This is a genomic window from Sphingomicrobium astaxanthinifaciens, assembly GCF_022865105.1.
Taxonomy (GTDB): domain Bacteria; phylum Pseudomonadota; class Alphaproteobacteria; order Sphingomonadales; family Sphingomonadaceae; genus Sphingomicrobium; species Sphingomicrobium astaxanthinifaciens.
On the sequence record NZ_JAKNYM010000002.1, the window covers coordinates 375374 to 485169 of the forward strand.

Here is a 109796-nt window from a genome sequence, read left to right on the forward strand (position 1 = left end):
ACGCCGCCGAGATGCGCGAGAAACGACGGATGCGGGCGGAGGAACGCGCGCACCGGCTGCCGGTGCTGCTGGCGTTGCCGCTGGTCGGCTGCATGCTGCCGGTGATGATCGGGGTGCTGATGGTGCCGGCGGTGATCCGCGCCATGCGCACGGTGGTGCCCGCGCTCGGCTGAGCGCGAACGAGGAACGAGCAACGAGGAAGAAGGGGGACGACGATGCGCAACCTGATGATCCTGCCGCTGATGATGACCGCCGCCTGCGCGGCGCCCGGGGTCGACGTGCGAATGATCGACCGCGGGATCTCGAGCGCGCAGCTCGGGGTCGAGGCGCGGCTCGCCGAGGCCGACGGGTTGCTCGCGGTGGGCAGCACCGGGCTCGCGATCGAGGGCTATCGCAAGGCGCTCCGGCTCGACCCGCGCTCGGCGCGCGCAAACGCCGGGCTGGCGCGCGCCTACGACCGGATGGGCCGGTTCGACCTGTCGCGTCGCTATTACGAGACCGCGCTCGCGCATGCGCCGGGCGACCCAGCGCTCTACGAGGCCTTCGCCGCCTCGAAGATGCGGCAGGGCGACCGCGCGGGCGCCAGCGCGCTGCTCGCCGAGGCCGCCGACCGGCAGGCCCGCCACGCCGCGCTGGCCGCGCGCGCGGCCGCGGAGGTCGCGCCGCCGCCGCCACCCGTTGCGCTGGCCCGCGCCCCCGCACCGGCACCCGCGCCCGCGCCCACGCGCGCGGCACCCGACACGGATGCGAGCGTGGTCGCGACCGGCCCCCGGCTCGAGCGGCTGAGCGGGCACGAGGTGCTGCTCGCCAGCACGGGCAGCCCGGCCTTGCCCGCCGCTGCCGCGCCCGTTGCCGCGCCCGCCGCGCGCCTCGCCACCGCGCGCGCCTTCGCGCGCGAGGAGCTCGGCGATCGCCGGGGCGCGCTGGCCGCGCCCGTCGACGATCGCCCCGCGATTATCACCCTCGTGTCGCGCGACACGCGCCCGGGCGAGGGGCTCGAGGTGACGACCCCCGCGCCGCTCGCGATGGCGAGCGCGATCAACGGGCCGCTCCCCGCACCGGGCGCTTCGGGCGTGGTGCCGATGGTGTCGGCGATGATGGCCGCGCCGCTGGCCGCCAGCCCGGTGGTCGCGCCCCCGGCTCCGGCGCTGCCCGCCGCCGCGATCCCGGTCACCAGCCTTGCCATGGCCGCCGCGCCGGCCCCGACCCCGCTGGTCGCGCCGCCCGCGCCCTCGCGCGCGCCGGTGGCGGCGAGCGCACTGCTCGCCGCGCGCCCCGCGCCCGTCGCCGCGACGATCACCGTGATCGACACCGCGATGATCGCGGCGGTCGCGCTGGCCAGCGACGTCAGCCTCAGCGGGGCCACCGCCCCCATCGCCCCGCCCCCGCCAGTGGCGCCCGTCGCGGCGCCCGGCGCCGAGGTGCGCGCGCCCGCGATGATGCCGGCGATCGCGCCGCCGCCCCCCGTCGCACCCGTGCACGCGGCGGTCACGCTCGCCGCGCAGGCGGGCAACCTGGCCGCGGCAGCGGGGATCGGGCCGCACGCCATCCATGACGGATCGGCCCGCCGCGCGCGCTCGATCATCCTCTACCCCGAGGGGGGCGAGGCCGCGGCGCGGCGACTGGCCGCGCGGCTCGGCCTGCGGGTCACGGTCCAGCGCGGCCCGGTCGACCGGGTCACGCTCCACCTCGGCAGGGACGCCGCGCGCGCCCTGCTGCCGCAGGGGTGATGCGCGCCGGCTGGGCCCTCATCGCGCTGCTCTCGCTGCCCGCCGCGGCAGCGCCGCCCGCGCCCGCGCCCGCGCCCGCCGCGCGCGCCGCGACCGACGAGGCGGCGCGGCTGCTCGCCGAGACCGATCATGCGATCCGCATGGGGCGATACGAGCAGGCGCGGATCCTGCTTGCGCAGGCGCAGGTCGCGGGCGCGAGCGCGAGCGCGAGCGAGACCCGCGCGGGCGACCTTGCCTTCGCGCGCCGCGACTGGGACAGCGCCTACGGGCTGTATCGCGGGCTGATCGCGCGCGGCGCGGGCGACGCGGCGATGGCGGCGCGCGCGGCCCGCGCCGCGCTCGAACTGGGGCGGCTCGACGAGGCCGCAAGCTGGCTCGACCGCGCGCTGGCAGACGAAGCGGTGGCGCGCGACTGGCGGCACTGGAACCTGCGCGGGGTGATCGCCGACCGCAGGGGCGAGGGCGCGCGCGCCGAGGCCGCCTATGCGCGCGGCGCCGCGCTCGCCCCCGAGCAGGCGATGCTGCTCAACAACTGGGCCTTTTCGAACATGCTGCGCGGGCGTTGGGCCGAGGCGGCGGCGCTGGGGCGCCGCGCCGCCGCGCTCGCGCCCGACCGGCCGCTCTATGCCGCCAACCGCGATTTCGCGAGCTGGGCGGCGGGTGCCGCCTTGCCCGAGCGGCGCGCGGACGAGCCCGCCGCCGCCTTCGCGGCGCGGCTCAACGATGCCGGGGTGGCGGCCGCGCTCGGCGGCGATGCCGCGCGCGCGCGCGCCGCCTTTACCCGCGCGCTCGGCATCTCTAGCACTCATTACGAGCGCGCTGCCACCAATCTCGAAAGGCTCGACCCCGCCCGATGACCCTCGCTGCCCTCGCGCCCGACTGGCTGTTCCTCCTGTTCGGGCTCGCCTTTCTCTATGCCGCCGCGATTGACATCCACCAGCGCCGGATCCCCAATGCCGCGCCCATCGCGCTCGCGCTTGGTGGCCTCGTGGCGGCCGCGCTCGCGGGGCCCGAGGCGAGCCTGTGGCAGAACGGGCTGCTGTTCGTCGCCATCCTCGTGGTCGGCACCTTCAGCTTCGGGCGCGGCTGGCTGGGCGGGGGCGACGTCAAGCTGCTCGCCGCGGCGAGCCTCTGGTTCGGCCTTGCCGACGGCGCGCGGATGATCGTCGCCACCGTCCTCATCGGCGGGGTGCTGACGCTGCTGATGCTGATGGGGCGGATCGCCTTTCGCGGCAAGGATCGCGAGAAGGCCCGGCTGATCCCCTATGGGGTGGCGATCGCGCTCGGCGCGGTCGGGACCGGGCTGTGGCTGCGGGGCTGATCGCGGCGAGCCTCGCGCTTGCCGCCCTCGCCCCCGAGCCGCTCGGCGGCGATGCCCGCTGGGCGGCCTTCCGCTGGGAGGACGGGCGCTGCGAGGCGCGCGGGCGCGGCTGGCGCGTGCTGCCCGACAGCCAGCGTCACCGCCAGCCGATGATCAGCTTCCTGTTCGAGGAAGGCGCCGCGCCCTACCTGCACGTCCGGCTGCGCCGCGCCGTCGCGCCCAACACCCGGGTCCAGCTGGTGGTCGACGAGACGCCCTTCCTCCTGACCGGCGAGGGGCACAGCGCCTTCGCGGGCAGCGCCGAGGCGCTGGCGGTGATCGCGGCGTTGCGCACCGCCGCCAAGCTGCGGGTGACCGCGCGCCACCGCGGCGGCGGGCGCTTTACCGATTATTATCCGGTGGGCGGGGTCCCCGCGGCGATCGACGCCGCCGCGACCGGATGTGCGCGTGCGCCTCGTTAGGGCTGGAAAAAGTTCGCCAAAGCAACTAGATCGCCCCCGATCATGAGCGCCGATACCCCCCTGATGCCGATTGCCGGCCATGTCGATCCCGTTCCCGCGGGCCGTTCCCCCGCGCCCGATGTTGACGGCAAGGTCAATCTCGTCGGCCTGTCGAAGGACGCGCTCAAGGCGGCGCTGCTCGAGGCGGGCATGGCCGAGAAGCAGGCCAAGCTGCGGGGTAAGCAGATCTGGCACTGGATCTACAATCGCGGCGCGACGTCGTTCGACGAGATGACCGACATTGCCAAGGCGCAGCGCCCGTGGCTCGAGGAACGCTTCACCATCCGCCGCCCGCAGGTGGTCGAGGCGCAGGTCAGCGCCGACGGCACGCGCAAGTGGCTGCTGCGCACCCACGACAATCACGATTTCGAAATGGTCTTCATCCCCGATGCGGACCGCGGCACGCTGTGCGTGTCGAGCCAGGTCGGTTGCACCTTGAACTGCCGTTTCTGCCACACCGGGACGATGCGGCTGGTGCGAAACCTCGAGCCCTATGAGATCGTCGGACAGGTCATGCTGGCGCGCGATGCGCTGGGCGAATGGCCGAGCCGCCCCGACGGACGCCTGCTCACCAACATCGTGATGATGGGGATGGGCGAGCCGCTCTACAATTTCGACAATGTGAAGCAGGCATTGAAGATCGTGATGGACGGCGACGGGCTCGGCCTGTCGAAGCGGCGCATCACGCTGTCGACCTCGGGCGTGGTGCCGATGATGGAGCGCTGCGGCGAGGAGATCGGGGTCAACCTCGCGGTCTCGCTCCACGCGGTGACCAAGGAGGTGCGCGACGAGATCGTGCCGCTGAACAAGAAATACGGCATCGAGGAACTGCTCGAGGCCTGCGCCGCCTATCCGAGCGCCAACAATGCGCGGCGCATCACCTTCGAATATGTGATGCTCAAGGACAAGAATGACAGCGACGAGGATGCGCGCGAACTGGTGCGGCTGCTCAAGCAGTATGACCTGCCCGCCAAGGTGAACCTCATCCCCTTCAACCCGTGGGAGGGCGCGCCCTACGAATGCTCGACCCCCGATCGGGTCAAGCGCTTCAGCGACATCGTCTTCGAGGGCGGCATCTCGGCACCTGTGCGCACCCCGCGGGGACGCGACATCGACGCGGCCTGCGGGCAGCTCAAGACCGCGGCGGAGAAGAAGAGCCGGGCGCAGCGCGACCGCGAGGCGGCGGGCGAGGCCTAGGCGGGCTGGCGGCGAAAGCCGCTGCGTTCCCCGTAGGTGAGCGTGCGCCAGCCATATTCGAGCGGGCCGAAGCGGTAGCGCCCGAGCCACCAGTGGCTGAAGAGCACCTGTAGCGCGAAGAAGCCGAAGGCGATGGCGAGCGTCTGCGTCGGCGCGAGCCTGCCCGTCATCGCGAGCCCCCCGATGCCGTAAAGCAGGAAGAACATCATCACGCTCTGCGCGATGTAATTGGTCAGCGCCATGCGCCCGACGGGGGCGAACAGCCGCGGCAACCAGCCCCAGCGCGCGCGGTGGAAGAGCAGGATGAGGCCGGTGGCATAGCCGATGGCGAGGAGGGGCACGCCGACGGCGTGGAGCGCGCCCGCGACGAAGAAGACCTTGTGGACGATGCCGAATTCCATCGCGGTATAGAGCGCCTCCAGCAGCAGCCCGAGCGGCAGGCAGGCGAGGCACAGCCGTCGCATCGCGGGGAGCAGCTCGCCCGCACGCTGGAGCCAGCCCTTGCGCGCCACCCAGGCGCCGAGGAGGAACCGGCCGAGCACGTAGAGCAGCCAGCCGGCGACGATGCCCGAGCCGAGATAATCGTGCCAGTGAAGCCGGGCGACCTCGGTGATCCAGGCGCCATAGTCGCTGCCGAGGAAGGCGGCCTGGCGCTCGGCGATCGCGTCGGGGCTGAGGACGGCGGCCTCGGCCTTGTCCTCGAGCCCCAGCAGCTCGCGAAGCCAGAAGAAGAAGGGGCGCGCGCCCAGCGCGAGGACCGCGCCGCCGACGAGCATCGCGCGCATCGACAGCCCGCGCAGCGCGAACAGCGCGAACCCCATTAGCGCGTACATGTGGAGGATGTCCCACGGCCACAGCAGGAACAGGTGCGCCACGCCGAGCGCGAGGAGGATGCCGATACGGCGGCGGTAGAGCGCGGCAAAGTCGACCCCGCGTGCCTCGAGCCGCTGCATCTGGACCCAGAACCCCATGCCGAACAGGAAGGCGAACAGCGTGTTGGCCTTGTCGGACACCAGCCAGTTGACTAGCAGCAGCGTGTTGCGCTGTACGGGGTCGGCGAAATGCGCGTCCATCTGGTCGGGCAGCAGCGTGTAGCGCAGCGCGTTCCACCAGACGATATTGGCGATCAGCACGCCGAGCAGCGCGAACCCGCGCAAGATGTCGAGTTCGCCGATCCGCTCGGCCGACGTGACCGGTGCCGCCCCCGATGCGCTGTCGCGTTCCATGTCGCCCCCCTTTTGCGCGCACGATAGCAGGTGCAGGGGCATTGCGCCACGACGGGTCGCTTGCCACAAGCAGTCGGAAAACCGGGGGGGAAGCCGCCACCATGTCGCTCTTGAAGAAACTCGCCGACCAGCACCTCACGGCCGGCACGATCACGCTCATCCGGCACGACGGCACGCGCGAGACGATCGGCTCGGGGAGGCGCGCGCTGACCGTGAAGCTGCACGATTCCAAGGTGATCGGCGACATCGTGCGCAACCCGCGGCTGCGGCTCGGCGAGGCCTATATGGACGGGCGGCTGACGATCGAGGACGGCTCGATCCTCGACCTTCTCGAGATCGTCCAGAAGTCGTCGCGCTGGGAGGAGGGCGGGCTCGATTCCTCGCCCTTCGCGACCTCGGCGCTGCTGGGGCGCGCGGCGCGCTGGCTACGGCGCAACAACCCGGTGACCAGCCGCAGGAATGTCGCGCACCACTATGACATCGGCAACGATCTCTACGCGCTCTTCCTCGACGAGCGGCGCCAGTATAGCTGCGGCTATGTCACCGACGAGGCCCACGGGCTCGAGCGGATCCAGGCCGACAAGCTCGCGCATATCGCCGCCAAGCTCTACCTGCGCGAGGGCGACCATGTGCTCGACATCGGTTCGGGCTGGGGCGGGCTGGCGATCTATCTCAACAAGGTCGCGGGGGTGAAGGTGACCGGGGTCACCCTGTCGGTCGAACAGCTCGACTATGCGCGCAAGGCGGCGAAAGAGGCAGGGGTCGAGGATCAGGTGCGCTTCGAGCTGACCGATTATCGCGCGCTCACTGGTAGCTACGACCGAATCGTGTCGGTCGGCATGTTCGAGCATGTTGGCGAGGCGCATTATCAGGAATTCTACCGCACATGCCGGGAATTGCTTGCCGATGACGGGGTGATGCTGGTGCATACCATCGGCAATTTCGGCCCGGCCTCGGGGCCCGACCCTTTCACCGACAAATATATCTTTCCCGGCTATCATATCCCCTCGCTCAGCCAGATGTGCGCAGCATCCGAAAAGGCGCGGCTGATCACCACCGACATCGAGACGCTCCGGCTCCATTATACGCATACGCTGCGCCACTGGCTCGAGCGCTGCGAGGCTGCGAAGGACCAGATCGTCGCGCTGCTCGACGAGAAATTCTATCGTATGTGGTGCTTCTACCTGGCCGGCGGGGTAGTAATGTTCGAGGATGGCGGCGCAGGCAATTATCAGGCGCAGTATGTGAAGGACCGCCGCGCCTTGCCCATCACCCGCGACTATATGGTCGAGGCCGAGGCGCGTTACCGGGCGATCGATGCTGGCTGAGCCCGCGGCACCCCCGCCCCCGGGCTGGTGGGAGCGCGGCTGGTTCCTTGCCTTCCTGCTGGTTGCCGCCCTCGTCCCCTTCGCCACCACCGGGCTCCCCCCGCTGGCCGACCTGCCGGGCCATTATGCCCGTGCCGCGGTCGCGGCGGGGATCGAGCACGTCCCCGCCTGGCAGGAACGCTTCACCTATCGCTGGATTCTCGTACCCAATCTGGGGGTCGACGTCCCGGTGGCGCTGCTGGCGCCCCTGACCGGGGTCAAGCTGGCGATGAAGCTCGTCGTCATGGCGATCCCCCCGCTTACCATCCTCGGCTTCTGGACGCTGGCCAAGGCGGCGACGGGGCGTGTGCCACCGACCTTCGCGGCGACCGTCGCGCTCGCCTTCTCGCACCCCTTCCTCTTCGGCTTCGTCAATTTCAGCTTTGCGGTGGCGCTCGCTCTGTTCGTCCTGGCGCTCTGGATCCGGCTCGGCAAGGAAGATCGTTTCCTCCTGCGCGCGGCGCTCGTGGTCCCGTTCGGGAGCCTCGTCTATTTCGCCCACGCCTTCAGCTGGGGCCTCCTCGGGCTCGCCGCCTATGCCGCCGAACTGGTGCGCTGGCGCCAGCGTGGCGAAGGGCTGCCACGCACGGTCCTGATGGCGACGGTGTCGATATGGCCGCTGATGCTCCCGTCCCTCCATCTCGGCGGCTGGATGGTCCAGCGTGGGATCGAGGGCGCGGCGGCGGCGCCCACCTCCAACTGGGTGCTCAAGGCGAACTGGCTGCTGGCCACGCTGCGCGATGGCGAACGTTGGGCCGACACCCTCCCGATCGCGGTGATCGCGACCATGATCGGCGCGCTCCTGACCGGCTGGGTGCGGGTCGCGAGCAAGGCGCTCGGGGCGGGGGCGGTCCTCCTCCTCCTCGCCTTCCTCGGCATGCCGGGCACGGTCGCGGGATCGGCCTTTGCCGACATGCGCATGGCCCCCTTACTGTTCGCGCTGGCACTGCTTGCGCTCGATGGCACCAGCCAGGGAGCGCGGCGGTGGCTCGCCGCCGCCGCGTTGGGGATCGCACTCTACAAGCTCGGCCTCGTCACCCATAGCAGTCGGTTTTGGGATGCGGCGATCGAGGAGCGACTCGCGGTCCTCGAGGCCGTCCCGCAGGGCGCGGCGGTCTACATGTTGCATGGGCCGACCCAATGTTTCGACCAATGGTCGCTGCGCCGGACCACCCATCTCGGCGGCTATGTCATCGCCGATAAGCAGGGGTTTTCGAACAATAGCTGGGCGCTGGGCTCGGCCAGCCCGTTGCGGCTGCGCGACCCGCTCGCTTCGGGCCATGACCGCGACCCCTCGCAGCTAAGCCGGCTCGACAATTGCGGCCCGCTCCATTTTCCGCAGTTTTTCGACGTGCTCGAACGTTTCCCGCGCGAGCATTACGAATACCTCTGGTTGGTCGATGCGCCGATGCCGCCGGGCTATAACGAATTCGAGCTGGTGGCCGCCAATCGCGGCGCGATGCTCTATCGGATCAAGAGGTAAGTTTTTTTAGGACGTAGCCTTGTGTCCATAACAGGCCGCGCAGGACGGGCACCTTGGCGAGCGTGCGGTCGAGCGCCTTGAGGAGCTTGGCGCCCGGTTTGCCACCGGCCTCAGCGAGGAGGGGGAGGTAGAAGCCGAAGCGCTTCTGTTCGACGACCTCGAAGCCGGCCTTTTCGATCTGCGCCCCGAGCTGGCTAGCGGTCAGCAGGTTGATATGCCCCAATTCCTCGGCATGGCCGTAGATCTTGCGCGCGAGCCAGAGGACGGCGGGGAATTTGAACAGGCGCGCCATAAGTTCGACAGTTGCCCAGCGCTGCGGGGTGGTGAGGATAAAATGGCCACCCGGCTCGAGGCTGTCATGGACGGCATCGAGCAGGCCCTGGCTGCCGGCGGGCGGGACATGTTCGAGCACCTCGGAGCAGATGGCGAGCTGGTGCGGGCCGAGGCCGAGCTTTTGCGTCGCATCCCTCTGGTGGACGCTGATTCCCGGCTTTCCCGCGACATTGGCGAGATAAGCGGGGTGGATGTCGACCGCGTCGACATGGCGCCCGCTGCCCGCCATTTCCTCGGTGAAGATGCCGCAGCCGACGCCGATCTCGAGCAGCCGGTCACCGGGCTGAGAGTAGCGCTGCACCCGGTCCATCACGAAATGGCGGCGGTCCCAGTGGAGCTGGCGGCGGGTGGCGTTGGGGTCGGTGTAGAGATTGCGCTGGAAGGCGACGTCGTCGGCCGAGCCCTGTGCCGCGCGGATCGCGTCGGGGGCCATGTCGGCGGTGGCGGTCATTCGCGGTCTCCGATTTTTTCGGCCACGACATATAGCGGGCGCTGCTTGGTCTCGGTGAGGATGCGCCCGACATATTCGCCGAGGATGCCGAGGCTGATGAGCTGCACCGAGCCCAAGAACAGCACCGCAACCATGATCGAGGCATAGCCCGGCACGTCAACCCCGGTGACCAACGTGCGGATGACGATGAGGGTGGCATAAGCAAGCGTGCCCAGAGCGACGAGCCCGCCGACATAGGACCAGACGCGCAGCGGCACGGTCGAGGCCGAGGTGATGCCGTCTAAGGCGAGCGTCCACAGCTTCCAGAATCCGAACTTGGTGGTGCCGTTCTCGCGCTCCTCGCGGGCGTAGGTGACGGTCGCGGTCTTGAAGCCGGCCCAGCCGAAAAGCCCCTTCATGAAGCGGTTGCGTTCGGGCAGCGCCTTGATGACGTCGACGACCTTGCGATCGAGCAGGCGGAAGTCGCCCGCATGTTCGAGGATCTTGTCTTTCGAGAGCGCATTATGGGTGCGATAGTAGGCGCTGGCGGTCCAGCGCTTGAGCATGCCGTCGGACTTGCGGTCCTCGCGCACGCCGACGACGACCTCGTGCCCCTCGCGCCATTTGGCGAGCATCGGGGCAAGCGCCGAGGGCGGGTCCTGCATGTCGACGTCATAAGGGATGACCGCCTTGCCGCGGGCATGGTCGATCCCGGCGGTGAGCGCGGCTTCCTTGCCGAAGTTGCGGCTGAGCGAGAGACCGCGGACCCGGGGGTCGCGCGCGGCGGCGTCGCGGATCAGCGTCAGGGTCGCATCGCTCGATCCGTCGTCGATGAAGAGTATCTCGAAGCTCTTGCCCGCGGGATCGTCGAGCGCCTCGAGGATCGGCATCACGGTGGCGAGAAAGGCCGGAATGGCGGCTTCCTCGTCCTTGACCGGGACAAGCAGGGTCAGTTCGGGCGATGCTATCTGGATCATCATGTTCATGCGTACACCCATTTGCGATGCAGCGCGAAAGTCAGCCACGGGGTGACGAAGACGAAGGCCAGCGTCGGCCACCAGGTCGGCCCGCCGAGCTGCTTGACGAGCAGCCAGACCCAGAACTGGTTCACGACGAGGCCGCCGACGTTGACCAGCGCGAACCGCAGGTTGCGCCGCGCCGGATTGTCGCGCCCCCCATGGTCCTTGAAGCTGATCCGCCCGTGCAGCGCGTAGGAGATGAAATTGAACACGATGAAGACGAGCAGCAGCGACAGGTTGGGGTCGATGAAATGCGCCACCACCCAATAGGCCAGCGCCACCGCGATCGTGATGCCGAACCCCGTCGCCGCATAGCGCGCGAGCTGGACGAGCACCGTCCGTCGCTCAGGGTCGAGCCCTTCCCATGTCTGCCGCATCGCGGTTCCCATCCGTCTCGTTCCCGCCCCGTCCCGTGGTGCCGTTTCGAATCTAGTCGCTTTCGCATGGCTTGGCATCCCCATGGTAAACAGCCTGTAAAGATATGCGCATCCGAGCTTTTGCTTGCGTCGTGGGGGCCGAGCGGGAATGGTCGGGGGGCGAGGGATAAAGAGGCAGGGGGCAGGGGGCAGGGGGCACGATGCTCGGGCGGATCCGGAACTGGATGGAGCGGCGCTGGGTCGTCGGGACGATGATCGTGTGGATGCTGTTCACCAGCATCGTGACCGCGACCAACGCGGTCGACATCGCCACCCTCAACCTGCGCGACACCGACGACAACCTGCGCCTGCTCCAGGTCCGCGACTGGCTCGCCGGGCAGGGCTGGTACGACCTGCGCCAGTATCGCATGCTCGCCCCGCAGGGTGCCGACATCCACTGGTCGCGGCTGGTCGACCTGCCGCTCGCCGGGCTGATCGCACTCACCGAACCGCTGATCGGGGTCGATGCCGCCGAGCGCTTTGCCGCCACCGTGGTGCCGCTGCTCGCGCTGCTCGTGGCGATGCTCGGGATCGCGCTCGTCGCGCGGCGCGTGGCGGGGCCGCTCGGCTGGGCGCCGGCGGCGGTCGCAATCATCTTCTCGACGGTGGCGATCAGCGCCTTCATGCCGCTGCGGATCGACCATCACGGCTGGCAGCTCGCCTGCCTCGCCTGGGTGCTGGCCGGGGCCACCGACCCGGCACGGCGGCGCGGCGGCGTGGTCGCCGGGCTCGCCACCGCCACCTCGATGGTGATCGGGCTCGAGATGCTGGTGCCGCTCGCGCTGGTCGGCGCGGCGCTGGTGCTCGGCTGGGTCGCCCGCGCGCAGGAGGCGCGCCGCCTCGGCGCCTATGGCGCCGCACTCGCGGCGGGCTGTGCGGCGGGATTCCTCGCTTTCGCCTCGAGCGCCAACCGCGCGCTATTGTGCGACGCGCTCACCCCGGTCTGGCTGTCGGACATGCTGCTCGCGGGGGCCGCCGCGCTGCTGCTCGCCTGGGCCAGTCCCGCCGGCTGGCGCCGGCGACTTCTGTTCGCGGCCGCCGCGGGGGGCGCGATCGCGGCGTTCCACGCGCTCGCCTTCCCGCACTGCCTGAGCCGGCTCGAGGGCGTCTCTCCAGAGGTCAGCGCGCTGTGGCTCGAACGCGTCAACGAGGCGCGCGGGGTCCAGACGCACAGCCCCAAGATCGCGCTGGTCACCCTCCTCCCGGTGGTGATCGGGCTGCTCGGCTACGCGCTCGGCTGGCGGCTCGGCGCGCGCGACTTCGAGGCGCGGCGGCGGCTGCTCCTCGTCGGGCTCGCCGCGATCGGCGCCGCGGCGATGCTGGCGTGGCAGATCCGCGCCGGCGCGGCGGCGCAGCTGCTCGCGGTGCCGGGCGCGGCGCTCGCGGTGACGCTCCTGCTGCCGCGCACGCTCGGGTCGGGCTCGCCGCTGGTGCGGATCATCGGCACCTATCTGGTCGTCACGCTGGGGATCGGCGCGCTGGCACCGATCGCCGCCCAATATGTCCCCGCCAACGACAGCGAACGCGAGGACGAGCGCATCAATCGCGCGCTCGAGGCGCGCGCCGCGGATAGCGGCGAGGGGGTGCTCTACTGCCGCGAGGCGCGCGTCCTCGGGCTGCTCAACCGGCTCGACCCGGCGACGGTCTTCGTCCACATCGACCTGGCGCCGCGGCTGCTCGTCCTCACCCATCATGACACGATCGTCGGCCCCTATCACCGCAGCGATGTGGCGATCGGGCACGTCCTGTCGGTGTTCGATGCCCCCCCGGCCGAGGATGCCGCCGCCGCGCGCACGGTGCGCGCCTATGGCGCCCGCTACCTGATGGTCTGCGACGAGGACCGCGCGGGCGATCCGCCCGAGCCGGGCACCGGGCTCAACGAGCGGTTGCTGCGCGGCGAGGTGCCCGACTGGCTCGACCCGGTCGATGCGCCCTTCCTCGAGGGGCTCCCGCTCAGATTGTACGCAGTTCGCTGATCAGCGCGGCGGCGATGCCGTCGATCACGAATTGCGACGCCAGCGCGGCGAGGATGACCCCGAGCAAGCGGGTGATCATCGCCTCGAGCTTGGCCCCCATCAGCTTCATCAGCGGTCCCGCCGCGAGCAGCGCCCCTAGCGTGAGGAGGATCACCACGCTCATCGCGGCGGTGATCGTAAGCCGCTCGGCCATGCTCGAGGCCTCGGCCATGTAGAGCATGATCGCCGCGATCGTGCCGGGCCCGGCGATCATCGGGATCGCCATCGGGAAGACCGACACGTCCTCGGCCTCGGGCGTGCCCTCGATCTCGCTGGCGCGGTTCTCGCGCCGTTCGGTGCGCTTCTCGAACACCATGTCCAACGCGATCATGAACAGCATGATGCCGCCGGCGATGCGGAAGGCGGCGAGGCTGATCCCCAGCGCGCCGAGCAGCGGCTCGCCGAGATAGGCGAAGAAGAGCAGGATGAACCAAGCCACGATCGCGGCGCGGATCGCCATGCGGCGGCGGTGCGGCGCGCTGGCGTCGCGGGTCAGCCCGGCAAAGATCGGCGCATTGCCCGGCGGGTCGACGATCACGAGGAAGGTGACGAAGGCGGATACGAACAGTTCGATCATTCGGCAGGTCCCTCGGCCAGGTGGACGATGTCATAGTCGTCGCCGTTCCACGCCCAGACGCGGAGCATCCGGCGCGGCTCGGGCACACCGCCCCAGACGCCGTGTCGCCATTCCCATTTGAGGCTGGCATCGGCGCTCATGTCGATGCCCCCCTTCATGGTGTCGGTCTCAACGGCAACCGGCGGATCGGCGGCGGGAAGCGAATCGCAGACGATGGTCGGTTGTTCCACGCCCTCGAGCCCTACCGGGTCGCCGAGCAGCCCCATGTCGATCCGATAGCGCCATCCCTCCTCGGTCAGGCGCCAGATCGTGTGGAAGTTGCCGGCCTGCGCGGAAGCGGGATCGAAGAAGGGACCGCGGTTGAACGCATGGCCGCCGTCGCAACTGGTCAGCGAGACGGCGGGCCACCAGGCGATCGGGACGGCGGGTTCGCCATCGGCGGCGAGCACCGCGGCGACCGCCTTGGCGGGGAAGACCGAGCGGGCGACGAGGATCGCGTCGTCATCGGCCCACTTGGCGAAGGCGAACCACTGGCCCGCGCGCGCGTCGTCGGCAAAGGCACGTTCGGCCTCGATCGCGCTGGCGGGCTGGGCCAGCCAGAAAAGGGCGGCGAGGACGATCACAGCGTCGGCGCCTCGAGCCCCTCGCGCGCATGCGCGGCGACCAGCGTGTTGGCGAGCAGCATGGCGATGGTCATCGGCCCGACCCCGCCGGGCACCGGGGTGATGGCGGCGGCATGCCTGGCGGCCTCGTCATAGGCGACATCGCCGACGAGCCGGCCCTTGGCGCCGTCCTCGGCAGGGGCCAGCCGGTTGATCCCGACATCGATGACGGTCGCGCCGTCCTTGACCCAGTCGCCCTTGACCATTTCCGGACGCCCCACCGCGGCGACGAGGATGTCGGCGGTCTTCGCCAGTTCGGGCAGGTTGCGCGTGCGGCTGTGGGCGATGGTGACGGTGGCATTCTCCGCGAGCAGCAGCTGCGCCATCGGCTTGCCGACGATGTTAGAGCGTCCGATCACCACCGCGTGCAGCCCGCTGAGGTCGCCGCGCTCTTCCTTGATGAGGCGGATGCAGCCCGCGGGCGTGCAGGGCACGAGCGCTTCCTTGCCCACCGCGAGCTTGCCGGCGTTGACGACATGGAAACCGTCGACGTCCTTCTCGGGGTCGATGGTGTCGAGCACCTTCGCCTCGTCGAGATGGTCGGGCAGCGGCAGCTGGACGAGGATGCCGTCGACGGTGGGGTCGGCGTTCAGCTTGCGCACGAGGCGCAGCAGCTCGTCCTCGCCGGTCGAGGCGGGCAGGCGATGCACCGCGCCGTCCATCCCCGCCTTGTGGAGCGCTTTCTCCTTGGCCCCGACATAGACCGCGCTCGCCGGATCCTCGCCGACGAGGACGACGTGCAGCCCGGGCTTGCGCAGCGCCTTGCGCGCGAACTCGCGCGCCCCGGCGGCGACCTTCTCGCGCAGCGCCGCGGCGGCGGCCTTGCCGTCGATCGCGCGCGCGGCGTTCATCGCGTCACCGTCGGCCCGAGCTCCATCAGGATGCCCGGGAACAGGATGTCGCGCAGCACGATGATGCCGAGGATGACGATCATCGGCGACAGGTCGATCGGGCCGAAATCGGGCATCAGCTTGCGGATCGGGCGATAGATGGGGGCGGTGATGCGCTCGAGCACCTCGGTGATGGTGGCGACCACCCGGCTGTAGGGGTCGAGCACCTTGAACACGAACAGCCAGCTGATGACGACTTGGGCGACGATGACCCAGAAGAGCGCGGTGAGCAGCAGCGAGAGAATGGCGAAGAGAGCGTAGATCATGACGCTGGCTTAGCCGCCCCCATGTGCGCCCGCAACACGGCTGTGGTCAGGGGGCGAAACGGTTGGGCTGCGCCTCGGCGAGGATGAAGGCGAAATCGCCCGCCGGATCGGTCCATTCGTGGGTCGGGGTCCAGCCCCCCGCCAGCAGCAGGCAGCGCGCCCCGCGCGGCCCGTACTTGTGGCTGTTCTCGGTATGGATGCTGTCGCCCCTGGCGAAGGCGAAGCGCTCGCCGTCGAGCGCGATCGCGGTATCGCGCACGGCGACGAGGTGCATTTCGATCCGCCCCAGCATCTCGTTCCAGCGCGCCTCGTGGACGAAGGCGTCGGGGTCGAGCTCGGCGCCGAGTTCGCGCTGCATCCGGGTGAGGAGGTTCTTGTTGAAGGCGGCGGTCACCCCGTCGCGGTCGTCATAGGCGGCGCGCAGCCGGTCGAGGTCCTTGATCCGGTCCATCCCGATCAGCAGCTTGGAGCCGTCGCGCAGGATGTCGCGAAAGGTGCGCAGCAGGTCGGCCGCGCTGCGCGGCACGAAATTGCCGATCGTCGAGCCGGGAAAGAAACCGATCCGCTCGAGCCCGGCGATCTCGTCGGGCAGGTCGAAGGGCTTGGTGAAGTCGGCCTCGATCGGGTCGATCGCGAGGTCGGGGTGGTCCTGTTGCAGCTCGGCGGCCGAGGCGCGCAGATAGTCGCCCGAGATGTCGATCGGGACATAATGGTCGGGCTCGAGCGCATCGAGCATCAGCGGGGTCTTGGTCACGCTGCCCGCGCCGAACTCGATCAGCGCGCCGCCCTTGCCCGCCGCCGCGGCGATCGCCGCGGCATTGTCGCGCATGATCGCGGTCTCGGTGCGGGTCGGGTAATATTCGTCGAGCCGGGTGATCGCGTCGAACAGTTCGGAGCCGCGGGTGTCGTAGAGCCAGCGCGCGGGCACCGCCGGCTCGGGCTGGGCGAGCCCGCGCTTCACGTCGGCGCGGAAGGCGGGATCGACGGTCGGGGCGGGCGCGGCGGCCTCAGGCATTTCGGGCAAGGCGAACTCCGGTGAACTGCCAGCGCTGCTGGGGATAAAAGAAGTTGCGATAGGAGGCGCGCGAATGGCCGCGCGGGGTCGCGCACGACGCGCCCTTGAGGACGAACTGCCCGCACATGAACTTGCCGTTATATTCGCCCACCGTCCCCGCCTCGGGGGCGAAGCCGGGGTAGGGGAGATAGGCCGACTGGGTCCATTGCCAGCAGTCGCCGAACGGCCCCGGCGTGCCCAGCGGCATGACCGGCGCGGCGGCATCGAGCTGGTTGCCCGCCGCCGCGTCGGCGGCGCCGAAGGCGGTCTCCCATTCGGCCTCGGTCGGCAGCCGCGCGCCGGCCCAGCGGGCATAGGCGTCGGCCTCGTAATAGCTGACGTGGGTGACCGGGAGCGCGGGCTCGATCGGGCGGCGGCCCGAGAGGGTGAAGCGCGACCAGCAGCCGTCCTGCCGGCGCCAGTAGAGCGGGCTCTCGACCTGGTTGTCGCGCACCCAGGCCCAGCCATCGGAGAGCCACAGCGAGGGGGTCGAATAGCCCCCGTCCTGCATGAAGTCGGCCCAGTCGCCCTGGCTGACCAGACGATCGGCGATTTCGAAGGGGGCGAGCAGCGTGCGGTGGCGCGGGCGCTCGCAATCGAAGCTAAAGCCGTCGCCCGCATTGCGCCCGATCATCGCCTCGCCGCCCTCGTGGCGGGTCCAGCCGAGCGGGGCGGCGCTGCCGTCGGCGATCCCGGGGCCCTCCATGTAGGCGGGGTCGAGCGGGTTTTCGTAGAGCGTGGCGAGGATGTCGGTGAGGAGCAGCTCCTGGTGCTGCTGCTCGTGGTGGATGCCGAGTTCGACGAGCGCGCGCTGCTCGGGCGAGAAGCCGGGCAGCGCGGCGAGCAGCGCGGCATCGACCGCGACGCGATAGGCACGCACCTCATCGAGGCTGGGACGGCTGATCATCCCGCGGCAGGCGCGCGCGTGGCGTTCGCCCTCGCCCTCGTAATAGCTGTTGAACAGATAGGCCCAGCGCTCGTCGTGGAGCGTGTAGCCGGGGACATGGTCGCGTAGGAGGAAGGTCTCGAAGAACCAGCTGGTATGCGCGAGATGCCATTTGGCGGGGCTCGCGTCGGGATGCGGCTGGAGCGTGGCGTCGGCGTCCGACAGCGGCGCGGCGAGGTCGAACGTCAGGCTACGGGTTGCCGTATAGTTTTTGCCGAGATCCGGCCTTGGCTGTTCGTCGGAACGGGCCACGATGCGGCCACCATAGGAAGTCGCGGGCGGGCTGGCCACCGTGCTTTTGCCGAGGGTCAACTTACCGGGTCGCGCCCGGCTGCCAGAGGAGATCGCCGCTGCCGCGCGCCGCGAGCGCGCGGGCGGCGACGAACAGGTGGTCCGACAGGCGGTTGAGATAGGCGAGCGCGGCCGGGGTGACCGCCTCCTCGGCGGCGAGCGCGGCGGCTTTGCGCTCGGCGCGGCGCACCACCGCGCGGGCGAGATAGAGCTGCGCGGTGCCGGGCGAGCCGCCGGGCAGCACGAAGCTGGTGAGCGGCTCGAGCCCCGCGTTCATCGCGTCGATCTCGTCCTCGAGCCGCGCGACCTGCGCGGGCACGATGCGCAATGCGCCCTCAACCCCCTCAGGGGTGGCGAGGTCGGCGCCGAGGTCGAACAATTCGTTCTGGATGCGGCGCAGCGCGTCGATTTCGCCCTCGCCGCCCTGCTCGATCGCGGCGATCGCGACCCCGAGCGCCGAATTGGCCTCGTCGACGTCGCCGATCGCCTGCATGCGCAGGCCGTGTTTGGGAACCCGGCTGCCGTCGACCAGCCCCGAGGTGCCGTCGTCGCCCGCGCGCGTGTAGATCTTGGTGAGTTTGACCATCGCGGACAGGCTAGGCGCTTTAGCCGCTCGCGACCAGCAGGATCGCGACGATGATCATGATCGCCACGCCTTGGAAGATGACGCGCTTCTGCATGTAGTTCTGCTGCTGCGCGCCCGACACGTCCTTGCCCGAGGCCATGGCGATCACGCCGCGCACGAGGACGTAGGCGGTGGCGCCCATGGCGAGGATCAGGATGATGATGAGAAATGTGGTCATGATTGCCCCTATGTAGGATCGACGAGGCGGTATCCCAAGGGCAGCCTTTCGTCCATCAGCGCCGCGAGCAGCGCCGGGCCCTCGACCCCGTCGGCGCGCAGCTGCTGGAGCGTGGGGGCCCGGTCGCGCTTGGCGAGCCGCCGCCCGTCGGCGCCGACGACGATGGGGTGGTGGAGATAGGCGGGCTCGGGCAGCTCCAGCAGCTGTTGCAGCAACCGCTGGATCGGGGTCGCGCCCGCCAGGTCGGCCGAGCGGGTGACCAGCGTCACCCCCTGCGCGGCATCGTCGAGTACGCAGGCGAGATGGTAGGCGGCAGGCGCGTCCTTGCGCGCGAGGATCGCATCGTCGAGGTCGGCGCGGGTCGACAGGTGGACGCTGCCGTCATGGTCCTGCCAGCTCGGCAGCGCTCCTACCCGCGCGAGCGCCTTCTCATGGTCGAGCCGCCAGCTGTGCGGCTGCGTCGCGCGCCGCTCGGGCTCGTCGGGCAGGTCGCGGCAGGTGCCGGGATAGCGCCCGCCCGCCGCGCCATGCGGCGCCGCGAGCGCCGCCTCGATGTCCTTGCGCGTGCAAAAGCAGGGGTAGAGCAGCCCGGCCCCGCGCAACCGCTCGAGCGCCTCCTCGTAGACCGCCGCGCGCTGGCTCTCGACCAGCACCGGGCCGGCGAACGACACGCCGAGCCAGTCGAGGTCCTCCTCGAGCGCGGCGACGAATTCGGGGCGGCAGCGGGTGGTGTCGAGATCGTCGATCCGCAGCCGCAGTTCGCCGCCTCCCGCCACCGCCGCCACCCCGCGCGCGAGGCTGTAGGCATGGCCGAGATGGAGCAGCCCGGTCGGCGAGGGGGCGAAGCGCGTGATCATCGGGACTCGCCGCTGTGGCAAAAGTGACTCTTGCCAGATTCGGCGGTATCTGTTGTCATCGCATCAACATCATGGGTTGGCATCCATGCTGGTGACAGACGGAAAGACGGGCTCGCACGCCGCCGGTCTCCCGCTCGGTGAGTGCGATTTGCCCGGGGGACGGTGTCGGGGCCCGCAAGGGAACGACACGAAAGGACGCCCGCGTGCATCACCACCTCGACATGGCGCTTCACCCCGACCGCACGCGGCACCCCGACAGCTGTCCCGCGCTGGTGCTCAACGCCGATTACACGCCGCTGTCCTATTATCCGCTGAGCCTGTGGCCGTGGCAGACCGCGGTGAAGGCGATGTTCCTCGAGCGCGTGGACGTGATCGATCATTACGAGCGCAGGGTGCACTCGCCCAGCTGCGACATCAAGCTGCCGAGCGTGATCGCGCTGCGGCAGTACGTCAAACCCAACCAATATCCCGCCTTCACGCGGTTCAACCTGTTCCTGCGCGACAAGTTTTCCTGCGTCTATTGCGGGAGCGGCAAGGAGCTGACCTTCGACCATGTGGTGCCGCGCCGGCAGGGGGGCCGGACCAGCTGGGAGAATGTCGCCACCGCCTGCGCGCCGTGCAACCTGCGCAAGGGCGGGCGCACCCCGGCGGAGGCGAACATGCCGCTGTTGACCGGCGAGCCCATTCGCCCGACCAGCTGGCAGCTGCAGGAACATGGCAAAGGCTTCCCGCCAGGCCACCTGCACGAGAGCTGGCACGACTATCTCTACTGGGACGTCGAACTGGAGGCCTGAGCCGCGCTGGCGGCGCGAGCCGGGCAAGGGCGCGTCAGCCGTTGCGGGCCAACCATTCTTTCAGCCTGGGGGCGACCTCGGGGTCGTCCATCCCGAGTGCGAGGTTGGCCAGCGCGAAGCCGGCCTTGGTGCCGCAGTCGTGGCGCACCGCGTCGACCGCGACCGCGTGGAAGGGCTGCTTGCCGATGAGCTTGGCCATCGCGTCGGTGAGCTGGATCTCGCCGCCCGCGCCCTTTTCGTGCGCCGACAGTTCGTCCATCACCTCGGGCTGGAGGATGTAGCGGCCGACGATGCCGAGGGTGGAAGGCGCGTCCTCGGGGACGGGCTTTTCGACCATGCCCTTCACCTCGGTCGCACCGTTCGCGCTCTCGCCGGGCTCGACGATGCCGTAGCTCGAGGTCTTTTCGCGCGGCACGTCCTGCGCGCAGACGATATTGCCGCCATGCTCCTCGTAGGCGGCCATCATCTGCTTGAGCGCGCCGGGCTTGCCGACCATCAGGTCGTCGGGGAGGAGGACGGCGAAGGGCTCGTCGCCGGTGATGTGGCGCGCGCACCAGATGGCGTGGCCGAGCCCGAGCGGTTCCTGCTGGCGCACGGTCAGCAGTTCGCCGAAGCCCGCGCGGCTGGGGGCGAGCGGCTCCTTCGACTTGCCGCGCTCCTCCATCGTCTTCTCGAGCTCGTAGGCCATGTCGAAATAGTCGACGAGGCTAGCCTTGCCGCGCCCGGTGATGAAGACGAGGCGTTCGATCCCCGCCTCGCGCGCCTCGTCGACCGCATATTGGATCAGCGGGCGGTCGACGATGGTCAGCATCTCCTTGGGCATGGTCTTGGTCGCGGGCAGCAGCCGCGTGCCGAGACCGGCGACGGGAAAGACGGCGTAGCGGACGGGCTTGGGCATCTAGTCCTCTTCCTCTTCGGGGTCGCGCGCGGGCAGGTCGACGCCGGGCTCCTGCCGGACATCGGGGCCGGGCAGGTCGGACACGTCGGCGCTCGGATCGTCGATATTGGTCGCCGGGTCGGGCTGCGGCGCGGCGCCGCCCTCGGGCGGGGGCAGGTCGAACGGATCGGGCGCGCGCGGGGTCGAGCGGCGCACCAGTTCATCGACCCGCTCGGGCCGCGCATAGGGCGGCGGGGTGAGCAGGTCGTCCGAGGTCGGCGGGGCCTGCGCCAGCGCGGGCTGCGGCGGCAGCTCGGCGCCGGGCGCGGGCTTCAACGGGCCCGCCTGGCCGCAGCCGGCGAGCGCGGCGAGCGGCAGGGCGAGCAGGGCGACACGCTGGTTCATCACCGCCGCAATGCCGCATTGAAGGCGCGCTGCCAACTCCCTAGGTACGTCGCCATGTCCACGCCTCCCTCCCTGCGCGCGCTCGGCGCCGTCCTCCTCCCCCTCCTCCTCGGTGCCTGCGACGCATCCGCGCCGACCACCGATCAGTCGGTCGTCGCGCGCGAGGGCGGGGTCGATCGCAGCCACGCCGGCGCGGCGATGCCCGCGATCGACATTCTCGACCCCGAGGGCGAGACGGTGGCGCTGGCCGATGTCGCGGCGGGCGAACCGTTGCTCGTCAACCTGTGGGCGAGCTGGTGCGCGCCCTGCGTCGAGGAACTGCCGACGCTGGTCGCGCTGGCCGAGCGCGGCGAGGTCGCGGTGCTCACCCTGTCGCAGGACATGGGCCCCCAGCCCTCGGTCCGCGCCTTCCTCGAGGATGAGGGGCTCGACGCGGTCGAGGCGTGGCAGGATCCCGAGATGGCATTCACCGACGCGCTACCCGTCGCGGTGATGCCGACGACGGTACTCTATGATGCGCAGGGCCGCGAGGTGTGGCGCTACCTCGGCGACCTCGACTGGTCGGGCGAAGAGGCGGCGGCGTTGCTCGAGGAGCTGGACTGACCGTCGCGTCGTCCCTGCGCCGGGGCGAGCGCCTAGTCCCTGAGCAGGTCGTTGATGCTGGTCTTGCTGCGGGTCTTCTCGTCGACCGTCTTGACGATCACCGCGCAGGCCAGCCCGGGGCCGCCGTCGCGCCCCGGCAGCGTGCCGGGCACGACCACCGAATAGGCGGGCACGCGGCCGTAATGGACCTTGCCCGAATGGCGCTCGACGATCTTGGTCGAGGCCGAGATGAAGACTCCCATCGACAGCACCGCGCCCTTCTCGACGATCACCCCTTCGGCCACTTCCGAGCGCGCGCCGATGAAACAGTCGTCCTCGATGATCACCGGATTGGCCTGCAGCGGCTCGAGCACCCCGCCGATCCCCGCGCCCCCCGACAGGTGGACGTTGCGCCCGATCTGCGCGCAGCTGCCGACGGTCGCCCAGGTGTCGATCATCGCCCCCTCGCCGACATAGGCGCCGATGTTGACGAAGCTGGGCATCAGCACCGCGTTCCTGGCGACGTGCGCGCCGCGGCGCACGATCGCGCCGGGCACCGCGCGAAAGCCCGCCTGCTTGAAGGCGTCCTCGCCCCAGCCGAGGAACTTGGAATCGACCTTGTCCCACCACGGCGCGCCGCCGGGGCCGCCGGGGATGGTCTGCATCGGGTTGAGCCGGAAGGACAGGAGCACCGCCTTCTTGAGCCACTGGTTGACCTTCCAGCCGCCCCCCGGGCCCTGGCCCTTGTCGGGTTCGGCGACGCGGGCCTCGCCGCGGTCGAGCATCAGGATCGCTTCGCGGACCGCTTCGGCCAGCGCCTCGTCGGCGCTCGAGATGCTGTCGCGGCGATCCCACCCCTGTTCGATGACCTGCTCGATGCTCATGATGCTTCCCCTTGGTTGAGCGATTGCAGCCAGTCGCCGACGTCGCGGATGGCAATGTCGACATGCCCGGTTTCGGGCGCTTCTTGCGCCTGTTCGGAGCCATTGTCGACCCACACGGTGGTGAGCCCGAGGTCCTTGGCGGGCTTCAGGTTCTTGGCCATGTCCTCGACCATCACCGCGCGCGCGGGATCGATCGCGAACCGGTCGAGCAGCAGCTCGTAGCCATGGCGCTCGGGCTTGGGCCGGTAGCTGGTGGCGTGGATGTCGTGGACATGGACGAAGTGGCTGCCCAGCCCGAGCCGCTCGAGCACGCGCGTGGCATAGGGCGCATCGCCGTTGGTGTAGATGAAGGCGCGCCCGGGCAGGCGCGCGATCCCCTCGACGATGCGCGGGTCGGGGGTGAGCCCCTCGAGCGGAATATCGTGGACATCCTCGAGGAAATGGTGCGGATCGACCCCATGCTCGGCCATCAGCCCCGCCAGCGTGGTGCCATGCGCGTGGAAATAGCCCTTCTGGACCTTGTAGGCGGCGTCATGGTCGATCTCGAGCAGCCGCGCGATATAGGCGGTCATGCGCCGGTCGACATGGCGGAACAGCCCGCTCGCCGCCGGGTAGAGCGTGTTGTCGAGATCGAAGATCCAGTCGGTGATGTGCGACAATCGCGGGTCCATGGCGCGCCCGTCCTAGCTTTTGGTCCGCTTTTCAGCAAAGCGTAAGTTTTGCTTAGCTATCGAAGTGCAGAATTTTCTTTTTTCCTAACGGGTTGAACAGATGATCGGATGCAATCGGGGCCACCGCGCCTGGACGATGACGAGCCTGGCGGCGCTGGCGATGGGGCTGGCTGCCTGCGGAGGGTCGAGCCCGCCGCGCTCGACCCCGGCCCCCCCGACCGCCGCGCCCGCCCCCGCGCCCGCCCCCGCGCCGGCGCCGGCGCCCGAACCCGAGCCCGAAGTCGACTTCGACACCGCCGAATATCGCGCCAGCGCCTATCTGGGCGCCAGCAACGCGATCGCCGCCTACGAGGCGGGGGCGAGCGGCGAGGGGGTCGGGCTGGCGGTGATCGACACCGGGATCAATGCCTCGCTGTCCGCCTTTGCGGGCCGCGTTTCGGCGGCGAGCCGCGACGTGGCGGGCAATGACAGCGTCACCGACGTCGATGGCCATGGCACCGCGGTCACCGCGGTCGCGGCGGCCGCGCGCGACGACCGCGAGACGATGGGGGTCGCCTATGAAGCGACCATCCATGCCTTCCGCGCCGACGACCCCGACAGCTGCGGCACCGAGGGCGGCTGCGTCCTCACCGATGTCGCGATCGCCGAGGGGGTCGATGCCGCGGTCGCCGCGGGGGCGCGGGTGGTCAACATCTCGCTCGGCGGCGGTGCCCCCGGGCCCACGCTGCGCGACGCGGTGCGCGCCGCGGCAGCCGCCGGGGTGGTGGTCGTCGTCTCGGCGGGCAACGACGGCGAGGACCCCGAGCTCGGCGACAATCCCGACGTGCTCGCGCGCGGGCTGGCCGACGCGGCGCCGGGGATGGTGATCATCGCCGGCGCGGTCGGCGCGATCAGCGGCGGCGGGGTCGATGCCGACCGGCTCGCCGCTTATTCGAACCGCGCCGGCACCAGTGCGAGCCATTACCTGACCGCGCTGGGAACCCGGCTGCGCGCGCCCGATCATACCGGGCAGGAATTCCTCTGGTCGGGCACCAGCTTCTCGGCCCCGGTCATCGCGGGCGCGGTGGCGCTGCTCGCGCAGGCCTTCCCCAACCTCACCGGCGCGGAGATCGTCGAGATCCTCTTCGCCAGCGCCGATGACCTCGGCGCGGCGGGACGCGATTCCACCTTCGGCCACGGCCGGCTCAACATCGCCGCCGCCTTCCAGCCCTCGGGCACCACCAGCATCGCGGGGACGAGCACGCCGGTCTCGCTGACCGACAACGGCTCGATGCCGGCGGCGGCGGGCGACGGCGGCGCGGCAGGGGGGCATGGCACGCTGGTGACCGATCGCTATGGGCGGGCCTATGCCTTCGACCCCACCGCCACGCTGGCGCGCGCGCCCAGCGCCCGTCCGCTCGGGCGCGCGCTCGGAGGCGGGGCGGTGCGCAGCGGGGCGATGGCGGTCGGCCCGGTCGCGGTCGCGCTCACGCTCGCGCCGCGCGCCGGTCAGCCCGGCGGCGCGCTCGACGCGCGCCCGCTCGGGCTCGCCGAGGCCGAGCGCGATGCCGCCCGGCTGCTCGCCGCGCAGCTGGTCGCGCGGATCGACGACCGCACCGCGGTGGCGCTCGGCTTCGCGCAAGGCGCGGGCGCCATGCGCCGCCAGCTCGAGGGCGCCAGCGAGGGCAATTGGCTGGCCGCGCGGCGCGATGATCGCGGGTTTGCCGCCGCGGCGGGCGAAAGCCTCGTCCTCGCCCGCGACCTCGGCGCGCTGCAGCTGACGCTCGGCGCCGAACGCGGCCGGGTCTGGAGCCCGGTGCGCGCGGGCGAACAGCGCAGCGACTATGCCGGCTGGTCGCTCGGCCTGTCGGGCAAGGCCGGGCCGCTCGGCACGCTCGGGGTCACGCTGACGCAGATCGACGAGGCCGAGACGCTGCTCGGCGCGCGGCTCTCGCCGGTGTTCGGCGGGGGCGCGGGCGCCGCCTCGCGCCTCGTCGATGTCGACTGGCGCCGCGCGTTCGGCCCGGTCGCGGTCGAACTGTCGGCGCGGCGCGGCTGGACCGATTTCGCCGGCGGCGCGCTCGAGACCAGCGCCTACGCCGCGAGCCTCGCCCTCGGCGACCTGCGCCGGGCGGGCGACCGGCTCGCGCTGCGGGTTTCGCAGCCGCTCCGGGTCGAGGCGGGCGGGCTCGACCTGTGGCTGCCGACGGCGTGGGACTATGCGACCGAGACCGCGACCTTCGGGCAGCAGCGCTATGCGTTCGTCCCGTCGGGGCGCGAATGGATCGCCGAGCTCGGCTACGCCACCCCCATGGCGGGCGGCTGGCTCAGCGCCAACGCCTATCGGCGCGAGGCCCCCGGGCATGTCGCGGGCGCGCGCGCCGATCTGGGCGGCGCGCTGCGCTACAGTCTCGATTTCTAGCTAGACGGTGAAGCTTTCGCCGCAGCCGCAGGCGCCCTTGGCGTTGGGATTGTCGAAGACGAAGCCGGCGGCGAAATCGTCTTCCTTCCAGTCCATCACGCTGCCGACGAGATAGAGCACGCTCGCGCCGTCGACGTAGAAGGTGCCCCCCGGGGTCTCGATCTTCTCGTCGAAGGCGCTCTCCTCGGTGACATAGTCGACCGAATAGGCGAGCCCCGAACAGCCGCGCCGCGGGGTCGAGAGCTTGACCCCGATGGCGTCGGCGGGGGCCTTGGACATGAGGTCGGCGACGCGCGCTTCGGCGGCGGGGGTGAGGGTGATGGCGGCGGGGCGCTGGCGCGTTTCGGTCATCTAGAGCATCCCCAGTTCGAGCCGCGCCTCGTCGGACATCTTGGACGGGTTCCACGGCGGATCCCAGACCAGCTTGACCTCGGCATCGCGCACCCCGGGCACGCTCAGCGTGCGCACCTCGACCTCGCCCGGCATCGTCTCGGCGACGGGGCAGTGCGGGGTGGTCAGCGTCATCGTCACGGTGGCATCGCCGTCCTCGGTGACCTCGACCCCGTAGATCAGCCCGAGGTTGTAGATGTCGACCGGGATCTCGGGGTCGTAGATCGACTGCAGCGCCTCGACGATCGCGGCCTTGACCTCCTCGGCGCTATCGGGCGCCGCCTGCGCGGCGCTGAGGAAGCCCTCGAGATAGTCGCGCTTGCGGCCGAGCTTCTCGCTCGCGCTTTCGGGCGGCTGCTCGTCCTGCATCGGCGTCTCGCCGACGCGCGCGCGCGGCGGCTTCTCGACGCTGTCCACTTCCTCGATCTCGATCTTGCGCTGGTCACTCATCCGAAAATCCGTTTCACTTTCTCGAGCCCGTCGAGGAGCGCCTCGACGTCGCCCATGTCGCTGTGCGCGGCAAAGCTCGCGCGGACGGTGGCGGGGACGCCGAGCCGGTCCATCAGCGGCTGGCAGCAATGGTGCCCGGCGCGGACCGCGACCCCGACATCGTCGAGGATCGTGGCGACGTCGTGCGCATGCACCCCGTCCATGTTGAAGCTCACGATACCATGTGCGTCGGCGGGGCCGTAGAGCGCGATGTCGTTGCGCGCGCGCAGCCCCTCGCGGGTCGCGGCGACGAGCGCATTCTCGTGCGCGGCGATCGCCTCGCGCCCGACGCCTTCGATCCAGTCGCAGGCGGCGCCGAAGCCGATCGCCCCGACGATATGCGGGGTGCCCGCCTCGAAGCGCGTCGGCGCGGGGGCGTAGGTGGTGCCTTCCTCGAACGAGACGCGGTCGATCATCGACCCGCCGCCCTGGTAGGGGGGCATGGCGTCGAGCAGTCCGGCTTTCGCCCAGAGCGCACCGATCCCGGTCGGGCCGTACATCTTGTGCGCGCTGGCGACGTAGAAGTCGCAGCCCAGCGCGGCGACGTCGAGCGGCAGCCGCGGCGCGGCCTGGCAACCGTCGAGCAGGAAGGCGGCGCCGACCTCGCGGGCCATGGCGGCGACCGCGGGCGCGTCGAGCAGCGCCCCGGTGACGTTCGAGAGGTGCGACAGCGCGACGATCTTGACGCGGCCGTCGAGCCGGTCGCGCAGGCTGTCGAGGTCGATCTGCCCGTCTTCGCGCACCTCGGCGACGCGGATCTCGGCGCCGACCGCCTGCGCCAGCATCTGCCACGGCACGATGTTCGAATGGTGCTCGAGCCGCGACAGCAGGATCGCGTCGCCCGCGCCGACATGGTCGCGGCCCCAGCTCGCGGCGACCAGGTTGATCGCCTCGGTCGCGCCGCGCGTGAAGACGACCTCGCCGGCGGCCCCGCCGAGGAAGCGCGCCACCGTCGCGCGCGCCGCCTCATAGGCCCGCGTCATGTTGGCCGAGCGGTCATAGACCCCGCGGTGAACGGTGGCATAGTCCTCGCCATAGCCCCGCGCGATCGCCTCGATCACCGCGCGCGGTTTCTGCGCGGTCGCCGCGCTGTCGAGATAATGCCACTCGCCCACCCCCGGGAATTGCGCGCGCAGGTCGGCGGGAATGGGGGCGTGGACGTTCATCGGGTCAGCTCGCGCAGGCGGGTGCGGGCGAGCGCGGCGATCTCGCTGTCCTCGCCCAGCGCGTCCCACAGGCCGCCGATGAAGCCTTCGAGGAGGAGCGCCTTGGCCTGCGCCGGGGGGAGCCCGCGCGCGGCGGCATAATAGAGCTGCATGGCATCGAGTTCGCCGACCGTCGCGCCATGCGCGCAGGCGACGTCGTCGGCGTAGATCTCGAGCTCGGGCTTGGCGTTGGCGGTGGCCTCGCGGCTCAGCAGCATCGCCTTGATGTCCTGTTCGCTGTTGGTCTTCTGCGCCTCGCGCGCGACCGCGACCTGCCCGAGATAGGAGCCGACGGCCTTGTGCCCGAGGACGCTGCGCACCGTCTGGGTGCTGGTCGCATCGGGGGCGACGTGGCGCACGACGGTGACCACTTCGAGCGTGGCGTCACCGCTGCCCACATTGGCCGCGCGGAAGGCGAAGTCGGCGCCCGCGTGGAGCGTCACGTCGAGTTCGATGCGGCCGTAGCGGTCGGCGGCGTTGAGCGCGTAGAGTTCGAGCGCCGCGCCTTGCTCGATGACGATCCGGGCGCGCTTGACGTCGATCGGATCGCCACTCGGCAGCCAGGTTTGCTGCAGGCTTTTGTGCGCAGCAATTTCGACCGTCTCGGGCGGGCCGAGATCGTCCCAGACCTCGCCCAGCGCCTTGATGTCGGCGTAGCGAAAGGCCTCGTCGGCGCGGGTGGGGAGGGGGGCGGTCATGGTCAGGCCACCACCTCGGCATAGCCTTCGCGCTCGAGCTGGAGCGCGAGGTCGGGGCCGCCCGACTTGACGATGCGGCCCGCCGACAGGACGTGCACCTTGTCGGGCTGCACATAGTCGAGGAGGCGCTGGTAGTGCGTGATGAGGAGCACGCCCTTGTCGGGCGCGCGCATGATGCGGTTGATGCCCTCGCCGACGGCCTTGAGCGCGTCGATGTCGAGCCCGCTGTCGGTCTCGTCGAGGATCGCGAATTTGGGCGCCATGATGCCCATCTGGACCATCTCGGCGCGCTTCTTCTCGCCGCCCGAGAAGCCGACGTTGACGGGGCGCTTGAGCATGTCGGGGGCAAGCCCGAGCGCGCCCGCCTGCTCCTTGGCGAGGCGGATGAAGTCGGCGCCCGAGAGCTCCTCCTCGCCGCGGGTGCGGCGCTGGGCGTTGAGGCTCTCGCGCAGGAACTGGAGCATCGACACGCCGGGGATCTCGACCGGATATTGGAAGCCGAGGAAGAGCCCCGCGGCGGCGCGCTCGTGCGGGTCCATCTCGAGCAGGTCCTTGCCCGCGAAGGTGGCCGAGCCGTCGGTCACCTCATAGCCGGGGCGGCCGCCGAGCGCATAGGCGAGCGTCGACTTGCCCGCGCCATTGGGGCCCATGATGGCATGCACTTCGCCTGTGGGGACGTCGAGGTCGAGCCCCTTGAGGATGGGCTTGTCGCCGGTGGCGACGTGGAGGTTTTCGATATTGAGCATGGCTTAGAGCACAAATCCCTTGTCGGCGAATTTCTTGCGGATCTTCTCCGCGTCCTTTTCGGAGGTGGTGGCGATGGCGACGCGACCGGTGGTCTCGTCGGTATGGACGCCGGTTTCCTTGCAGCTCTTCTCGACGAAGGCGGTGACGTCCTTGGCGATATCCTTGGGTACGTAGCGGATCATCCGACACTCCCTTCCAGTGACAAGGCGAGGAGCTTCTGCGCCTCGACGGCGAACTCCATCGGGAGTTCCTTCAAGACTTCCTTGGCGAAGCCGTTGACGATGAGCGCGACGGCGGCTTCCTCGTCGAGCCCGCGGGCCTGCGCGTAGAACATCTGGTCCTCGCTGATCTTGGAGGTGGTGGCCTCGTGCTCGATCGTCGCGGTGGGGTTCTTCACCTCGATATAGGGCACGGTGTGCGCGCCGCAGGTCGAGCCCAGCAGCAGGCTGTCGCACTGGGTGAAGTTGCGGACATTTTCGGCCTTGGGCAGCACGCGGACGAGCCCGCGATAGGTATTGTCCGACTTGCCCGCCGAAATGCCCTTGGAGATGATCGTCGAGCGGCTGTTCTTGCCGATGTGGATCATCTTGGTGCCGGTGTCGGCCTGCTGGAAATTGTTGGTGAGCGCGACCGAGTAGAATTCGCCGACGCTGTCGTCGCCCTTGAGGATGCAGCTCGGATATTTCCAGGTGATGGCGCTGCCGGTCTCGACCTGCGTCCAGCTCACCTTCGAGCGGTCGCCCGCGCACAGCGCGCGCTTGGTCACGAAATTGTAGATCCCGCCCTTGCCCTCCTTGTCGCCCGGATACCAGTTCTGGACGGTGGAGTATTTCACCTCGGCGTCCTCGTGCGCGTAGATCTCGACCACGGCGGCGTGGAGCTGGTTTTCATCGCGCATCGGCGCGGTGCAGCCCTCGAGATAGGAAACGTAGCTGCCCTTGTCGGCGACAATCAGCGTGCGCTCGAACTGGCCGGTATTCTCGGCGTTGATGCGGAAATAGGTCGACAGCTCCATCGGGCAGCGCACGCCCTCGGGGACGTAGACGAAGGTGCCGTCGGAGAAGACCGCGCTGTTCAAACAGGCGAAATAATTGTCGCGCTGGGGCACGACGCTGCCGAGATACTTCTTCACCTTGTCGGGGTGCTTCTTGATGGCCTCGGAGATCGACATGAAGACGACGCCCGCCTTCTCAAGCTCGTCGCGGAAGGTCGTGGCGACACTGACGCTATCGAAGACCGCGTCGACCGCGACCTTGCGCGCGCCCTCGACCCCCGCGAGCACCTTCTGCTCCTCGATCGGGATGCCGAGCTTCTCGTAGGTGCGGCGGATCTCGGGGTCGAGCTCGTCGAGGCTTTTCAGCGTCGGCTTCTTCTTGGGCTCGGCGTAATAATAAGCGTCCTGGTAGTCGATCGGCGGGATCGTCAGCTTGGCCCAGTCGACCTCCTCCATCTCGAGCCAGGCGCGAAAGCCCTTGAGGCGCCATTCGAGCATCCACTCGGGCTCGCCCTTCTTGGCCGAGATGAAGCGCACCGTGTCCTCGTCGAGGCCCTTGGGCGCGAACTCCTGCTCGATGTCGGTCGAGAAACCCCACTCATAGTCCTTGTCGAGCGCCTCGCGGGCCTCGGGGTTCATCTCCTCGCGGGAGGTCAGGGTCTTGGGGTCGTTCATCTCAAAGGCTCAATTCTTCCAAAGTGACGTCCTGCAGCGCGCCGCGGACCTTCTGCCCGACGATCCCCATGTGCGGCTTGACGCGGCAGGTGGTGTCGAGCGCGCAGCCCGACGGCCCGCCGTCGGCGCATTGCGTCATCGCGATCGGCCCCTCGACCGCCTCGATGATGTCGGCGAGGCTGATGTCGGGGGCCGGGCGCGAGAGGCGATAGCCGCCGCCCGCGCCGCGCTGCCCGTCGAGCAGGTCGGCGCGCGCGAGCGCCTGCATCAGCTTCTGCGCGGTCGGCAGCGGCACCCCCGTGCGCTCGGCGATCGCGGCCGCGCTCAGCCGTTCGCCCGGGGCACGGGCGGCGGCGGTCATCATCACGACCGCGTAATCGGCAAGATGGGTCAGGCGCATCGTCGTGGGGTCAGCTCTTAATCGGACCAATTCGTTCCGATTGGCGAGCTAGGGATGCGCCGCCCCTATTTCAAGCGATTTCGGGGAGTTGCGAGTCGTTCGCAACCGCGCCGCGCGGGCGACGGGCGCTATGGCGCCCCGCCCGGCGCGGTGCCCGTGCGCTATTGCGCCCCGCCCGATGCGGTGCCCGCGCGCGCCGCCTGCCGCTCGGCGACCCAGCGCTCGACATTCTTGTCCATCACGTCGAGCGGCACCGGACCGGTCGAGAGGATCGCGTCGTGGAACCCGCGCCAGTCGAAATCCTCGCCCAGCGCGGCCGCCGCCTCGGCGCGTGCCTCCATGATTCGGAGCTTGCCGATCATGTAGGCGGTCGCCTGCCCGGGCATGACGATATAGCGCTCGATCGCCTTGACCACGTCGCCCTCGGGGTTGGGTGTGTTGGTCATCAGATAGTCGATCGCTTCCTCGCGGCTCCAGCGCTGGTGGTGGATGCCGGTATCGACCACCAGCCGCGCCGCGCGCCACAATTCCATCCCGAGCCGCCCGAAGTCCGAATAGGGATCGGTGTAGAAGCCCATGTCCTTGCCGAGCTCCTCGCTGTAGAGCCCCCAGCCTTCCGAATAGGCGGTCTGGCCGCCGAACCGGCGGAAGGCGGGCAGCCCCTCGAGCCCGGTCTGGATCGAGCGCTGGAGGTGGTGCCCCGGATTGCCCTCGTGATAGGCCAGCGCCTCAAGCTCGTTGAGGCTCATCGCGTTGAGATCGTAGAGATTGACGTAATAGACCCCGGGGCGCGAGCCGTCGGGCGCGGGCGACTGGTAGAAGGCCTTGCCCGCCGACTTCTCGCGGAACGCCTCGACCGGCTTGACCACCAGCGGGTCGGTCGGGAGCAGCCCGAAATAGAGCGGGAGCCTGGCGTCCATCCGCGCCTGCACCGCCGCCGCTTTCTCGAGATATTCGGCGCGGCTCTTGGCAAAGAAGCGCGGATCGGTGCGGGTATGTTCGAAGAAGTCGGACAGGCTTCCCTCGAACCCGACCTGGCGCATGATCGCGCGCATCTCGGCATGGATCCGCGCGACATTGGCGAGCCCGATCTGATGCACTTCCTCGGGGCTGTAGTCGCTGTCGGTATATTGCCGCAGGAGGAGGCGGTAATAGGTATCGCCGTCGGGCAGCCGCCAGACCCCGTCGTCGGTCCCCGCCATCGCTTCCTGCCGCACCATCTCGGCGCGCAGCAGCGCCATCGCGGGCATCGCCTCGTCGCGCCAGGCCGCCTCCGCCGCGGCGATCAGCGCTGCTTTTTCGTCGGCCGCGATCTCGAGCGCTGCCACCTTGTCGGCAAAGTCGGCGAGCACGGCATTATCCATTCCCGCCTCGAGCAGATTGTCGATGTCGGAGATGACCCGCGGGTAGACCCACTTGGGGGGCATGATGCCGTCGGCCGCGCGCGCCGCCGACTGCTGCGCCAGTTCGGGCCAGATCCGGCCGATGTCGGCGATCCGCGCGATATAGGCGCGCGCATGCTCGACAGTGCCGATGCGGTGGATGTTGATGAGGAAGGCGGGAGCGGCGGACTGCTGGCCGAACATCTGGTTGAACAGGAAGCCGTGGCGCTCGAACGGCTCCAGCCGTTCGGCATTGGCCACCTCGCGCAGGAAGATCTCGTAGCTCAGCCGGTCCTGCACCGACAGCGTCGCGGGGTCGAACTCGGCGCGCAGCCGGGCCGCGGTCGCGCGCATCAGGTCGAGCCGGGCCGCGGCATTGGCCTCCGAGACGTCGCCCCAGGTGCCATAATCCTCGTCGATGATCCCGCGATACGCCTTGGAAAGCGGCGACAGCTCGAGCAGCGCGGCATCATAGTCCTCGAACAGCGCGGCCAGCGCGGGGTCGCCGGCGGTCGCCGCCGCGCGCTGTGTCTCGGGCGCGGCGGGCGCCGTCGCGCTCGCCTGCGGGGCGGTCTGCGCGGTGGCGCAGGCGATGGTGCCGAGGCTGGCGGCGGCAAGGATGAAGAGGCGCATGATCGAGACTCCTGACAGCGGGTGATGGGGCCCGTCCGGCCCCGGCTTGCGATCTTCTTGCCCGGACCAGCGCGACAAGGCTAGGGAAGCGTGCATGCTCTACGGTCTCACCCGCCCCCTGATCTTCCGGATGGACGCCGAACAGGCCCACCGGTTGACGATTCTGGCGTTGAAATATCTGCCCAAGCGGCCCGTGCCGACCTTCGCGGCCTGCCTCGGGCAGGATGTCGCGGGGCTGCATTTCCCCAGCCCGATCGGGCTCGCGGCGGGGTTCGACAAGAACGGCGAGGTGCCCGACGCGATGCTCGGGCTCGGGTTCGGCTTCGTGGAGATCGGCACCGTCACCCCGATGCCGCAGGAGGGCAATGAAAAGCCCCGGCTGTTCCGGCTGACCGAGGATCGCGCGGTGATCAACCGCATGGGGTTCAACAATGACGGGCAGGACATGGTGCGCGGGCGGGTCTCGTTCCGCGATCACCGGCGCGGGATCATGGGGGTCAATATCGGCGCCAACAAGGACAGTGAGGATCGCATCGGAGATTATCGCCGCGGCGTGGTCTCGATGTCGCCCTACGCCGACTATCTGACGGTCAACATCTCCTCCCCCAACACCCCGGGGCTGCGGCAGCTGCAGAGCCCCAAGGCGCTGAAGGAACTGCTCAAGCTGGTGCGCGAGACGCGCGGCGAGAGGGGCCCGCCGATCTTCCTCAAGGTCGCCCCCGACCTGGCCGAGGACGACCCGGCGCGGATCGCGCGGGTCGCGCTGGCGAGCAAGATCGACGGGATCATCGTGTCCAACACCACGATCGAGCGCCCCGAGGGGCTGCGCTCGGCCCACGCGCAGGAGACGGGGGGGCTGTCGGGGCGCCCGCTCAAGGCCAAGGCGCTCGAGGCGCTGCGCGCCTTCGCCGCCGCGACCAAGGGCAAGATCCCGCTGATCGCGGCGGGGGGGATCGAGACCGTCGACGACGTCTGGGACCGGATGCGCAGCGGCGCGAGCCTCGTCCAGCTCTATTCGGCGCTCGTCTACGAAGGGCCGGGGTTGGCGATGCGTCTCAACGGCCAGCTCGCCAAGCGGCTCGAGGACGAGGGTATCGCCAACATCGCCGACATCGTCGGCGCCGACCTCTAGCGCTCATTCGCCGATCAGGACGACTCCCTCGCGGCGCGGATCGGCGCCGCCGTCGATGCGGCCGTCGGTGCGGATGATGACCCCGTGCACCCCCGAGCCCTCGCCCTGCCCGGGCGCGAGCGCGACCCCGCGCGCGGCCAGCCCCGCGACCACGCCAGCGGGCAGCTTGTCGACCTCGGCGCCGATCGTCTCGCCCCGGGCGATGAGGTTGGGCAGCGCCAGCGCTTCCTCCATGCTCAGCCCCCAGTAGGTCGCGCCGACCAGCGTCTTGCCGACATAGGCGGGGATCGAATTGCCCCCGGCCGAGCCGATCGCGCCGGCGAATTCGCCGTCGTCGAGCAGGATCAGCGGGATCATCGAGGAGCGCGGGCGCTTGCCCGGCGCGACGGCATTGGGGTGCGCCTCGCCATCGGCCGACAGCGGATCGAAGCTGAAGTCGGTGAGCTGGTTGTTGAGGAAGAAGCCGTCGACCATGCGCCCGGTACCGAAGATCGATTCGACGGTGGTGGTGATCGAGATGGCATCGCCATAGCGGTCGCGCACGATGAAGTGGCTGGTGCCGGTCGGCTCCATCGTCCGGTCGGGCACCGGGCGCCGCGCGCCCTCGGGGCGCCCGGCTTCGGGCGCGGGGCCGGCGGTGGGGGCGATGAGGCGGGCGCGCGCGTCGAGATAGTCGGGGGCGAGCAGCCCCGCGATCGGTACGTCGGGGACGTCGCCGAAATAGGCGTCGCGATCGGCGTACATGAGGCGGCTCGCCATCGCGAAGAGGTACCAGCCCTCGGGGTCGTCGGCGCTGGTCTCGGCGATGGCGGTGCGCTCGAGCAGCCCCAGCAGCTGGAGGAAGGCGGCGCCCGAGGAGGGCGGGGGCGGGGCGCAGACCGAGAAGCGTAGCCAGTCGGTGCAGACGGGGTCGCGCTCGATCACCTCATAGGCGGCCAGGTCGGCCAGCGTCAGCGTGCCGGGCAGCTCGCCCTCGCGCGTCTTGGCGACGATGCGCTCGGCGGTCGGGCCGGCGACCAGCGCCGCGGGCCCCTCGAGCCGCAGGCGGCGCAGGAAGTCGCCGTAGGCGAGGTTGCGCAGGCGATCGCCGGTGGTCTTGTCGCCGAAATAGCGCACCGCGTCGGGCTGCGAGAGCTGGGGGAAATCCATCGCGAGGAAGTTGCCCAGCCGCGGGCTGATGATGAAGCCTTCCTCGGCGGTGACGATGGCCTTGGTGAACAGCCGGTCCCAGCCGAGGCGGCCATGATCCGCGTGCGCGGCGTGCAGCGCGGCGATGGCGCCCGGCACCCCGACGGCGCGGCCCGAGAGGACGGCGGCGCGATAGGACAGGCGGTTGCCGTCGGCGTCGAGGAACATGGTGCGGCTGGCGCCCGCGGGGGCGACCTCGCGGCCGTCGTAGACGCGGCTCGTGCTCGTGTCGGCGTCGTAGAAATGGAGGAAGGCGCCCCCGCCCACGCCCGAGGATTGCGGCTCGACGAGGCTGAGCATCGCCTGCACCGCGACCGCCGCGTCGGCGGCGCTGCCGCCGCGCTCGAGGATGTCCATCCCCGCCTCGGCGGCGAGCGGGTTGGCGGCGATCACGAAGGGACGGTGGGTCGCGCGATCGTCGGGGCCGAGCGCGGCCTGCGGGGTGGCGCAGGCAGCAAGGAGGAGCGCGAGCAGGAGCGGGAAAAGCCGGGTCATGGCCACGGTTGCTAGCCAGCCGCTGGCCCCCTGTCCATCGGAGGCGCGCTCTTTATCGGTGGCCAAAATGCGCTATGACAGCCCGAATTTTACGGGATCGCGCCAGTCAGGAGGCGTGTTCCCGCGTGGAGAGGAGACCCCATGGCGAGTCGTCGCACCGAACTCGAGCATTTCCCCAACCTGGTGACGATGTTCTTCACCCGCGCGCGCGAGAAGGGCGATGCGCCCTTTCTGTGGGCCAAGAAGGATGGCGGCTGGCAGTCGATCAGCTGGCGCCGCGCGAGCGAGATGGTGGCGGGCATGGCGCAGGGGCTGCGCAACCTCGGGATGGAGGAAGGCGACCGCGTCATGCTGGTCAGCGAGAACCGCCCCGAATGGCTGATCGCCGACCTCGCGATCATGGCGGCGGGCTGCGTCACGGTGCCGACCTACACCACCAACACGACGCGCGACCACCAGCATATCCTCGGCAACAGCGATGCGCGCGCGGTGATCGTGTCGACCCAGAAGTTGGCCGAACCGCTGATCCCCGCGGTGCTGTTCGCGAGTGAATGCCATCACATCATCTCGATCGACGACATCATCACGGGCCAGTCGCCCGATGTTGCCAAGTTCCACCACTGGGGTGACCTCGTCGAGACCGAGGCCGACCTCATCGCCTTCGAGGAAGAGGCGCGGCAGAAGGGGCGGAGCGATTTGGCCTGCCTGATCTACACCTCGGGCACCGGGGGCGCGCCGCGCGGGGTCAAGCAGCATCACGGGATGATCCTCCACAATGTCGAGGGGTGCGTCGACGTGATCGCCAACGACTTCGGCTGGGACGACGAGGTGTTCCTCTCCTTCCTGCCCGCCAGCCACGCCTACGAGCATACGGGCGGACAGCATTTCCCGATCGGGCTGGGCGCGCAGATCTATTATGCGGAAGGGCTCGAGAAGCTCGCCGCCAACATCGAGGAGACGAGGCCGACGATCATGGTCGTGGTGCCGCGGCTGTTCGAGATGCTGCGCGCCAAGATGCTCAAGACCATCGAGAAGGAGGGCGGTCTGGCCGCCTACCTGCTCAAGCGCGCGCTGCAGATCGAGGCGAAGCGCTACGAGGGCCGCTCGAGCCTGCTCGACGCGCCGATGGACGCGATCCTGTCGCAGACGCTGCGCAAGAAGGTGCGCGACAAGTTCGGCGGGCGGATGAAGGCGATGGTCTCGGGCGGCGCGCCGCTCAACCCCGAGGTCGGGCTGTTCTTCCAGGCGATGGGGCTGACCATGCTGCAGGGCTATGGCCAGACCGAGAGCGGGCCGGTGATCAGCTGCAACCGCCCGAGCGCGGGGTTGCGGATGGACACGGTCGGGCCGCCCTTGAAGAATACCGAGGTGAAGATCGCGGAGGATGGCGAGATCTGCGTGCGCGGCGAACTGGTGATGACCGGCTATTGGCGCAACAAAGACGATACCGCCAAGGTGCTCGACGAGGACGGCTGGCTGCTGACCGGCGATGTCGGGCATCTCGACGAGAAGGGCCGGATCAAGATCACCGACCGCAAGAAGGACCTCATCGTCCTCGACAAGGGCGACAATGTCGCGCCGCAGCGGATCGAGGGGATCCTCACGCTGCAGCCCGAGATCGGGCAGGCGATGGTCTATGGCGATCGCCGCCCCTATATCGTCGCGCTGCTGGTGCCCGACGCCGAAGCCACCCGCGGGATGAACGCCGAGGAGGTCAAGCGCGCGCTCGGCGAGGCGGTCGACCGCGTCAACGCCGACCTGTCGGTGATCGAGAAGGTGCGGCGCTTCATCATCGCCGACGAGCCCTTCACCGTCGACAACGAGATGCTCACCCCCAAGCAGTCGATCCGGCGGCACAAGATCAACGCGGTCTACGAGGAGCGGCTGGGCAAGCTCTACAAGCGCTGACGGGTGCGGCGCCGCGCCGCCCGAGGCTCGCGTCTATCGGGTCGCGTCTGTCGGGCGCCGCGCCTATTCGGGGTCGCGATAGGGGATGAAGTCGCGGAACACGCACACCCCGCCGGTCATCCCCGACACGGTATCGACCACCCGCGCGATGTCGCCGCTGCAGGTGCGCCCCATCTGGCTTTCGATCACCAGCGCGTTGCCGATGCGGTCGACGTCGTTGCAATCGGCCTCGAAGGTCTGGAGATAGCGCGTGTTGCCCGAGCGATAGACGATCGTGCGCTCGTCGATCGCGGTCGAGCCCTGCGTGTTCATCGGCAGGCAGCGCACCGGCTCGTCGGGCACGCGGTCGCCGAGCAGTTCGGCAAGTTCGCTCTGGTCGTCGGCGCTCATCTCGTAGGCGGAGGGGGCCGCGCAGCCCGCCAGCAGCACGAGCGGGGCGAGGACTGGGATTCGGGTCATCGGAACGACTCCATTTTCGGTTGCGTCCTAGAAACGATCCTTGGCCTTGCGATGTTTCGCCAGGATGAACGGGTCGGGGGCGCGGACGAAGGGGTTGGTCGCCCGCTCCTGCGCCACCGTGGTGGGGACCGTCCGCTCGCCCGCCGCGCGCCGCGCCGCGACCGCCTCGAGCCGTTCGGCGATGGCGGCGTTGTCGGGCTCCGCGGTGACCGCGAAGCGCGCGTTGGCGAGGGTATATTCGTGCGCGCAGTAGAGCGGCGTATCGGCGGGCAGCGCGGTCAGCCGCTGCAGGCTCGCATGCATCTGCTCGGGGGTGCCCTCGAACAGCCGCCCGCAGCCCATCGCGAACAGCGTGTCGCCGCAGAAGACGGGGCCGTCGTCGAAGACATAGGCGATGTGGCCGAGCGTATGCCCCGGCACGTGCCAGATCGTGGCCGCCTGCCCGCCCAGCTCGATCCGATCGCCGTCCTCGAGCGCGCGGTCGAGCCCCGGCACCTTGTCGGCCTCGCCCGCGGGGCCGAGGACCGTCGCCCCGCTGGCCTGCTTGATCGCCAGATTGCCCCCGGAGTGGTCGGGGTGCCAATGGGTCACGAGGACGTGGGTGATCGTCCAGCCGAGCGCGGCGGCGGCCTCGAGGCAGGCGGCGCCGTCGCCGGGGTCGACCACCGCGACCGCCTCGCCGACCTTGACCAGCCAGTGGTAATTGTCGCTGAACGCGGGCACGCAGGCGATGGTGAACGCACCCAGTTCGTCGATCTCGTAGCCCGCGCGCGTCACCATGTGCCGACATTCTCCATCGACGCCCACGGCTCCGCAGGCGGGCGCGCGCCGTCCTTGTCCAGCAGTTCGATCGAGATGCCGTCGGGGGTCTTGACGAAAGCCATTCGGCCATCGCGCGGGGGGCGGTTGATCGTCACCCCCGCCGCCGCCAGCCGGGCGCAGGTGGCGTAGATGTCGTCGACGTGGAAGGCGAGATGGCCGAAATTGCGCCCGCCGCCAAAGTCCTCGGGCTCGCCGTCCCAATTGTGGGTGAGCTCGATCTCGGCGGTCTCCCCCGGGACGCCGAGGAAGATGAGCGTGAAGCGTCCCGCCTCGCTGTCCTTGCGGCGCCGTTCCTCGAGCCCGAGCCGCTCGAAGAAGGCGACCGTCGCCGCGGGGTCGGTGACCCGCAGCATGGCGTGGAGGAAGGCGGTCATCGCGCGGGGGCCTCGGGCGGGGCCGCGGCGGCGAGCGCGGCGAGCCGTTCGGCGGCGATCCGCGCGGCGGGATGGTCGGGCATCGCCGCGACCGCGGCGGTCCACGCCGCCCGCGCCCCCGCCTCGTCGCCCGACGCCAGCAGCACCTCGCCCTTGGTGAACAAGACCTCGGGCGCGTCGGGGGCGCGCGCCTCGGCCTGCTCGATCCGTTCGAGCGCGGTCGGATAGTCGCCCGACTGCCCCGCCATCTCGGCGGCGGCGAGCCAGTAGAAGGGGTCGTCCTGCGCCAGCGGGCCGGCCTGCGCGAGCGCGGCATTGGCCTCCTCGGCGCGCCCGAGCGCGTGCAACGCCCACGCCTTGTCGAGCAGCACCCAGCCGCGCTGGAGCGGGGCGAGGCTGTTGCTCGCCGCCGCCGCCGAGGCGGCGAGCAGCGCGTCCTCGTGCTGCCCGGCGGCGTTGAACAGCGCGGCGGCGGCGGCGCGCGCGCGCGCCGCCTCGACCAGCCCGGCCGCATCGTCGGCGATGGCGATGAACTCGGCGGCGGCGTCGGCGTGGCGCCCGTCCTTCATCGCCAGCTGGGCGCGGCATTCGCGGCTCTCGCGGCTGGCGTCGGTGCCGCAGACGAGCATTTCGCCCGGCAGCCCGACGGTGGGGACGGGCTGGGCGCCGAGCGCGGCGCCGAGGAAGGCGGCAAGGAGGAGGGTCATCGGTCGGCGGCTCCCTTCTGGGTGATCAGCTGGTCGAGCGCGTGGAGGTCGGCGAGGATCGCGGCGATCTCGTGCGGCGCCGACAGGCGATGTCCGCTATTCTTGATGAGGCGAAGCTGAACGTCGGGGCTGGTGAGCCGCTGCAGCGCGCGCGCGGCGACGCGCGCGGGCACGTCGCGGTCCTTCTCGCCATGGACGAAGCGGACCGGCCCGTCGAAGTCGATCGGCGCCTCGAGCAGCCGCAGCGCCTCGCCCGACTCCCAGAAACCGCGGTGCGTCACCATCACGGAGTCGTCATAGTCGCTCGCCCGTTCGAGCCGCCCCGTCGCCGCGATCGTCGCTTTCTCTTCCTCGGAGAAACCCCAGTCGGTGAAGTCGGGCGCGGCGGCGAGCCCGAGCACGCCCGCGACGCGGTCGGGGCGGCGCATCGCGGCCGCCAGCGCGAGCCAGCCGCCCATCGACGAGCCGATCAGCAGCACCGACCCCTTGGCCAGCCGGTCGATCGCCGCCAGCACCTCGTCGAGCCAGCGCTCGAGCGTGCCGTCGGCGAAATCGCCGCGCGAGCTGCCGGTGCCCGAATAGTCGAGCCGCAGGCAGCCGCGCCCGCCGCGCGCCGCATAGGCGTCGATCGCGGTCGCCTTGCCGCCCTCCATGTCGGAGGCGTAGCCGGGGAGGAAGAGGTAGGTGAGGCCCTTGCCGCGGCGGTGGCGGTAGGCGATGGCGCGGCCCTCGACGTCGAGGTGCTGGAGGGAAGGCTGGTCGGTCATGCCTTCCCTCTAGCGGGCCCGGTCGGGGTTATGAACCGCTATTGCGCGAGGAAGCGCGCCAGTTCCTCGGCGAAGCGGTCGGGGCGATCGTACATGATGAAGTGCCGCGCGTCCTCGATCGCGACGAGATCGAGCTGGTCGAGCCCGTCATATTGCGCCGCGTAGAGCGCGGTCTTGGCGGCGGCATCGTCGTCGAGCGAGCCGTCGACCGGGACGAGCAGCGTCACCGGCGCGGTCACCGCGCCGAGCTGCCCGCGCACGTCGCGCGTCATGACCTCGTGGAACAGCTGCCCGGTGACGCGCAGGTCGGCGGTCGCGGTCTGCGCCATGACGGTGCAGCGCGCGCCCTCGTCGCGCACCATCGCCTCGATCATCGGCGGCACCGCCGCGCAATCGACGGGGGGGCGCGGCTGGTCCGCCTGCGCCAGCATCTGGCGGCGCATCATCGTGGCCATCGGGCGCACGCTCTCGGGGGTCGCCTCGGGATCGAACAGCACCGAATAGAAGGGCAGCGAATCGATGATCATCAGCCGCTCGACCCGCTCGGGATGCGCGAGCGCGAGGTTGAGCCCGGTGAAGCCGCCGAGCGAATGGCCGACGATCGCGGCGCGCCCCTCGCGCAGGCTGGCGACATAGGCGGCGAGCTCCTCGACCAGCGCGGGCAGGATCTCGCCCGACGCGTTGGGGCCCGCCTCGGTCCCGCCGAAGCCGGCGATGGTCAGGCGGTGGACGCGGTGCGTGGCGGCGAGCTGGTCGAGCACGGCGTCGTAGACCGCGGGCACGCTCGACAGGCCGGGGATCAGGAGGAGGTCGGGCCCGGTGCCGACGACCTCGACGGCGAAGCGCGTCGGTGCGAAGGCGGGCGCCGCGCGCGCGGCGACAGCGATGTCGGCGGCGGCGGCGGGCAGGGCGGGGGTGGTCGCCGCGAGCGCGGCGGCGAGGAGGAGGGTCGTCATGGGTCTATCCTTTCGGGTCGAAGATCTGCTCGATGGCGAGCTCGAAGACCTCGGCGATGGTGAAGGCGAGCGGCAGCGAGGGGTCGTACTTGCCCGTCTCGATGGCGTTGACGCTCTGGCGCGATACCCCGAGCTTCTCGGCCAGGTCGCCCTGGCTCCAGTCGCGCTCGGCGCGCAGGACCTTGAGCCGGTTCTTCATCTCAGCACCCCTCGCCATAGGTGCCGAAGGTCAGCTTGTTGACCAGCGCGCCGAGGCCGAGCCCGAAGAAGAAGGTGATCGGCCACCAATAGGCGTCGAGATGCGGGACCTGCCCGAAATTCTCGAGGAAGCCGTAGATCGAGGCCGCCGAGAAGGCGACCGCGGTGGCGACCAGCGTCTGCCGCACCATCAGCATCCGCATGAACTCGTCTTGCTGCTCGACCAGGAAGCGCCCCATCGCGTAGAAGTAGCCGGCGATCGCGAGCCCCGGCACGATCGCGATGGCGATGCTGAGCGGGGTGACCGGATCGCCCTCGTCGATCAGCGCCGAGGCGGCGAACACCGCGCCGACATAGGCGACGCTGACGATCAGCATCCGCACCAGATAGGCGCGCGAGGCGCGCCCGCGCGGGCCGAGCCGCCCGACGTTATGCGCCGCGTTGAGCCCCGCCTTGACGAGGAAGAGGATCGGGAGGGCCAGCAGCGCGCGCGAGAGCAGCGGGTCGTCGATATCGCCATATTCGAGCCCGACCGCGATCCCGAGGAGCGAGGCGGCCATCGCCGCGAACCACGGGACGACGGGCTTCTTGGCGGGGGTCGCGCCGTCAGCCTGCGCCATGCTCAGCAGCCCCCGCAGCGCTTGGCCGGGCGCAGCGTCACCAACGCCGCGGCCATCAACCCGAGGGTGATGACGAGGCTCTCGCTGTCGCCGAGCCCGGCCTGCTTGGCGGCGATCGCCGCGGCAATGATCGCGGCAGCCCAGACGAATGACTGGATGGTCTTGTTCATGGTCAAACTCCCTTTTCAATCTGTAAAGCGTATTTGACACAAGTCGCGCACCTTGTCAAGCGACATTGACAAAAGGACAAGCGCGCTTGCTTTTGGCTTTTGGTTGAACGGGTTGCGCGCCTGCACTAGGGGAAGGGCCATGACCGAGATGGTGAAGATCGAGCTGCCCGACGGCAGCGTGAAGGAAATGAAGTCGGGCGCGACCCCTTATGATGTCGCGGCCGAAATCGGCCCCGGGCTCGCCAAGGCGGCGATCGCGGCGCGGGTCGACGGCGAACTGCGCGACCTCAAGCGCCCCTTCGAGGGCGACGCGAGCCTCGCGCTGGTGACCAAGCGCGACGAGGCCGAGGCGCTCGAGCTGGTGCGCCACGACTTCGCGCACGTCCTCGCCGAGGCGGTGCAGAACCTCTATCCGGGCACGCAGATCACCTTCGGCCCGGCGACCGACGACGGTTTCTACTACGACTTCGCGCCGGCCCCCGGTCGCGGCATGTTCACCGAGGAGGACCTGCCCGCGATCGAGGAGGAGATGCGCCGCATCATCAAGGCCGACAAGCCGCTGGTGCGCGAGGTCTGGGACCGCGAGAAGGTGCGCCAGTTCTTCATCGACCAGGGCGAGGCGTTCAAGGCCGAGTGGGTGATGGAGCTGCCCGAGAACGAGCCGATCACCATGTACAAGACCGGGACCGGGGAGGCCGACTGGATCGACCTGTGCCGCGGCCCGCACCTGCCGAGCACCGGCTATCTCGACCCCAAGGCGTTCAAGCTGACCCGCGTGTCGGGCGCCTATTGGCGCGGCGACCAGTCGAACCCGATGCTCAGCCGCATCTACGGCACCGCCTGGCTCGACAAGAAGCAGCTCGCCGCGCACCTGAACCGGCTCGAGGAAGCCGCCAAGCGCGACCATCGCAAGCTGGCGCAGGAGATGGACCTGTTCCACCTCCAGGAAGAAGCGCACGGCAGCGTCTTCTGGCACCCGCAGGGCTACAAGGTGTGGCGCGAACTCGAGGCCTATATGCGCCGCGCCATCGACGCGGGCGGCTATAGCGAGATCAAGACCCCGCAGCTGATGGACGTCAAGCAGTGGACCCAGTCGGGCCACTGGGGGAAATATGCCGAGAACATGTTCGCGGTCCCCGACATCGTGCCGGACGTCGAAAGCGAGGAGGAGGCCGCCGCCCCCAAGGTCGCCGAGGATGCCGACTGGATGGCGATCAAGCCGATGAACTGCCCCGCGCACGTCCTCGTCTTTAAGCAGGGCATCACCAGCTATCGCGAGCTGCCGATCCGGCTCTACGAGAATGGCTGCTGCCACCGCAACGAGCCGCACGGCGCGCTGCACGGGCTGATGCGCGTGCGCCAGTTCACGCAGGACGATGCGCACATCTTCTGCACCGAGGACCAGGTGGTCGAGGAGATCCAGAAATTCTGCCGCCTCGCCGACCGCATCTACAAGGACTTCGGCTATAGCTATGCGGTCAAGCTCGCGACCCGTCCCGACCGCCGCTTCGGCAGCGACGAGATGTGGGAAAAGGCCGAGCAGGAGATGCGCGACGCGGTCGCCGCGGCGGGCATGGCCAATGACGACTATGGCTGGGAGGAGCTGCCCGGCGAGGGCGCCTTCTACGCGCCCAAGCTCGAATGGCACCTGACCGACGCGATTGGCCGCACCTGGCAGGTCGGCACCATCCAGTCGGACCGGGTGCTGCCCGAGCGGCTCGATGCCACCTATGTCGGCGAGGATGGCGAGAAGCATCGCCCGGTGATGCTCCACCGCGCCATCTTCGGCAGCTACGAGCGCTTCATCGGCATGCTGATCGAACATTATGCCGGCAAGATGCCGCTGTGGCTGGCGCCGACGCAGGTGGTGGTCGCGACCATCGTCTCCGACGCCGACGATTTCGCCAAGCAGGCCACCGACCGGCTCAAGGCGGCGGGGCTGCGGGTCGAGACCGACCTTCGCAACGAGAAGATCAACTACAAGGTGCGCGAACACAGCCTCGCCAAGGTCCCGATCATCGCGGTCGTGGGCAAGCGCGAGGCCGAGGAGGGCAAGGTCGCGCTGCGCCGGCTCGGTAGCCGCGACCAGGAGATCGTCAGCCTCGACGAATTCGTCGCGGCGGCGAAGGCCGAGGCGACCCCGCCCGACCTGCGCTAGGCGGGACGGGGGCGCATGCAATCAAGGGGGGCAGGCCGGTGAGCGTCATCGCCTATGTGTCGGTCTTCGTGTCGATCATCCTCGGGGTCGCGCTCGCCGATCTCGCCGCGAGCACGCACCGCCTGATCGTCGCGCGCGCCCGGGTGCGCTGGGACTGGCGCGCCCCCGCGCTGGCGCTGATCGCGGTGCTCCAGCTGGTCGGCATCTGGTGGGCGTCCTTCGACTGGTATGTCGATGCCGAGCGGCTCGGGCTGGCCGCCTTCATGGTCGATTTCGCGCTGCTGTTCCTGCTCTACCTGCTCGCCGCCGCGGCGCTGCCCGACGCGGTCGACGACAGGCTCGACCTGCGCGCCTTCTACACCGCCACCGCGCCCTATTTTTGGAGCGTGCTGGGGCTGGTCTTCCTGCTCGTGGCGGTGGCGCTCGCGCCGCGGCTGGTGCCCGGGCTGACGCTCGGCCAGTGGGCGCGCCAGCAGGCGTTCAACCTCGTCCAGGCGGGGCTCTGCTTCGCGCTCGCGCGCTGGTCGGCGCCGCGGCTGCACGCGGTGGCGATCCCGCTCCTCCTCCTCCTCTTCGCGGCGAGCTACTGGCGCCTCGCGATCGGCTAGCCCGTGACGGCCCCGGTCGGGGCTTGTCGCCGCGTTAACCATTCCTTTGCCTCCGCTTCCTAGACCGAGGGGCGGGGCCGCATCGCTCGGGATTGCGGCGGGGACGGGGTTGTTACGTGTCGTTGTTCAGCAAGGCTATCGCGCAGGTCGCGCTCACGGTGCAGCGGGTGTCGAGGGGGACCTTCTCGCTGACCCGCGCGATCATCATCACCATCACGATCATGGCGCTGATCATCGTCGGCATGGCGGCCAGCGGGTTCATCGCCTCGATCGAGGACCGCAACGAGGCGGTCGCGCTGCGCGACGTCAACGCCTTCACCACCGACGTGATCACCGCGGGCGAGCATTGGGCGCGCGCGCGCGGGCTGACCTATGTCGCGCTCAACGACCCGCGCCCGGTCGCACGCGCCACCCTCGACGACATCCGGCGCGCGCGCTCCGCGGGCAATCGCGCGATGGCCGCCGCGCTCGACGGCTTTGCCGCGCAGGCCGCGAGCGAGCGCGAGATCCACGAGCGCTACCTCGCCGCCGACGCCGCCTTCGCGGCGCTCGAGGCCGAGGCGCTGGCCGCGATCCGCGCGCCCGGCGCGACCCGCGATCCGGCGCTGGCGGCGCGCTTCCTCGCGGCGGCAACGCGCCGCATCGCGGCGGCGCAGGCGCTGCGCTTCACCACCGCCGCGCAGGCCCGCACCGAAGGCGCGATCGCCAACCTCATGATGCTCAAGCACCTGTCGTGGCAGATGGGCGAATATGCGGGGCGCGAACGCGCCATCGTCGCCGGCCAGATCGCCGCCGGCCAGCCCGTCACCCCGGAACAGCGCGCCACCATCATCGAGAACCGTGGCCGCGTGCTCAATGCCTGGGACGCGCTGCAGATGCTCCACGCGGCCAGCGCCGACCGGCTCGACCTGCAGCCCGCCATCGCCGCTGCGCGCCGGACCTTCTTCGAAGATTATGACGCGGTACGCGGCGCGGTCTATGCGGCGAGCGATGGCGGCGCCCCCTATCCGATGGACGCCTATCAGTGGTTCGCGGCCTCCACCGAGGCCATCGCCCCGCTGCTCGCCATCACCGATGCGGCCGAGGCCGCCACCCTGTTCTGGGTCGATCGCCAGCATGGACGCGCCGGCTGGTCGATCGTCGTCGAGGGCGCGCTTCTCCTCGCCGCCTTCGCGACCGTTATCGCGCTCATCGCGATCACCATCTTCCACGTCCAGCGGCCGATGGCCGAACTGATGGGAGCGACGCGCATGATCGCCCGCGGCCGGTTCGATGCGCGGCTGCCGACCGGCGCGCGCGCGCTCGAGATCGGCGAGATCGCCGCCACCCTCTCGCGCTTCCGCCAGGCGGTCGAGGAACGCGAGACGCTCGAACAGGCCAAGGTCGAGGCCGAGCGCCGCGATGCCGAGGCGCGCTCGGTCGCGCTCGCCGCCGAGCAGCGCGCGGTCGAGGAGCGCGCCCAGCGCTCGCGCCAGCTCGCCGATGCGGGCAACGAATTCACGCGCCGGATGCACGAGACGGTCTCCACCCTCGCCGCCGCCGCCGACCAGATGTCGGCCACCGCCGACCTGATGGTCGAGCAGCTCGGCCAGACCACCGGCGAACTGAGCGCGGTCGCGCGCGATACCGGCAACGCCTCGACCCACGTGCGCGAGGCGGCGGCGGCGGCGGACCAGATCCGCCTCGCCGTCGGCGACATCGCGCGGCAGGTCGAGGAACAGCGCGCCTCCTCGGGCGAGGCGGCGGACAAATCCTCCGACACCGCGGGCGAGGTGCGCCGTCTCTCGGCAGCCACCGGCAGCGTGGGCAAGATGGTCGGGATGATCGACGATGTCGCCAAGAAGACCGGGCTGCTCGCGCTCAACGCCACCATCGAGGCGGCGCGTGCGGGCGAGGCCGGGCGCGGCTTCGCGGTCGTGGCGGGCGAGGTCAAGGCGCTGTCCGAACAGACCGGCGAGGCGACCGCCAGCGCGGGCCGCACCGTCGGTGACATGGCGGGCTCGATCAATCGCTCGGTGGCCGGATTCACCCAGGTCGACGAGGCGATCCAGCGGATCAGCCGCGCGGCGACCGCGATCGCCGCCACCGTGCGCCAGCAATCGGCGGCGACCGAGGCGCTGAGCCAGGGGGTCGAGAGCGCGGCGCGGATCGCCGACACGGTCGCCAGCCGCGCGCGCTCGGTCGACGAGGGCGCGGGCTCGGTGATGGCGGCGGCGACGCAGGTCAAGGCCGCCTCGGGCGAGCTGGCGCGGCTCGCCGATGCGGTGCGGATCGACGTCGAGCAGTTCCTCAACGACCTGCAGGCCGCCTGACCCGCGCGCCGGGTCGGCGCGGCGACGGGGCGTCCTGACCGCCCGCCCCTTTATTTCGGGGGCAAAAGTTCCTAGGTCGGAGCGCATCAGATCAACGACTCCGAGGAGAAATCGCTATACGACCGCCCCTTTCGCGACGTGGGATGTCGCCGCCGCCCCTTTCCGGCCCCCGCTACGACAAGCATATCCAGTCACCCAAGGTGCGGGTGATTGACGAAAACGGCGACAATCTGGGCGTGATGTTTACGCGCGAGGCGATGGAGCAGGCCAACGAGATCGGCCTCAACCTCGTCGAGATTTCCCCCAACGCCGACCCGCCCGTCGCCAAGTTCCTCGATATCGGGCGCCACAAATATGAGGCGCAGAAGAAGGCCAATGCCAAGCGCAAGGCCCAGAAGACGCAGGAGATCAAGGAGATCAAGATGCGTCCCAATATCGACGACCACGACTATCAGGTGAAGATGAAGAAGGTCGTCCAGTTCATCGAGAACGGCGACAAGGTGAAGCTCACCATTCGCTTCCGCGGCCGCGAAATGGCGCACAACCAGCTCGGCATGGCGGTGCTCAACCGCGTCGAGGAGGATACTGCCGAGATCGCCAAGATTGAACAGCGCCCCCGCATGGAAGGGCGCCAGATGCTGATGGTGGTTGCGCCCAAGTAACGGCGACGCGCCATCGGCATCAGTATAGTATAAGCAACCCATCGTGCAGCGCAGCGCAAATGCTGCGCTGCACGATGTTGCATTTGGGTCGCATTTCCCGGCGAAACGCGCGCGACAGCGTGCAGAAATCCTTCCCTAAGGGCGCCCCGCTGGCGTAGGCCAATTGGGATTTCTTCAAGTTTTGCACTCAGGGGAGGCAGTTCCATGCGCAAGTCCATCCTTCTGGCATCGGTGGGGGCGTTTGCGATCGCCACCCCGGCCCTTGCCCAAGACACCGATACCGATGACGGTGACGCCGAGGTCGCGCAGAGCGCGGTCGAGGGCGCCGCGGTCGACGACAGCACGGTCGAGGAAGACGACTTCTACCGCGACACCAGCGACATCGTCATCACCGCGACGCGCCGCAACGAAGCGCTCTCCGACGTGCCGCTCGCGGTGTCGGCGGTGACTGCCGACATCCTCCAGAATTCGGGCGCCAGCGACATCCGCCAGCTGACCCAGGTCAGCCCCTCGCTGCTCGTCTCCTCGACCTCGTCCGAGGCCGCCGGCGCCACCGCGCGGATCCGCGGCATCGGCACCGTCGGCGACAACGCCGGGCTCGAGAGCTCGGTCGCGGTGTTCATCGACGGCGTCTACCGCAGCCGCACCGGCACCGGCCTGTCCGAACTCGGCGCGATCGACCGCATCGAGGTGCTGCGCGGCCCGCAGGGCACGCTGTTCGGGCGCAACGCCTCGGCCGGCCTGATCTCGGTCATCACCGCCAAGCCCGCCTTCGAGCCCGAGCTCGCGGTCGAGGCGACGGTCGGCAATTACAACATGCGCCGCGGCGAGATCGGCGTCACCGGCCCGCTCGGCGACACGCTCGCCGCGCGGCTCGACGGCGTCTACCTCGAGCGCGACGGCTTCCTGACCGACGAGATCTCGGGTCGCGACGTCAACGACCGCAATCGCTGGCTGCTGCGCGGCCAGCTGCTGTGGGAGCCCTCGAGCGACGTGTCGATGCGGCTGATCGCCGACTATTCGACCCGCGACGAGGAATGCTGCGGCGCGACCTACCTGCCGACCCGCGACTATACCGCGGCGGGCGAGAGCCCCTCGACGATCGCCGCGCTGCTGCGCGGGCTCGGCGCCGAGGTCAACGAGGACACCTTCGCGCGCGAGATCGCGATCACCCCGGGCCGTTCCTATCGCGGCGACGTCGAGGATTACGGCCTGTCGGGCGAAGTGGTGTGGGATCTCGGCGGGGCCGAGCTGACCAGCATCACCGCCTACCGCATCAACGATTTCGTGCGCGGGCAGGATGCCGACTACAACAACCTCGACATCCTCTATCGCGACGATGACGGCGGCGCCTCGACCAAGTTCGAGACCTTCACGCAGGAACTGCGCCTGCAGGGGCAGGCGGGGATCGTCGACTGGCTGGTCGGCGGCTTCTACGCCGACGAGACGCTGACGGTGAACGACAACCTCACCTTCGGCGACGACTATGCGCTGTGGGCCAACTGCCTGTCGGGCTTCCTGCTCGTCTCCGAGGGCGCCCCGCCGAGCATCATCGACCCGGCCAACGACACCTGTCTCAACACCCCGGTGTCGTCGGGCACCCGCGACCAGCTGATCGCCGGGATCAACCAGCTCTATGCCGCGCTGCCCAACGTGCCGCCGGCGCAGCAGCCCGCGATCCTCGCGCAGATCCAGGAACTGGCCACCCTCGCCACCGCGGTGAGCGCCTTTGCCGAACTGCCGGCGGGCACCACCAACGTGCCGGGCATCGCCTTCCCCGATTTCGGCGTCGGGCCGATCGGCGGCAACCTGGGCTACGTCAACCTCGCCAACGCGCTCGCCTTCCAGGCGAACCCGGCGGGATTCACCCCGTTCAGCTTCACCCCCACGGTCGACGACTATTTCCAGCAGAAGGGCAACAACTGGGCGCTCTTCACGCACAACATCTTCGACGTCACCGACTGGATGGATATCACCATCGGGCTGCGTTACACGCATGACGAGAAGGAACTGGCGGTCGACCTGCGCGACGACAACCGGTTGTGCAGCTTCTACGCCGCCAACCTGCCCGACTTCCAGCAGCTCCCCTGCCTCGTGCCGGCGGCGCCGGGCGGGCAGTTCGTGATGACCGATAAGCGCACCGAGGACCAGCTCTCGGGCACCGGGGTCATCAGCGTCCGGCCGCACGACGACCTGCTCACCTATCTGAGCTATTCGCGCGGCTACAAGGCGGGCGGCTTCAACCTCGACCGCTCGGCGCTGCGCCGCACCAACAACAATGGCGCGATCGTCGCCGGGCAGGATCTGGGCGCGCTCCAGTTCGAGCCCGAGATCAACGACGCCTTCGAGCTCGGCGCCAAGTACAATGGCCGCGGCATCGACATCAACGTGGCGCTGTTCCACCAGGTCTTCGAGAACTTCCAGCTCAACCAGTTCAACGGATTCGCCTTCGAGGTCGCGAACATCAACGGCTGCGACCAGCTCGACGTCGCCAACGGCGATGCCGACGCCAGCCCGCTGACCGGCTCGTGCGTGGGCGACCTCAAGGGCGGGGTGCGCTCGACCGGGGTCGAGTGGGAAATCTTCTCGCGCCCGATCGACAACGTCCAGCTCAATTTCGGCGGCACCTGGGTCGACACCAGCTATCGCAACGAGGTCGTCGGCGCCGACGGCGCGGCGCTCTCGCCGCAGCTGTTCCAGCTCAACAACCGCTACATCTCGAACGCCAACGAGTTGACGATGACCGGCTCGGTCAGCTGGACCCCGCCGATCGGCGACAACGGCCTGTCGGGGCTCGTCTATCTCGACGGGCGCCACATGAGCTCGTTCAACACCGGCTCGGACCTCGACGTCGAGAAGATCCAGCCGAGCTTCCAGACCTACAACGGCCGCATCGGCTTGCGTGGTCCGGATCGCAGCTGGGCGGTCGAGTTCTGGGTCCAGAACATCACCGACGAGGATTATATCCAGGTCGCCTTCGACGCCCCGCTGCAGGGCTTCGGCACGGGGCTCGCCACTAACACCGCGCGCGGGGTCGACGAGGGGCTCTACCCGGTCGCCAACCAGCTGTTCGGCGCCTTCCTCGCCGATCCGCGCACCTACGGCGTGACGCTGCGCGGGGTCTTTGGACCGCGTTCGGCGCCGATGCCCGAGGTGGCCCCGCCCCCGCCGCCCCCGGTGGTCGAGGAAGCGCCGCCGCCGCCCGCGACGATCACCTGCGCCGACGGGACGGTCGTGCTCGCCAGCGAGCAGTGCCCGCCGCCGCCGCCGCCGCCGCCGCCCGCGCCCGAACCCGAGCGCGGCTAACGGCGCGCCCCCGGCGGGGGTTTGCCCAGTCAAAAGGGGAAGGGCCCCGCAACCTCGCGCGAGGTTGCGGGGCCCTTTTTTCCACCTGCGGGGCATCCTCGCCGAGCGGGCGCCCCCGCGTACGCGGCGCGTCGGGGTCAGGCGGCGACGGGATCGGCGGCGGCGTCGGCGAGCCGCCGCCGCAGCCACTCGGCGGTATCATGGTCGAGTTTGCGACCGTGATCGTCGGTCAGGTAGAAGGTGTCGACCGCGCGTTCGCCATAGGTCGCGACGTGCGCCGAATGGACCACCGCGCCAACCGACAGGATCGCATGCGCGAGCCGCGCCAGCAGCCCGGCGCGATCGCGCGCATGCACCTCGATCACCGTCATCCGCGTCGAGGCGGTCTGGCTGACGATGATGTTGGCGGGCACCTCGAAAGCGGCGTCGCGCTCGCTCAGCGGCTCGGGCGCGGGCGGGGCGGGGAGCTGTTCGGACTCGATGCTCTGGCGCAGCGCCGCGCGCAGCCGCTCGCGGCGCCGCTTGTCGCGATAGGGGCGTCCCTGCGCATCGACGATGAGCAGGTTGTCGAGCGCGCGCTCATCGCGGGTGGTGTGGATGCGCGCGCCGATGATGCTCGCCCCCGCCGCGCTCAGCCCGGCGCAGATGCGATAGAAGAGCCCCGGGGCGTCGGGGGTGAAGATCGACAGCCGGGTCGCGGCGGCATCGGCGTCGCGGCGCATCCGGATCGAGGCGCGCGGCGGCCCGAGCGCGCGCTCCGCCTCGGCTTCGGCCACCTGCCGCGCATTGTCGACCTGCCAGCCCGTCGGCTCGGCCAGCCAGTAGCTGTCGGGCAACCGCTTGTGATGCGCCTCGAGCGCGGCACGCGGCCAGTCGAGCTGCGCGTCGAGTTCGCTCTTGCGTGCCGCGACGAGGTCGCTGCGCCCGTGCTGCTTGTGGCCGAGCCGCAGGCGTTCCTCGGCGGCCTCGAACAGCGTGCGCAGGAGCCGGCGCTTCCAGTCGGTCCAGGTTCCCGGGCCTACCGCGCGAATATCGACCACGGTGAGAATCAGCAGCATCCGCAGCCGCTCGGGGCTCTGCACCTGCCGCACGAAGTCGTCGATCGTGGTGGGATCGGCCAGGTCGCGCTTGAAGGCGGTGGCGCTCATCAGCAGGTGGTGGCGCACCAGCCAGGCGACCATGTCGGTTTCCCCCGGGGTGAGCCCGAAGCGCGGGCCCAGCACCCGCGCGATCTCGGCGCCCAGTTCGCTGTGGTCGCCGCCGCGCCCCTTGGCGATATCGTGCAGCAGCACCGCGACATAGAGCGCGCGGCGGCTCGCCACCTGCTTGATCAGCGCGCTCGCCAGCGGATGGTCCTCGGCCAGCTCGCCGCGATCGATCGCGGCGGTCAGCCCGATCGCGCGGATGGTATGCTCGTCGACGGTATAGTGGTGATACATGTCGAACTGCATCTGCGCGACGACCCGTCCGAAATCGGGCACGAAGCGCCCGAACACCCCGGCCTCGTTCATCCAGCGCAGCACCGTGTCGGTCGCCTCGCGCCCGGTCAGGATGTCGAGGAAGACCGCGTTCGCCTCGGGGTCCTCGCGCACCGCGTCGACCGCGCGCGCGGCGCGCGCCGCCGCGCGCATCGCGTCGGGGTGGATCTCGACCCCCTCGGCCTGCGCGGTGCGGAACAGCTGGAGCAGGCGGATCGGTTCCTCCTCGAGCCACGCCTGCCCCTTGACCGAGAGCCGCCCGCGATCGAGCGGGAAGCCGCCGAGCTTCTTCTCGCGCCGCAGCAGCGTGGGCAGCGCGAAGCGGCGCCCTTCCTCGGCGAGCTGGGCATCGAGCTGGGCGAGGAACACCCCGGTGAGGTCGCCCACCGCCTTGGCGTTGAGGAAGTAGAAATGCATGAAGCGTTCGACCGCCGCCTTGCCCGGGCGGTCGGCATAGTTCATCGCCTCGGCGATCTCGCGCTGGTGGTCGAACCCGAGCCGGTCCTCGGCGCGCCCGGTGACGCGGTGGAGGTGGCAGCGCACCGACCACAAGAAGCGCTCGGCGCGCTCGAAGCGGCGGAATTCCTCCTGCGAGAACATGCCCTTCTCGACCAGCTCGGCGGGGCGGCGCACGTCGTGCACATATTTGCCGATCCAGTAGAGCGTGTGCAGGTCGCGCAGGCCGCCCTTCCCGTCCTTGACGTTGGGCTCGACGAGATAGCGGCTGTCCCCCATCCGCGCGTGGCGTTCCTCGCGCTCGGCCAGCTTGGCGGCGACGAACTCGGGCGCGGTGCCGCGCACGATCTCGCGCGAGAACCGGCTCTCCATCTCGTGGCACAGGAGGTCGTCGCCCCAGATGTAGCGCGCCTCCAGCGTGGCGGTGCGCACGCTCATGTCGTCGCGCGACAGCGCGATTACCTCGCCCGGGGTGCGGACTGCATGGCCGACCTTCAGCTGCAGGTCCCAGAGCAGGTAGAGCAACCCCTCGATCGCCTGCTCGCACCAGGCGGTGCGATGGTCGGGCACGAGGAGCAGCAGGTCGAGGTCGCTGTGCGGCGCCATCTCGCCGCGCCCGGTGCCGCCGATGCCGACGAGCGCCAGCCGTTCGGCCGCGGTCGGGTTGGGCACGGGGAACAGCCGCTGCACGACGAGATCGTGCGCGAGCCGCAGCAGCTGGTCGAACAGGAAGCTCGTCGCGGCGGCATGGACCCGCCCGCGATAGGGCTCGGCGACCATGCGCCGGTCGATCTCGGCGCGTCCCGTCGCGAGCGCCTCGCCGAGGATCTCGAGCGCGGGGGCGCGCGCGGCCTCGCCAAAGGGCAGCGCCACGAGCGCCTCGTCGAGCGCGCGACGGTCGATGATCGCGCGGCGATCCTCGATCAGCGAGGCGCGCGGGGGCAGCATCAGCCGGCCCCGCGCTCGTCGTGGAGCGCCTTGAGGCGGTAGAGCGTCTCGAGCGCCTCGCGCGGGGTGAGCGCGTCGGGGTCGAGCGCGCCGAGCGCCTCGGCGAGCGGATCGGGGGTGGGCTCGGCGGGCGCGGTGGCGGCGAACAGCGGCAGGGCGTCGAGCCCCGCGGCGATGCCGCCCGTCTCGTCGCGGCCCGCTTCCAACCGCGAAAGGATGTCGCGCGCGCGGGCGAGGATGGCGGGGGGCAGCCCGGCGAGCTTGGCGACGGCGATGCCGTAGCTCTTGTCGGCGGGGCCCTCGGCGAGCTCGTGCAGCAGCACCAGGTCGCCCTTCCATTCGCGCGCGCGGACATGGTGGAGCGACAGCGCCTCGAGGCGGTCGGCAAGCCGGGTGAGCTCGTGATAATGGGTCGCGAACAGCGTGCGCGCGCGAAGGCTGTCGTGGCACGCCTCGGTCACCGCCCAGGCGATGGCGAGCCCGTCGTAGGTCGAGGTGCCGCGCCCGATCTCGTCGAGGATGACGAGGCTGTTGCTGGTCGCCTGCGCGAGGATGGCGGCGGTCTCGACCATCTCGACCATGAAGGTCGAGCGCCCGCGCGCGAGGTTGTCCGACGCGCCGACGCGGCTGAACAAGCGGTCGACAAGGCCGACCTTCGCCGAGGTCGCGGGAACGTAACCGCCCGCCTGCGCCATCAGGCAGATCAGCGCGGTCTGCCGCAGGAAGGTCGACTTGCCCCCCATGTTGGGGCCGGTGATCAGCCAGAGCCGGTCGTGCGGCCCGAGTTGGCAGTCGTTGGCGATGAAGCGCTCGCCCGCTTGCTCAACCGCGGCCTCGACGACGGGGTGGCGCCCGCCCGCGATCTCGAGGCAGGGCTGGCTGACGAGGCTGGGCAGGCACCAGTTGCCCTCGACCGCGCGGTGCGCCTGCCCCGCCGCGACGTCGAGCCGCGCGAGCGCGTCGGCGGCGGCGGTGAGCGGGGCGGCCTGGTCGACGGTGGCGGCGACGAGCCGCGCGAGATGCTCGGCCTCGAGCGCTAGCGCCTTGTCGCCCGCCTCGCCCAGCGCGGTCGCGCGCTCGTGCAGCTCGGGCGAGTTGAAGCGCACCGCATTGGCCATGGTCTGGCGGTGGGTGAACCCCGAATCCTCGGCCATCAGCGGCGCGGCGGACCTGGCGGGGACCTCGATATGATAGCCGAGGACGTTGTTGTGCTTGATCTTGAGGGTCGCCACCCCGGTGGCCTCGCGATATTTGGCCTCGAGCGCGGCGATCGCCTGGCGGCCGCCCTTCGACAGGTCGCGCAAGGCGTCGAGCTCGGCATCGAAGCCCTCGCGGATATAGCCGCCCTTGGCAGTCTCGATCGGGGGGGTGTCGACGAGCGCGGCGGCGAGCAGGTCGCGCAGCGTGTCGTGGCCGGTGAGACGCGGGAGCAGCGCGGCGAGGAGGTCGGGACGCGCCTCGAGCTGCGACAGGCGGGCATGGAGGTCGCCCGCCCCCGCCAGCGCGTCGCGCAGCTGCCCGAGGTCGCGCGGGCTGCCGCGCCCCGCCACCAGCCGCGACAGCGCTCGGGCGAGGTCGGGCAGCGCCTTGAGGCGGCTGCGCACCTCGTCGCGCAGGAGCTGGTCCTCGACGAAGAACTGCACCAGCGCGAGGCGCCGGTTGATCGGCTCGAGGGTGGCGAGCGGGGCGGCGATGTCGCTGGCGAGCAGGCGGCGCCCGCCCGCGGTCACGCAGCGGTCGATGGCGTGGAGGAGGCTGGTCGACGCCGTGCCGTCGGCGCCGCGCAGCAGTTCGAGGCTGTCGCGGGTCGAGGGATCGATCGCCATCAGGCTCGAGCGCTCGATCCGGCGCGGCGCCGCGAGGTGCGCGGTGGCGTCCTTCTGGGTGGCGTCGAGATAGGCGAGCAGCCCGCCCGCGGCGGCGCATTCGGCGCGCCCGGGGTTGCCGAAGCCGGCGAGGTCGCGGGTCCCGAAGCGGCGCTTGAGCGCGTCCTCGCCGGCGCGGCTGTCGAACCCGCCCGCGCCGGGGGTGGTGGCGATGCCGGGCACGGCCTCCTCGGCGATGACCTCGGCGGCATCGAAGCGCGCCAGCTCGGCGGGCAGCGCCCCGGTGTCGCAGGCGACTAGTTCGAACCGCCCGGTCGAGATGTCGCAGGCGGCGATGGCATAATCATCGCCGGCGCGGCCGATCGCGGCGAGCCAGTTGGCGGCGCTACTGTCGAGCAGCGTGTCCTCGGTCAGCGTACCGGGGGTGACGACGCGCACGATGCCGCGCGCGACCAGCGCCTTCGACCCGCGCGCGCGCTTGGCCTCGGCGGGGGTCTCGATCTGCTCGGCGATGGCGACGCGGTGTCCCGCCTTGATCAGCCGCGCGAGATAGTTTTCGGCGGCGTGCACGGGCACCCCGCACATCGGCACCGGGACCCCGCAATCCTCCCCGCGCGTGGTGAGCGCGATGTCGAGGCATTGGGCGGCGACCTTGGCATCCTCGAAAAATAGCTCGAAGAAGTCGCCCATGCGGAAGAACAGCAACGCGTCCCCGGCCTCGGCCTTGAGGTCGTGGAACTGCTGCATCACGGGGGTGGATTTGGGGGTGGAATCGTCGCGGGCCATCTTGGGCGTGACGCTAGCCGCTTTCCCCCGGCGTTTCCATTAAGTCCGTGACTCTTCAGGGGCCTCTTTTTATGGCGGGCGCCATACAGGAGAGAAAATTGAGCGAAGCCAACGTCAAGTTTTCCGAAGCCGAAGCGATCGAGTTCCACAGCCGTGGCCGTCCCGGCAAGATCGAGATCAAGGCCTCCAAGCCGATGGCGACCCAGCGCGACCTCGCGCTCGCTTATTCGCCCGGCGTCGCGGTGCCGGTCGAGGCGATCGCCGCCGACCCGGCGCGCGCCTACGAACTGACCGCCAAGGGCAACCTCGTCGCGGTGATCTCCAACGGCACCGCGATCCTCGGGCTCGGCAACCTCGGCGCGCTCGCCTCCAAGCCGGTGATGGAAGGCAAGGCGGTGCTGTTCAAGCGCTTCGCCGACGTCGACTCGATCGACCTCGAACTCGATACCGAGGATGCCGAGAAGTTCATCGAGGCGGTGGCGCTGATGGGCCCCAGCTTTGGCGGCATTAACCTCGAGGACATCGGCGCGCCCGACTGTTTCGTGATCGAGCAGGCCCTGAAGGAGCGGATGAACATCCCGGTGTTCCACGACGACCAGCATGGCACCGCGATCATCACCGCGGCGGGGCTGATCAACGCCGCGCACCTGACCGGGCGGACGATGGACAGCCTCAAGGTGGTGGTCAACGGCGCGGGCGCGGCGGCGATCGCCTGCGCCGACCTCATCAAGTGCATGGGGGTGCGGCGCGAGAACGTGCTGATGTGCGACCGCTCGGGGGTGATCCACCAGAACCGCGGCGACCTCGACCAGTGGAAATCGGCGCAGGCGGTCAAGACCGACAAGCGCACGCTGGCCGAGGCGCTCGAGGGCGCCGACGTGTTCCTCGGGCTGTCGGCGGGCAACGTGCTCGACGGCGAGATGATCAAGGTGATGGCGAAGGACCCGATCATCTTCGCGATGGCCAACCCGACCCCCGAGATCGCGCCCCCGGTGGCCAAGGCGGCGCGCCCCGACGCGATCATCGCGACCGGGCGCTCGGACTATCCCAACCAGGTCAACAACGTGCTCGGCTTCCCCTTCATCTTCCGCGGCGCGCTCGACGTGCGCGCCACCGCGGTCAACGACGAGATGAAGATCGCCGCGGCGACCGCGCTCGCCGAGCTGGCGCGCGAGGCGGTGCCCGAGGAGGTCGCGGCGGCCTATGGCGGCGCGGCCAAGAGCTTCGGCCCCGACTATATCATCCCCGCCCCCTTCGACCCGCGGCTGATCGAGGTGGTGCCCGCCGCGGTCGCGCGCGCCGCCGAGGAGAGCGGCGTCGCGCAAAAACCGATCGCCGATTACGACGCCTATCGCGCCGAGCTGCGCGCCCGGCTCAACCCGACCTCGAGCGTGCTCAGCCTCGCCTTCGAGGCGGCCCGGCGCAATCCCAAGCGGGTCCTGTTCGCCGAGGGCGAGGAGGAGAATGTCCTGCGCGCCGCGATCGCCTTCAAGGAAGGCGGCTACGGTATCCCCGTGCTGGTCGGGCGCGAGTCCACCTACGACCGCCTGCGCGACCTCGGGGTCGACGACCCGCACGCCTATGAAGTGCTCAACAGCCGCAACTCGCCGCTGGTCGAGAAGGCGGTCGACTTCATCTACGAAAAGCACCAGCGCGGCGGCATGCTGCGCCGGCAGGTCGAGCGGATGGTCAACCAGGACCGCAACTATTTCACCGCCGCGATGCTCGCGCTCGGCGAGGGCGATGCGATGATCACCGGGACCACCCGCCCGTTCAGCCAGAGCCTCGCGCAGGTGCGCACGGTGATCGACGACGATCACGGCGCCGAGCCCTTCGGCATCAACATCGTCGCGGGCACGCGCGGGCAGACCGTGCTGATCGCCGATACCTCGGTGACCGAACGCCCCTCGGCCGAGCAGCTCGCCGCGATCGCGGTGCGCTCGGCCGCCTTCGCGCGCCGGATGGGGCAGGACCCGCGCGTCGCCTTCATCAGCTATACCACCTTCGGCAACCCGCCGGGGCGGCATATCGAGGAACTGCGCGACGCGGTGAAGGTGCTCGACCGGATGACCACCGACTTCGAATATGAAGGCGAGATGGGCCCCGACGTGGCGCTCAATTTCGAGGCGCAGCGGGCCTATTATCCCTTCTCCCGCCTGACCGGGCCGGCCAACATCCTGATCATGCCGGGGCTGCAGTCGGCCAACCTGTCGGCCAAGCTGTTGAAGGCGCTGGGCGGCGAGACGCTGCTGGGGCCCTATCTGATGGGGATGAGCCTGCCGGTGCAGATCGCGCCGATGACCGCGACCTCGAGCGACCTCGTCACGCTCGCGGTGCTCGCCTCGGGGGGCGCGGACGGCTTGCGCCGGAGCACCGCCGCGCGCGGCGCCGCCGAAGCGGTCGTCGGCTAGCCCGGCGCCGCGCGGCACGCGGCACGCGGCACGCGCCGCGCGCCGCAGCCCGGCGCTCAGATGCGGTCGGCGGCGCTCACCGTGTCGCTCGCGCGTAGCGCGGCGACGATGGCGTGGAGGTGGGCGAGGTCGTGCAGCTCGGTGTCGACGTCGAAGGTGTGGAACGCGCCGTCGCGGTGGACCAGCCCGAGGTTGACGATGTTGGCGCCCTTGGCGCCGAAGATCCCCGCCATGTTGCCGAGCGCGCCCGCGATATTGTGGAGGATGACGCGGATCCGCGCGGTCCCGCCGTCGGACTGGTCGCCCCATGCGAGGTCGAGCCAGTCGGTATCGTCGGAGGACAACAGGTCCTCGCAGCCGATGACGTGCACCTCGATCATGTCGTCCTCGCGGCGCACCCCGACGATGCGGTCGCCGGGGATCGGATGGCAGCATTGCGCCAGCTCGAAGGCGACCCCGGGGGTCAGCCCCTTGATCGAGATGGCGCTGCGCTGCTCGGGCATCCGCCCGTCGGTCTTCTCGAGCTGCGCGGTCGAGCCGGGGACCAGCGCCTCCATCACCGCTTCATCGGAAATGCGGCGCTTGGCGATCGCCTCCATCAGCGCCGCCTCGTCTTCCATCTTGAGCCGCTTGGCGGCGCGCTTGGTCGCGCCCGCGCGCGGTGCCGAGGGCAGCCGCTCGAGGATCTCGGCGAAGATCTTGGTGCCCAGCTCGATGGTCTCGTCGCGTTCCTTGTGTCGCACGAAGCGGCGGATCGCGGCGCGCGCCTTGCCGGTGGCGACGAAGCGCAGCCATGAGGGCTGCGGCTGCTGCGCGTCGGAGGCGAGGATCTCGACCTGGTCGCCATTGTCGAGGATGGTGCGCAGCGGCACGACGCGGCCGTTGACCTTGGCGCCGACCGTCTGGTCGCCGAGGTCGGTGTGGACCGCATAGGCGAAATCGACCGCGGTCGCGCCCTTGGGCAGCTGGATCAGCTCGCCCTTGGGGGTGAAGGCGAAGATGCGGTCCTGGTACATCGCCATGCGCGTATGTTCGAGCAGCTCCTCGGGGTCGGCGGCATGTTCGAGGATCTCGACGAGGTCGTTGATCCAAGGCACCTTCTGGTCGCTTCTCGGCGTGCCGTCCTTGTAGGCCCAGTGCGCGGCGAGCCCGCGCTCGGCCTGCTCGTGCATGTCGTGGGTGCGGATCTGGATCTCGATCCGCATGTTGGAATCGTGGATCACCGAGGTGTGCAAGCTGCGGTAGCCGTTGCGCTTGGGGGTCGAGATATAATCCTTGTAGCGCCCCGGCACCATCGGCCAGCGCTGGTGGATCAGCCCCAGCGCGCGATAGACGTCCTCGACCGTATCGACGATGACGCGAAAGGCCATGACGTCGGACAATTGCTCGAAGCTGATGTGCCGCTCGGCCATCTTCTTCCAGATCGAATAGGGGTGCTTCTCGCGCCCCGTGACATCGGCGTCGAGCCCGTGGTCGGCGAGGTGCAGCTGGAGCCCCAGCCCGATGCGGTTGATGACGTCGCCGCCCTTGGCGTTGAGCTGCTCGAGCCGCTTGAGGATCGAGGCATAGGCATCGGGCTCGAGATGCTGGAAGGCGAGCGTCTGCATCTCCTTCATCATCTCGTACATGCCGATCCGCTCGGCGAGCGGGGCGTAGATGTCCATCGTCTCGCGCGCGATGCGGCGGCGCTTCTCCTCCTTGGGGATATGGTGGAGCGTGCGCATGTTGTGAAGCCGGTCGGCGAGCTTGACCAGCAGGACGCGAATGTCGCCCGACAAAGCGAGCAGGAACTTGCGCAGGTTTTCGGCGGCGCGCTGCGACTCGCTCATCGCCTCGACCTTCGAGAGCTTGGTCACCCCGTCGACCAGCCGCGCGACCTCCTCGCCGAACAGGTTCTCGATCTGCTCGGGGGTGGCGACCGTGTCCTCGATCGTGTCGTGGAGGATCGCGGTGACGATCGTGGCGTCGTCGAGCTTGAGGTCGGTGAGGATGCCCGCCACCTCGATCGGGTGACTGAAATAGGGGTCGCCGCTTGCGCGCAGCTGGGCGCCATGCGCCTTCATCGAAAAGACATAGGCGCGGTTGATCAACGCCTCGTCGGCGTCGGGATCGTAGGCCCGGACCTTTTCGACCAGTTCATATTGCCTCAGCACACTATGATTAATGGGGCCGCCGAGGGGGATTGTGCAAGTGCAAAAAGCACCGCCGGCGCGTCACTTGCGACGCGCCGCGCAGGTGCGGGCGGGGGTCAGCGCGCCTTGGCGTTACAGCGCTCGAGGCTCGCCGCATCGAGCGCGCGGCCATCGACGGCGAAGCGGGTCAGCGGCCCGACTTCCTTGGCGAGGCGCTCGCACAGCACGAGTGGGCGGCTCGCCGCCGAGCGCGTCTTGCAGGTCGTTCCGGCGCACTGGAAGGCGGCGCCCTCGACCAGCACGCGCGGTTCGACCTCGGCGACCGCCTCGGCGGTCAGCAGCGGCGCGGCGGCAACCGCGGGGGCGGCGAGGGCAGCGGCGGCAAGGGCGGGAAGGAGTGCGCGCATGGGACCGTCCTTTTCAGTTGCAATCCGCCACTGGGTACGCAGGCCAGTATCTTTTTGCAACTGTTATTTTGCGGACGAGGGGCCTATGACCTTGGCAAGACTCGGGGCCGTCGCCCCGGCCAGTAGAGGGAAATCACCGTTGAGCGGTATCGAACCTGACATTGAGGCTTTCAGGGATGCCGCGCTGCGGTGTCCGCTGCCACCCGCGATCGAGCTGATCGGGGAAAAATGGTCGTTCCTGATCCTGCGCGGGGCATTCAACGGGCTCCAGCATTTCGAACAGTTCCAGGCCGGGCTGGGGATCGCGCGCAACATCCTGTCCGACCGTCTGTCCAAGCTGGTCGCGGGCGAGATCCTCGACCGCGCGCCCGACCCCGACGACGGGCGCAAGGTGCTCTACCGGCTGACCGACAAGGGCGAGGCGCTGCTCCCCGTGGTCGTGGCGCTGCGTCAGTGGGGCGAGGACTGGGGGCATGGCTGCGGCGACATCGAGCTGGCCGACGCGCGCGACGGCCAGCGGATCGAGCGGGTGCGCGTGACCGCGCACGACGGGCGGCCGCTGTCGCTCAAGGACCTGATGTGGGTCGATCGCCGCACCGGGGCGAGCATGCGCCGCCACGAGATGGAGGGGGTCGAGCTCTAGCCGCGCGCCGCGCGGCCCACGCCAACCAAAAAGGGCGGCCCCCGATCGGGAGCCGCCCTTTTGGCGTCGCGGTCGGTCGTCGGCCTAGTCGGCAGCGCCCGGGGTCGGGCGCGGCGGCGCCGAGGCGGTGAGCCGCAGCGCTTCGGCCGATTCGGACAGGCTCGACAGTTCATCGGTCTCGTCGTCGTCGTCGATCTGGACCCGCTGGTGCCCGCTGATGAGGCTTTCCTCGAGCTGCTTGGGCTTGACCGTCTGCTCGGCGATCTCGCGCAGCGCGACGACCGGGTTCTTGTCGCGATCGCGATCGATGGTGAGGTCGGCACCGCCCGAGATCTGCCGCGCCCGCTCGGCGGCGAGCAGGACGAGATCGAACCGGTTGGAAACCTTGTCGACGCAATCTTCGACGGTGACGCGCGCCATAAGCCGCTGATCCTCTTCAAACTTCGTGGCGGAAATATCGAACGGGCGAGATAGGGATCGGGGGGGCAAGAGTCAATGCGCCTTGCCAGCGGCGCCGCGCCCCGCCAAGGCTGGCGCGATGGAGCCGGCGATCGACTTTTCCTGCCACGACCATCGGCTGGTGCTGCTCGCCTCGGGGCAACGGCGGCGCGACCTGCTGCTCGACTGGATCGACGGCGCGCGCCACAGCCTCGACCTCCTGTTCTACGACGTCGCCGACGATGCCAGCGGGGTCGCGGTGCGCGACGCGCTGGTCGCGGCGGCGCGGCGCGGGGTCGCGGTGCGGCTGGTCGTCGACGGCTTCGGGATGCGCGACATCGCCGATGCCGAGGGGTTCTTCGGCCCGCTACGCGCGGCCGGGGGCACCGCCTTCGCGTTCAACGCGCGGTTCGGGCGGCGCTACCTCATCCGCAACCACCAGAAGATCGTCATCGCCGACGGCGCGCGCGCGATCATCGGCGGCGCCAATATCGCCGACGACTATTTCAGCGACGCGCCCGGCGCCTGGCGCGACCTGTGGCTGACGGTCGAGGGCGCGGCGGTCGCCGGGCTCGCGACCTATTACGAGGCGATCTTCGGCTGGATGAAGCGCAAGTCGCCCAACCTGCGCAGCCTCGCCGACCTCGTCGCGCGGGCGAGCACCACCGAGGGGCCGCTGCAATGGCAGTTCTCGGCGCCCTGGCCGCGCCACACGCCCTGGCCCTCGGGACTGATCCGCGACCTGTGGAGCGCGCGCGAGATCGACCTCGTCGCCGCCTATTTCAGCCCCTCGGCGGCGATGCTGCGACGGCTCGAGCGGATCGCGCGCGACGGCGGGCAGGTGCGCCTGCTGACCCCCGCCAAGTCGGACAACGACACCACCATCGCGGCGGCGCGGCACAGCTACCACCAGCTGCTCGACGCCGGGGTCGACATCTGGGAATATGAACGCACCAAGATGCACACCAAGCTCGTCGTGATCGACGATGCGGTGCATATCGGCAGTTCCAATTTCGACTTTCGCAGCCTGTTCCTCAACCTCGAGGTCATGCTGCGGATCGAGGATGCGGGGGTGGCGGCGCGGTTGCGCCAGTGGGTGCGCGGCGAGCTGGCGCAGGCGCGCGCGATCACCCCCGAGCTGCACGCCCGCCGCGACACGCTGTGGCAGCGCACGCTCTGGGCGCTCGCCAATTTCCTCGTCACCTCGATGGACTATACCGTCAGCCGGCGGCTCAACCTGCCGCTGGGCGACGACGACTGATGGGCGCGGCGGCGACCCCGTTCGGGCGCGTGCCTGGCAGCGCGCTGTCGCGCCGCGACTTCGCGCTGTTGTGGGCGGCGATGCTGGTCACCGCGACCGGCAACACCGCGATGCAGACGATCATCCCCCCGGTCGGGCGCTCGCTCGGCATCGCCGATTACTGGATGGCGCTGGCGTTCACCACCTCGGCGGTGGCGTGGGTGGTCTGCGCGCCAATCTGGGCGAGGCGCTCGGACAAGCACGGGCGCAAGCCGCTCGTGCTGATCGGGCTGGGGGGGTTCATCGTCTCCACGCTGGGCTGCGCGGTCGCGCTGCAGGCGGGGTTGGCGGGATGGATCGGGGTCGTCCCGGCGATGCTCGGCTTTGCTGTGGTGCGCGCGCTTTACGGGCTGTTCGGTTGCGCCACCCCGGCGGGCACGCAGGCCTATCTCGCGGCGCGCACCCGGCGATCGGCGCGCACCGTCGCGCTCTCGGGGCTGACCGCGGCCTTCGGGCTCGGCACGGTGATCGGCCCCGCGCTGGTGCCCGTCTTCGCGCTGCCGGGGCTCGAGCTCGTCGGGCCGCTCTACGTCTTCGCGGGTGTGGGGCTGCTGACCCTCGCGGCGGTCGGCTACTGGCTGCCCGACGACCGCGCGCGGGTGCGCCGCGCGCGCGCCGCGGCAATGGGGTTCCCCAGCGCCAGCCCGACCGGCGCGGCGGTGCGCGCCGCGACCAGCGCGCCCTCGAGCACGCGGCTGCGCTGGACCGACCCCCGGGTCCGCGACTGGCTGGTCGCGGGGGCGATCACCAATACCGCGCTCGCCGGGCTGCTCACGGTGATGGGCTTTTACGTGATCGACCAGCTCGGGCTCGACCCCGCCGGTGCGCTGGGCGAGGTCGGGCTGGTGCTGATGGGCGGGGCGGTCGCCTCGCTGGTCGCGCAATGGGGGCTGATCCCGCGCACCGGCTGGGCACCGCGCCAGCTCATCCGCGTCGGCGCCGTGGTGGCGATCCTCGGCACGCTGGCGGTGATGGTCGCGGCCAGCCTCCACGCGCTGGTGCTCGGCTATGCCATCGCCTGCCTCGGTTTCGGGCTCACCCGCCCCGGCTTCGCGGCGGGGGCGAGCCTTGCCGTCCCGCTCGCCGAGCAGGGCGCGGTGGCGGGGCTCACCACCTCGGTCAACGGCTTTGCCTTCATCTTCGCGCCGACCGCCACGCTGCTGCTCTATCACCTCGCGCCGTGGCTCGCCTTCGCCACGCTGGTCGCGCTGCTCGCGCTCAGCCTCGCGCTGTTCGGGCGCGGGCGCGCGGGCTGATCATTCGTCCTCGTCGGGCTCGGGCGCGGGCGCGCCGTTCTTGCTCTTGCTCCTCGGGCTGAGCATGCCGGGACTGACGAAGCCGATCGTCGGCTGCGGCTTCAACGCCTCCTGCTTCAGGTTCGAGCGGATGCGGGCATATTGCTCGAGCATCTTCTTGGTGACCGAGGGGCGCGTCTCCTCGAAGGCGGCATCGAAGTCCTCCGCGCACACCTCGGCCTTCTCCATGTCGCGGCGCATCGCGATGAGGCCGGCGCGGCGCACGAGGTCCTCGAGGTCGGCGCCAGTGAAGCGCTCGGTGCGCGCCGCCAGCGCGTCGAGGTCGACGTCCTTGCCGAGCGGCATGCTGGCGGTGTGGATCTCGAGGATCCGCCGCCGCCCCTCGAGCGTGGGCGGCCCGACGTAGATCAGCTCGTCGAACCGGCCCGGGCGCAGCAGCGCGGGGTCGATCAGGTTGGGGCGGTTGGACGCCGCGATCACCACCACGTTGTTGAGCTCCTCGAGCCCGTCCATTTCGGCGAGGATGGTGTTGACGACGCGTTCGGTCACCGCCGGCTCGCCCATCTTGCCCCCGCGCGCGGGCACGAGGCTGTCGATCTCGTCGATGAAGATGACGGTCGGGGCGACCTGCCGCGCGCGCGCGAACAGGCGCGCGATCTGCTGCTCGCTCTCGCCATACCATTTGGACAACAGGTCGGACGACTTGGTGGCGATGAAATTGGCCTCGCTCTCGCGCGCCGCGGCCTTGGCGAGCAGGGTCTTGCCGGTGCCCGGCGGGCCGTAAAGCAGGAAGCCGCGCGCCGGGCGGATGCCGAGGCGGCGGAATGCCTGCGGGTGCCGGAGGGGCAGTTCGATCCCTTCCTTGAGCTTGTCGCGCGCCTCATCGAGCCCGCCGATATCGTCCCAGCCCACGCGCGGCATCTCGACCATGACCTCGCGCATCGCCGAGGGCTGGACGCGCTTTTGCGCCTCGCGGAAGTCGTCGGCGGTGACCGCGAGATTGTCGAGCACCTCCTGCGGGATCTCCTCGTCGCCGAGGTTGATCCGCGGCATGATCCGCCGCACTGCCTCGAGCGCGGCCTCGCGCGTCAGGCTCGCCATGTCGGCGCCGACGAAGCCGTAGGTGCGCCGCGCCAGCTTGTCGAGGTCGACGTCCTCTTCGAGCGGCATGCCGCGGGTGTGGATGCCGAGAATCTCGCGGCGCCCGCGCTCGTCGGGCACGCCGACCACGATCTCGCGGTCGAAGCGGCCGGGGCGGCGGAGCGCGGGGTCGATCGCATCGGGGCGATTGGTCGCGGCGATGACGACGAGGTTGGCGCGCGGCTCGAGCCCGTCCATCAGCGTCAGCAGCTGCGCGACCAGCCGCTTTTCCGCCTCGCCCTGCACCTTGTCGCGCTTGGGCGCGATCGAATCGACCTCGTCGATGAACACGATGCTCGGCGCCGCCTTGGCCGCGTCCTCGAACAGCTTGCGCAGCTTCTTCTCGCTCTCGCCATAGGCCGAGCCCATCACCTCGGGGCCCGCGATATGGAAGAATTCGGCGTCGCTCTCGTTGGCGACCGCGCGCGCGAGCATGGTCTTGCCGGTGCCGGGGGGGCCGTGGAGCAGCACCCCCTTGGGCGGGTCGACCCCGAGCCGCTGGAACAGCTCGGGATGGCGCAGCGGCAGCTCGACCATCTCGCGCAGCGCGTCGATCGTGTCGGTCATCCCGCCGAGGTCGTCATAGGTCACCGCCGGTCGCTCGCCCGCCTCGACCGCCGCCCCCTCGGGCATCAGCTCGATCTCGGTGTCGGCGTCGATATGGACGATGCCCTCGGGCTTGGTCGCAACCACGCGCAGGCGAATCTCCTGCAGCGCGAAGGTCGGCGCCTGGAGCAGCTGGCGGATGCTCTCGGGCATGTCGGTATTGACCCGCTGGTGCCCCGCGGTGGCGACGAAATCGCCCCGGGTCAGCGGCGCGCCGAAGAAGCTGCGTTTCAAGGCATCGGTCGAGCCGGTCAGCCGGATGCCTTGCTGCGCGGGGGCGAAGCTGACCTTCTTGGCGGGCTGCGAGGTCGCCTTTTCGACGGTGACGAAATCGCCCGCGCCCACTCCCGCGTTGGAACGCTGGAGCCCGTCGAGGCGGATGATGTCGAGCCCCTTGTCGTCCTTGTAGGGGCGGATCGCGCGCGCCGGGGTGGTGCGCTTGCCGCTGATCGTGATGACATCGCCGTCGGCCAGCCCGAGCCGGTCCATCAGCCGGGCGGGCAGCCGGGCGAGGCCACGCCCCGAATCGGCGGGGGGCAGGCTCGCCACCTGGACGCGGTTGGGTTTGGTCTGGGGATCGCTGTCGGTTTCGGCCACGGGGGGAAATGCTCCTTCGCTCTGCCGGGTCAATGAGCACGGCAAGGCAAAGGTTCACAAGCCGACACATGCGCCATGAAAAAAGGGCCCGGTCACGTGAAGTGCCCGGGCCCCGTCAGGAGAGGATGCCGAACCAGTGGTCCGACGCAACCTTTATCGCACCGCACCATTTTTTGTGCAAGTGCAAAAGTTGTGAACGTTCACTTTTTTAGAGATCGACGGTTTAGTGGACAAGCGCGGCAAGCGAAAAACGGCTGTATTCCGCTCATAACTCCGGGATTTCGCCGGGCCCATCCCCCTGGGTGGTAACTTCACCACCTATTGCGTGAGTTGGACCTGGAGTTCGGCGGCACGCAAGGGCAGGTCCGAACCGGTCCGGGCGGCGAGGCCAAGGCAGGCGTCGGTAAGCTTGATGGTGTGATCGTCCAGCGTGGCGGCGGCGCGCGCCGCGAGGCGGGGGCCCGCCGCGATGTTCGAGCGATCGCGCGTATCGGTACGGCGGTCGAAGGCGATGATCGCTGCCGCCACGAATCCGGCGACCGCGGCCTCGAGCCGGCGCTGGCCCGGCGGGTCGAGATGATCCACGAGGACACGGGCCATGGTCGACACGGTGACGCCGTGCAGCAGCGTGAACCGAGCGGAAAAGTCCTCGTTTTCAAGGTATCCGGCGACAGCGCGCAGCGCGAGCCGATCGCAGCCGTCCCTTGGGTCGGCCCCCGGCGCAAGCCTCGCCACCGCGTCGAGGTATCCCGGCTGGGCGGCGGCCAGTTCGAGCGAGTTGGTCAAGAGGCCCGGGGCCGGCTCGAAGGTTGCGAGCGGTGCCAGCTCGGCGGACCAGTCGTCGACCGACGAATCGCCGCTCAGCGCCGCTGGCGCTGGCAGGCCGGGGTCCGAGCGCCAATGCGCGAGCGCGGCGCCGAGCTCGTCGATGCGCACGGTCGGAACGTGCCCCTCGGCCGCGGCGCGCGCGATCCCGCGCACGGCATGTGCCGTCCGCAACAGGCAGTGGCCGGCCCTGGCAGCCGCTGCCGGCACGAGGTCGGGGAGTTGCTCGGCGAGCATCGCCCGCCAGTCGCCGCCGCGCGCGGGCGGACGAACGCGCGGTTCGAGCCGGGGCCTGTACGATCGCACGAAGGGGTCGATCCACTCGGTTGCGCCCATGTGGTCGAGCGCCTCGCTCGCCATCGGTCCGTGGTTCGAGAGGCCGCCACCAAAGAGGCTGTTCGTCGCGAGGAATTCTTCCAGCGCGTCATCATGATCGAGCGGTCGGGTGCCTGTGTCCATCATGGAGTCATGCCTTCCTGGCCGGCCTCGCTGGCTATTTCTTGATCAGACCGACGATCTTGCGGACTGCCTTGCGGGTCAGGAAACGGCTGGAATTGGCCGAGATCTTGTTGGCGATGCCGGGCACGACGACGGCCTTGTCGGCCTCGAGCCCCTTGATCCCCGCCGCGACCACCTGTTCGGCGGTCATCTTGACGGCATCGACCGCCGAATTGCCGCCGAACCCCGCGACGTCGCCGAATTCGGTCGCGGTCGGGCCGGGGCAGAGCGCGCTGACGTGGATATTCGACTTGCGCAGTTCCTCGTGGAGCGCCTCGGTGAACGCGAGCACATAGGCCTTGGTCGCGAAATAGACCGCCATGCCGGGGCCCGGCTGGAAGCCCGCGACCGAGGCGACGTTGAGGATGCCGCCGTGGCCGAACCGCTTCATCCCGGGGATGACCCCATGCGCGAGTTCGGTGAGCAGCCCGCAGTTGAGGTCGATCATCTGCCGCTGGCGGGCATTGTCGAGCGCATCGAAGGCGCCGACCAACCCGAACCCCGCGTTGTTGACGAGCGTGCCGACCTGTTCGCCCGCCGAGGCGATGTCGGCGAGCAGGCGGCTGGCGGCGTGCGGCGCCGAGAGGTCCATCGCCACCGCCCTGGCATTGCCAAGGTCGCTGGCGAGCGCCTCGATCCGCTCGCGGCGGCGCGCGACGAGGACGAGGCGGTGCCCCCTGGCGGCATATTGGCGCGCGAACTCGGCGCCGAGCCCGGCCGACGCGCCGGTGATGAGGGTGATCGGCTTGGTCATCCCGGTTGCTTAACCGACCACCGGCGGGGCGAACAGGCTTTGACCGATCATTGACCGGGGTTAAAAGCGCGGCAGGGGGAACTGCCATGAACCGTGCCACCATGCCCGCCGGGCCGATCGATGCCGCCAAGCGGCTGGTGCTGCTCGACGGGGTGCGGGGGCTGGCGCTGCTCGGCATCCTGTTCGCCAACATGACCAGCTTTTCGGGCTGGTATTTCATGGAGCCGTCCCAGAATGCGGCGGTCGCGGTGGGCGCGATCGACCGCTGGATCGACCTCGCCTTCGAGATGCTCGTCCACGGCAAGTTCTACGCGCTCTTCTCGCTGCTGTTCGGCATCGGCTTCGCGCTCCAGCTCGAGCGGATCGAGGCCAGGGGCGAGGGGGCGGGGCGCTATGCGCGGCGGCTCGTCTTCCTCGCGCTGTTCGGGGTGGCGCATATCCTCCTGGTCTGGATCGGCGACATCCTGCTGCTCTACGCGCTGATGGGGTTCGTGCTGCTCGCGCTGCGGGGGCTGCCGACCCGCGCGCTGATCCCCGCCGCCGCCATCTGCTGGCTGCTCCCGGTCGGCTGGGCCGCCTACCAGCAGGCGAGCGGCTTCAATGCCTTCGCCGCGCTGATGCCGCCGATCGCGCCGCTCGCGGCCGCGCTCGACGTGCCCTTCGGGCCGGGCGGGCCGACCGCGATCTGGGAGAGCCCCTACTGGGGGATGCAGATGCGCAGCCATGTCATCGACCTTTACCTGCGCTTCGTCGTCTATCTCGACGAGATGCGTTTCACCAAGGTGCTGGGGATGTTCCTGGTCGGGCTGTGGGTCGGGCGTGCCGGGCTGCACCGCGATCCGGGGGCGCACCGGGCGCTACTCCGCAAGGTCGCGGTCGTGGGGCTCGCGGTCGGGCTGCCCGTCTCGCTCCTTAAGGCGGCGATGGTGCTGGAAATGTGGACGCCGGCGAGCGGCGGGCTCACCCTCTTTGCCGCCACCTACAGCCTCTCGGTGCCGCTGCTCGCGCTCGCCTATGCCGCGCTCGCGGCGCTGGCCTATGCGGCGGGGCGCGAGGGCTGGCTCGGGCTGTTCGCGCCGATGGGGCGGATGGCGCTCACCAACTATCTCGTGCAGTCGGTGCTGCAGGCGTTCATCTTCTTCGGCTTCGGGCTGGGGCTGGTGAACCGCTTCGCGCTTCTCTGGCACGTCCCGCTGACGCTGGCGATCTTCGCGGCGCAGGTGGTCTTCAGCCGCTGGTGGCTGGCGCGGCACCGCTTCGGCCCCGCCGAATGGCTGTGGCGCAGCCTGACCTATGGCAAGGCGCAGCCGATGCGCCTTGCCACGGGCCAGCAGGCGATCGCTTAGGAAACGGTCGCCTTCTCGATCTTGCCGGGATTGGGCACGGGCTCGCCCGTCGGCAGCTGGTCGACATATTCCATGCCGCTCTCGACCTGCCCCCAGACGGTATATTGGTTGTCGAGGAAGCGCGCGTCGTCGAAGCAGATGAAGAACTGGCTGTTGGCCGAGTTGGGATCGGGGGTGCGCGCCATCGAGCAGGTGCCGCGGACATGCGGTTCGCTCGAGAATTCGGCCTTGAGGTCGGGCAGGTCGCTGCCGCCGGTGCCGGTGCCGGTGGGATCGCCGCCCTGCGCCATGAAGCCGGGGATCACGCGGTGGAAGACGACGCCGTCGTAAAAGCCGTCCTGCGCGAGCTTGGTGATCCGCTCGACATGCCCCGGGGCGAGGTCGGGGCGAAGCTTGATGACGACATCGCCGCCAGTCGAAAGGGTGAGGGTCAGGGTATCGGCCATGGATTGTTCCGTCCTTGTGGGTTGCACTCTCCGCCCGCTGTAGCGGGGCCTAGCCGCTTGCGCCACCCGGCGCGCCGTGCCTAAACCCGGGGCACGCGATCCACGGCCTGGAGGGGGACATCATGAGCGAGACCACAGCCTCTCCCGAGGACGAGGACCTGGTGCTCGACGAGGACGATCGCATGCGCCCCGACTTCGTGCGCGAGGTGGTCGAGGACGTGCGCGAGGGGCGGATCGAGGACGCCTGCGCGCTGGTCGCCGAGCTGCACCCCGCCGACCGCGCCGACCTGATCGAGCTCGCCGGGCCCGAGGACCGCCCCGCGATCATCACCGCCTTGGGTAGCCTGATCGATGCCGACGTCTATGCCGAGATGAACGAGCATGTCCGCGAGCTCGTCATCGAGGAGATGGAGCCCGAGGACGCCGCCGACCTCGCGAGCGAAATGGACACCGACGATGCGGTCGCGGTGCTCGAGGATCTCGAGCCCGAGGACCAGCAGGCGATCCTCGAGCGGATGGAGCCCGACGATCGCGCCGCGGTCGAGGAGGCGCTGTCCTACCCCGAGGAGACCGCGGGGCGCATCATGCAGCGCGACCTCATCGCGGTGCCAGAGCATTGGCAGGTCGGCCAGGTCATCGACTATCTGCGCGCAGGCGAGGAACTGACCAGCGATTTCTGGGAAGTGTTCGTGGTCGGGCCCCAGCATCACCCGGTTGGCACGACCAAGCTGTCGACGCTGCTGCGCACCCAGCGCGGGGTGCCAATCACCGACATCATGCAGGAAGAGCAGACGCTGATCCCGGTCGACATGGACCAAGAGGAAGTGGCGCTCAAGTTCCAGAAATATGCGCTCATCTCGGCGGCGGTGGTCGACGACAGCGGGCGGCTGGTCGGCATGATCACGGTCGATGACATCGTCCACATCATCCAAGAAGAAGCGAGCGAGGATACGCTGCTGCTCTCGGGCGCGGGCGAGGGCGACATCAACGAGCCGGTGCGCGAGGCCTATTCGGGGCGCGTGCGCTGGCTCATTGCCAACCTCGGCACCGCGCTGCTCGCCACCCTCGTCATCGCCCAGTTCGAGGACACCATCGCGCGGCTCGCGATTCTTGCCGCGCTGATGCCGATCGTCGCTGCCTTGGGCGGCAATGCGGGCACGCAGGCGCTCGCGGTCACGGTGCGCGCGCTCGCCACCAACCAGCTGACCGGGTCGAACCGGGGGCGGGCGATTCGCCGCGAGGGGCTGGTCGCGCTGATGAACGGGCTGACTATCGCGGTCATCCTTGGCGCCGGGGTGGCGCTGGTGCTCGACCCGATGATCGGCGCGGTGATCGCCGCCGCGATCCTGTTCAACATCCTCGTCGCGGGGCTCGCCGGGGTGCTGGTGCCGGTGGTGCTCGACCGCTTCGGTGCCGACCCCGCGGTCGCGAGCAGCGTGTTCGTCACCACCGTCACCGACACGATGGGCTTCCTCGCCTTCCTCGGGCTGGCCAGCGCGGTGCTGCTCTAAGCGCTTGAAAAGCCGCGCCTATCGCGCCACTTAGGGGCCATGTCCTGCGTGCACATGACCAAGGTGGCCTATGGCTGCGCGAGCCTGCCGACGCTGGAAAAGCGGATCGCGCGGCGCGCGAGCGGGGGCAAGGTGCGCATCGTCACCAAGCGCCGCCCGGTGCGCCATGCCGAGGTCTTGAACGGCGGGCGGCTGCACTGGATCGTCAAGCATCGCATCGTCGCGCGCTCGCAGGTGCTCGCCTTCGAGGAGCGCAAGGACGGGCGCTGGGACATCGTCCTGTCGGACCGGCTCGAACCCTGCGCCGCCTTTCCCAAGCGCGCGCACCAGGGCTGGCGCTATCTCGAGGACAAGGACGCGCCGGGCGAGGAGGATGACGGCAGCGGTATCGGCCAATTGCCGCCGCGGCTCTATGGCAAGCTGGCCGCGCTGGCGCTGGTCTAGCGGCAGCCGGTCACCAGCGGCGCGCCGACCAGCCGCAATTCGCAGCTGGGCCGCCCCGCCAGCATGATCTCGCCGGTGCCGACCGCATCGATCCGCGCCTCGCGCGCCGGGCCGAGCGTGACCGTCGAGGGGCCCTCGACCCCGAGCGTGACGCGGTCGCTCTCGAGCGCTTCGCCGTCGAGCAGCGACATCCCGCGCACGATCAGCGTGGCATCCTCGACCTCGCCCGCGACCCGCGCGCTCGCCGCGCCGTTGAGCGCGAGGTCAAATTGCTCGACCGCGAGTGCGCCGACGGTTCCCCGCCCCGCGCCCTGGAGCGCAAGCCCGAAGCTCGGTCCCTCGACCCGGTCGATGTCGATCAGCCCCGATCCGTTGACCCAGACGCGGCGCAGCCCGTGGGTGCCAAGGCGGATCGCCACCGGCTCGGCGCGATCGCGCTCGCGTCCCGACCAGTTGGAGCGGTCGGCCGAGATGATCAGCGTGCGCCCCTCGACGCGCATCCGCACCCCGTCGAGCGCGGCGGGATTGCCCGTCGCCACCGCGTAGGGCGCGCGCGCGGTCTCGAGCGCGACGCGATACCCGCCGTCGAGCCGGACCTGGTTGAAGTCGGTCACGGTGAAGCGGCGCTCCTGCGCGGGGGCGGCAGGCGCCGCGGCGGGGGCGGCGAGCAGCGCGGCGAGCGCGCAAAGGGCGATGATCCTCATGATCGGGGACCATCGCCCAAGAGGGTTAACAAAGCGGCAAGAGGGCTAGCTGCAGACCACATCGCCCGAGCCGAACTTGGACACCTCGCAGGTCGCCCCGCCGGTCAGCGCGACATCGCCCGAGCCCGCGATCGAGATGTCCGCCTCGCCGCTCACCTGCGCGGTGACGTCGCCCGAACCGGCGATCGCGATATCGGCGCTGGTCACCGCCAGCCCGGGGCCCTCGAACCCGCCCGAGCCCGCGATGGCCACGTCGAGGCTGTCGGCGCGCCCGCCGACCGCGATATCGCCCGACCCGCCGATGTTGAACGAGGCGCGCTTGGTCGCCAGCGCGGGAATGCGCAGGTCGCCCGACCCGGCGATGGTGCCCTCGAACGCCTCGGCGTCGACCGCCTCGAGCCGGATCGTGCCCGACCCCGCGATCGTCGCTTCCTTGAGCGCCGCGGTGGTGATGCGCACGGTGACCTCGGTGCCCTCGGACCAGCGGATGATCGCATTGTCCTCGTCGTCGGGGCGGATCGTCAGCTCGTCCCCCTCGAACTCGAACTCGGTCCGGTTGAGCGCGGCTTCGGGGCCGGTGATCTCGATCGCCGGCGTGTCGCCCTCGACCACGATCACCTCGTAGCGCCCGGCCACCGTCAGGCGCTCGAATTCCTGCGCCTCGATGGTGCGCGTGATCGCCGGGCCGTTCTCGATCTCGATGATGCGTCCATCGTCGATCATGTCGACGCAGCTCGGCACCGCGCCGAGAAGGAGGAGGATGGCGGAGGCCTTGAAGATCATGTGACGGTTCCCTTTGACTGTGTTGCCACCCTAATACGCCGGGCGGCCGGGCGATGCAAGCGCGCCGCGCGTGGCCAGCAAAAAGGCCCGACCGTTGCCGGCCGGGCCTCCTTGGTGATCGTGGTGATCGGGAGAGGCGCCCGTGTCGAGCGTCCCCCGGACGCTCTTAGGCGTCAGAGTCCGCGTCGAGCGTCCCCTGGACGCTCTTAGGCGTCCTCTTTCTCCGCGTTCCAGATCTTGGCGGCGTCGTCGAGCACCTTGATGATCTTCTCGAGCGCGGTCTTCTCGTCGGTCTTTTCCATCGCCGCGAGTTCGCGCGCGAGGCGCGAGGAGGCGGCCTCGAAGATCTGGCGCTCCGAATAGCTCTGCTCGGGCTGGTCGTCGGCGCGGAACAGGTCGCGGGTCACCTCGGCGATCAGGATGAGGTCGCCCGAGTTGATCTTGGCTTCATATTCCTGCGCGCGGCGCGACCACATGGTGCGCTTGACCTTGGGCTTGGACTTGAGCGTTTCCATCGCGTCCTTCATCGCCTTGTCGCTCGACAGCTTGCGCATGCCGGTCGATTCCGCCTTGTTGACGGGGACGCGAAGGGTCATCTTTTCCTTCTCGAAGCGCAGGACGTAGAGGTCGAGCTTGGCACCGGCAATTTCGGTCGACTGCAGTTCGATGACCTTGCCGACACCGTGCTTGGGGTACACGACATAATCGCCGACATCGAAGCTAAGAGCCTTGCTCGCCATATAAAAATCTCCGGTTGGTCACGCTGGACAGGCAAAGGCGGTCGACGTCCCCCGAAGTGACCGGCCCCGTGATGCGTGCAGCGTGTGTTGGTGTTCCTGCATGAAGAAGCCGTCGCGCTCGGGCGGCGGCTCGTGATGACAATTATATAACAGATTTCCTATTCAAATGCGAGTCCCAGTTGTTTTGGGCCACTGATCGCTTCCTCGACCGGCGAGGAAAGCCCCAGACCCAGCAGCCGCACGCCTTTTGCCAACGGAAACAGGGGGCTGAGCAGCGAACGACCCGCGGCGTGGAAGGTTGCCGCGTCGCTCACGGGGGTGGCGAAGCTGCGCGCGCGGGTGATGGTCTCGAAATCGGCATATTTGACCTTGAGGTTGACCGTGCGCCCGACGAACCGGGCGCGCTCGATCCGCTCCCACGCGATCTTCGACACGCGCTCGAGCTCGGCATAGGTCTCCGCCTCGCCGCGCACGTCCTCACCGAAGGTGCGCTCGGCCGAGCAGCTCTTGCGGGTGCGGTCGGCGCGCACCGGGCGCTCGTCGATGCCGCGGGCGATGCGATAGTACCAATCGGCGCTCGAGCCGAAGCGCGCGCGCAGATCGCGGTAGGACCAGGCCGCGAGGTCGGCGCCGGTCTCGATCCCCAGCCGGGTCATCTTCGCCGCGGTCTTGGGGCCGACCCCGTGGAAGCGCTTGACCGGCAGGCTCTGGACGAAGGCGGGGCCACGGGCGGGGGGGATGACGCATAGCCCGTCGGGCTTGTTCTGGTCGCTGGCAAGCTTGGCGATGAACTTGCAATAGGAGACGCCGGCCGACGCGGTGAGGTCGGTCTCGGCCTTGATGCGGGCGCGGATATCCTCGGCGATCGCCTTACCCGAGCCGAGCCCGTGCGGATCCTCGGTGACGTCGAGGAACGCCTCGTCGAGGCTCAGGGGCTGCACCGCCGATGCGTGGATCGCGAAGATCTCGCGGATCTGCCGGCTGACCTCGCGATAGACGTCGAAGCGCGATTTGACGAAGATGAGCTCGGGGCACTTGCGCCGCGCGGTCACGCTCGGCATCGCGCTGCGCACCCCGTAGCGCCGCGCCTCGTAGCTCGCCGCCGCCACCACCCCGCGGTGCCCGCCGCCGACCGCGACCGGGCGTCCTCGCAGTTCGGGATGGTCGCGCTGCTCGACGTTGGCGAAGAAGGCATCCATGTCGACGTGGATGATCTTGCGCCCGTCGGCGCCGGGTTCGGGCAGCGCGTCGGGACCGGAGAGGGAATCGGGGTGCAGGCTCACGATAGCCCTTCCTAGCGCCTTTTCCTCTCGCGCCCGATATGCTTTAGGGCGGCGCGACTCTCTAAATTTATTCGACCCGAAGGACCGACCCATGAACATCCACGAGTATCAGGCCAAGGAACTGCTGAAGAAATTCGGTGCCCCGGTGCCCGCGGGCATCCCCGCGATGAGCGTGGAAGAAGCGGTGGAAGCGGCCAAGCAGCTCCCCGGCCCGCTGTGGGTGGTCAAGGCGCAGATCCACGCCGGCGGCCGCGGCAAGGGCCATTTCAAGGAACTGCCCGAGGGGTCGAAGGGCGGGGTTCGTCTCGCCAAGTCGATCGAGGAAGTCGAGGCGCACGCCAAGGACATGCTCGGCAACACGCTGGTGACGATCCAGACCGGCGACGAGGGCAAGGAAGTCCAGCGCCTCTACGTCACCGACGGGGTCGACATCGACCAGGAATTCTATCTCGCGATGCTGGTCGACCGTGCCTCGGGCCGCCTCGCCATCGTCGCCAGCCCCGAAGGCGGGATGGACATCGAGCAGGTCGCGCATGACACGCCCGAGAAGGTCCACACCTTCACCATCGATCCCGCGACCGGGCTGATGCCTCACCACGGGCGTAGCGTCGCCGCCGCGCTCGGCCTTTCGGGCGACCTTGCCAAGCAGGCCGCCAAGGTCACCGCCGCGCTCTACAAGGCGTTCCTCGGCACCGACGCCTCGCAGATCGAGATCAATCCGCTCGCCGTGTCGGGCGACCAGCTGATGGTGCTCGACGCCAAGGTGGGCTTCGATTCGAACGCCATGTTCCGCCACAAGGATATCGCCGAGCTGCGCGACCTGACCGAGGAAGACCCGATGGAGGTCGAGGCCTCCAAGCACGACCTCGCCTATATCAAGCTCGACGGCGACATCGGCTGCATGGTCAACGGCGCGGGCCTCGCCATGGCGACGATGGACATCATCAAGCTGAACGGCGCCTTCCCCGCCAACTTCCTCGACGTCGGCGGCGGCGCCGACAAGCAGAAGGTCACCGCGGCCTTCAAGATCATCCTGTCGGACCCGGCGGTGAAGGGCATCCTCGTCAACATCTTCGGCGGCATCATGCGCTGCGACACGATCGCCGAAGGCATCGTCGCGGCGGCCAAGGAAGTCCATCTCGACCGCCCGCTGGTGGTCCGGCTCGAGGGCACCAATGTCGACAAGGGCAAGGAGATCCTCAACAATTCGGGTCTCCAGATCATCGCCGCCGACGACCTTGGCGATGCCGCCAGGAAGATCGTCGCGGAGGTCAAGCAGCCGGCCTGAGCCGCGGCTTCATCGAACGGGAAAGGGTCGCTTCGGCGGCCCTTTTCCTTAGCCCCCGCCGCCCATGAGGAGATGGCCGAGCCCGAAGCCGACGGCGGCGAGGCCGAGGCTCACGCTGATCACGAGCAGGAGCCCGTCGCGCACCAGGAGCGCGAGACCGATGAAGACGATCGCCAGCATCGGCCCCGAGCTGGCGAAGGGCAGCACCTCGAGGAAGGGCACCGCCGCGCACAGCGCGAGGATCACCACCGCGGCGAGCTTCATGAAGACCCCCGCGGTGAGGTGCCGAAGCCGGCGGTGGAACCACTGGTCCATCCGGTCGGCCACGCCCTCGGCCTTCTCGGCTGCTTTCCGCAGTCTTTCGCCCGTGACGCGGCGGTTTTCGATGATGTCGGGGATCCAGATGCGCTTGCGCCCGAACAGCATCTGGACGGCGAAGATCGCCACGATGATCGCGAGGATGGTGGGCACGCCGGGGATCGCGCCGAGCGGGGTGATCTCGAGCAGCGCGGGTACGATGAGGAAGGGCGCATAGGTGCGCGTGCCGAAGGCATCGGCGATGTCGCCGACCGACACGCAGGCCTTCTCCTCGCCGATCTCCTCGAGCCCCTCGACGATGTCGCCGACCGACTTAACCGGGCCCAGTTCGCCCTTGCTGTCATGCGTGCTCATGGCGAAAGAACACCGCTCCGCCGCGAAATGTTGCGTTTCCGGCCGCTACGGAACTTGCGCCATTTGACGCGCGCTCAATAGCCAAGCATATCGCACTCGAAATTTCAGTCAGGAGAAGTCAGCCCATGAAGCTGCTGGTCGCCGTCAAACGGGTGATCGACTATAACGTCAAGCCGCGCATCAAGCCCGATGGCAGCGGAGTCGATCTCGCCAACGTCAAGATGAGCATGAACCCCTTCGACGAAATCGCCGTCGAGGAAGCGGTTCGCTTGAAGGAAGCGGGCAAGGCGGAGGAGATCGTCGCGGTCTCGATCGGCCCGGCCAAGGCGCAGGAAACGCTGCGCACCGCGCTCGCGATGGGCGCCGACCGCGCGATCCTCATCCAAACCGATGAAGACGTCGAACCGCTGGGCGTCGCCAAGCTGCTCGCCAAGGTCGCCGCCGACGAGAACCCCGACATGGTGGTGCTCGGCAAGCAGGCGATCGACGACGACAGCAACGCGACCGGCCAGATGCTCGCCGCGCTGCTCGACTGGGGGCAGGGCACCTTCGCCTCGAAGGTCGAGCCGCAGGACGGCGCGGTCAGCGTTACCCGCGAGATCGACGGCGGGCTCGAGACGGTGAAGCTGCAGCTTCCGGCGGTGGTCACCACCGACCTTCGCCTCAACGAGCCGCGCTATGCCTCGCTGCCCAACATCATGAAGGCCAAGAAGAAGCCGCTCGATGTGAAGACGCCCGACGACTATGGCGTCGACATCACACGCCGGCTGACCATCACCAACGTCGCCCCGCCGCCCACCCGCGAAGCGGGCGAGAAGCTCGAGAGCGTCGATGCCCTCGTCGCCAAGCTCAAAGAACTGGGAGTTGCCTGATGAAGACGCTTGTTCTCGTCGAACATGACGGCGCCGCCATCAAGGACGCCACCCTTTCCACCGTCACCGCGGCCGCCAAGCTGGGCGAGGTGCACCTGCTCGTCGTCGGCAAGGACGTCGGCGCCGTCGCCGAGGCCGCCGCCAAGATCGCCGGCGTCGGCAAGGTGCATGTCGCCGATGCCGCGCATCTCGAGCACCAGCTCGCCGAGGATGTCGCGCCGATCATCGTCGACCAGATGGGTCACCATGACGCCTTCCTCGCGCCCGCGACCACGACCGGCAAGAACGTCGCCCCGCGCGTCGCCGCCAAGCTCGACGTCGCGCAGGTCAGCGACATCATCGCGGTCGACGGCGCCGACACCTTCAAGCGCCCGATCTACGCGGGCAACGCCATCGCGACGGTCCAGTCGTCGGACGCGAAGAAGGTGATCACCGTGCGCGGCACCGCCTTCGACAAGGCCGCCGCCGAGGGCGGTTCGGCCGAGATCGAGGCGATCGACGCGGGTTCGGCCAGCGCCAAGTCGAGCTTCGTTTCGGCCGAGCTCTCCGACGGCGACCGTCCCGAGCTGACCAGCGCGGGGGTGATCGTCTCGGGCGGGCGTGCCTTCGGGTCGAACGAGCAGTTCCACGCGCTGCTCGACCCGCTCGCCGACAAGCTGGGCGCCGCCGTCGGCGCGAGCCGCGCCGCGGTCGACGCGGGCTATGCCCCCAACGACTACCAGGTCGGCCAGACCGGCAAGATCGTCGCCCCCGAGGTCTATATCGCGATCGGCATCTCGGGCGCGATCCAGCACCTCGCGGGGATGAAGGATTCGAAGGTCATCGTCGCCATCAACAAGGACGAGGAAGCGCCGATCTTCCAGGTCGCCGATCACGGCCTCGTCGGCGATCTCTTCCAGATCGTCCCCGAGCTGACCGAGAAGCTCTAGGGCTCGACACCCCACGAAAAGATGGAAGGGCGGCCCTGCGAAAGCGGGGCCGCCCTTCTCTATTTCGCGAGGAGCGTGGGGTTGGGGGAAGCGGCGCGCCGGAGCGGGTTGGCGCGCCGCAGGGCCCCTCGCGACGGTGCGCCTAGTTGGCGCGTTCGTCCTCGTCGGCGCGTCCGCGCGCGCGCGCTTCGGCGCTACCGTTGGCCGAGGCCGACCCCGACAGGGTCAGCGCGCCGTTCGCGGGGACCGAAGGCGTTTCGGGCAGCGCGGGGACCGCGAGCGCCTCGCCTTGCGCATCGCCCGAGGCGGCGCCCTGCGCATTGCCCGACGCGGCGCCGCTGGCCGACCCGGCGGCGCGCGTTGCGCCCTGCGCGAGCGACCCGACCAGCGTCCCGCCGGCTTCACCGCTGCCCTGCGCCGCGCCGCGGGCGCGCCCCGCGGCGGTGCCGCTCGCCGCGCCCGCGGCAGAGGTCACGCCGTTGCCCGCCGCGCGCACCGCGTCGGTGCCGACCAGCCGCGCGCTGCCGCCCGCCGACTGCTCGGTCGAGGCCGAGCCCGAACCGGCGAGACCGGCGCTGCCGAGGCCCGCCGCGTCGACCGCGCCGTCGGTCACCGCGTCGACCGACCCCGCGAGCCCGACATTGCCCGAGGCCGACCCGCTGCCGGGATCGATCGAGCGGTTGACCGAGCCCGACAGCGTTCCGTCGGCGATCCCGGCGACGCTGCCCGAGACCGAGCGCGCGCCATTGCCGACGAGGTCGCCGCCCAGCGCGCCGGTGACCCCGCCGCGCCCCGACAAGGCGCCATCGACGGTGCCGCGCACCCCGCGCCCGAGGTCGCCGCCGAGCGACCCGCCCGCCGAGCCGCCGAGCGTCTGGTTGACGGTGCCGCCGACATTGCCGAGCAGCTGCGCCGAGGCGGCGGCGGGAACGAGCGTGCTGGAAGCGGCGAGGGTGGCAATGATCATCATGGTCTTCATGGATCGTCTCCTTTGCTGTTGCGAGGGGCCTCGAAGCCCCCGATCCGCGAACAAAACGACACCCCCTGGGGGCTTCATCCCGGGCGGCGAAAAATTATTTCGCGGCGACCGTTTCGGGGTCGACCCGGCACGGCAGGCAGACCACGCCCTTGCCGACGCGGCCGCGTCCCTTGACCGCCTCGCGCTCGAGCGCGGCGCGCGATCCCGCCAGCGCGAGGCGGGCGCTCGCGAGCGGCGCGGCGAAGCTGGTGCCGCGCACCTCGACATAGCCTCCCGCCGGCGCCGCGGCGGCGAGGTCGGCGCCGGGGGCGGCGAAGGCGAGGTTGCGATTGCGCGTCGCCTCGCGCAGCGCGCGGCGATCCTCGTCGACCCCGGTGACCGCGACCACGCCGTCGTAGGAAGCGGGATAGGCGGGGGGCGCGGCGGGGCCGTCATTGCCGACCGCGGCGACGATCGCGACCCCGCGTGCGCGCGCGGCGGCGACCGCGCGTTCGATCAGCCGGTTGGGCGGCCCGACGAGGCTGATGTTGACGACCTCGGCACCGTTGGCGGCGGCCCAGCCGATCGCGCGCGCGATGACGCTGGCCGCGCCCGCGGCGGGGTTGCCCCCGTAGACGTCGGCGACGAGCAGCTCGAGCCCGGGCGCGGCGCCGCGAAAGCGCCCCTCCTGCCCGAGCAACAGCGAGGCGACCGCGGTGCCATGCCCGGTGGCCACCGCCTTGCCGCTGAGGCCGCGCTGGCGGATCGCGGCGCCGCGCATCGCGGCATGCGCGGCCACCCCGCCGTCGATGATCGCGACCTTGTGCCCGCGCCCGAGGGTGGAGCGCGCGCTCGCCGCCAGCGCCGTGCTGGCGGGCAGCAGCGCGCCGCCCGCCGGCTCGAAGACATGGTTGTAGTCGACCGCATCCTCGCCGACGAGCCGAACGAGCCGCTTGTGCGCCTCGCGCACGTCGTCGTCCTCGGGCCCGATCGCGACCACCACCAGCTCGATCCCGAGCCCCTCGATGGTCTCGCGGCGCAGCGGCTCGAAGCCGTTGGCCTGCGCGCGGGCGATGGTCAGCGCGTCGGGCGCGACGAGCAACAGTTCGCCGCGGCGCACCGGGTTGCGGTCGCGGTCGCGGTCGAGCTGCTCGGGATGGTCGGCGATGAGCTGGGCGAGCCGCTGCTCACGGAGGTCGGCGAGGAGGCGGCGGGGCAGGTTGCCGACCGCCGCGCTCGCGCGCGCGCCGGTCCCGCGATCGAGCGACGGCAGCGCGCTGGCCTGCGCGGCCTGCTGCTCCTCGCCGCTCAACCCGTCGAGCAGCCCGATCCCGGTCGGCGGCAGTGGCGGCAGCGCCCCGCGCACCGGCGCGACGAGCTGGCCCGGGCTGGGCAGCAGCTGTGCCGAGGCGGGGCTGGCGGCGAGCGCGAGGCTGGCAAGCAGGACGAGACGGGTGGACATGGATAAATTCCTAAAACATTGTCGTGGGCGAATGAAACGACGTTCGGCCGTCGTTTCATCCGCATGAGGTGGAATGTCCGACAATCACGATCGCTTCGCGCGCCTGTTCTCGCCCGTCTATCCCCGTCTGCGACGCTTCGCGCACGGGCTGACCGGCAGTCCGGCCGACGCCGACGACCTTGTGCAAAATGCCGCCGAACGCGGGATGAACAAGTTCGCGCAATATCAGGAGGGCACGCGGTTCGATTCGTGGATGTTCCGGATCACCCGCAACCTGTGGATCGACACGACGCGCGCGAGGGGCCGCCGCGATGCGCGCGAGCTGCCCGAGGCGGCGGGGCTGGCGGTGGGGCACGACCCGCGCCCGGCGACCGAGGCGCGGCTCGACCTTGGCCGCGCGATGGAGATGATGGCGCGCCTGCCCGCCGAGCAACGCGAGGTCGTCGCGCTGATCCTGCTCGAGGGGATGGGCTACCGCGAGGTGGCCGAACTGCTCGACCTGCCGATCGGCACGGTGTCGAGCCGGCTGGTGCGCGGGCGCAAGGCGCTGCTCGAGATGCTGGGAGAGGCGACGAATGACTGACGAGGAAGAATTTTTCGCCTGGCTCGACGGCGAGCTGGACGCCGAGGCATCGGCGCGGGTCGCGGCGCGCGTCGCCGCGGACCCCGCGCTCGAGGCGCTCGCCGCCGAGCACCGCGAACTGGGCGACCAGCTGCGCGGCGCCTTCGCCCCGACGCTGGCCCCCATGCCCGCCGAGCTGCTTGCCTCCCGCCCGGGCGCGGAGCGCGTGGCGGCCAACGACAACCGCCGCTGGGCGAGCGGGCTCGCGATCGCCGCCAGCCTCGCGGTGGCGTTCCTCTTCGGCACGCAAATCGGGGGCGGGGGCGAAGGCGCCGGGCCGGGGCTGGTCGGACAGGTCGACGGAATGGTGGTGGCGCAAGGGCCGCTCGCCGCCGCGCTCGACACCCGGCTCGCGGCCGATCCCGCGGGGGAGGTGCGGATCGGGCTTACTTTCGCCGACGGCGCCGACCGGCTGTGCCGCAGCTTCGCCGCGCCGGGCGCGCAGGGGGTCGCCTGCCGCCAGCGCGGCGACTGGGCGATCGAGGGGCTGTTCGCGGGCCCCGGGGAAGTGGGCGACTATCGGATGGCGAGCGGGGGCGACCCGCGCGTGGCCGAGCTGGTCGACGCGCTGATCGTCGGCGAGCCCTATGACGCCGCCGCCGAGGCGGCCGCGCTCGGGCGCTGATCGCCTACTCGCGATCCTCCCCGAACAGGTCGCCCGCGCGCTCGAGATCGTCGCTGCGGCTCGGCAGCGGCGGGGTGAAGCGAAGCACGGCATAACCCGCCAGCGCCGACAGGAGCGAGCCCGCGAGCGTGCCGATCTTGGCCGCGTCGACCAGCTCGGGCTGCCCGGGGAAGGCGAGCCCGCCGATGAACAGGCTCATCGTGAAGCCGATCCCGCACAGCATCGCGGCGCCGTAGATCTGCGCCCAGCGGGTGCCGCGCGGGCGCGTCGCGAGCCGCATCTTCACCGCGCCGTAGATCGCGCCATAGACGCCGATCTGCTTGCCCACGAAGAGCCCGAGCATGATCCCGAGCGGGAGCGGCTGGAACAGCGCGTCGATATTGTCGGGCAGCGCCACCCCGGCGGCGACGAAGCCGAAGATCGGCACGATGCCGAACATCACCCACGGATGGATGTCATGCTCGAGCTGGCGCAGCGGCGACTTCTTCTCGCCGCTGCCGAGCGGGATGGTGAGCGCGGCCATCACCCCGGCGATGGTCGCATGCACCCCCGAGGCCAGGACGAGATACCACAGGACGACGAAGCCGATGATGTACCACAGCAGCCGCCGCACCCCGTACATCGCCATCACCGCCATCATCCCCATCACCGCCAGCGCGCCCCCCAGCGCATAGGTGTTGAGGTCGGCGGTATAGAAGAGCGCGATGATGATCACCGCGCCGATGTCGTCGACGATCGCGATGGTCACGAGCAGCAGCTTGATCGAGGCCGGGGCGTAGCGCCCGAGGATCGCGATCACCCCGATCGCGAAGGCGATGTCGGTCGCCGCGGGGATCGCCCAGCCGTTGATGCTGGCGGGGTCGCCCCCGGTGACCGCGACGAAGACTAGGGCGGGGATCGCCATGCCGCCGATCGCGGCGATGATCGGCAGGCGGCGTTCGCGCGGGGAGGACAGGCGGCCCTCGAACCATTCGCGCTTCACCTCGAGCCCGACGAGCAGGAAGAAGACCGCCATGAGGCCGTCGACCACCCAATATTCCACGCTGAAGACCCCGAAGCGCGGCCATTCGGGGCCGAACTTGAACTTGAGGAGCTTCTCGTAGGCTTCCGCCATCGGCGAATTGGCGAGGATGAGCGCCAGCGCGGCGGCGCCGATCAGTACCAGGCCGGCAAGCTTTTCCTGCGCGGCGACGTCTTGAGGGGTCTTGGCCATGACGCCTGATAGACAGAGGGGCGGGCCCTCGCCAAGGGGAAAGGCAGGACAGGGTCGATTATCGCCGCTCGGTGACCGAAAAAGCCGGCAAGAAGGGCAAGGTTGATTGTTAATCTGTGTCGCGTTAGCAAAATCTTGCTCGGGACCCGAGACCGTATGGGGGGAATAAATGAGAAAGACTGTCTTGCTGCTGTCGGCGGCGTCGCTCGCGCTGACGAGCGGTTGCGCAACCTCGCTGCACACCGAGCGCGATTATCGGTTCACGGACGAGGCGGCTGTGTTGGGGGTGCCTTACCACCTTCCCATGCTGCAGTATGAAGTGACGCTGACGACGACCCTGGCGTCGTGCGAGGGCCTCACAAAGGATGGGAAGCCCGATGGAAATCCGAATGTAAGGCTCTTGTCGAAAGTCGAGGCGACGCCCCATCATGTTCCGGGCGAAACCTATCTGCTCGATTATCGACAACTGTCGAACTGGGCCAAGACCAGCAGTTTCGAGCTGACCGACCATGAGAAGACTGGCACGCTGGCCACGCTCAACGCCTCGGCCGAGGACCGGAGCGCGCAGATCTTCGGATCGGTCGTGGAGACGGTCATCGGGATGGCCGCCTTGGGCGCGGGGATACCCAAGGTGGAAACGACCGCCGCGAACGGCGAAAAAGAGGTCAAAAACGTCCCCGTGCTGGAATGCTCTGAGTACGCCAAAAAGGCACTCGCCGCGCTTCGGGAGCAGACCGAAACCGTCGAGACATTGGGCGGCAAGTTGAAGGTCGTGACCGCGCAGATCGAGAAGCTTAACAATCATAGTGGGGCATTGGCCGAGACGGAAAAAACGAATTTGCTGAAGGCCGGCGGATTGCTCGACCAGCAAAAACATCTGACCACTGCGCTCAAGGCCGCGCGCGCCACTTTGCTTCAGCAACAGCGCGATCTCGGCATTGTGCGGACGATCAGATGGCCCAGCAAGTTTTCCCGGGAAAACAAGGAAAGCTTCTCGATGGACGAGCAATCCCGTGCGCGTCTCGCCAAACTGGTGGCCATCAAAGAAATTCCCGAAACGACACGGACGACACAGGTCGAATGTAAGGCGGAGGAAACGGGGGTGGAATGCCTCACGCGGGGTACGGGTATCACCTTGTCAATTGATCCGCTGACGACGCAGGCTGTCCGGTCGGTGGCCAGCAGGAGGCGGGACCAGCAAGACCAAGAGGCGTCGAACCGATGGGCTTATGACCCCGCAAGGGCGCAAGCCGGCCTGTTCGTGCGTCCGCCCGGCCGTGGACAGTTGGTCGCGCGCCGGACAGGCGACGGGACAGAATTGCTACGCGGCAAGGTGCAGGCTGTCCCGCAACTCGGCCAATTGCGATTGCTGCCCTTTTCCAACGGCAGGTTGGAAAATAACGCGTTGACGCTTGAGCTACGTACTGACGGTGCGATCAAGTCGATTAAGTACGAAGATAAGGCCGCTGCCGGCGAGGTCGCTGCCAAAGCGGCGGCTGATGCCGTCGGCCAGTTCGGCGCGCTGGCGCAGGCATTGCGCGACGATCGTGAAGCCGATGCGGCAGCCGCGCTCGCCCAGATCGAAGCCGATCGCGATGCCGAACTCGCCGCGCTGCAATTCGAAATCGATCGGGAGACAAAAGAACAGGCGCTCCTCCAGCTAAAGGCCGGGCCCGAGGTCAGTCCGACCGCCGCCTACGAGGCACAGACGGCCGCCGCCGAGGCGCGCACGGTGCTCCTCAACGCCCTCGTCGCCGAGTTGGTCGCGCAACGCAAATTCGAGGCGGAGCAGGGCTCTTGACGGCGCTGTAGGGAAATGGTGCCTGGGGACGGGATCGAACCGCCGACACTGCGATTTTCAGTCGCATGCTCTACCAACTGAGCTACCCAGGCGCCGGGGCAAAAACGGCGGACGCCGCTTGCGGTGAAGGCGCCTCTAGCGAGCCTCATCCTCGCTGTCCAGCCCTTCTTGCACGACCGCCGGGCCGGGGATGCGATAGCCGTCGCCGAGCCATTGCAACAGGTCGCGATCCTTGCACCCGCGCGAGCAGAAGGGGCGAAATTCGCGCGCCGTCGGCTGGGCGCAGATCGGGCAGGCGGGGGGCTTAGGCGACATAGGCCCCGGACATGGCAAGGCCCGGCGCATCCTTCAAGTTGACCGCGCCGCCGATTCGCCGTTCGAGCGCGGCGATCCAGTCGGGCCGCAGCGCCGCGATGACCGCGGGATGGGCATGGAGCGTGGCCGCGCCGACGTGGGTCGCGGCGCGGCGCAGCAGCGCGCGCGCCTCGAAGGCGGCGCGATCGGCCGCAAGGTCGATCAGGCTGGCGCGGGTCTTGGGGCGCACCACCTGGACGAAGCCGAAGCCGTTCATCGCGGTCCGCTCGAAGGGTTTCGCCAGATAGTCGTCGAGGATGTCGCCGACCTGCTTGCGCGCCGCGCGCCCCTCGAGGCTGGGAAAGTCGATCCCGGTCGACCCGCCGAGGTCGAGGCGGCGGATGGCGCGGGCGCTCGCCCAGGCGGCCATCTGGCCGAGCTTGTCGGGGACCAGCCAGCCGTCGACGTCGATCATCGTCATGGCGGCGGTCGGCTCGATGCGCAGCTGGCCGCCGTCGAAGTCGACGAGCCCGGTGCGCGCTTCCTCGAGCACTTCGTCCCAGCCCGCGATGGTGCCCGACCTGCCCTCGGCGAGCGGGGGGGCGGGGGCGGGATCCGCGTCGGTCTGGACCGCGAGCGCGCGTTTCCACGGCTCGGCGCCGCCGAGCGCCTCGCGGGTGACGCGGATGCGGATCGTGGCGCCCTCGCTGATGCCCGAGGCGCCGCGCGGCAGGAGGAATTGCTCGCCCGCCGCCTCGACGGTGACCCGCGGGGCGATGGCGAGCAACCGGGCATCGAGAATGGTCCCCGCGGGGGTCACCCCGTCGCGGCGCACGCGCGCTTCGAGGACGTCATCGCCCTCGACCAGCGCGGCACGGGTCTCGCCGATGCCGTCCTCGATGATCCACTCAGGCAAGGGGGTAGCCCGCGGCCTTGAGCATGTTGCGCGTTTCCCCCAGCGGCAGCCCGACGACGTTGGAATGGCTGCCATGGATGAAGCGGACATAGACTTCGCCATAGCCCTGCAGCCCATAGCCGCCCGCTTTGCCCATCCATTCCTCGGTCATCGCCGCGTAGGTGTCGATTTCCTCCGCGCTCAGCCGCTTCATCGCGACGATCGTCTCGACCACCTTCTCCCACTGGCGCCCGTCGGGGGCGATGGCGGCGATGCCGGTGAAGACGCGGTGGCGGCGGCCCGAAAGCAGCGCGAGGCAGTCGCGCAGCGTCGCTTCGTCCTCGGCCTTGGGAAGGATGCGGCGACCCACGGCAACGACCGTGTCGCCCGCCAGCACGAGCGCGTGGCGATGGCGCTGCGCGACCGCGGCGGCCTTCTCGCTGGCGAGGCGGCCGGCGTGCGGGCGCGGCAATTCGCCCGGCGCCGGGTCCTCGTCGATATGCGCGGGATCGATGACGTCGGGCGTCACGCCGATGCGCGCCAGCAGGTCGCGGCGGCGTGGGGAAGCCGATGCGAGGACGAGCTTCATGGTGGCGCTGGCGCCTTACTTGAAGCGGTAGGTTATCCGACCTTTGGTCAGGTCGTAGGGGGTGAGTTCGACGAGGACTTCATCGCCGGTCAGCACGCGGATGCGGTTCTTGCGCATCTTGCCGGCGGTATGTCCGAGGATCTCGTGGCCGTTCTCCAGCTCGACGCGGAACATCGCGTTGGGCAGCAGCTCGACCACCCGACCCCGCATCTCGAGAAGTTCTTCCTTGGCCAATGTCCATCCTTCTTAGCGGTTCGTGTGGAGCACCGCCCTTAGCGGGAAGGGGCTGAAAAAGAAAGCGGGAGCGTGGGGTCCCCCGCGCTCCCGCTATGCTTCGGTAAATGATCGAGGATCAGAGCAGCCCGTTGCCCGCCCCCGCCAGCGCGGCGAGCAGCAGGATCGAGACGATGTTGGTGATCTTGATCATCGGGTTGACCGCCGGGCCCGCGGTATCTTTGTAGGGATCGCCCACGGTATCGCCGGTCACCGCGGCCTTGTGGGCTTCGCTGCCCTTGCCGCCGTGGTTGCCGTCCTCGATATACTTCTTGGCGTTGTCCCACGCACCGCCGCCCGAGGTCATCGACAGCGCGACGAACAGCCCCGAGACGATCACCCCGAGAAGCAGCGCGCCCAGCGCGGCAAAGCCGTTCTCCTGCCCCGCCACCGCGGTGATCGCGAAATAGACCACCACCGGCGCGAGCACCGGGAGCAGGCTCGGCACGATCATTTCCTTGATCGCCGCCTTGGTCACGAGATCGACCGTCTTGGCGTAATCGGGACGCTCGGAGCCGTCCATGATGCCGGGCTTGGCCTTGAACTGCTCGCGCACGTCGATGACGACGTCGCCCGCCGCGCGGCCGACCGCGGTCATCCCCAGCGCCCCGAACAGGTAGGGGAGCAGCGCGCCGAGCAGCAGCCCGACGATGACGTAGGGGTTCTCGAGGCTGAAATCGACATCGACCGACGGGAAATACTTGCGCAGGTCGGTGGTGTAGGCGGCGAACAGCACGAGTGCGGCCAGCGCGGCCGAACCGATCGCATAGCCCTTGGTCACCGCCTTGGTGGTGTTGCCGACCGCGTCAAGCAGGTCGGTCTTCTCGCGCACGCTCTCGTCGAGCCCCGACATCTCGGCGATGCCGCCGGCATTGTCGGTTACCGGCCCGTAGGCGTCGAGCGCCACGACCATGCCCGCAAGACTGAGCATCGCGGTAGCGGCGTAGGCCAGCCCCATCAGCCCGGCGAGCTGGAAGGCGATCACGATCGCGACGACGAACAATAGCGTCGGCAGCGCGGTCGCCTCGAGGCTGATCGCGAGCCCCTGGATGACGTTGGTGCCATGCCCCGTCTCGGACGCCTTGGCGATCGACTTCACCGGGCGATAGTGGGTACCCGTATAATATTCGGTGATGAAGATGATCAGCCCGGTCACGCCGAGCCCGAGCAGCGAGCACCAGAACAGGTCCATCCCGGTGAAGGGCGCGATGGTGGTGGTGCCTTCCTCGGCGAGCGGGGCGCCCGGGTCGACGTCGGTGATCACCCCGCCGATCTGCGCGGTCATGTCGCCGAGCGCGAACTGGGTGGCGAACCAGATCAGCGGCACCGCGAGCACCGCCGAGACGATGAAACCCTTGTACATCGCCGCCATGACGTTCTTCGACCCGCTCGAGAGCTTGACGAAATAGGTGCCGATGACGCTGGTCAGAATGCAGGCCCCGCCGATCAGCAGCGGCAGCGCCATCAGCGGCACCAGCAGCTCGCCCACGACCCCGCCGAGCAGCAGCGCGGTGAGCACCATGGTGATGCCGACGGTAACGACATAGGTCTCGAACAGGTCGGCCGCCATGCCCGCGCAGTCGCCGACATTGTCACCGACATTGTCGGCGATGACCGCGGGGTTGCGGGGGTCGTCCTCGGGGATGCCCGCCTCGACCTTGCCGACGAGGTCGGCGCCGACGTCGGCGGCCTTGGTGAAGATGCCGCCGCCCAGGCGCGCGAAGATCGACACTAGGCTGGCCCCCAGCGCCAGCGCGGTCAGCCCGATGATCACCGTGCTGTCGTCGGCGGCATGTCCGCCGGGACCGATCAGGTAGGCGAAGTAGCCGGCGATCGCGAGCAGCGCGAGCCCGACCACGAGCAGCCCGGTGACCGCGCCCGAGCGGAACGCCATCGTCAGCCCCTGCTGGAGCCCCGAGCGCGCCGCCTCGGCGGTGCGCACGTTGGCGCCGACCGACACGTTCATGCCGATGAAACCCGCCACACCCGACAGGATCGCGCCGATCGCGAAGCCGATCGCGGCGGCCCAGCCGAGAAACAGCAGGACGATGACGGCGACCGCCACCCCGACCAGCGTGATGGCGCTATACTGGCGCTTGAGATAGGCGCGCGCGCCTTCCTGGATGGCGCCCGCCACCTCGACCATGCGTTCGTTGCCCGCCGGTGCGCCGAGCACCTGGCGGGAAGTGATGATGCCGTAGAGCAGCGCAACGACGCCGCAGGCAATCGCGATCAACACCAGATTCATGACTGGAAAACCCCCCTGTTCGGGTCGGCGAGGAGCGCCGTTCCCATGATGTAACGAGCAACAGGTGTAACGCACATTTTAGCGTGCGCAAGGCTGCTCGCGCGGGGTGTTGATATGGGTTAAGCGAGGACCAGCGCGAGCAGGCTGCCGCCGAGGAAACCGGCGAACCCGAGCAAGAGGCGGCGCGGGTCAGTCGCGATGATGTTCATGGCCGAGCCTTTCGGGCAGGTCGACCGGATCGTCCCCGTCGTGGAGCGCGAGCCCGGTCCCGGGCGCCAGCCGCCCGATTACCGTCAGTCTCGCGTCCGATGGTAAAGATTGCCTTACCAGCGGTTCGTCCGCGGGCGCGATCGCGGCGAGCAGCGCATAATCGTCCCCCGCGGTCGCCGCGAACAGCCGCGCCGCGCGGTCCGCGCCCTTGTCGGCGATGAAGGCGGTCTCGAGCGGGAGGCGGGCGAGGTCGACCCGCGCCGCCAGCCCGCTCGCCGCCGCCAGCCGCCCGGCATCGAGCAGCAGCCCGTCGGAGACGTCCATCATCGCGTGCGCGAAGGGGGCGAGCGCCTCGCCCGCCGCGAGCAGCGGCACGGGGCGGCGGTAGATCTCGACCAGCGCCCCCGAGGCCTCGCGGTCCTGCTCGAGCGCCTCGAGCCCGGCCATCGCCGCGCCGACCGTGCCGACGAGGAGGAGGAGGTCGCCCGCGCGCGCGCCGCTGCGCCGCGGCGCGGGCACCGGGGCGGTCCCGATCGCGGTCAGCCCGAGCACGCGGGGGGCCCCGTCGGGCAGCGCCACCGTGTCGCCCCCGAGGAGCGGCAGCCGGTAGCTCTCGCAGGCGGCGGCGAGCCCGGTCAGGAAGCGCTCCTCCCACTCGCCCGGGGCCATCTCGCGCCCGGGGGTGCCGATCGTGAGCGACAGCAGCGCGCCGACCGGGCGCGCGCCCTTGGCGGCGAGGTCCGACAGGTTCACCGCGGCCAGCTTCCACCCGACGCTCTCGGGCGGGTCGCCGCGGCGATAGTGCACTCCCTCGACGATCGTGTCGTGGGTCAGCACCCGCCCGTCGAGATGCGCGACGTCGTCGGCCAGCCCCGCCGCGGCGGGATGATCGGCGAGCCGCGCCAGCCGCGCGTGCAGCCGCGCCTCGAGGCTCAGCCCCGCGGGGGCGGGCGATGACGGCTTCACAGGGGGGGCGCGGCGCGGCATGGTCGAACTGCAATCGCACGAGGGAGAGGAAATTGCCAATCGCCTTGCTGCTCGCGCTCGGCGCCGCGCTGCAGGATCCGGGCCCCGAGGCCGCCGCGCTGGCGCGGCAGGCGGCCGCGCTCGCGCAGGATGCCGAGACCGCAGCCGAGGTCGGGGCCGAGGTCGGGGTCGTCGCCGAGGCCGACGCCGGCGCGCTCGATCCCGACGTCGAGGTCGACGGCGACGGCGACGCCGACGCGCCCCCGCGCGCAGCGGGGCCCGTCGACACGCTCCCCGGGGCGGCCACGCTCCCCGCCGTCGCGGCGGGGCGAATCACGCAGATGATGTTCGACGACGGCGCCGCCGCCGGGGTCGGCGAGGTGTGGGTCTGGACCCCGCCCTCCTACGGGCGCGACCCGCGCGCGCGCTATCCGGTGCTCTATGTCCACGACGGGCAGAACCTGTTCGATCCCGCCTTTGCCGACGCGGGGCAGGCCTGGGGGATCGACGAGGCGATCACCCGGCTGGCCGCGCGCGGCGACCTGCGCGAATGGATCGTCGTCGGCATCCGCAGCCCGCGCGAGCGCTGGCGCGCGCTGTTTCCCGAGAAACTCTACGATTTCCTCCCCGCGGCGCGGCAGCGCGCGCTCGCCGAACCGCGCGGCGCGCTCGTCGGCGATGCCTATCTCGGCTGGATGGTCGAGCGGCTCAAACCCTATATCGATCGCCGCTACCCGACCCATGCCGGGCCCGAGAATACCGCGGTGATGGGGGCCGCGCTGGGCGGGCTGACCAGCCTCTACGCGGTCGCCGAATATCCGCATGTCTTCGGGCAGGGCGCGGCGCTGTCGGCGCGCTTCGCGCTGCCCGATGCCGACACCGGCCCCGCCGACCCGGTCGGCGACATCGTCGCGGCGTGGGACGCCTATCTCGATTCGACGCATATCGATCCGCAGCGCAACGCGCTCTACCTCGATCACGGGACCGCGCCTGCGGGCGAGGCGGCGGGCTACCACGCCGCCTTCGCGGCGATGATGCGCAAGGGGGGCTGGCCCGCGCGGCATTTCGAGAGCCGCCGCTTCACCGGCGCCGCGCCCGACGTGCAGAGCTGGCGCGAGCGGATCGACATCCCGCTCGCCTTCCTCGATCGCTACGATCCCTGAGGCCGCGCCAAACCCGCGCCCGCGCGTGCGCCTAGCCGCGCACGTCCTTGGCGATGGCGTCGAGCAGGCCGTTGACGAAGCCCTTCTCGCGCGCATCGAAGAAGGCGTCGGCGACGTCGACATATTCGTCGATCACCGAGGCGCGCGGCACGTCGGGACGTGCCACCAGCTCGTAGGTGCCCGCGCGCAGGATGGCGCGCATCGCGCGATCGAGCCGCGACAGGCTCCAGCCTTCCGACAGCTTGGCCGCGATCTTCTCGTCGAGTTCGTCCTTGCGCGCCAGCACGCCGGCGACGATGTCGTCGAAGAAGAGCACCTCGGCCTCGGCATATTGCACGTCCTCGATCACCTGCCCGAGGCGGTGTTCGTGGAATTCGTGGATGAGCTGCGCGGTGCCGGTGCCCTCCATCTCCTGCTGGTACAGGGCCTGGACGGCGGCGAGCCGCGCGGCGGAACGGCTTTTCGATCTCGACATGGGGCGGCCTTTGCCCGCTGGCGCCCGATCATGCAAGGAAAAGGGCGGAGGAGACGCCCGTGACCGCCACCCCCGCGCAGGCCTTTTCGAACCAGGCCGACTATTGCCGCGCCAACGGCGCCCCGCTCACCGCCGCCATCTGCCGCGCGGTGTGGAAGGGGCTCGATCCCGACAGCGCGCTCGGACGCATGATCCATCGCTGGCCGCGCGATCCGCTCAAGGACGTCGTGCCGCTGCGGGTGGCGGCGGGGTTGCAGGCGCTGCACCTGTCGGGCGCCGAACCGCGGCTCGCCCCGCTCTACGCGGGCGAGTTGCTGCGCGAGGAGATCGCGCCGCTGGTGGCCGCGGTGCTGCGCGCGCACGAGGCGGCGATCCTGCCCTGGATGGAGCGCCCCCCGCAGACCAACGAGGCGGGGCGCTCAGCGGGGTTGATGGCGGGCCTCAAATGGCTCGCGGGGCAGGGGCTCGGGCCGCGTTTCGAGCTGGTCGAGATCGGGTCGAGCGCGGGGATCAACCTGATGATCGACCGCTTCTTCATCGACCTCGCGGGCACGCGCAACGGACCCGCCGACAGCCCGGTGCGGCTGGCCCCCAAATGGAAGGGGGCGCCGCCGCCCGAGGCGCCGGTCGCGATCCTCGCCGCGACCGGCTGCGACCGCGACCCGCTCGACCTCGCGCGCGCGGCGGACCGCATCCGACTGGCCGCCTATGTCTGGCCCGAGATGAAGGAGCGCACCGCGCGGCTGGAGGCGGTGTTCGACCTCGCCGCGGCGCGGGGGGCGCCGCAGGTGGTCGAGGCCGATGCCGCCGACTTCGTCGAGGCGCAGCTCGCCGCGCCGCGCGAGAACGGGGTCACCCGGGTGCTGATGCACAGCCTCGTGTGGCAGTATCTGCCGGCCGAGACGCAGGCGCGGATCCGGCTGGCGATGACAGCAGCGGGGGAGGCGGCGAGCGCGCACCAGCCGCTGGCGTGGGTCAGCCTCGAGGGCGACCGGGCGCTGCTGCGGCATGTCCTCAAGGTCCGCTACTGGCCGGGCGGCGCGGAGGAGGCCACGCTCGCGCACGGCCATGCGCATGGCGGCTGGATCGACTGGCTAGCCGAGGAAGTCGGCTAGCGCCTTCGCGACGGGTTCGGGTTTCTCCCACGGCACGAAATGGCCCGCGTCGGCGACCCGCTCGATGCGCAGGTCGTCGACCAGCTCGCCCAGCCCGTCGAGCTGGCAGGGGAGGAGCGCGGGGTCCTTCATGCCCCAGACCACCAGCGTGGGGATGCGGATCCGCGGCACCCCGCTCATCACCCAGTCGGGATAGGGCACGTCCTCCTCGTCCATCGCGGGGACGAGGATCGGCGAGGCGCGGTACCAGGCGAGCATGCCCTCGAGCGCGCCCTCCGCGCTCCATTCCTCGAGATAGGCCTGCCGGTCGGCGTCGGGGATGGTGGCGAGGTCGAGGTGGGGGCAGAAGCTCTTGTCGAAGAAGGTGTCCCAGCCCATCGCGCGAATCTGCTCCTCCATCCCGGTGGCGCGGAAGGCGCGCATGTACTGACTCGCCGCGCGCTGGGCGGGATCGTCGATCAGGCTCTTCTGGAAGAGGAGCGGGTGGGGCGAATTGACGATGGCCAGCTTCTCGATGTGCGGGCCGCCGCGCAGCGCCGCCGCCCACGCCACCGCGCCGCCCCAGTCGTGCCCGACGAGGCTGAATTTCTGGTGCCCGAGCGCCGCGGCAAGCGCCAGCAGGTCGGCGATCGCCTTGTCGGTGCGATAATCATCGAGGTCGCGCGGCTTGTCCGAGCCCCCGAAGCCGCGCTGGTCGGGCATGATCAGGCGGAAGCGATCCTCGAGCAGCGGCACGATGCCGCGCCAGGTGCGATGCGATTCGGGAAAGCCGTGGAGGAGGAAGACGGGCGGCGCGTCTTCCGGCCCGGCGAGCGCGACGTCGAGGCCGATGCCGGTCGAAAGGGAGATGCGCTGGGTCTTCACGGATAGCTCACCGTCTTGGGCACCGCGGGGATGGGGATGCGCTCGACATCGTCGCCGGGGACGAGCGGGAAGCGGCGCGCGGTCCAGTCCTCCTTCGCCTGCGCGATGCGATCGCGGCTCGAGGAGACGAAATTCCACCACACGTGGCGCTTGGTCGAAAAGGCCTCGCCGCCGAGCAGCATCGCGCGGCCCCGGCCCTTCAGCGTCATCGGCTCGCCGGGTTTGAGGATGTAGAGGTTGAAGGGGTCGAGCGGCTGGTCGTCGAGGGTGATCGTCCCCTCGGTCACCAGCACCGCACGCTCGTCGGCCTCCGCGTCGATCGGGAGCGCGCCATCCTCGAGGACGATGTCGGCGTAGATGGTCGGGCTGTGCTGCGGCGTCGTGGCGGTCTGGCCCCATAGCGTTCCCATCAGCACCCGCGCCGAGGCCTTGCCGTCCTCGACCAGCGGCAGCCCCTCCTCGGTGACATGGTCGAAGGCGGGCGCGATCTCCTCGCGACCGTCGGGCAGCGCGAGCCAGGTCTGCATGCCGTAGAGCCGGGGCCCCGCGTCGCGTTCGGCCTGCGGCGAGCGCTCCGAATGGACGATGCCCTTGCCCGCGGTCATCAGGTTGATCGCGCCGGGGCGGATCACCTGGCTGGTGCCGAGGCTGTCGCGGTGGTGGATCGCGCCCTCGAACAAATAGGTCACGGTGGCGAGGTTGATATGCGGGTGCGGGCGCACGTCCATGCCCTGCCCGGAGGCCATTTGCGCGGGGCCGAACTCGTCGACGAAGATGAAGGGGCCGACCATCGTGCGCGGGCGGCTCGGCAGCACGCGGCGGACCTTGAAGGCGCCGAGGTCGTGGACGCTCGGGGTGATTTCTTGGAGCGCGCTCATCGCGCTTCGTCGGGCGTCTGCGCCCTGATGGCCAGCGCGTGGATCGGATTGTCCATCAGCTCGCCCAGCGCCTTGTACACGAGGCGCTGGCGCGCGACGCGGCCGAGCCCGTCGAACCGCGCCGAGACGATGTGCACCGACCAGTGCGTCTCGCCCGAGCCGTCGTCGCCCATGTGCCCGGCATGCGCGGCGCTGTCATTGTCGAGCGTCAAGGCGACGGGCGACAGCGCGTTCGTCAGGCGGCGGATGATCTCGGCGCTGGTGTTCTGGGTCATCGCTCCCATATAGGGACGCGAGCGCGATGACCAAACGACCCGAGAAATTCCATGGCCGCGTCGAAGGCGCGGGGCAACGGTGCGCGGTTCCCGGATGCGGGGACGCGGGCGAATTCCGCGCGCCGCTCACCCCGGGCGATTTCGACGGCCCGGGCGAGGTGCGCTGGCTGTGTCTCGACCATGTTCGCCAGCACAACAGCGCCTACAATTATTTTGCCGGGATGAGCGCCGAGGAGATCGAGGCGGCGCAATCGCCGATCCCGCGCCGCGCGGGCGAGGGCGGGCGACGCTTCGCCTACGCGCCGGGCGCCGACCCGGGCCCGCGCTGGGCCGATTTCGACGACCCGCTCGATGCCATCGCCGCGCGCTTTCGCGACGCGGCGACGATGCGCGAGGAACGGCGCCGCTCGCGCTTCTCGGCCGAGGAACGCGGCGCGCTGCGAGTCCTCGGGCTCGGCCCCGAGGCCGACCTCCACGCGGTGCGCAAGGCCTATGCCGGGCTGGTGCGCCGCTACCACCCCGACCGCAACGGCGGCGATCGCCGCCACGAGGCGCGGTTGCGCGCGGTCATCGACGCCTTCCAGCGGCTACGCAAGAGCACCGCCTTCGGCTAGCCGTCGGGCGCCCCCACCGCCCGCTCGAGCGCGGCGATGTCGATCCTGACCATCGCCTGCATCGCCGCGAAGGCGGCGGGCGCGCTGTCCGGGTCGGCGAGCAGGTCGAGCAGGCGCTGCGGGGTGACCTGCCAGGCAAAGCCGAAGCGGTCGGCGATCCAGCCGCACGCCATCGCCGCACCGCCCCCCGCCTCGAGCGCCTGCCACACCCGGTCGGTCTCCTCCTGGTCGCGGGTCACCAGCATCAGGCTGGTCGCCGGGCTCGGCCGGAAGGCGTCGCCGCCGTTCATCAGCATCACCCGCTGCCCGGCGATCTCGAGGTCGATGGTGATGACATCGCCCGCCTTGCCCCCCGGCCAGTCGGCGGGCGAGCGGTTCTCGGCGATCAGTCGCGTGCGCGGGAAGCTGTCGACGTAGAAGGCGGCCGCCGCGCTGGCCTCGTGGTCGAACCACAGGCAGGGCCGCAACGCGCCGCTCACCGGTCGACGATCGAGCGGAACCCGCCGAGCACCATCCGCTTGCCATCGAACGGCATATGCTCGGGCTGGGGCATGGCCTCCATATAGGCCCGCATCTTCTTCCACCCCTCCTCGCGCGCCTCCTTCGAGGGCCATTCGACGTAGCTGAAGACGGTCTTCTCCCCCGCCTCGGCGAGCACGGCGGTGTGGAAATCGTTGAGCTTGCCGGTCGGGCAGTCGTCCTCGACCGCCTCGACCACGCGGGTCGCGCCCCATTCGCGAAACTTGGGCGCCAGTTCCTCGGCGAGCGCGCGATAGGCCTCGAGTTCGCCCTCGGGCACGGGCACGAGATAACCGTCGACATAGGTCATGACCATTGCTCCTCTCTCGGCCCGGCGCGGCAGGCGGCCGCGCCCGTCGCCCTTGCGCCGCCGCATAGCATGAGGGCGGGAGTCGCGCCTACGACCAACGGCGGTTATTGTGGCGCGCATCCTCCTCCTCTAAAGCCCCTCCCATGACCGAGCTTTCCAACACCGACGCGCCGCGCCGCGCCGACACGCTGCTGAGCGCGCCCGACAAGATGGTGAAGGTGCGCGACGCCTTCGGGATCGACAGCGACATGGAGGTCCCCGCCTTCTCCGAGGCCGACGAGCGCGTGCCCGACGCCGACCCCGCCTATGTCTTCGACCCCGACACCACGCTGGCGATCGCCGCGGGCTTCGCGCACGACCGCCGCGTCATGGTCCAGGGCTATCACGGCACCGGCAAGTCGACCCACATCGAACAGGTCGCGGCGCGCCTCAACTGGCCGCTCATCCGCATCAACCTCGATGCCCACATCAGCCGCATCGACCTCGTCGGGCGCGACGCCATCGTCCTCAAGGACGGCCAGCAGGTCACCGAGTTCAAGGAAGGGCTGCTGCCCTGGTGCCTCCAGCACCCGGTCGCGCTCGTCTTCGACGAATATGACGCGGGGCGCCCCGACGTGATGTTCGTGATCCAGCGGGTGCTCGAGACCGAGGGCAAGCTGACGCTGCTCGACCAGAACCGGGTGATCAAGCCCAACCCGCATTTCCGCTTGTTCGCGACCACCAACACGGTGGGGTTGGGCGACACCACCGGGCTCTATCACGGCACGCAGGCGATCAACCAGGGGCAGATGGACCGCTGGAACATCGTCACCACCTTGAACTACCTGCCCGCCGAGACCGAGGCGCGGATCGTCCTCGCCAAGTCGGGCGAATATGACAAGCCCGAGGGCAAGAAGACGGTCGAGAGCATGATCAAGGTCGCCGACCTGTCGCGCCAGGGCTTCATCAACGGCGACATCTCGACCGTGATGAGCCCGCGCACGGTCATCAGCTGGGCGCAGAACGCGCTCATCTTCGGCGATGTCGGCTATGCCTTCCGCGTCTCCTTCCTCAACAAGTGCGACGAGGCCGAGCGCCCGGTGATCGCCGAATATTACCAGCGCGTCTTCGGTGAGGACCTGCCCGAGAGCGTGGCGAGCCGCGCGGGCTGATGCCCGAGCCCGACACCCTCGACGACTTCCGCCGGGCGCTGACCGGCGCGGCGCGCGCGCTGGCGCGCGACGAGGCGCTCGAGATCGCCTTCGCCGAGGCCGGACAGACGGGCGAGGGGCGGGTGCCCTCGCCAGGGCGCGACCTTGCCCCCGCGCTGGTCGCCGAGGCGCGCGGCGCGGCCGACGCGCTGGCGCTGCGCCACCGCTATCACGACCCGCGGGCGCACGCGCGCCGCGCCCCCGCCGACCTCGAGGCGCGCGCGCTCTACGACGCGCTCGAGACGGCGCGGATCGAGGCCCTGGGGGGGCGCGACTTTCCCGGGGTGAAGGGCAATCTGTCCGCGCATGCCGAGGCGCGCGTGCGCGTCTCGCCGCTGATGCGCGCGCGCAGTCCCGAGGAGGTCCCGCTCGAGATCGCGGTCGGGCTGCTGGCGCGCCAGCGGCTGACCGGCGAGGCGCCCTCCGAGGCGGTGGCGCGCAAGCTCGACCTCGTGCGCGCGCAGGTCGAGGAGAAGGCGGGCGCCAGCCTCGATGCGCTCGATGCCGCGCTCGGCGACCAGGCGGCCTATGCCGATCGCGTCCGCCGGGTGCTCGCCGACCTCGATTTCGACCTCGAGGACGAGGAGGATGGCGAGGCCGAGGAGCCCGAGGAGGGCGAAGACGGCGAGCCGCCCGAGGACACGGGCGAGGGCGAGGACGAGGACGAGGACAGCGACAGCGCCGCCGACGCGGGCGATGCCGAGCAGCGCCCCGAGCAGGACGACGGCGACGACGACGGCGCGGCCGAGATGGACGAGGCCGACCTCCCCCCCGCGGGCGACGACCATGACGATTCCGCGCAGCAGCCGCGGCAGGGGCGCCGTCCCGACTGGGCCGAGGCCCCGCGCGAGGGGTACAAGGTGTTCACCGAGGCGCATGACGAGATCGTCCACGCCGAGGAATTGTGCGACCCCGAGGAGCTCGACCGGCTGCGCGCCTATCTCGACGGGCAGGTGGCGGGGCTGGCGGGGATCGTCACCCGGCTCGCCAACCGGCTCCAGCGCAAGCTGATGGCGCAGCAGGCGCGCAGCTGGGATTTCGACCAGGAAGAAGGGTTGCTCGATGCCGCGCGGCTGGCGCGCGTCGTCGTCTCGCCGACCCACTCGCTGTCCTACAAGATCGAGCGCGAGACCGAGTTCAAGGATACCGTCGTCAGCCTGCTGATCGACAATTCGGGCTCGATGCGCGGGCGCCCGATCTCGATCGCCGCGATCTGCGCCGACGTGCTCGCGCGCACGCTCGAGCGCTGCGGGGTCAAGAGCGAGATCCTCGGCTTCACCACCCGCGCGTGGAAGGGCGGCCTCTCGCGCGAGGACTGGCGCGCGGCGGGCTGCCCGCCCCAGCCCGGGCGCCTCAACGACCTGCGCCACATCATCTACAAGAAGGCCGACGAGCCCTATCGCCACGCGCGCCGCCCGCTGGGGCTGATGATGCGCGAGGGGCTGCTCAAGGAGAATATCGACGGCGAGGCGCTGGTCTGGGCGCATCAGCGGCTGATCGCGCGGGCCGAGGAACGGCGGCTGCTGCTGGTCATCTCGGACGGCGCGCCGGTCGACGATTCGACCGGGTCGGCCAATTCGGGGGCCTATCTCGAACAGCATCTGCGCCATGTCATCGACTGGATCGAGACCCGCTCGCCGGTCGAGCTGGCGGCGATCGGAATCGGCCATGACGTCACCCGCTACTACAAGCGCGCGGTCACCATTATGGACGCCGAGCAACTGGGCGGGGCGCTGATGGACCAGCTCGCCGGACTGTTCGATGTCGAGATGCGCTGAGCACGAAAAAGGCCCGGCCGACAGGGGTCGACCGGGCCCCCCTCGGTACGCGACTCGAGGGATGGATAGGACAGGGAAAAGGGGGAAAACCCTGTCTATGCAAAGGCTTATGCCAGAACTGCCCCGTCCGGGGACTGAATAGGAGATGCAGCCTTCGTTCAGGTCGCTGGCGGGCAGGTCGGCGCGGCTGGTCACCGCCGCCGCGCTGTTCGCCGCCATCGCCGCGGTGGGGCTGCGGCTCGACCATTATCGCAGCTGGGGGCCGCAGCAGCCGTTCGCGGTCGCGCTCGAGGAGGTCGCGCTCGACCGCGCCGCGCCGCGCGGCTGGCGGCTGGCGGGGGCGTGGCGGCTCGACCATCGCTACCTGCGGCTGTCGGGGATGTCGGGGCTGGCGTTCGCCGGCGACCGGCTCGCGGCGGTCACCGATCATGGCCAGATCGTCCTCTTCGCGCCCCCCGAGGCCGGGCAGGCGCGGCTGCTGGTCGAGCCCTTGCCGCTGCCCGCGCGCGAGGGGCTCGATGCCGAGGCGCTGGTGGTCGACCCCGACGGCGCGGGCGGGCAGGTCGCCTACGAGCGGCGCGAGCGCATCGAGCATTTCGTCGACGACTTTCGCGCGATCGTCGCGCACTGGCCGGTGCCCGGCGCGGGGCGCGGCAATCGCGGCATCGAGGCGATGACCCGGCTCGACGGCCGGCTGGTCGCGCTCGCCGAGACGGGCGAGGGGTTCATCGAGACGCAGCGGCGGCTGGCGCCGATCGCGGTCGAGGGGCTCGTCGCGATGCCCACCGGGGCGGCGACGCGCGGCACGGGCGAGCTGCTGGTGCTCCAGCGCGGCGTCGGGCTCGCCGGCTTTCGCACCTGGGTCGCGAGCGGGCGGATCGAGGATGGGGTTATCCGGCTCGACCCGGCGGTCCTGCTCGGGCTGAGCCGGCGCGACAATGCCGAGGGCATCGCGCTGCGCGCGCGCGCCGACGGCGGGGCCGAGATCTGGATCGTGACCGACGACAATCGGGGTCCGCCGCAACGCACGCTGCTGGTGCGTTACGAGATGGACCCCGAGGGCTGGCCGATCCGGCGCTGAGCGCGGGTCGGCGGCACGCCGCGGCGTGCGCGCCGGGCGCTTAGGCCTGCGCGGCCTTCGCCTTGGCGACTTCGCTCTTCAGCTTGGCAGCCTTGGGCGACAGCTTGTCGCTGCTGGTCTTGAGCAGCCAGTTGTCGAGACCGCCATTATGTTCGACCGAGCGCAGCCCGTGGGTCGACACGCGCAGCTTGACGCGGCGGTCGAGGGTCTCGCTCAGGAGCGTGACGTTCTGCAGGTTGGGAAGGAAAACCCGCTTGGTCTTGTTGTTGGCGTGGGAAACGTTGTTGCCCACCTGCCGGCCCTTGCCGGTCAGTTCGCAGACGCGCGACATAATTCTCGTCCTGTGTCGGTTGGGGACCAGCCGGTCCCGGAAAGCGCTGCCCGATAGCCCGGCCCGTCGCGCAGGTCAACCGATTCGCCCTTGCGGACGCGTCACGGCGGCAACCCGGGCGCCCCTTTGACGTTTTTTTCACGCTATCAACGGGCAAGGGAGTTTGCCGTGCGGGGGCTGGTCGCCGTCATCCTGATCATTCTCGTCGTCATCATCGCCGCGATCGGCGCGGGCTTCGTCCACCTCGACCGCGATCGCGGTCGCGCCGCCGCGACCGCGTTCGACAACCCGGGCTTGATCGACGCCAGCGACAATGGCGGCTTCGATGTCGAGACGGGTAGCCGCCCCCCGGGCGAGCGCGCGCCGCGCGTCGCGGAGCCGCCGGAAGACACCGCGCCCGCTACCGCCGCTTCGCCCGCGGCCCCCGCAGCCGCCGCCGCCGCGCCGGGGGCGTGACACGACCCGCCCGCGCGCGCTAGCGGGGGGCATGACCGCTTTCCCGCTCCCCGCCCCGATGCGCCAGGCGCTCGACCTCGCCGCCGCCGCCGCGGCAGCGGGCGAGGTGCCCGTCGGCGCGGTGGTGACCGATCCGCGCGGCCGGGTCGTCGCGCGCGCCGAGAACCGGATGCGGCGCGACGCCGACCCCACCGCGCACGCCGAAATGGTCGCGATTCGCGCCGCCGCCGCCGCGCTCGGCAGCGAGCGGCTGGTCGGCTGCCAGTTGTTCGTCAGCCTCGAGCCCTGCGCGATGTGCGCGGGGGCGATCGCGCTCGCCCGGCTCGCCCGGCTCACCTATGCCGCCGAGGATCCCAAGGGGGGCGCGGTCGCGCACGGCCCCCGCTTCTTCGCCCAGCCGACCTGCCACCATCGCCCCGAGGTGCTCGCCGGGCTGGGCGAGGAGGAGGCCGCCGCGCTGCTGCGCGACTTCTTCGCCGCGCGGCGTTGAGGCGTCGCCGTCGCGCGCGGCGCGATGGCGCAAGAAAAGGCCCCCGCTTCCGCACCGGAAGCGGGGGCCTCGTCATTGAACGCGCGAGGGCGTGCGAGCGGCCTAGTAGCCCGCCGCGTTGACGTCCTGCTGGGTCACCGGCACGACCTTGATCTCGACCCGGCGGTTCTGCGCGCGGCCATATTCGGTCGAATTGTCGGCGATCGGCTGCGTCTCGCCATAGCCGACGGTGGCCATCCGCGCCCGCTGCACCCCGCGCGCGGCGAGATAGTCGGCGACCGCGTTGGCGCGATTGACCGAGAGCCGCTGGTTATAGTCGTCGCGCCCCGTCGAATCGGTGTGGCCCATGATGTCGATATAGGTCGAATCATAGGTCGAGAGCGTCCGCGCCACCTCGTCGAGCGTCGCGCGGAACTCGGGCTGGATGGTATAGCTGTCGACCGGGAAGGTGACCGAGCTCGGCATCCGCAGCAGCAGCTCGTCGCCGTCGCGGATGACGTCGACCCCGGTGCCCGCGGTGGCGCGGCGCATGTCCTGCTCCTGCTTGTCCATATAGGCGCCGACCGCGCCGCCGGCGACCGCGCCGACCCCGGCGCCGATGATCTTGGCGGTGCGATCGTTGCGCCCGCCGATGATGTCGCCGAGCAGGTAGCCGAGCACCGCGCCCGCCCCGGTGCCGATCGCGGCCTCGGTCGAGATCCGGCGCTCGCCGGTCATCGCGTCGGTGGTGCAGGCCGCGGTGCCGAGCCCGGCAACCACGGCAACGGCGGTGATCTTGTGCGTCAACTTCATGTTCTTACTCCCTTGGCAACTTGTCCGTCGGGCAACCAAAGTCGCGTGCCCGCGGAAGTTCCATGCCGGTGCGTGCGCGCTCGTTTCGGAACCTCAACTGAACGCATGCGCTTGTCGGATCGTCGTTAAGGCGGCAAAAGGCCCGTCGACCATCATGCCCCCATCCGATCCCTTCCCCATTCTCGACCTTTTCGTCCTGCTCGCGCTGATCGCGCTCAACGGGGTGCTCGCGATGAGCGAGCTGGCGATCGTCTCGGCGCGCCCGAGCCGGCTGCGCTCGCTGGCCGAACAGGGCTCGGCGGGGGCGCGCCGCGCGCTCGACCTCGCGGGCGAGCCGGGCCGCTTCCTGTCGACCGTGCAGATCGGCATCACGCTGATCGGCATCCTCGCGGGCGCCTATTCGGGGGCGACCTTCGGCGAACCGGTGTCGCAGCGGCTCGAGCTGCTCGGGCTCGGCGGCGCGACCGCCGACAGCCTCGGCTTCGGGCTAGTGATCGTGCTCACCACCTATGTCAGCCTCGTCATCGGCGAGCTGGTTCCCAAGCAGATCGCGCTGCGCAACCCCGAACCGATCGCCGCGCTGCTGTCGCGCCCGATGGCCTTCCTCAGCCGCGCCACCGCGCCGCTGGTGTGGATCCTCGACAAGACCAGCGCGGCGATCTTCAAGCTGGCGGGGATGAACCGCGAGAACGACCAGGCCGTCACCGCCGAGGAACTGCACCTCGTGGTCGCCGAGGCGCAGTCGGCCGGCGTGCTCGAGGAATCGGAGCGCGCGATCATCTCCTCGGTGGTCCGCCTCGCCGACCGCCCGGTGCGCGAGATCATGACCCCGCGCACCGAGATCGACTGGCTCGCCGCCGATGCCACCAGCGCCGAGATCCGCGCCGCGCTCGCGCAGACCCCGCACAGCCGGCTGCCCGTCGCCAACGGCTCGGTCGACGACATCGTCGGCATCGTCTCGGCGCGCGACCTGCTCGACGCGATGCTCGACGGGCAGGAGCTCGACCTCGTCGGGCTCGCCCGCCCGGCGCCGATCATTCCCGACCTGATGGACGCGATGGACGCGCTCGACGTGCTGCGCGAGGCCGACGTGCCGCTCGCGCTGGTGCACGACGAATATGGCCATCTCGACGGGATCGTCACCCCGGGCTCGATTCTGATCGCGCTCGCGGGCACCTTCCGCAACGACGAGGACGAGGAGGAGCCGGTGCGCGCCCGCGAGGACGGCTCGTGGCTCGTCTCGGGCACCGCCAATGCCGAGATCCTCGTCGAGAAGCTGGGATTGAAACTCGACGAGGACCGCGACTATGCGACCGCCGCCGGGCTCGCGCTCGCGGTGCTGCGGCGGCTGCCCGAGGAGGGCGAGAAATTCGCCTTCCAGGGGTGGGTGTTCGAGATCGTCGACATGGACGGGCGCAAGATCGACAAGCTCATCGCGAGCCGCCAGCGCAAGCGCCGCAAGAAGCCGACCCCCGCCGCCCCCGCGGCCTAGAGCTTGCCGAAGCGCGCCTCGTAGCCGTCGATGTCGCCGCGCGCGAGATAGTCGGCCTGCTCGACCACCCGGTCGCGCGCGAGCCGTCCCTTGAAGCTGCCGAGATGCTCGTCGATCTTGGCGAGCTGCGCGGGGGTGAGCTTGGCGATCTGGTCGAAGCGCACGATCCCGAGCCCGTTGAGCGCGGTGGCCAGCTTGGGCCCCACTCCCTTGAGCCGCTTGAGATCGTCGGGCTCGCCGGTGGCGCCGGGCAGGTGCTCGTGGACCTCGGCCTGCATGAACTGGCCCGACACGTCGGTCAGCCCCGCCGCCGCCTCGTCGACCAGCCCGCGCCCTTCCTTCGAGCGCGCGTCCTCGATCCCCGCCATGTGCGGGCGGCGCGGCGCGCTGTCGTCGGACAGCGTGACCCGCTGCTTGGGGCGGAAGATAAGGTAACCGGCGACGATGCCCACCAGCAGCGCCACCAGGATGACCGGCCAATAGGTTTGGATGAGCGTGTCCATGAAAGCTCCTCAGATCTCGTAACGATAGGGATCGCGCGCGCGACCGAACAGGAAGAAGGCGACCAGCAGCCCCGCGCCGAAGGCGGCGAGCCCGGCCAGTTCGACCTCGACTATGAGAGGTAAGAGCGGGACCCCGCTCACGGTTCCCCCGCCCCCGGGCACGAGCCACTGCACGTCCGCGACTTGCGGCAGGTCGGACAGGATGCGCGCCAGTTCGGCGCGCTGGAAATCATCGGCCTCGCCCGCCAGCCACAGCCGCCGCGTCAGCGGCTCGCGCTCGACGAAGGGGGTGATGTGTCCCATCTCGTAATAGGCCAGGTTGCGCCGCGCCAGCTCCTCGGTCTCGAAGGCATAGCGCGCCGAGGCCTGCCCGAGCGCGCCGTGCCACAGCGCCGAGGCGAGCACGACCAGCGCGATGCCGAACAGGAGGACGAGGCGGGGCTTCATCGCCTCCCGCTCTGCCATGGGCGCGAAGCGGCTGGCAAGGGGCGCGCGCTCAGCCATCGCGTTCGAGTTCGCGCCAGCCGATGTCGCGGCGGGCGAAGCCGTCGCCGAACTCGATCCGATCGAGCGCGGCATAGGCCCCCGCGCGCGCATCGGCGAGGCTGGCCCCCGCGGCGGTGACGTTGAGGACGCGCCCGCCGCTGGCGACCAGCGTGCCGTCCTCGGCGCGCGCGGTGCCCGCCTGGAAGACGATCGCGCCCTCGGCCTCGGCGGCCTCGATGCCCTCGATCGCGCCGCCGCTGGCCGCGCGCGCGGGATAGCCCTTGGCGGCGACCACCACGGTCATCACATGCGCCTCCTCGAGCGCGAGCGGGTCGGCCTCGGCCAGCCGCCCCTCGGCGACCGCGCGCAGCGTCGCGGCGAGGTCGCCGGCGATGCGCGGCATGATCGCCTGGCATTCGGGGTCGCCGAAACGGACGTTATATTCGATCAGCTTGGGGCCCTCGGGGGTCAGCATCAGCCCGGCGTAGAGCACCCCGCGATAGGGCATGCCCTGCGCGGCCAGCCACGCCGCGGTCGGGGTCACGATCTCGAGCATCGCGCGGCGCGCGAGGTCGTCGGTCAGCACGGGGGCGGGGCTGTAGGCGCCCATCCCCCCGGTGTTGGGGCCGGTATCGCCCTCGCCGACGCGTTTGTGGTCCTGCGCGCTGGCGAGGAACTGGACGGTCTCGCCGTCGCACAGCGCGAACAGGCTGGCTTCCTCGCCCTCGAGGAACTGCTCGATCACCAGCGGCGCATCGCCCGCTGCGCGCACCGCCGCCTCCGCCTCCTCGCGGGTCGTGGCGACGGTCACCCCCTTGCCCGCGGCGAGCCCGTCGGCCTTGATCACGACGGGCACC

General features: G+C 70.0%; 111 protein-coding genes and 1 tRNA gene (2 of these 112 running past the window's edge). 41 read left to right on the forward strand and 71 right to left on the reverse strand.

The window, feature by feature from the left end:
• The 6 genes in view from L8951_RS05660 to rlmN are tightly spaced (at most 42 nt apart) and all read left to right on the forward strand, a layout consistent with a single transcriptional unit that may run on beyond the window.
• Positions 1–173 carry the 3' end of a type II secretion system F family protein gene (locus tag L8951_RS05660; RefSeq protein ID WP_244382034.1) on the forward strand. The gene continues 802 nt to the left of window position 1, outside the view, so the window shows 173 of its 975 coding nt (coding positions 803–975); its start codon lies off the left edge, out of view; the stop codon is at positions 171–173.
• 42 nt (positions 174–215) lie between these two features.
• A complete protein-coding gene (locus tag L8951_RS05665) occupies positions 216–1730 on the forward strand; it encodes a tetratricopeptide repeat protein (RefSeq protein ID WP_244382035.1) in 1515 nt (504 codons plus the stop codon).
• Positions 1730–2587, forward strand: a complete 858-nt coding sequence (locus L8951_RS05670) for a tetratricopeptide repeat protein (RefSeq protein ID WP_244382036.1) — start codon at positions 1730–1732, stop codon at positions 2585–2587. The genes L8951_RS05665 and L8951_RS05670 overlap by 1 nt, the downstream gene beginning before the upstream one ends.
• Positions 2584–3051: an A24 family peptidase gene (locus tag L8951_RS05675; RefSeq protein WP_244382037.1), complete on the forward strand. Its 468-nt coding sequence runs from the start codon at positions 2584–2586 to the stop codon at positions 3049–3051. Before L8951_RS05670 ends, L8951_RS05675 begins: the two co-directional genes overlap by 4 nt.
• Positions 3036–3512 (forward strand): hypothetical protein, encoded by a 477-nt coding sequence (locus L8951_RS05680; RefSeq protein WP_244382038.1) that lies wholly within the window; start codon positions 3036–3038, stop codon positions 3510–3512. The genes L8951_RS05675 and L8951_RS05680 overlap by 16 nt, the downstream gene beginning before the upstream one ends.
• A gap of 42 nt (positions 3513–3554) precedes the next feature.
• Positions 3555–4748, forward strand: a complete 1194-nt coding sequence (gene rlmN, locus L8951_RS05685) for a dual-specificity RNA methyltransferase RlmN (protein ID WP_244382039.1) — start codon at positions 3555–3557, stop codon at positions 4746–4748.
• On the opposite strand, the gene L8951_RS05690 is transcribed toward rlmN, so the two are convergent.
• Entirely contained in the window at positions 4745–5974 is a 1230-nt protein-coding gene (locus tag L8951_RS05690; protein ID WP_244382040.1) for a DUF418 domain-containing protein, read from the reverse strand. The genes rlmN and L8951_RS05690 overlap by 4 nt on opposite strands.
• 101 nt (positions 5975–6075) lie before the next feature.
• Between L8951_RS05690 and L8951_RS05695 the strand changes: the two genes are divergently transcribed.
• Together L8951_RS05695 and L8951_RS05700 are read left to right on the forward strand one after the other, a co-directional pair.
• Entirely contained in the window at positions 6076–7302 is a 1227-nt protein-coding gene (locus L8951_RS05695; RefSeq protein ID WP_244382041.1) for an SAM-dependent methyltransferase, read from the forward strand.
• Positions 7292–8824, forward strand: a complete 1533-nt coding sequence (locus L8951_RS05700; protein ID WP_244382042.1) for a hypothetical protein — start codon at positions 7292–7294, stop codon at positions 8822–8824. Before L8951_RS05695 ends, L8951_RS05700 begins: the two co-directional genes overlap by 11 nt.
• Here L8951_RS05700 and L8951_RS05705 read toward each other — a convergent pair.
• The 3 genes from L8951_RS05705 to L8951_RS05715 are packed head-to-tail and all read right to left on the reverse strand — an operon-like array spanning position 8814 to position 10983.
• Positions 8814–9608 carry a class I SAM-dependent methyltransferase gene (locus L8951_RS05705; RefSeq protein ID WP_244382043.1) on the reverse strand — a complete coding sequence of 265 codons (795 nt, stop codon included), beginning with the start codon at positions 9606–9608 and terminating at the stop codon, positions 8814–8816. The two genes, L8951_RS05700 and L8951_RS05705, sit on opposite strands and share 11 nt — an antisense overlap.
• Positions 9605–10573, reverse strand: coding sequence for a glycosyltransferase family 2 protein (locus L8951_RS05710; RefSeq protein ID WP_244382044.1), 969 nt, complete (start codon positions 10571–10573; stop codon positions 9605–9607). The genes L8951_RS05705 and L8951_RS05710 overlap by 4 nt, the downstream gene beginning before the upstream one ends.
• On the reverse strand, positions 10570–10983 hold the full coding sequence (locus tag L8951_RS05715) for a GtrA family protein (RefSeq protein ID WP_244382045.1): 414 nt from the start codon (positions 10981–10983) through the stop codon (positions 10570–10572). Before L8951_RS05715 ends, L8951_RS05710 begins: the two co-directional genes overlap by 4 nt.
• 200 nt (positions 10984–11183) lie before the next feature.
• Between L8951_RS05715 and L8951_RS05720 the strand changes: the two genes are divergently transcribed.
• Entirely contained in the window at positions 11184–12998 is a 1815-nt protein-coding gene (locus L8951_RS05720; protein ID WP_244382046.1) for an AcrB/AcrD/AcrF family protein, read from the forward strand.
• On the opposite strand, the gene L8951_RS05725 is transcribed toward L8951_RS05720, so the two are convergent.
• The 9 genes from L8951_RS05725 to gluQRS form a co-directional block, all read right to left on the reverse strand.
• Complete coding sequence (locus L8951_RS05725; RefSeq protein WP_244382047.1) at positions 12976–13614, reverse strand: MarC family protein; 639 nt, start codon at positions 13612–13614, stop codon at positions 12976–12978. The two genes, L8951_RS05720 and L8951_RS05725, sit on opposite strands and share 23 nt — an antisense overlap.
• Positions 13611–14237, reverse strand: a complete 627-nt coding sequence (locus L8951_RS05730; protein WP_244382048.1) for a hypothetical protein — start codon at positions 14235–14237, stop codon at positions 13611–13613. Before L8951_RS05730 ends, L8951_RS05725 begins: the two co-directional genes overlap by 4 nt.
• Positions 14234–15127 carry a bifunctional methylenetetrahydrofolate dehydrogenase/methenyltetrahydrofolate cyclohydrolase FolD gene (gene folD, locus L8951_RS05735; RefSeq protein WP_244382049.1) on the reverse strand — a complete coding sequence of 298 codons (894 nt, stop codon included), beginning with the start codon at positions 15125–15127 and terminating at the stop codon, positions 14234–14236. The genes L8951_RS05730 and folD overlap by 4 nt, the downstream gene beginning before the upstream one ends.
• The gene (locus tag L8951_RS05740; RefSeq protein WP_244382050.1) at positions 15124–15432 is read right to left on the reverse strand and encodes a YggT family protein; all 309 of its coding nucleotides are present in this window, start codon (positions 15430–15432) and stop codon (positions 15124–15126) included. The genes folD and L8951_RS05740 overlap by 4 nt, the downstream gene beginning before the upstream one ends.
• Before the next feature lie 46 nt (positions 15433–15478).
• Positions 15479–16447 carry an L-histidine N(alpha)-methyltransferase gene (gene egtD / locus L8951_RS05745; RefSeq protein ID WP_244383196.1) on the reverse strand — a complete coding sequence of 323 codons (969 nt, stop codon included), beginning with the start codon at positions 16445–16447 and terminating at the stop codon, positions 15479–15481.
• Positions 16440–17684 carry an ergothioneine biosynthesis protein EgtB gene (gene egtB, locus L8951_RS05750; protein ID WP_244382051.1) on the reverse strand — a complete coding sequence of 415 codons (1245 nt, stop codon included), beginning with the start codon at positions 17682–17684 and terminating at the stop codon, positions 16440–16442. Before egtB ends, egtD begins: the two co-directional genes overlap by 8 nt.
• A 61-nt stretch (positions 17685–17745) precedes the next feature.
• Complete coding sequence (locus L8951_RS05755; RefSeq protein WP_244382052.1) at positions 17746–18309, reverse strand: cob(I)yrinic acid a,c-diamide adenosyltransferase; 564 nt, start codon at positions 18307–18309, stop codon at positions 17746–17748.
• 19 nt (positions 18310–18328) lie between these two features.
• The gene (locus L8951_RS05760) at positions 18329–18526 is read right to left on the reverse strand and encodes an HIG1 domain-containing protein (protein ID WP_244382053.1); all 198 of its coding nucleotides are present in this window, start codon (positions 18524–18526) and stop codon (positions 18329–18331) included.
• Between the two features lie 8 nt (positions 18527–18534).
• Positions 18535–19383: a tRNA glutamyl-Q(34) synthetase GluQRS gene (gene gluQRS / locus L8951_RS05765; RefSeq protein WP_244382054.1), complete on the reverse strand. Its 849-nt coding sequence runs from the start codon at positions 19381–19383 to the stop codon at positions 18535–18537.
• 221 nt (positions 19384–19604) lie between these two features.
• Between gluQRS and L8951_RS05770 the strand changes: the two genes are divergently transcribed.
• The gene (locus L8951_RS05770) at positions 19605–20177 is read left to right on the forward strand and encodes an HNH endonuclease (protein ID WP_244383197.1); all 573 of its coding nucleotides are present in this window, start codon (positions 19605–19607) and stop codon (positions 20175–20177) included.
• A 34-nt stretch (positions 20178–20211) separates the two neighbouring features.
• Here L8951_RS05770 and L8951_RS05775 read toward each other — a convergent pair whose 3' ends face one another.
• On the reverse strand, positions 20212–21075 hold the full coding sequence (locus L8951_RS05775) for a UTP--glucose-1-phosphate uridylyltransferase (RefSeq protein WP_244382055.1): 864 nt from the start codon (positions 21073–21075) through the stop codon (positions 20212–20214).
• Entirely contained in the window at positions 21076–21459 is a 384-nt protein-coding gene (locus L8951_RS11625) for a hypothetical protein (protein WP_322597137.1), read from the reverse strand.
• Positions 21460–21513: 54 nt separating this feature from the next.
• Between L8951_RS11625 and L8951_RS05785 the strand changes: the two genes are divergently transcribed.
• Positions 21514–22062, forward strand: coding sequence for a TlpA family protein disulfide reductase (locus L8951_RS05785; protein ID WP_244382056.1), 549 nt, complete (start codon positions 21514–21516; stop codon positions 22060–22062).
• 32 nt (positions 22063–22094) lie between these two features.
• Here L8951_RS05785 and dapD read toward each other — a convergent pair whose 3' ends face one another.
• A complete protein-coding gene (gene dapD, locus L8951_RS05790; RefSeq protein ID WP_244382057.1) occupies positions 22095–22925 on the reverse strand; it encodes a 2,3,4,5-tetrahydropyridine-2,6-dicarboxylate N-succinyltransferase in 831 nt (276 codons plus the stop codon).
• Positions 22922–23596, reverse strand: coding sequence for a pyrimidine 5'-nucleotidase (locus L8951_RS05795; protein ID WP_244382058.1), 675 nt, complete (start codon positions 23594–23596; stop codon positions 22922–22924). The genes dapD and L8951_RS05795 overlap by 4 nt, the downstream gene beginning before the upstream one ends.
• A 100-nt stretch (positions 23597–23696) precedes the next feature.
• Between L8951_RS05795 and L8951_RS05800 the strand changes: the two genes are divergently transcribed.
• Positions 23697–25997 carry a S8 family serine peptidase gene (locus L8951_RS05800; RefSeq protein ID WP_244382059.1) on the forward strand — a complete coding sequence of 767 codons (2301 nt, stop codon included), beginning with the start codon at positions 23697–23699 and terminating at the stop codon, positions 25995–25997.
• Here the strand turns inward: L8951_RS05800 and L8951_RS05805 are convergent, their stop codons facing one another.
• The 9 genes from L8951_RS05805 to L8951_RS05845 form a co-directional block, all read right to left on the reverse strand.
• A complete protein-coding gene (locus tag L8951_RS05805) occupies positions 25998–26348 on the reverse strand; it encodes a HesB/IscA family protein (protein WP_244382060.1) in 351 nt (116 codons plus the stop codon).
• Positions 26349–26837 (reverse strand): SUF system Fe-S cluster assembly protein, encoded by a 489-nt coding sequence (locus tag L8951_RS05810; protein ID WP_244382061.1) that lies wholly within the window; start codon positions 26835–26837, stop codon positions 26349–26351. It lies immediately after the preceding gene.
• Positions 26834–28042 carry an aminotransferase class V-fold PLP-dependent enzyme gene (locus tag L8951_RS05815; RefSeq protein ID WP_244382062.1) on the reverse strand — a complete coding sequence of 403 codons (1209 nt, stop codon included), beginning with the start codon at positions 28040–28042 and terminating at the stop codon, positions 26834–26836. Before L8951_RS05815 ends, L8951_RS05810 begins: the two co-directional genes overlap by 4 nt.
• The gene (locus L8951_RS05820) at positions 28039–28779 is read right to left on the reverse strand and encodes a SufD family Fe-S cluster assembly protein (RefSeq protein WP_244382063.1); all 741 of its coding nucleotides are present in this window, start codon (positions 28777–28779) and stop codon (positions 28039–28041) included. The genes L8951_RS05815 and L8951_RS05820 overlap by 4 nt, the downstream gene beginning before the upstream one ends.
• 2 nt (positions 28780–28781) lie before the next feature.
• Positions 28782–29525, reverse strand: a complete 744-nt coding sequence (gene sufC / locus L8951_RS05825; RefSeq protein ID WP_244382064.1) for a Fe-S cluster assembly ATPase SufC — start codon at positions 29523–29525, stop codon at positions 28782–28784.
• A 3-nt stretch (positions 29526–29528) separates the two neighbouring features.
• On the reverse strand, positions 29529–29708 hold the full coding sequence (locus L8951_RS05830) for a hypothetical protein (protein ID WP_244382065.1): 180 nt from the start codon (positions 29706–29708) through the stop codon (positions 29529–29531).
• The gene (gene sufB, locus L8951_RS05835) at positions 29705–31159 is read right to left on the reverse strand and encodes a Fe-S cluster assembly protein SufB (RefSeq protein ID WP_244383198.1); all 1455 of its coding nucleotides are present in this window, start codon (positions 31157–31159) and stop codon (positions 29705–29707) included. The genes L8951_RS05830 and sufB overlap by 4 nt, the downstream gene beginning before the upstream one ends.
• Before the next feature lie 37 nt (positions 31160–31196).
• On the reverse strand, positions 31197–31595 hold the full coding sequence (locus tag L8951_RS05840) for an SUF system Fe-S cluster assembly regulator (protein ID WP_244382066.1): 399 nt from the start codon (positions 31593–31595) through the stop codon (positions 31197–31199).
• Between the two features lie 161 nt (positions 31596–31756).
• Entirely contained in the window at positions 31757–33610 is a 1854-nt protein-coding gene (locus L8951_RS05845; protein ID WP_244382067.1) for a DUF885 domain-containing protein, read from the reverse strand.
• Positions 33611–33704: 94 nt separating this feature from the next.
• Between L8951_RS05845 and L8951_RS05850 the strand changes: the two genes are divergently transcribed.
• Positions 33705–34742 carry a quinone-dependent dihydroorotate dehydrogenase gene (locus L8951_RS05850; protein ID WP_244382068.1) on the forward strand — a complete coding sequence of 346 codons (1038 nt, stop codon included), beginning with the start codon at positions 33705–33707 and terminating at the stop codon, positions 34740–34742.
• 3 nt (positions 34743–34745) lie between these two features.
• Here the strand turns inward: L8951_RS05850 and L8951_RS05855 are convergent, their stop codons facing one another.
• Positions 34746–36425: a gamma-glutamyltransferase family protein gene (locus L8951_RS05855; protein ID WP_244382069.1), complete on the reverse strand. Its 1680-nt coding sequence runs from the start codon at positions 36423–36425 to the stop codon at positions 34746–34748.
• A 141-nt stretch (positions 36426–36566) separates the two neighbouring features.
• Between L8951_RS05855 and L8951_RS05860 the strand changes: the two genes are divergently transcribed.
• Positions 36567–38333, forward strand: a complete 1767-nt coding sequence (locus tag L8951_RS05860) for an AMP-dependent synthetase/ligase (RefSeq protein ID WP_244382070.1) — start codon at positions 36567–36569, stop codon at positions 38331–38333.
• A gap of 63 nt (positions 38334–38396) precedes the next feature.
• On the opposite strand, the gene L8951_RS05865 is transcribed toward L8951_RS05860, so the two are convergent.
• Genes L8951_RS05865 through L8951_RS05905 form a run of 9 tightly spaced genes read right to left on the reverse strand, consistent with a single transcriptional unit; the run spans position 38397 to position 43406 of the window.
• A complete protein-coding gene (locus L8951_RS05865; protein ID WP_244382071.1) occupies positions 38397–38792 on the reverse strand; it encodes a DUF6491 family protein in 396 nt (131 codons plus the stop codon).
• Positions 38793–38819: 27 nt separating this feature from the next.
• Positions 38820–39572 carry a hydroxyacylglutathione hydrolase gene (gene gloB, locus L8951_RS05870; RefSeq protein ID WP_244382072.1) on the reverse strand — a complete coding sequence of 251 codons (753 nt, stop codon included), beginning with the start codon at positions 39570–39572 and terminating at the stop codon, positions 38820–38822.
• Positions 39566–39988 (reverse strand): VOC family protein, encoded by a 423-nt coding sequence (locus L8951_RS05875; protein ID WP_244382073.1) that lies wholly within the window; start codon positions 39986–39988, stop codon positions 39566–39568. The genes gloB and L8951_RS05875 overlap by 7 nt, the downstream gene beginning before the upstream one ends.
• Positions 39985–40695 carry a tetratricopeptide repeat protein gene (locus L8951_RS05880; protein WP_244382074.1) on the reverse strand — a complete coding sequence of 237 codons (711 nt, stop codon included), beginning with the start codon at positions 40693–40695 and terminating at the stop codon, positions 39985–39987. The genes L8951_RS05875 and L8951_RS05880 overlap by 4 nt, the downstream gene beginning before the upstream one ends.
• Positions 40692–41462 (reverse strand): alpha/beta fold hydrolase, encoded by a 771-nt coding sequence (locus tag L8951_RS05885; protein WP_244382075.1) that lies wholly within the window; start codon positions 41460–41462, stop codon positions 40692–40694. The genes L8951_RS05880 and L8951_RS05885 overlap by 4 nt, the downstream gene beginning before the upstream one ends.
• A gap of 38 nt (positions 41463–41500) precedes the next feature.
• Entirely contained in the window at positions 41501–42418 is a 918-nt protein-coding gene (locus tag L8951_RS05890; RefSeq protein ID WP_244382076.1) for an alpha/beta fold hydrolase, read from the reverse strand.
• Between the two features lie 4 nt (positions 42419–42422).
• Positions 42423–42617: a helix-turn-helix transcriptional regulator gene (locus tag L8951_RS05895; protein ID WP_244382077.1), complete on the reverse strand. Its 195-nt coding sequence runs from the start codon at positions 42615–42617 to the stop codon at positions 42423–42425.
• A gap of 1 nt (position 42618) precedes the next feature.
• On the reverse strand, positions 42619–43236 hold the full coding sequence (locus tag L8951_RS05900; protein ID WP_244382078.1) for a hypothetical protein: 618 nt from the start codon (positions 43234–43236) through the stop codon (positions 42619–42621).
• A 2-nt stretch (positions 43237–43238) separates the two neighbouring features.
• Positions 43239–43406, reverse strand: a complete 168-nt coding sequence (locus L8951_RS05905; RefSeq protein WP_244382079.1) for a hypothetical protein — start codon at positions 43404–43406, stop codon at positions 43239–43241.
• A gap of 139 nt (positions 43407–43545) precedes the next feature.
• On the opposite strand from L8951_RS05905, the gene thrS reads away from it, so the two are divergent.
• The 5 genes from thrS to L8951_RS05930 all read left to right on the forward strand — a co-directional run bounded on the left by thrS (position 43546) and on the right by L8951_RS05930 (position 52452).
• Positions 43546–45564 carry a threonine--tRNA ligase gene (thrS, locus tag L8951_RS05910; protein WP_244382080.1) on the forward strand — a complete coding sequence of 673 codons (2019 nt, stop codon included), beginning with the start codon at positions 43546–43548 and terminating at the stop codon, positions 45562–45564.
• Between the two features lie 38 nt (positions 45565–45602).
• Positions 45603–46172: a hypothetical protein gene (locus L8951_RS05915; protein WP_244382081.1), complete on the forward strand. Its 570-nt coding sequence runs from the start codon at positions 45603–45605 to the stop codon at positions 46170–46172.
• Positions 46173–46294: 122 nt separating this feature from the next.
• Complete coding sequence (locus tag L8951_RS05920; protein ID WP_244382082.1) at positions 46295–48484, forward strand: methyl-accepting chemotaxis protein; 2190 nt, start codon at positions 46295–46297, stop codon at positions 48482–48484.
• Between the two features lie 143 nt (positions 48485–48627).
• Positions 48628–49146: a translation initiation factor IF-3 gene (gene infC / locus L8951_RS05925; RefSeq protein ID WP_244382083.1), complete on the forward strand. Its 519-nt coding sequence runs from the start codon at positions 48628–48630 to the stop codon at positions 49144–49146.
• A gap of 204 nt (positions 49147–49350) precedes the next feature.
• Complete coding sequence (locus L8951_RS05930) at positions 49351–52452, forward strand: TonB-dependent receptor (RefSeq protein WP_265535940.1); 3102 nt, start codon at positions 49351–49353, stop codon at positions 52450–52452.
• Positions 52453–52589: 137 nt separating this feature from the next.
• Here the strand turns inward: L8951_RS05930 and L8951_RS05940 are convergent, their stop codons facing one another.
• Positions 52590–55334 (reverse strand): [protein-PII] uridylyltransferase, encoded by a 2745-nt coding sequence (locus L8951_RS05940; protein WP_244382084.1) that lies wholly within the window; start codon positions 55332–55334, stop codon positions 52590–52592.
• Positions 55334–57946: a DNA mismatch repair protein MutS gene (gene mutS, locus L8951_RS05945; protein ID WP_244382085.1), complete on the reverse strand. Its 2613-nt coding sequence runs from the start codon at positions 57944–57946 to the stop codon at positions 55334–55336. The genes L8951_RS05940 and mutS overlap by 1 nt, the downstream gene beginning before the upstream one ends.
• 71 nt (positions 57947–58017) lie before the next feature.
• On the opposite strand from mutS, the gene L8951_RS05950 reads away from it, so the two are divergent.
• Positions 58018–60357, forward strand: a complete 2340-nt coding sequence (locus L8951_RS05950; RefSeq protein ID WP_407696395.1) for an NADP-dependent malic enzyme — start codon at positions 58018–58020, stop codon at positions 60355–60357.
• Positions 60358–60413: 56 nt separating this feature from the next.
• Here L8951_RS05950 and L8951_RS05955 read toward each other — a convergent pair whose 3' ends face one another.
• Positions 60414–62510 carry a RelA/SpoT family protein gene (locus tag L8951_RS05955; RefSeq protein WP_244382087.1) on the reverse strand — a complete coding sequence of 699 codons (2097 nt, stop codon included), beginning with the start codon at positions 62508–62510 and terminating at the stop codon, positions 60414–60416.
• Positions 62511–62605: 95 nt separating this feature from the next.
• Positions 62606–62896, reverse strand: coding sequence for a CC_3452 family protein (locus L8951_RS05960; protein ID WP_244382088.1), 291 nt, complete (start codon positions 62894–62896; stop codon positions 62606–62608).
• Positions 62897–63035: 139 nt separating this feature from the next.
• Here L8951_RS05960 and L8951_RS05965 point away from each other — a divergent pair, with 139 nt between their 5' ends.
• Positions 63036–63539, forward strand: coding sequence for a winged helix-turn-helix transcriptional regulator (locus L8951_RS05965; protein ID WP_279614727.1), 504 nt, complete (start codon positions 63036–63038; stop codon positions 63537–63539).
• A gap of 84 nt (positions 63540–63623) precedes the next feature.
• Here the strand turns inward: L8951_RS05965 and rpoZ are convergent, their stop codons facing one another.
• Positions 63624–63959 carry a DNA-directed RNA polymerase subunit omega gene (gene rpoZ, locus L8951_RS05970; RefSeq protein WP_244382089.1) on the reverse strand — a complete coding sequence of 112 codons (336 nt, stop codon included), beginning with the start codon at positions 63957–63959 and terminating at the stop codon, positions 63624–63626.
• A gap of 118 nt (positions 63960–64077) precedes the next feature.
• On the opposite strand from rpoZ, the gene L8951_RS05975 reads away from it, so the two are divergent.
• The gene (locus tag L8951_RS05975) at positions 64078–65238 is read left to right on the forward strand and encodes a phospholipase D-like domain-containing protein (protein WP_244382090.1); all 1161 of its coding nucleotides are present in this window, start codon (positions 64078–64080) and stop codon (positions 65236–65238) included.
• Entirely contained in the window at positions 65238–66533 is a 1296-nt protein-coding gene (locus L8951_RS05980) for an MFS transporter (protein ID WP_244382091.1), read from the forward strand. The genes L8951_RS05975 and L8951_RS05980 overlap by 1 nt, the downstream gene beginning before the upstream one ends.
• On the opposite strand, the gene L8951_RS05985 is transcribed toward L8951_RS05980, so the two are convergent.
• The 3 genes from L8951_RS05985 to L8951_RS05995 all read right to left on the reverse strand — a co-directional run bounded on the left by L8951_RS05985 (position 66534) and on the right by L8951_RS05995 (position 70953).
• Positions 66534–68876, reverse strand: coding sequence for a CDC48 family AAA ATPase (locus tag L8951_RS05985; protein ID WP_244382092.1), 2343 nt, complete (start codon positions 68874–68876; stop codon positions 66534–66536).
• Positions 68877–69194: 318 nt separating this feature from the next.
• Entirely contained in the window at positions 69195–70163 is a 969-nt protein-coding gene (locus L8951_RS05990) for a hypothetical protein (RefSeq protein ID WP_244382093.1), read from the reverse strand.
• 31 nt (positions 70164–70194) lie between these two features.
• Complete coding sequence (locus L8951_RS05995; RefSeq protein ID WP_244382094.1) at positions 70195–70953, reverse strand: SDR family NAD(P)-dependent oxidoreductase; 759 nt, start codon at positions 70951–70953, stop codon at positions 70195–70197.
• An 86-nt stretch (positions 70954–71039) separates the two neighbouring features.
• On the opposite strand from L8951_RS05995, the gene L8951_RS06000 reads away from it, so the two are divergent.
• Positions 71040–72299 (forward strand): DUF418 domain-containing protein, encoded by a 1260-nt coding sequence (locus L8951_RS06000; protein WP_244382095.1) that lies wholly within the window; start codon positions 71040–71042, stop codon positions 72297–72299.
• On the opposite strand, the gene L8951_RS06005 is transcribed toward L8951_RS06000, so the two are convergent.
• Entirely contained in the window at positions 72296–72745 is a 450-nt protein-coding gene (locus L8951_RS06005) for a peptidylprolyl isomerase (RefSeq protein WP_244382096.1), read from the reverse strand. The two genes, L8951_RS06000 and L8951_RS06005, sit on opposite strands and share 4 nt — an antisense overlap.
• Before the next feature lie 122 nt (positions 72746–72867).
• On the opposite strand from L8951_RS06005, the gene mgtE reads away from it, so the two are divergent.
• Together mgtE and L8951_RS06015 are read left to right on the forward strand one after the other, a co-directional pair.
• Positions 72868–74256, forward strand: a complete 1389-nt coding sequence (mgtE, locus tag L8951_RS06010; protein ID WP_244382097.1) for a magnesium transporter — start codon at positions 72868–72870, stop codon at positions 74254–74256.
• Between the two features lie 39 nt (positions 74257–74295).
• Positions 74296–74700, forward strand: coding sequence for a DUF1489 family protein (locus tag L8951_RS06015; protein WP_244382098.1), 405 nt, complete (start codon positions 74296–74298; stop codon positions 74698–74700).
• Here the strand turns inward: L8951_RS06015 and L8951_RS06020 are convergent.
• From L8951_RS06020 to dinB, 4 genes are all read right to left on the reverse strand, one after another.
• A complete protein-coding gene (locus L8951_RS06020; protein ID WP_244382099.1) occupies positions 74697–75404 on the reverse strand; it encodes a GIN domain-containing protein in 708 nt (235 codons plus the stop codon). The genes L8951_RS06015 and L8951_RS06020 overlap by 4 nt on opposite strands.
• Positions 75405–75449: 45 nt before the next feature.
• A complete protein-coding gene (locus tag L8951_RS06025) occupies positions 75450–76187 on the reverse strand; it encodes a head GIN domain-containing protein (protein WP_244382100.1) in 738 nt (245 codons plus the stop codon).
• 206 nt (positions 76188–76393) lie between these two features.
• On the reverse strand, positions 76394–76927 hold the full coding sequence (locus L8951_RS06030; RefSeq protein ID WP_244382101.1) for a CarD family transcriptional regulator: 534 nt from the start codon (positions 76925–76927) through the stop codon (positions 76394–76396).
• 158 nt (positions 76928–77085) lie between these two features.
• A complete protein-coding gene (gene dinB, locus L8951_RS06035) occupies positions 77086–78126 on the reverse strand; it encodes a DNA polymerase IV (protein ID WP_244383200.1) in 1041 nt (346 codons plus the stop codon).
• A 175-nt stretch (positions 78127–78301) separates the two neighbouring features.
• On the opposite strand from dinB, the gene sucC reads away from it, so the two are divergent.
• Entirely contained in the window at positions 78302–79498 is a 1197-nt protein-coding gene (gene sucC, locus L8951_RS06040) for an ADP-forming succinate--CoA ligase subunit beta (RefSeq protein WP_244382102.1), read from the forward strand.
• A 48-nt stretch (positions 79499–79546) separates the two neighbouring features.
• On the opposite strand, the gene L8951_RS06045 is transcribed toward sucC, so the two are convergent.
• Complete coding sequence (locus tag L8951_RS06045; RefSeq protein ID WP_244382103.1) at positions 79547–80170, reverse strand: exopolysaccharide biosynthesis protein; 624 nt, start codon at positions 80168–80170, stop codon at positions 79547–79549.
• A gap of 125 nt (positions 80171–80295) precedes the next feature.
• On the opposite strand from L8951_RS06045, the gene L8951_RS06050 reads away from it, so the two are divergent.
• Positions 80296–81042 (forward strand): electron transfer flavoprotein subunit beta/FixA family protein, encoded by a 747-nt coding sequence (locus L8951_RS06050; protein WP_244382104.1) that lies wholly within the window; start codon positions 80296–80298, stop codon positions 81040–81042.
• On the forward strand, positions 81042–81971 hold the full coding sequence (locus tag L8951_RS06055; protein WP_244382105.1) for an electron transfer flavoprotein subunit alpha/FixB family protein: 930 nt from the start codon (positions 81042–81044) through the stop codon (positions 81969–81971). Before L8951_RS06050 ends, L8951_RS06055 begins: the two co-directional genes overlap by 1 nt.
• A gap of 142 nt (positions 81972–82113) precedes the next feature.
• Here L8951_RS06055 and L8951_RS06060 read toward each other — a convergent pair whose 3' ends face one another.
• Together L8951_RS06060 and L8951_RS06065 are read right to left on the reverse strand one after the other, a co-directional pair.
• The gene (locus L8951_RS06060; RefSeq protein ID WP_244382106.1) at positions 82114–82950 is read right to left on the reverse strand and encodes a hypothetical protein; all 837 of its coding nucleotides are present in this window, start codon (positions 82948–82950) and stop codon (positions 82114–82116) included.
• A gap of 94 nt (positions 82951–83044) precedes the next feature.
• The gene (locus L8951_RS06065) at positions 83045–84391 is read right to left on the reverse strand and encodes a S8 family serine peptidase (RefSeq protein WP_244382107.1); all 1347 of its coding nucleotides are present in this window, start codon (positions 84389–84391) and stop codon (positions 83045–83047) included.
• Positions 84392–84464: 73 nt separating this feature from the next.
• On the opposite strand from L8951_RS06065, the gene L8951_RS06070 reads away from it, so the two are divergent.
• Positions 84465–84974: an RNA polymerase sigma factor gene (locus L8951_RS06070; RefSeq protein WP_244382108.1), complete on the forward strand. Its 510-nt coding sequence runs from the start codon at positions 84465–84467 to the stop codon at positions 84972–84974.
• Complete coding sequence (locus tag L8951_RS06075) at positions 84967–85638, forward strand: anti-sigma factor (RefSeq protein WP_244382109.1); 672 nt, start codon at positions 84967–84969, stop codon at positions 85636–85638. Before L8951_RS06070 ends, L8951_RS06075 begins: the two co-directional genes overlap by 8 nt.
• A 4-nt stretch (positions 85639–85642) precedes the next feature.
• On the opposite strand, the gene nhaA is transcribed toward L8951_RS06075, so the two are convergent.
• The gene (nhaA, locus tag L8951_RS06080; RefSeq protein ID WP_244382110.1) at positions 85643–86851 is read right to left on the reverse strand and encodes a Na+/H+ antiporter NhaA; all 1209 of its coding nucleotides are present in this window, start codon (positions 86849–86851) and stop codon (positions 85643–85645) included.
• A 169-nt stretch (positions 86852–87020) separates the two neighbouring features.
• On the opposite strand from nhaA, the gene L8951_RS06085 reads away from it, so the two are divergent.
• The gene (locus tag L8951_RS06085; RefSeq protein ID WP_244382111.1) at positions 87021–88652 is read left to right on the forward strand and encodes a hypothetical protein; all 1632 of its coding nucleotides are present in this window, start codon (positions 87021–87023) and stop codon (positions 88650–88652) included.
• Between the two features lie 16 nt (positions 88653–88668).
• Here the strand turns inward: L8951_RS06085 and L8951_RS06090 are convergent.
• The 7 genes from L8951_RS06090 to thiL all read right to left on the reverse strand — a co-directional run bounded on the left by L8951_RS06090 (position 88669) and on the right by thiL (position 94097).
• Positions 88669–88744, reverse strand: a tRNA-Phe gene (locus tag L8951_RS06090).
• Positions 88745–88787: 43 nt separating this feature from the next.
• Positions 88788–88967, reverse strand: coding sequence for a DNA gyrase inhibitor YacG (locus tag L8951_RS06095; RefSeq protein ID WP_244382112.1), 180 nt, complete (start codon positions 88965–88967; stop codon positions 88788–88790).
• Positions 88957–89862, reverse strand: coding sequence for a ribonuclease E/G (locus tag L8951_RS06100; RefSeq protein ID WP_244382113.1), 906 nt, complete (start codon positions 89860–89862; stop codon positions 88957–88959). Before L8951_RS06100 ends, L8951_RS06095 begins: the two co-directional genes overlap by 11 nt.
• Positions 89855–90430, reverse strand: a complete 576-nt coding sequence (locus tag L8951_RS06105) for a Maf family protein (RefSeq protein WP_244382114.1) — start codon at positions 90428–90430, stop codon at positions 89855–89857. The genes L8951_RS06100 and L8951_RS06105 overlap by 8 nt, the downstream gene beginning before the upstream one ends.
• A gap of 15 nt (positions 90431–90445) precedes the next feature.
• A complete protein-coding gene (gene infA / locus L8951_RS06110; protein WP_147042814.1) occupies positions 90446–90664 on the reverse strand; it encodes a translation initiation factor IF-1 in 219 nt (72 codons plus the stop codon).
• A 118-nt stretch (positions 90665–90782) separates the two neighbouring features.
• Entirely contained in the window at positions 90783–92951 is a 2169-nt protein-coding gene (locus tag L8951_RS06115; RefSeq protein WP_244382115.1) for a sodium-translocating pyrophosphatase, read from the reverse strand.
• 189 nt (positions 92952–93140) lie between these two features.
• Positions 93141–94097: a thiamine-phosphate kinase gene (thiL, locus tag L8951_RS06120; protein ID WP_407696408.1), complete on the reverse strand. Its 957-nt coding sequence runs from the start codon at positions 94095–94097 to the stop codon at positions 93141–93143.
• Positions 94098–94180: 83 nt separating this feature from the next.
• Here thiL and L8951_RS06125 point away from each other — a divergent pair, with 83 nt between their 5' ends.
• Entirely contained in the window at positions 94181–95290 is a 1110-nt protein-coding gene (locus L8951_RS06125) for an alpha/beta hydrolase (RefSeq protein WP_244382117.1), read from the forward strand.
• Between the two features lie 31 nt (positions 95291–95321).
• Here L8951_RS06125 and nusB read toward each other — a convergent pair whose 3' ends face one another.
• Positions 95322–95765 carry a transcription antitermination factor NusB gene (nusB, locus tag L8951_RS06130; RefSeq protein ID WP_244382118.1) on the reverse strand — a complete coding sequence of 148 codons (444 nt, stop codon included), beginning with the start codon at positions 95763–95765 and terminating at the stop codon, positions 95322–95324.
• Positions 95766–95824: 59 nt separating this feature from the next.
• On the opposite strand from nusB, the gene L8951_RS06135 reads away from it, so the two are divergent.
• A complete protein-coding gene (locus L8951_RS06135) occupies positions 95825–96880 on the forward strand; it encodes a DUF2332 domain-containing protein (protein ID WP_244382119.1) in 1056 nt (351 codons plus the stop codon).
• Here the strand turns inward: L8951_RS06135 and L8951_RS06140 are convergent.
• Genes L8951_RS06140 through L8951_RS06150 form a run of 3 tightly spaced genes read right to left on the reverse strand, consistent with a single transcriptional unit; the run spans position 96860 to position 98897 of the window.
• Positions 96860–97744 carry an alpha/beta fold hydrolase gene (locus L8951_RS06140; RefSeq protein ID WP_244382120.1) on the reverse strand — a complete coding sequence of 295 codons (885 nt, stop codon included), beginning with the start codon at positions 97742–97744 and terminating at the stop codon, positions 96860–96862. The two genes, L8951_RS06135 and L8951_RS06140, sit on opposite strands and share 21 nt — an antisense overlap.
• Positions 97741–98622: a pirin family protein gene (locus L8951_RS06145; protein ID WP_244382121.1), complete on the reverse strand. Its 882-nt coding sequence runs from the start codon at positions 98620–98622 to the stop codon at positions 97741–97743. Before L8951_RS06145 ends, L8951_RS06140 begins: the two co-directional genes overlap by 4 nt.
• Complete coding sequence (locus L8951_RS06150) at positions 98619–98897, reverse strand: BolA family protein (RefSeq protein ID WP_244382122.1); 279 nt, start codon at positions 98895–98897, stop codon at positions 98619–98621. The genes L8951_RS06145 and L8951_RS06150 overlap by 4 nt, the downstream gene beginning before the upstream one ends.
• Positions 98898–98923: 26 nt before the next feature.
• On the opposite strand from L8951_RS06150, the gene L8951_RS06155 reads away from it, so the two are divergent.
• Positions 98924–99511 carry a J domain-containing protein gene (locus L8951_RS06155; RefSeq protein WP_244382123.1) on the forward strand — a complete coding sequence of 196 codons (588 nt, stop codon included), beginning with the start codon at positions 98924–98926 and terminating at the stop codon, positions 99509–99511.
• On the opposite strand, the gene L8951_RS06160 is transcribed toward L8951_RS06155, so the two are convergent.
• The gene (locus L8951_RS06160; protein WP_244382124.1) at positions 99508–99990 is read right to left on the reverse strand and encodes a VOC family protein; all 483 of its coding nucleotides are present in this window, start codon (positions 99988–99990) and stop codon (positions 99508–99510) included. The two genes, L8951_RS06155 and L8951_RS06160, sit on opposite strands and share 4 nt — an antisense overlap.
• On the reverse strand, positions 99987–100340 hold the full coding sequence (locus tag L8951_RS06165) for a DUF1428 domain-containing protein (protein WP_244382125.1): 354 nt from the start codon (positions 100338–100340) through the stop codon (positions 99987–99989). The genes L8951_RS06160 and L8951_RS06165 overlap by 4 nt, the downstream gene beginning before the upstream one ends.
• A gap of 143 nt (positions 100341–100483) precedes the next feature.
• Here L8951_RS06165 and cobS point away from each other — a divergent pair, with 143 nt between their 5' ends.
• From cobS to L8951_RS06180, 3 genes are all read left to right on the forward strand, one after another.
• Complete coding sequence (gene cobS, locus L8951_RS06170; protein WP_244382126.1) at positions 100484–101491, forward strand: cobaltochelatase subunit CobS; 1008 nt, start codon at positions 100484–100486, stop codon at positions 101489–101491.
• Entirely contained in the window at positions 101491–103308 is a 1818-nt protein-coding gene (gene cobT, locus L8951_RS06175; RefSeq protein WP_244382127.1) for a cobaltochelatase subunit CobT, read from the forward strand. Before cobS ends, cobT begins: the two co-directional genes overlap by 1 nt.
• Before the next feature lie 145 nt (positions 103309–103453).
• Positions 103454–104389 carry an esterase-like activity of phytase family protein gene (locus L8951_RS06180; protein WP_244382128.1) on the forward strand — a complete coding sequence of 312 codons (936 nt, stop codon included), beginning with the start codon at positions 103454–103456 and terminating at the stop codon, positions 104387–104389.
• Positions 104390–104429: 40 nt separating this feature from the next.
• Here L8951_RS06180 and rpmB read toward each other — a convergent pair whose 3' ends face one another.
• Positions 104430–104720: a 50S ribosomal protein L28 gene (rpmB, locus tag L8951_RS06185; protein ID WP_244382129.1), complete on the reverse strand. Its 291-nt coding sequence runs from the start codon at positions 104718–104720 to the stop codon at positions 104430–104432.
• Between the two features lie 168 nt (positions 104721–104888).
• On the opposite strand from rpmB, the gene L8951_RS06190 reads away from it, so the two are divergent.
• Positions 104889–105176: a hypothetical protein gene (locus L8951_RS06190; RefSeq protein WP_244382130.1), complete on the forward strand. Its 288-nt coding sequence runs from the start codon at positions 104889–104891 to the stop codon at positions 105174–105176.
• 31 nt (positions 105177–105207) lie between these two features.
• Positions 105208–105666: a nucleoside deaminase gene (locus L8951_RS06195; RefSeq protein WP_244382131.1), complete on the forward strand. Its 459-nt coding sequence runs from the start codon at positions 105208–105210 to the stop codon at positions 105664–105666.
• A 102-nt stretch (positions 105667–105768) separates the two neighbouring features.
• Here L8951_RS06195 and L8951_RS06200 read toward each other — a convergent pair whose 3' ends face one another.
• The gene (locus tag L8951_RS06200; protein ID WP_244382132.1) at positions 105769–106458 is read right to left on the reverse strand and encodes a YiaD family glycine zipper/OmpA-like lipoprotein; all 690 of its coding nucleotides are present in this window, start codon (positions 106456–106458) and stop codon (positions 105769–105771) included.
• Positions 106459–106612: 154 nt separating this feature from the next.
• Here L8951_RS06200 and L8951_RS06205 point away from each other — a divergent pair, with 154 nt between their 5' ends.
• Complete coding sequence (locus tag L8951_RS06205; RefSeq protein WP_244382133.1) at positions 106613–107950, forward strand: hemolysin family protein; 1338 nt, start codon at positions 106613–106615, stop codon at positions 107948–107950.
• Here L8951_RS06205 and L8951_RS06210 read toward each other — a convergent pair.
• The 3 genes in view from L8951_RS06210 to purD are tightly spaced (at most 49 nt apart) and all read right to left on the reverse strand, a layout consistent with a single transcriptional unit that may run on beyond the window.
• Positions 107947–108453 carry a hypothetical protein gene (locus L8951_RS06210; protein WP_244382134.1) on the reverse strand — a complete coding sequence of 169 codons (507 nt, stop codon included), beginning with the start codon at positions 108451–108453 and terminating at the stop codon, positions 107947–107949. The two genes, L8951_RS06205 and L8951_RS06210, sit on opposite strands and share 4 nt — an antisense overlap.
• Before the next feature lie 9 nt (positions 108454–108462).
• Positions 108463–108900, reverse strand: a complete 438-nt coding sequence (locus L8951_RS06215) for a hypothetical protein (protein WP_244382135.1) — start codon at positions 108898–108900, stop codon at positions 108463–108465.
• A gap of 49 nt (positions 108901–108949) precedes the next feature.
• Positions 108950–109796, reverse strand: the 3' portion of a protein-coding gene (purD, locus tag L8951_RS06220) for a phosphoribosylamine--glycine ligase (protein WP_244383201.1). It continues 413 nt past the right edge of the window; only the last 847 of its 1260 coding nucleotides appear in the window; its start codon lies beyond the right edge, outside the window; the stop codon is at positions 108950–108952.

What these genes read in the sequence shown, in the direction of transcription:
- L8951_RS05665 (WP_244382035.1), top strand. Translation starts at nt 216, where the DNA reads ATGCGCAACCTGATGATCCTGCCGCTGATGATGACCGCCGCCTGCGCG.
- L8951_RS05670 (WP_244382036.1), top strand. Translation starts at nt 1,730, where the DNA reads ATGCGCGCCGGCTGGGCCCTCATCGCGCTGCTCTCGCTGCCCGCCGCG.
- L8951_RS05675 (WP_244382037.1), top strand. Translation starts at nt 2,584, where the DNA reads ATGACCCTCGCTGCCCTCGCGCCCGACTGGCTGTTCCTCCTGTTCGGG.
- rlmN (WP_244382039.1), top strand. Translation starts at nt 3,555, where the DNA reads ATGAGCGCCGATACCCCCCTGATGCCGATTGCCGGCCATGTCGATCCC.
- L8951_RS05690 (WP_244382040.1), bottom strand. Translation starts at nt 5,974, where the DNA reads ATGGAACGCGACAGCGCATCGGGGGCGGCACCGGTCACGTCGGCCGAG.
- L8951_RS05695 (WP_244382041.1), top strand. Translation starts at nt 6,076, where the DNA reads ATGTCGCTCTTGAAGAAACTCGCCGACCAGCACCTCACGGCCGGCACG.
- L8951_RS05700 (WP_244382042.1), top strand. Translation starts at nt 7,292, where the DNA reads ATGCTGGCTGAGCCCGCGGCACCCCCGCCCCCGGGCTGGTGGGAGCGC.
- L8951_RS05705 (WP_244382043.1), bottom strand. Translation starts at nt 9,608, where the DNA reads ATGACCGCCACCGCCGACATGGCCCCCGACGCGATCCGCGCGGCACAG.
- L8951_RS05710 (WP_244382044.1), bottom strand. Translation starts at nt 10,573, where the DNA reads ATGAACATGATGATCCAGATAGCATCGCCCGAACTGACCCTGCTTGTC.
- L8951_RS05715 (WP_244382045.1), bottom strand. Translation starts at nt 10,983, where the DNA reads ATGCGGCAGACATGGGAAGGGCTCGACCCTGAGCGACGGACGGTGCTC.
- L8951_RS05720 (WP_244382046.1), top strand. Translation starts at nt 11,184, where the DNA reads ATGCTCGGGCGGATCCGGAACTGGATGGAGCGGCGCTGGGTCGTCGGG.
- L8951_RS05725 (WP_244382047.1), bottom strand. Translation starts at nt 13,614, where the DNA reads ATGATCGAACTGTTCGTATCCGCCTTCGTCACCTTCCTCGTGATCGTC.
- folD (WP_244382049.1), bottom strand. Translation starts at nt 15,127, where the DNA reads ATGAACGCCGCGCGCGCGATCGACGGCAAGGCCGCCGCCGCGGCGCTG.
- L8951_RS05740 (WP_244382050.1), bottom strand. Translation starts at nt 15,432, where the DNA reads ATGATCTACGCTCTCTTCGCCATTCTCTCGCTGCTGCTCACCGCGCTC.
- egtD (WP_244383196.1), bottom strand. Translation starts at nt 16,447, where the DNA reads ATGCCTGAGGCCGCCGCGCCCGCCCCGACCGTCGATCCCGCCTTCCGC.
- L8951_RS05755 (WP_244382052.1), bottom strand. Translation starts at nt 18,309, where the DNA reads ATGGTCAAACTCACCAAGATCTACACGCGCGCGGGCGACGACGGCACC.
- L8951_RS05760 (WP_244382053.1), bottom strand. Translation starts at nt 18,526, where the DNA reads ATGACCACATTTCTCATCATCATCCTGATCCTCGCCATGGGCGCCACC.
- gluQRS (WP_244382054.1), bottom strand. Translation starts at nt 19,383, where the DNA reads ATGATCACGCGCTTCGCCCCCTCGCCGACCGGGCTGCTCCATCTCGGC.
- L8951_RS05770 (WP_244383197.1), top strand. Translation starts at nt 19,605, where the DNA reads ATGGCGCTTCACCCCGACCGCACGCGGCACCCCGACAGCTGTCCCGCG.
- L8951_RS05775 (WP_244382055.1), bottom strand. Translation starts at nt 21,075, where the DNA reads ATGCCCAAGCCCGTCCGCTACGCCGTCTTTCCCGTCGCCGGTCTCGGC.
- L8951_RS11625 (WP_322597137.1), bottom strand. Translation starts at nt 21,459, where the DNA reads ATGAACCAGCGTGTCGCCCTGCTCGCCCTGCCGCTCGCCGCGCTCGCC.
- L8951_RS05785 (WP_244382056.1), top strand. Translation starts at nt 21,514, where the DNA reads ATGTCCACGCCTCCCTCCCTGCGCGCGCTCGGCGCCGTCCTCCTCCCC.
- dapD (WP_244382057.1), bottom strand. Translation starts at nt 22,925, where the DNA reads ATGAGCATCGAGCAGGTCATCGAACAGGGGTGGGATCGCCGCGACAGC.
- L8951_RS05795 (WP_244382058.1), bottom strand. Translation starts at nt 23,596, where the DNA reads ATGGACCCGCGATTGTCGCACATCACCGACTGGATCTTCGATCTCGAC.
- L8951_RS05800 (WP_244382059.1), top strand. Translation starts at nt 23,697, where the DNA reads ATGATCGGATGCAATCGGGGCCACCGCGCCTGGACGATGACGAGCCTG.
- L8951_RS05805 (WP_244382060.1), bottom strand. Translation starts at nt 26,348, where the DNA reads ATGACCGAAACGCGCCAGCGCCCCGCCGCCATCACCCTCACCCCCGCC.
- L8951_RS05810 (WP_244382061.1), bottom strand. Translation starts at nt 26,837, where the DNA reads ATGAGTGACCAGCGCAAGATCGAGATCGAGGAAGTGGACAGCGTCGAG.
- L8951_RS05815 (WP_244382062.1), bottom strand. Translation starts at nt 28,042, where the DNA reads ATGAACGTCCACGCCCCCATTCCCGCCGACCTGCGCGCGCAATTCCCG.
- L8951_RS05820 (WP_244382063.1), bottom strand. Translation starts at nt 28,779, where the DNA reads ATGACCGCCCCCCTCCCCACCCGCGCCGACGAGGCCTTTCGCTACGCC.
- sufC (WP_244382064.1), bottom strand. Translation starts at nt 29,525, where the DNA reads ATGCTCAATATCGAAAACCTCCACGTCGCCACCGGCGACAAGCCCATC.
- L8951_RS05830 (WP_244382065.1), bottom strand. Translation starts at nt 29,708, where the DNA reads ATGATCCGCTACGTACCCAAGGATATCGCCAAGGACGTCACCGCCTTC.
- sufB (WP_244383198.1), bottom strand. Translation starts at nt 31,159, where the DNA reads ATGAACCCCGAGGCCCGCGAGGCGCTCGACAAGGACTATGAGTGGGGT.
- L8951_RS05840 (WP_244382066.1), bottom strand. Translation starts at nt 31,595, where the DNA reads ATGCGCCTGACCCATCTTGCCGATTACGCGGTCGTGATGATGACCGCC.
- L8951_RS05845 (WP_244382067.1), bottom strand. Translation starts at nt 33,610, where the DNA reads ATGCGCCTCTTCATCCTTGCCGCCGCCAGCCTCGGCACCATCGCCTGC.
- L8951_RS05850 (WP_244382068.1), top strand. Translation starts at nt 33,705, where the DNA reads ATGCTCTACGGTCTCACCCGCCCCCTGATCTTCCGGATGGACGCCGAA.
- L8951_RS05855 (WP_244382069.1), bottom strand. Translation starts at nt 36,425, where the DNA reads ATGACCCGGCTTTTCCCGCTCCTGCTCGCGCTCCTCCTTGCTGCCTGC.
- L8951_RS05860 (WP_244382070.1), top strand. Translation starts at nt 36,567, where the DNA reads ATGGCGAGTCGTCGCACCGAACTCGAGCATTTCCCCAACCTGGTGACG.
- L8951_RS05865 (WP_244382071.1), bottom strand. Translation starts at nt 38,792, where the DNA reads ATGACCCGAATCCCAGTCCTCGCCCCGCTCGTGCTGCTGGCGGGCTGC.
- gloB (WP_244382072.1), bottom strand. Translation starts at nt 39,572, where the DNA reads ATGGTGACGCGCGCGGGCTACGAGATCGACGAACTGGGTGCGTTCACC.
- L8951_RS05875 (WP_244382073.1), bottom strand. Translation starts at nt 39,988, where the DNA reads ATGACCGCCTTCCTCCACGCCATGCTGCGGGTCACCGACCCCGCGGCG.
- L8951_RS05880 (WP_244382074.1), bottom strand. Translation starts at nt 40,695, where the DNA reads ATGACCCTCCTCCTTGCCGCCTTCCTCGGCGCCGCGCTCGGCGCCCAG.
- L8951_RS05885 (WP_244382075.1), bottom strand. Translation starts at nt 41,462, where the DNA reads ATGACCGACCAGCCTTCCCTCCAGCACCTCGACGTCGAGGGCCGCGCC.
- L8951_RS05890 (WP_244382076.1), bottom strand. Translation starts at nt 42,418, where the DNA reads ATGACGACCCTCCTCCTCGCCGCCGCGCTCGCGGCGACCACCCCCGCC.
- L8951_RS05895 (WP_244382077.1), bottom strand. Translation starts at nt 42,617, where the DNA reads ATGAAGAACCGGCTCAAGGTCCTGCGCGCCGAGCGCGACTGGAGCCAG.
- L8951_RS05900 (WP_244382078.1), bottom strand. Translation starts at nt 43,236, where the DNA reads ATGGCGCAGGCTGACGGCGCGACCCCCGCCAAGAAGCCCGTCGTCCCG.
- L8951_RS05905 (WP_244382079.1), bottom strand. Translation starts at nt 43,406, where the DNA reads ATGAACAAGACCATCCAGTCATTCGTCTGGGCTGCCGCGATCATTGCC.
- thrS (WP_244382080.1), top strand. Translation starts at nt 43,546, where the DNA reads ATGACCGAGATGGTGAAGATCGAGCTGCCCGACGGCAGCGTGAAGGAA.
- infC (WP_244382083.1), top strand. Translation starts at nt 48,628, where the DNA reads ATGTCGCCGCCGCCCCTTTCCGGCCCCCGCTACGACAAGCATATCCAG.
- L8951_RS05930 (WP_265535940.1), top strand. Translation starts at nt 49,351, where the DNA reads ATGCGCAAGTCCATCCTTCTGGCATCGGTGGGGGCGTTTGCGATCGCC.
- L8951_RS05940 (WP_244382084.1), bottom strand. Translation starts at nt 55,334, where the DNA reads ATGCTGCCCCCGCGCGCCTCGCTGATCGAGGATCGCCGCGCGATCATC.
- mutS (WP_244382085.1), bottom strand. Translation starts at nt 57,946, where the DNA reads ATGGCCCGCGACGATTCCACCCCCAAATCCACCCCCGTGATGCAGCAG.
- L8951_RS05950 (WP_407696395.1), top strand. Translation starts at nt 58,018, where the DNA reads ATGGCGGGCGCCATACAGGAGAGAAAATTGAGCGAAGCCAACGTCAAG.
- L8951_RS05960 (WP_244382088.1), bottom strand. Translation starts at nt 62,896, where the DNA reads ATGCGCGCACTCCTTCCCGCCCTTGCCGCCGCTGCCCTCGCCGCCCCC.
- rpoZ (WP_244382089.1), bottom strand. Translation starts at nt 63,959, where the DNA reads ATGGCGCGCGTCACCGTCGAAGATTGCGTCGACAAGGTTTCCAACCGG.
- L8951_RS05975 (WP_244382090.1), top strand. Translation starts at nt 64,078, where the DNA reads ATGGAGCCGGCGATCGACTTTTCCTGCCACGACCATCGGCTGGTGCTG.
- L8951_RS05980 (WP_244382091.1), top strand. Translation starts at nt 65,238, where the DNA reads ATGGGCGCGGCGGCGACCCCGTTCGGGCGCGTGCCTGGCAGCGCGCTG.
- L8951_RS05990 (WP_244382093.1), bottom strand. Translation starts at nt 70,163, where the DNA reads ATGATGGACACAGGCACCCGACCGCTCGATCATGATGACGCGCTGGAA.
- L8951_RS05995 (WP_244382094.1), bottom strand. Translation starts at nt 70,953, where the DNA reads ATGACCAAGCCGATCACCCTCATCACCGGCGCGTCGGCCGGGCTCGGC.
- L8951_RS06000 (WP_244382095.1), top strand. Translation starts at nt 71,040, where the DNA reads ATGAACCGTGCCACCATGCCCGCCGGGCCGATCGATGCCGCCAAGCGG.
- L8951_RS06005 (WP_244382096.1), bottom strand. Translation starts at nt 72,745, where the DNA reads ATGGCCGATACCCTGACCCTCACCCTTTCGACTGGCGGCGATGTCGTC.
- mgtE (WP_244382097.1), top strand. Translation starts at nt 72,868, where the DNA reads ATGAGCGAGACCACAGCCTCTCCCGAGGACGAGGACCTGGTGCTCGAC.
- L8951_RS06015 (WP_244382098.1), top strand. Translation starts at nt 74,296, where the DNA reads ATGTCCTGCGTGCACATGACCAAGGTGGCCTATGGCTGCGCGAGCCTG.
- L8951_RS06020 (WP_244382099.1), bottom strand. Translation starts at nt 75,404, where the DNA reads ATGAGGATCATCGCCCTTTGCGCGCTCGCCGCGCTGCTCGCCGCCCCC.
- L8951_RS06025 (WP_244382100.1), bottom strand. Translation starts at nt 76,187, where the DNA reads ATGATCTTCAAGGCCTCCGCCATCCTCCTCCTTCTCGGCGCGGTGCCG.
- L8951_RS06030 (WP_244382101.1), bottom strand. Translation starts at nt 76,927, where the DNA reads ATGGCGAGCAAGGCTCTTAGCTTCGATGTCGGCGATTATGTCGTGTAC.
- dinB (WP_244383200.1), bottom strand. Translation starts at nt 78,126, where the DNA reads ATGGATGCCTTCTTCGCCAACGTCGAGCAGCGCGACCATCCCGAACTG.
- sucC (WP_244382102.1), top strand. Translation starts at nt 78,302, where the DNA reads ATGAACATCCACGAGTATCAGGCCAAGGAACTGCTGAAGAAATTCGGT.
- L8951_RS06045 (WP_244382103.1), bottom strand. Translation starts at nt 80,170, where the DNA reads ATGAGCACGCATGACAGCAAGGGCGAACTGGGCCCGGTTAAGTCGGTC.
- L8951_RS06050 (WP_244382104.1), top strand. Translation starts at nt 80,296, where the DNA reads ATGAAGCTGCTGGTCGCCGTCAAACGGGTGATCGACTATAACGTCAAG.
- L8951_RS06055 (WP_244382105.1), top strand. Translation starts at nt 81,042, where the DNA reads ATGAAGACGCTTGTTCTCGTCGAACATGACGGCGCCGCCATCAAGGAC.
- L8951_RS06060 (WP_244382106.1), bottom strand. Translation starts at nt 82,950, where the DNA reads ATGAAGACCATGATGATCATTGCCACCCTCGCCGCTTCCAGCACGCTC.
- L8951_RS06065 (WP_244382107.1), bottom strand. Translation starts at nt 84,391, where the DNA reads ATGTCCACCCGTCTCGTCCTGCTTGCCAGCCTCGCGCTCGCCGCCAGC.
- L8951_RS06070 (WP_244382108.1), top strand. Translation starts at nt 84,465, where the DNA reads ATGTCCGACAATCACGATCGCTTCGCGCGCCTGTTCTCGCCCGTCTAT.
- L8951_RS06075 (WP_244382109.1), top strand. Translation starts at nt 84,967, where the DNA reads ATGACTGACGAGGAAGAATTTTTCGCCTGGCTCGACGGCGAGCTGGAC.
- nhaA (WP_244382110.1), bottom strand. Translation starts at nt 86,851, where the DNA reads ATGGCCAAGACCCCTCAAGACGTCGCCGCGCAGGAAAAGCTTGCCGGC.
- L8951_RS06085 (WP_244382111.1), top strand. Translation starts at nt 87,021, where the DNA reads ATGAGAAAGACTGTCTTGCTGCTGTCGGCGGCGTCGCTCGCGCTGACG.
- L8951_RS06095 (WP_244382112.1), bottom strand. Translation starts at nt 88,967, where the DNA reads ATGTCGCCTAAGCCCCCCGCCTGCCCGATCTGCGCCCAGCCGACGGCG.
- L8951_RS06105 (WP_244382114.1), bottom strand. Translation starts at nt 90,430, where the DNA reads ATGAAGCTCGTCCTCGCATCGGCTTCCCCACGCCGCCGCGACCTGCTG.
- L8951_RS06115 (WP_244382115.1), bottom strand. Translation starts at nt 92,951, where the DNA reads ATGAATCTGGTGTTGATCGCGATTGCCTGCGGCGTCGTTGCGCTGCTC.
- nusB (WP_244382118.1), bottom strand. Translation starts at nt 95,765, where the DNA reads ATGTCGAGATCGAAAAGCCGTTCCGCCGCGCGGCTCGCCGCCGTCCAG.
- L8951_RS06145 (WP_244382121.1), bottom strand. Translation starts at nt 98,622, where the DNA reads ATGAGCGCGCTCCAAGAAATCACCCCGAGCGTCCACGACCTCGGCGCC.
- L8951_RS06150 (WP_244382122.1), bottom strand. Translation starts at nt 98,897, where the DNA reads ATGACCCAGAACACCAGCGCCGAGATCATCCGCCGCCTGACGAACGCG.
- L8951_RS06155 (WP_244382123.1), top strand. Translation starts at nt 98,924, where the DNA reads ATGACCAAACGACCCGAGAAATTCCATGGCCGCGTCGAAGGCGCGGGG.
- L8951_RS06165 (WP_244382125.1), bottom strand. Translation starts at nt 100,340, where the DNA reads ATGACCTATGTCGACGGTTATCTCGTGCCCGTGCCCGAGGGCGAACTC.
- cobS (WP_244382126.1), top strand. Translation starts at nt 100,484, where the DNA reads ATGACCGAGCTTTCCAACACCGACGCGCCGCGCCGCGCCGACACGCTG.
- cobT (WP_244382127.1), top strand. Translation starts at nt 101,491, where the DNA reads ATGCCCGAGCCCGACACCCTCGACGACTTCCGCCGGGCGCTGACCGGC.
- L8951_RS06180 (WP_244382128.1), top strand. Translation starts at nt 103,454, where the DNA reads ATGCAGCCTTCGTTCAGGTCGCTGGCGGGCAGGTCGGCGCGGCTGGTC.
- rpmB (WP_244382129.1), bottom strand. Translation starts at nt 104,720, where the DNA reads ATGTCGCGCGTCTGCGAACTGACCGGCAAGGGCCGGCAGGTGGGCAAC.
- L8951_RS06195 (WP_244382131.1), top strand. Translation starts at nt 105,208, where the DNA reads ATGACCGCTTTCCCGCTCCCCGCCCCGATGCGCCAGGCGCTCGACCTC.
- L8951_RS06200 (WP_244382132.1), bottom strand. Translation starts at nt 106,458, where the DNA reads ATGAAGTTGACGCACAAGATCACCGCCGTTGCCGTGGTTGCCGGGCTC.
- L8951_RS06205 (WP_244382133.1), top strand. Translation starts at nt 106,613, where the DNA reads ATGCCCCCATCCGATCCCTTCCCCATTCTCGACCTTTTCGTCCTGCTC.
- L8951_RS06210 (WP_244382134.1), bottom strand. Translation starts at nt 108,453, where the DNA reads ATGGACACGCTCATCCAAACCTATTGGCCGGTCATCCTGGTGGCGCTG.
- L8951_RS06215 (WP_244382135.1), bottom strand. Translation starts at nt 108,900, where the DNA reads ATGAAGCCCCGCCTCGTCCTCCTGTTCGGCATCGCGCTGGTCGTGCTC.